General features: G+C 35.8%; 99 protein-coding genes, 1 tRNA gene and 2 pseudogenes (1 of these 102 running past the window's edge). 44 read left to right on the top strand and 58 right to left on the bottom strand.

All coding sequences use genetic code 11. The annotated features are described in order from the left end of the window. The 11 genes and pseudogenes from G3A47_RS10765 to G3A47_RS10815 form a co-directional block, all read left to right on the top strand. A pseudogene (locus tag G3A47_RS10765) lies at positions 1–1,110 on the top strand (hypothetical protein); the annotation flags it as partial. A gap of 165 nt (positions 1,111–1,275) precedes the next feature. Further along, on the top strand, positions 1,276–1,449 hold the full coding sequence (locus G3A47_RS10770) for a hypothetical protein (protein WP_166922167.1): 174 nt from the start codon (positions 1,276–1,278) through the stop codon (positions 1,447–1,449). Between the two features lie 35 nt (positions 1,450–1,484). Further along, positions 1,485–2,762, top strand: coding sequence for a gliding motility-associated C-terminal domain-containing protein (locus G3A47_RS10775; RefSeq protein WP_166922168.1), 1,278 nt, complete (start codon positions 1,485–1,487; stop codon positions 2,760–2,762). 16 nt (positions 2,763–2,778) lie between these two features. After that, the gene (locus G3A47_RS10780) at positions 2,779–3,696 is read left to right on the top strand and encodes a PorP/SprF family type IX secretion system membrane protein (RefSeq protein ID WP_166922169.1); all 918 of its coding nucleotides are present in this window, start codon (positions 2,779–2,781) and stop codon (positions 3,694–3,696) included. Positions 3,697–3,803: 107 nt separating this feature from the next. Then, positions 3,804–4,169 carry a hypothetical protein gene (locus G3A47_RS10785; protein ID WP_166922170.1) on the top strand — a complete coding sequence of 122 codons (366 nt, stop codon included), beginning with the start codon at positions 3,804–3,806 and terminating at the stop codon, positions 4,167–4,169. A 172-nt stretch (positions 4,170–4,341) separates the two neighbouring features. Beyond that, positions 4,342–4,923, top strand: a complete 582-nt coding sequence (locus tag G3A47_RS10790) for a hypothetical protein (protein ID WP_166922171.1) — start codon at positions 4,342–4,344, stop codon at positions 4,921–4,923. 873 nt (positions 4,924–5,796) lie between these two features. Then, complete coding sequence (locus G3A47_RS10795; protein ID WP_166922172.1) at positions 5,797–9,273, top strand: SusC/RagA family TonB-linked outer membrane protein; 3,477 nt, start codon at positions 5,797–5,799, stop codon at positions 9,271–9,273. A gap of 10 nt (positions 9,274–9,283) precedes the next feature. After that, positions 9,284–10,771 (top strand): RagB/SusD family nutrient uptake outer membrane protein, encoded by a 1,488-nt coding sequence (locus G3A47_RS10800; RefSeq protein ID WP_166922173.1) that lies wholly within the window; start codon positions 9,284–9,286, stop codon positions 10,769–10,771. 11 nt (positions 10,772–10,782) lie between these two features. After that, the gene (locus tag G3A47_RS10805) at positions 10,783–11,064 is read left to right on the top strand and encodes a hypothetical protein (protein ID WP_166922174.1); all 282 of its coding nucleotides are present in this window, start codon (positions 10,783–10,785) and stop codon (positions 11,062–11,064) included. Between the two features lie 4 nt (positions 11,065–11,068). Beyond that, entirely contained in the window at positions 11,069–11,926 is an 858-nt protein-coding gene (locus G3A47_RS10810; RefSeq protein WP_166922175.1) for a substrate import-associated zinc metallohydrolase lipoprotein, read from the top strand. 35 nt (positions 11,927–11,961) lie between these two features. Further along, positions 11,962–13,314 (top strand): DUF4302 domain-containing protein, encoded by a 1,353-nt coding sequence (locus G3A47_RS10815; protein ID WP_243860414.1) that lies wholly within the window; start codon positions 11,962–11,964, stop codon positions 13,312–13,314. Positions 13,315–14,225: 911 nt separating this feature from the next. Here G3A47_RS10815 and G3A47_RS10820 read toward each other — a convergent pair. The 10 genes and pseudogenes from G3A47_RS10820 to G3A47_RS10865 all read right to left on the bottom strand — a co-directional run bounded on the left by G3A47_RS10820 (position 14,226) and on the right by G3A47_RS10865 (position 25,111). Further along, positions 14,226–14,609 carry a hypothetical protein gene (locus G3A47_RS10820; protein WP_166922176.1) on the bottom strand — a complete coding sequence of 128 codons (384 nt, stop codon included), beginning with the start codon at positions 14,607–14,609 and terminating at the stop codon, positions 14,226–14,228. A 249-nt stretch (positions 14,610–14,858) separates the two neighbouring features. Beyond that, positions 14,859–15,626 carry a hypothetical protein gene (locus tag G3A47_RS10825; protein ID WP_166922177.1) on the bottom strand — a complete coding sequence of 256 codons (768 nt, stop codon included), beginning with the start codon at positions 15,624–15,626 and terminating at the stop codon, positions 14,859–14,861. A gap of 339 nt (positions 15,627–15,965) precedes the next feature. Next, complete coding sequence (locus tag G3A47_RS10830; protein ID WP_166922178.1) at positions 15,966–18,059, bottom strand: hypothetical protein; 2,094 nt, start codon at positions 18,057–18,059, stop codon at positions 15,966–15,968. 146 nt (positions 18,060–18,205) lie between these two features. After that, positions 18,206–18,721 carry a hypothetical protein gene (locus G3A47_RS10835; protein ID WP_166922179.1) on the bottom strand — a complete coding sequence of 172 codons (516 nt, stop codon included), beginning with the start codon at positions 18,719–18,721 and terminating at the stop codon, positions 18,206–18,208. 172 nt (positions 18,722–18,893) lie between these two features. Beyond that, a complete protein-coding gene (locus G3A47_RS10840) occupies positions 18,894–20,993 on the bottom strand; it encodes a hypothetical protein (protein WP_166922181.1) in 2,100 nt (699 codons plus the stop codon). A 712-nt stretch (positions 20,994–21,705) separates the two neighbouring features. Then, a tRNA-Tyr gene (locus G3A47_RS10845) sits at positions 21,706–21,789 on the bottom strand. 697 nt (positions 21,790–22,486) lie between these two features. Beyond that, positions 22,487–22,873: pseudogene (locus G3A47_RS10850) on the bottom strand (peroxiredoxin family protein); the annotation flags it as partial. Positions 22,874–22,891: 18 nt separating this feature from the next. Next, on the bottom strand, positions 22,892–23,653 hold the full coding sequence (locus G3A47_RS10855; protein ID WP_166922183.1) for a DUF4369 domain-containing protein: 762 nt from the start codon (positions 23,651–23,653) through the stop codon (positions 22,892–22,894). A 260-nt stretch (positions 23,654–23,913) separates the two neighbouring features. Further along, positions 23,914–24,354: a KTSC domain-containing protein gene (locus G3A47_RS10860; protein WP_166922185.1), complete on the bottom strand. Its 441-nt coding sequence runs from the start codon at positions 24,352–24,354 to the stop codon at positions 23,914–23,916. A gap of 505 nt (positions 24,355–24,859) precedes the next feature. Beyond that, on the bottom strand, positions 24,860–25,111 hold the full coding sequence (locus tag G3A47_RS10865) for a hypothetical protein (RefSeq protein WP_166922186.1): 252 nt from the start codon (positions 25,109–25,111) through the stop codon (positions 24,860–24,862). A gap of 88 nt (positions 25,112–25,199) precedes the next feature. Between G3A47_RS10865 and G3A47_RS10870 the strand changes: the two genes are divergently transcribed. The 9 genes from G3A47_RS10870 (at position 25,200) to G3A47_RS10910 (ending at position 33,610) form a co-directional block, all read left to right on the top strand. Continuing rightward, the gene (locus G3A47_RS10870) at positions 25,200–25,739 is read left to right on the top strand and encodes a hypothetical protein (RefSeq protein WP_166922188.1); all 540 of its coding nucleotides are present in this window, start codon (positions 25,200–25,202) and stop codon (positions 25,737–25,739) included. Next, positions 25,739–25,885, top strand: coding sequence for a hypothetical protein (locus G3A47_RS10875; RefSeq protein ID WP_166922190.1), 147 nt, complete (start codon positions 25,739–25,741; stop codon positions 25,883–25,885). Before G3A47_RS10870 ends, G3A47_RS10875 begins: the two co-directional genes overlap by 1 nt. A gap of 92 nt (positions 25,886–25,977) precedes the next feature. Beyond that, the gene (locus G3A47_RS10880; RefSeq protein ID WP_166922191.1) at positions 25,978–26,211 is read left to right on the top strand and encodes a hypothetical protein; all 234 of its coding nucleotides are present in this window, start codon (positions 25,978–25,980) and stop codon (positions 26,209–26,211) included. Next, a complete protein-coding gene (locus tag G3A47_RS10885; RefSeq protein WP_243860415.1) occupies positions 26,183–26,581 on the top strand; it encodes a YchJ family protein in 399 nt (132 codons plus the stop codon). Before G3A47_RS10880 ends, G3A47_RS10885 begins: the two co-directional genes overlap by 29 nt. 106 nt (positions 26,582–26,687) lie before the next feature. After that, the gene (locus G3A47_RS10890; protein WP_166922193.1) at positions 26,688–27,806 is read left to right on the top strand and encodes a vWA domain-containing protein; all 1,119 of its coding nucleotides are present in this window, start codon (positions 26,688–26,690) and stop codon (positions 27,804–27,806) included. Between the two features lie 269 nt (positions 27,807–28,075). After that, positions 28,076–29,539, top strand: a complete 1,464-nt coding sequence (locus tag G3A47_RS10895; protein WP_166922195.1) for an AAA family ATPase — start codon at positions 28,076–28,078, stop codon at positions 29,537–29,539. A gap of 126 nt (positions 29,540–29,665) precedes the next feature. Beyond that, positions 29,666–30,520: an EamA family transporter gene (locus G3A47_RS10900; RefSeq protein WP_166922197.1), complete on the top strand. Its 855-nt coding sequence runs from the start codon at positions 29,666–29,668 to the stop codon at positions 30,518–30,520. Positions 30,521–30,969: 449 nt separating this feature from the next. Continuing rightward, positions 30,970–32,256, top strand: a complete 1,287-nt coding sequence (locus G3A47_RS10905) for a Glu/Leu/Phe/Val family dehydrogenase (RefSeq protein WP_243860416.1) — start codon at positions 30,970–30,972, stop codon at positions 32,254–32,256. A 130-nt stretch (positions 32,257–32,386) separates the two neighbouring features. Continuing rightward, entirely contained in the window at positions 32,387–33,610 is a 1,224-nt protein-coding gene (locus G3A47_RS10910) for a sterol desaturase family protein (protein ID WP_166922199.1), read from the top strand. Between the two features lie 235 nt (positions 33,611–33,845). Here the strand turns inward: G3A47_RS10910 and G3A47_RS10915 are convergent, their stop codons facing one another. The 17 genes from G3A47_RS10915 to G3A47_RS10995 all read right to left on the bottom strand — a co-directional run bounded on the left by G3A47_RS10915 (position 33,846) and on the right by G3A47_RS10995 (position 50,135). After that, complete coding sequence (locus G3A47_RS10915) at positions 33,846–34,280, bottom strand: DUF6526 family protein (RefSeq protein ID WP_166922201.1); 435 nt, start codon at positions 34,278–34,280, stop codon at positions 33,846–33,848. A gap of 223 nt (positions 34,281–34,503) precedes the next feature. Further along, the gene (locus G3A47_RS10920) at positions 34,504–35,007 is read right to left on the bottom strand and encodes a DNA-deoxyinosine glycosylase (RefSeq protein WP_166922499.1); all 504 of its coding nucleotides are present in this window, start codon (positions 35,005–35,007) and stop codon (positions 34,504–34,506) included. A 122-nt stretch (positions 35,008–35,129) separates the two neighbouring features. Continuing rightward, a complete protein-coding gene (locus G3A47_RS10925; RefSeq protein WP_166922203.1) occupies positions 35,130–36,329 on the bottom strand; it encodes an NAD(P)/FAD-dependent oxidoreductase in 1,200 nt (399 codons plus the stop codon). Next, entirely contained in the window at positions 36,326–36,814 is a 489-nt protein-coding gene (locus G3A47_RS10930; RefSeq protein WP_166922204.1) for a low affinity iron permease family protein, read from the bottom strand. The genes G3A47_RS10925 and G3A47_RS10930 overlap by 4 nt, the downstream gene beginning before the upstream one ends. Before the next feature lie 6 nt (positions 36,815–36,820). Continuing rightward, positions 36,821–37,639: an MlaD family protein gene (locus G3A47_RS10935; RefSeq protein ID WP_166922205.1), complete on the bottom strand. Its 819-nt coding sequence runs from the start codon at positions 37,637–37,639 to the stop codon at positions 36,821–36,823. An 18-nt stretch (positions 37,640–37,657) separates the two neighbouring features. Beyond that, positions 37,658–38,437, bottom strand: coding sequence for an ABC transporter ATP-binding protein (locus tag G3A47_RS10940; protein WP_166922207.1), 780 nt, complete (start codon positions 38,435–38,437; stop codon positions 37,658–37,660). 2 nt (positions 38,438–38,439) lie between these two features. Then, positions 38,440–39,198: an MlaE family ABC transporter permease gene (locus G3A47_RS10945; RefSeq protein WP_166922209.1), complete on the bottom strand. Its 759-nt coding sequence runs from the start codon at positions 39,196–39,198 to the stop codon at positions 38,440–38,442. Between the two features lie 298 nt (positions 39,199–39,496). Next, positions 39,497–39,958 carry a DUF1440 domain-containing protein gene (locus G3A47_RS10950; protein ID WP_166922210.1) on the bottom strand — a complete coding sequence of 154 codons (462 nt, stop codon included), beginning with the start codon at positions 39,956–39,958 and terminating at the stop codon, positions 39,497–39,499. Between the two features lie 227 nt (positions 39,959–40,185). Further along, the gene (locus tag G3A47_RS10955) at positions 40,186–40,695 is read right to left on the bottom strand and encodes a DinB family protein (RefSeq protein ID WP_166922213.1); all 510 of its coding nucleotides are present in this window, start codon (positions 40,693–40,695) and stop codon (positions 40,186–40,188) included. Positions 40,696–40,746: 51 nt separating this feature from the next. Continuing rightward, a complete protein-coding gene (locus G3A47_RS10960) occupies positions 40,747–40,956 on the bottom strand; it encodes a hypothetical protein (protein ID WP_166922215.1) in 210 nt (69 codons plus the stop codon). 10 nt (positions 40,957–40,966) lie between these two features. Further along, a complete protein-coding gene (locus tag G3A47_RS10965; RefSeq protein ID WP_166922216.1) occupies positions 40,967–41,347 on the bottom strand; it encodes a DoxX family protein in 381 nt (126 codons plus the stop codon). A 340-nt stretch (positions 41,348–41,687) separates the two neighbouring features. Then, the gene (locus G3A47_RS10970; RefSeq protein ID WP_166922218.1) at positions 41,688–42,419 is read right to left on the bottom strand and encodes a GNAT family N-acetyltransferase; all 732 of its coding nucleotides are present in this window, start codon (positions 42,417–42,419) and stop codon (positions 41,688–41,690) included. A gap of 73 nt (positions 42,420–42,492) precedes the next feature. Next, positions 42,493–43,098 (bottom strand): Crp/Fnr family transcriptional regulator, encoded by a 606-nt coding sequence (locus G3A47_RS10975; RefSeq protein ID WP_166922220.1) that lies wholly within the window; start codon positions 43,096–43,098, stop codon positions 42,493–42,495. Positions 43,099–43,411: 313 nt separating this feature from the next. Further along, a complete protein-coding gene (locus tag G3A47_RS10980) occupies positions 43,412–44,830 on the bottom strand; it encodes a TolC family protein (RefSeq protein WP_166922221.1) in 1,419 nt (472 codons plus the stop codon). 133 nt (positions 44,831–44,963) lie between these two features. Continuing rightward, entirely contained in the window at positions 44,964–48,128 is a 3,165-nt protein-coding gene (locus G3A47_RS10985) for an efflux RND transporter permease subunit (RefSeq protein WP_166922223.1), read from the bottom strand. An 11-nt stretch (positions 48,129–48,139) separates the two neighbouring features. Continuing rightward, complete coding sequence (locus G3A47_RS10990) at positions 48,140–49,285, bottom strand: efflux RND transporter periplasmic adaptor subunit (protein WP_243860417.1); 1,146 nt, start codon at positions 49,283–49,285, stop codon at positions 48,140–48,142. A 256-nt stretch (positions 49,286–49,541) separates the two neighbouring features. Beyond that, positions 49,542–50,135, bottom strand: coding sequence for a TetR/AcrR family transcriptional regulator (locus G3A47_RS10995; RefSeq protein WP_166922226.1), 594 nt, complete (start codon positions 50,133–50,135; stop codon positions 49,542–49,544). An 836-nt stretch (positions 50,136–50,971) separates the two neighbouring features. On the opposite strand from G3A47_RS10995, the gene G3A47_RS11000 reads away from it, so the two are divergent. From G3A47_RS11000 to G3A47_RS11010, 3 genes are all read left to right on the top strand, one after another. Further along, positions 50,972–51,190, top strand: coding sequence for a hypothetical protein (locus G3A47_RS11000; RefSeq protein ID WP_166922228.1), 219 nt, complete (start codon positions 50,972–50,974; stop codon positions 51,188–51,190). A 232-nt stretch (positions 51,191–51,422) separates the two neighbouring features. Further along, positions 51,423–51,728: a hypothetical protein gene (locus G3A47_RS11005; RefSeq protein WP_208328359.1), complete on the top strand. Its 306-nt coding sequence runs from the start codon at positions 51,423–51,425 to the stop codon at positions 51,726–51,728. A gap of 44 nt (positions 51,729–51,772) precedes the next feature. Next, complete coding sequence (locus G3A47_RS11010; protein ID WP_166922230.1) at positions 51,773–52,336, top strand: hypothetical protein; 564 nt, start codon at positions 51,773–51,775, stop codon at positions 52,334–52,336. A 64-nt stretch (positions 52,337–52,400) separates the two neighbouring features. Here G3A47_RS11010 and G3A47_RS11015 read toward each other — a convergent pair whose 3' ends face one another. The 6 genes from G3A47_RS11015 to G3A47_RS11040 all read right to left on the bottom strand — a co-directional run bounded on the left by G3A47_RS11015 (position 52,401) and on the right by G3A47_RS11040 (position 60,091). Next, positions 52,401–52,745, bottom strand: a complete 345-nt coding sequence (locus tag G3A47_RS11015) for a cupin domain-containing protein (RefSeq protein ID WP_166922231.1) — start codon at positions 52,743–52,745, stop codon at positions 52,401–52,403. 56 nt (positions 52,746–52,801) lie between these two features. Further along, positions 52,802–53,221: a DoxX family membrane protein gene (locus G3A47_RS11020; protein ID WP_166922233.1), complete on the bottom strand. Its 420-nt coding sequence runs from the start codon at positions 53,219–53,221 to the stop codon at positions 52,802–52,804. An 88-nt stretch (positions 53,222–53,309) separates the two neighbouring features. Then, complete coding sequence (locus G3A47_RS11025) at positions 53,310–54,110, bottom strand: AraC family transcriptional regulator (protein ID WP_243860418.1); 801 nt, start codon at positions 54,108–54,110, stop codon at positions 53,310–53,312. Positions 54,111–54,330: 220 nt separating this feature from the next. Continuing rightward, positions 54,331–55,419: an efflux RND transporter periplasmic adaptor subunit gene (locus G3A47_RS11030; RefSeq protein WP_166922235.1), complete on the bottom strand. Its 1,089-nt coding sequence runs from the start codon at positions 55,417–55,419 to the stop codon at positions 54,331–54,333. Beyond that, a complete protein-coding gene (locus tag G3A47_RS11035; protein WP_166922236.1) occupies positions 55,409–58,693 on the bottom strand; it encodes an efflux RND transporter permease subunit in 3,285 nt (1,094 codons plus the stop codon). Before G3A47_RS11035 ends, G3A47_RS11030 begins: the two co-directional genes overlap by 11 nt. Before the next feature lie 12 nt (positions 58,694–58,705). Then, entirely contained in the window at positions 58,706–60,091 is a 1,386-nt protein-coding gene (locus G3A47_RS11040; protein WP_166922238.1) for a TolC family protein, read from the bottom strand. Between the two features lie 163 nt (positions 60,092–60,254). On the opposite strand from G3A47_RS11040, the gene G3A47_RS11045 reads away from it, so the two are divergent. The 3 genes from G3A47_RS11045 (at position 60,255) to G3A47_RS11055 (ending at position 62,545) form a co-directional block, all read left to right on the top strand. Continuing rightward, positions 60,255–61,292 carry a sensor histidine kinase gene (locus G3A47_RS11045; protein ID WP_166922503.1) on the top strand — a complete coding sequence of 346 codons (1,038 nt, stop codon included), beginning with the start codon at positions 60,255–60,257 and terminating at the stop codon, positions 61,290–61,292. After that, the gene (locus tag G3A47_RS11050; RefSeq protein WP_166922239.1) at positions 61,292–61,990 is read left to right on the top strand and encodes a LytR/AlgR family response regulator transcription factor; all 699 of its coding nucleotides are present in this window, start codon (positions 61,292–61,294) and stop codon (positions 61,988–61,990) included. Before G3A47_RS11045 ends, G3A47_RS11050 begins: the two co-directional genes overlap by 1 nt. A 78-nt stretch (positions 61,991–62,068) precedes the next feature. Further along, positions 62,069–62,545 carry a PepSY-like domain-containing protein gene (locus G3A47_RS11055; protein ID WP_166922241.1) on the top strand — a complete coding sequence of 159 codons (477 nt, stop codon included), beginning with the start codon at positions 62,069–62,071 and terminating at the stop codon, positions 62,543–62,545. Positions 62,546–62,635: 90 nt separating this feature from the next. On the opposite strand, the gene G3A47_RS11060 is transcribed toward G3A47_RS11055, so the two are convergent. The 6 genes from G3A47_RS11060 to G3A47_RS11085 all read right to left on the bottom strand — a co-directional run bounded on the left by G3A47_RS11060 (position 62,636) and on the right by G3A47_RS11085 (position 68,434). Next, a complete protein-coding gene (locus G3A47_RS11060; protein WP_166922243.1) occupies positions 62,636–63,400 on the bottom strand; it encodes an SDR family oxidoreductase in 765 nt (254 codons plus the stop codon). Between the two features lie 172 nt (positions 63,401–63,572). After that, the gene (locus G3A47_RS11065) at positions 63,573–64,496 is read right to left on the bottom strand and encodes a helix-turn-helix domain-containing protein (protein ID WP_166922244.1); all 924 of its coding nucleotides are present in this window, start codon (positions 64,494–64,496) and stop codon (positions 63,573–63,575) included. Between the two features lie 429 nt (positions 64,497–64,925). Continuing rightward, positions 64,926–65,489, bottom strand: coding sequence for a 2'-5' RNA ligase family protein (locus tag G3A47_RS11070; protein ID WP_166922246.1), 564 nt, complete (start codon positions 65,487–65,489; stop codon positions 64,926–64,928). 47 nt (positions 65,490–65,536) lie between these two features. Beyond that, the gene (locus G3A47_RS11075) at positions 65,537–65,851 is read right to left on the bottom strand and encodes a hypothetical protein (protein WP_166922248.1); all 315 of its coding nucleotides are present in this window, start codon (positions 65,849–65,851) and stop codon (positions 65,537–65,539) included. A gap of 564 nt (positions 65,852–66,415) precedes the next feature. Further along, positions 66,416–67,435, bottom strand: a complete 1,020-nt coding sequence (locus G3A47_RS11080) for a helix-turn-helix domain-containing protein (RefSeq protein ID WP_166922250.1) — start codon at positions 67,433–67,435, stop codon at positions 66,416–66,418. 18 nt (positions 67,436–67,453) lie between these two features. Then, on the bottom strand, positions 67,454–68,434 hold the full coding sequence (locus G3A47_RS11085; RefSeq protein WP_166922251.1) for a helix-turn-helix domain-containing protein: 981 nt from the start codon (positions 68,432–68,434) through the stop codon (positions 67,454–67,456). A 462-nt stretch (positions 68,435–68,896) separates the two neighbouring features. Between G3A47_RS11085 and G3A47_RS11090 the strand changes: the two genes are divergently transcribed. The 4 genes from G3A47_RS11090 (at position 68,897) to G3A47_RS11105 (ending at position 71,922) form a co-directional block, all read left to right on the top strand. Beyond that, on the top strand, positions 68,897–69,373 hold the full coding sequence (locus G3A47_RS11090; protein ID WP_166922253.1) for a hypothetical protein: 477 nt from the start codon (positions 68,897–68,899) through the stop codon (positions 69,371–69,373). A gap of 143 nt (positions 69,374–69,516) precedes the next feature. Then, positions 69,517–69,918, top strand: coding sequence for a hypothetical protein (locus G3A47_RS11095; RefSeq protein WP_166922255.1), 402 nt, complete (start codon positions 69,517–69,519; stop codon positions 69,916–69,918). Between the two features lie 690 nt (positions 69,919–70,608). After that, complete coding sequence (locus G3A47_RS11100) at positions 70,609–70,785, top strand: histone H1 (protein WP_047777269.1); 177 nt, start codon at positions 70,609–70,611, stop codon at positions 70,783–70,785. Positions 70,786–71,199: 414 nt separating this feature from the next. After that, positions 71,200–71,922 (top strand): hypothetical protein, encoded by a 723-nt coding sequence (locus G3A47_RS11105; RefSeq protein WP_166922257.1) that lies wholly within the window; start codon positions 71,200–71,202, stop codon positions 71,920–71,922. Between the two features lie 342 nt (positions 71,923–72,264). Here G3A47_RS11105 and G3A47_RS11110 read toward each other — a convergent pair whose 3' ends face one another. From G3A47_RS11110 to G3A47_RS11160, 11 genes are all read right to left on the bottom strand, one after another. After that, positions 72,265–72,597, bottom strand: coding sequence for a YegP family protein (locus G3A47_RS11110; protein ID WP_166922258.1), 333 nt, complete (start codon positions 72,595–72,597; stop codon positions 72,265–72,267). 102 nt (positions 72,598–72,699) lie between these two features. Beyond that, the gene (locus G3A47_RS11115; RefSeq protein WP_166922259.1) at positions 72,700–74,094 is read right to left on the bottom strand and encodes a serine hydrolase domain-containing protein; all 1,395 of its coding nucleotides are present in this window, start codon (positions 74,092–74,094) and stop codon (positions 72,700–72,702) included. A 110-nt stretch (positions 74,095–74,204) separates the two neighbouring features. Next, entirely contained in the window at positions 74,205–74,765 is a 561-nt protein-coding gene (locus tag G3A47_RS11120; protein ID WP_166922260.1) for a DUF2911 domain-containing protein, read from the bottom strand. 198 nt (positions 74,766–74,963) lie between these two features. Further along, positions 74,964–75,614 carry a VOC family protein gene (locus G3A47_RS11125; protein ID WP_166922261.1) on the bottom strand — a complete coding sequence of 217 codons (651 nt, stop codon included), beginning with the start codon at positions 75,612–75,614 and terminating at the stop codon, positions 74,964–74,966. Positions 75,615–75,919: 305 nt separating this feature from the next. After that, positions 75,920–77,275, bottom strand: a complete 1,356-nt coding sequence (locus G3A47_RS11130; protein WP_166922263.1) for a DUF3526 domain-containing protein — start codon at positions 77,273–77,275, stop codon at positions 75,920–75,922. Positions 77,276–77,277: 2 nt separating this feature from the next. Next, positions 77,278–78,729: an ABC transporter permease gene (locus G3A47_RS11135; protein ID WP_166922264.1), complete on the bottom strand. Its 1,452-nt coding sequence runs from the start codon at positions 78,727–78,729 to the stop codon at positions 77,278–77,280. 5 nt (positions 78,730–78,734) lie between these two features. Next, positions 78,735–81,188, bottom strand: coding sequence for a TonB-dependent siderophore receptor (locus G3A47_RS11140; RefSeq protein ID WP_166922266.1), 2,454 nt, complete (start codon positions 81,186–81,188; stop codon positions 78,735–78,737). A 27-nt stretch (positions 81,189–81,215) separates the two neighbouring features. Beyond that, positions 81,216–81,911, bottom strand: a complete 696-nt coding sequence (locus G3A47_RS11145) for an ABC transporter ATP-binding protein (RefSeq protein ID WP_166922268.1) — start codon at positions 81,909–81,911, stop codon at positions 81,216–81,218. 334 nt (positions 81,912–82,245) lie between these two features. Beyond that, a complete protein-coding gene (locus tag G3A47_RS11150) occupies positions 82,246–82,596 on the bottom strand; it encodes a hypothetical protein (protein WP_166922269.1) in 351 nt (116 codons plus the stop codon). 323 nt (positions 82,597–82,919) lie between these two features. Next, on the bottom strand, positions 82,920–84,332 hold the full coding sequence (pdxR, locus tag G3A47_RS11155) for a MocR-like pyridoxine biosynthesis transcription factor PdxR (RefSeq protein WP_166922271.1): 1,413 nt from the start codon (positions 84,330–84,332) through the stop codon (positions 82,920–82,922). A gap of 139 nt (positions 84,333–84,471) precedes the next feature. Then, on the bottom strand, positions 84,472–85,488 hold the full coding sequence (locus G3A47_RS11160; RefSeq protein ID WP_166922505.1) for an LLM class flavin-dependent oxidoreductase: 1,017 nt from the start codon (positions 85,486–85,488) through the stop codon (positions 84,472–84,474). 276 nt (positions 85,489–85,764) lie between these two features. Here G3A47_RS11160 and G3A47_RS11165 point away from each other — a divergent pair, with 276 nt between their 5' ends. Further along, the gene (locus G3A47_RS11165) at positions 85,765–86,787 is read left to right on the top strand and encodes a virulence RhuM family protein (RefSeq protein ID WP_166922273.1); all 1,023 of its coding nucleotides are present in this window, start codon (positions 85,765–85,767) and stop codon (positions 86,785–86,787) included. Between the two features lie 30 nt (positions 86,788–86,817). Here the strand turns inward: G3A47_RS11165 and G3A47_RS11170 are convergent, their stop codons facing one another. The 5 genes from G3A47_RS11170 to G3A47_RS11190 all read right to left on the bottom strand — a co-directional run bounded on the left by G3A47_RS11170 (position 86,818) and on the right by G3A47_RS11190 (position 89,608). Beyond that, on the bottom strand, positions 86,818–87,465 hold the full coding sequence (locus G3A47_RS11170) for an NAD-dependent epimerase/dehydratase family protein (RefSeq protein ID WP_166922275.1): 648 nt from the start codon (positions 87,463–87,465) through the stop codon (positions 86,818–86,820). A gap of 270 nt (positions 87,466–87,735) precedes the next feature. Then, complete coding sequence (locus tag G3A47_RS11175) at positions 87,736–88,053, bottom strand: hypothetical protein (protein ID WP_166922277.1); 318 nt, start codon at positions 88,051–88,053, stop codon at positions 87,736–87,738. Continuing rightward, the gene (locus G3A47_RS11180) at positions 88,037–88,186 is read right to left on the bottom strand and encodes a hypothetical protein (RefSeq protein ID WP_166922279.1); all 150 of its coding nucleotides are present in this window, start codon (positions 88,184–88,186) and stop codon (positions 88,037–88,039) included. Before G3A47_RS11180 ends, G3A47_RS11175 begins: the two co-directional genes overlap by 17 nt. Before the next feature lie 168 nt (positions 88,187–88,354). Then, positions 88,355–89,149: an alpha/beta hydrolase gene (locus G3A47_RS11185; RefSeq protein WP_208328360.1), complete on the bottom strand. Its 795-nt coding sequence runs from the start codon at positions 89,147–89,149 to the stop codon at positions 88,355–88,357. Between the two features lie 39 nt (positions 89,150–89,188). Then, entirely contained in the window at positions 89,189–89,608 is a 420-nt protein-coding gene (locus tag G3A47_RS11190) for an OsmC family protein (RefSeq protein ID WP_166922280.1), read from the bottom strand. 137 nt (positions 89,609–89,745) lie between these two features. On the opposite strand from G3A47_RS11190, the gene G3A47_RS11195 reads away from it, so the two are divergent. Together G3A47_RS11195 and G3A47_RS11200 are read left to right on the top strand one after the other, a co-directional pair. Then, on the top strand, positions 89,746–90,714 hold the full coding sequence (locus G3A47_RS11195; RefSeq protein ID WP_166922282.1) for a hydrogen peroxide-inducible genes activator: 969 nt from the start codon (positions 89,746–89,748) through the stop codon (positions 90,712–90,714). 221 nt (positions 90,715–90,935) lie between these two features. Continuing rightward, positions 90,936–92,510 carry a Na+/H+ antiporter gene (locus tag G3A47_RS11200; RefSeq protein ID WP_166922284.1) on the top strand — a complete coding sequence of 525 codons (1,575 nt, stop codon included), beginning with the start codon at positions 90,936–90,938 and terminating at the stop codon, positions 92,508–92,510. A gap of 245 nt (positions 92,511–92,755) precedes the next feature. On the opposite strand, the gene G3A47_RS11205 is transcribed toward G3A47_RS11200, so the two are convergent. Then, complete coding sequence (locus G3A47_RS11205; protein ID WP_166922286.1) at positions 92,756–93,607, bottom strand: outer membrane beta-barrel protein; 852 nt, start codon at positions 93,605–93,607, stop codon at positions 92,756–92,758. A 50-nt stretch (positions 93,608–93,657) separates the two neighbouring features. Continuing rightward, on the bottom strand, positions 93,658–103,689 hold the full coding sequence (locus G3A47_RS11210) for a T9SS type A sorting domain-containing protein (RefSeq protein WP_166922287.1): 10,032 nt from the start codon (positions 103,687–103,689) through the stop codon (positions 93,658–93,660). Between the two features lie 95 nt (positions 103,690–103,784). Between G3A47_RS11210 and G3A47_RS11215 the strand changes: the two genes are divergently transcribed. Next, entirely contained in the window at positions 103,785–104,795 is a 1,011-nt protein-coding gene (locus tag G3A47_RS11215; RefSeq protein WP_166922289.1) for an SAM-dependent methyltransferase, read from the top strand. Positions 104,796–104,804: 9 nt separating this feature from the next. On the opposite strand, the gene G3A47_RS11220 is transcribed toward G3A47_RS11215, so the two are convergent. Then, positions 104,805–105,359 carry a phage tail protein gene (locus G3A47_RS11220; protein ID WP_208328361.1) on the bottom strand — a complete coding sequence of 185 codons (555 nt, stop codon included), beginning with the start codon at positions 105,357–105,359 and terminating at the stop codon, positions 104,805–104,807. 549 nt (positions 105,360–105,908) lie between these two features. On the opposite strand from G3A47_RS11220, the gene G3A47_RS11225 reads away from it, so the two are divergent. From G3A47_RS11225 to G3A47_RS11270, 10 genes are all read left to right on the top strand, one after another. Further along, entirely contained in the window at positions 105,909–106,283 is a 375-nt protein-coding gene (locus G3A47_RS11225) for a hypothetical protein (protein WP_166922291.1), read from the top strand. Between the two features lie 151 nt (positions 106,284–106,434). After that, positions 106,435–106,803: a heavy-metal-associated domain-containing protein gene (locus G3A47_RS11230; protein ID WP_166922292.1), complete on the top strand. Its 369-nt coding sequence runs from the start codon at positions 106,435–106,437 to the stop codon at positions 106,801–106,803. A 300-nt stretch (positions 106,804–107,103) separates the two neighbouring features. Beyond that, the gene (locus G3A47_RS11235; RefSeq protein ID WP_166922293.1) at positions 107,104–107,589 is read left to right on the top strand and encodes a TlpA family protein disulfide reductase; all 486 of its coding nucleotides are present in this window, start codon (positions 107,104–107,106) and stop codon (positions 107,587–107,589) included. 1 nt (position 107,590) lies between these two features. Next, positions 107,591–108,115: a heavy-metal-associated domain-containing protein gene (locus G3A47_RS11240; protein ID WP_166922295.1), complete on the top strand. Its 525-nt coding sequence runs from the start codon at positions 107,591–107,593 to the stop codon at positions 108,113–108,115. Between the two features lie 2 nt (positions 108,116–108,117). Next, positions 108,118–108,924, top strand: coding sequence for a hypothetical protein (locus G3A47_RS11245; RefSeq protein ID WP_166922297.1), 807 nt, complete (start codon positions 108,118–108,120; stop codon positions 108,922–108,924). A gap of 401 nt (positions 108,925–109,325) precedes the next feature. Then, complete coding sequence (locus tag G3A47_RS11250; protein WP_166922298.1) at positions 109,326–111,299, top strand: protein-disulfide reductase DsbD family protein; 1,974 nt, start codon at positions 109,326–109,328, stop codon at positions 111,297–111,299. A gap of 520 nt (positions 111,300–111,819) precedes the next feature. Then, positions 111,820–112,470 carry a succinate dehydrogenase cytochrome b subunit gene (locus G3A47_RS11255; RefSeq protein WP_166922300.1) on the top strand — a complete coding sequence of 217 codons (651 nt, stop codon included), beginning with the start codon at positions 111,820–111,822 and terminating at the stop codon, positions 112,468–112,470. A gap of 12 nt (positions 112,471–112,482) precedes the next feature. Continuing rightward, positions 112,483–114,399 carry a fumarate reductase/succinate dehydrogenase flavoprotein subunit gene (locus G3A47_RS11260; RefSeq protein ID WP_166922302.1) on the top strand — a complete coding sequence of 639 codons (1,917 nt, stop codon included), beginning with the start codon at positions 112,483–112,485 and terminating at the stop codon, positions 114,397–114,399. Between the two features lie 8 nt (positions 114,400–114,407). After that, positions 114,408–115,154 carry a succinate dehydrogenase/fumarate reductase iron-sulfur subunit gene (locus G3A47_RS11265; RefSeq protein ID WP_166922304.1) on the top strand — a complete coding sequence of 249 codons (747 nt, stop codon included), beginning with the start codon at positions 114,408–114,410 and terminating at the stop codon, positions 115,152–115,154. Positions 115,155–115,205: 51 nt separating this feature from the next. Further along, a protein-coding gene (locus tag G3A47_RS11270; RefSeq protein WP_166922306.1) for an META domain-containing protein crosses the window boundary here: on the top strand, positions 115,206–115,343 show its 5' portion. It continues 297 nt past the right edge of the window; 138 of the gene's 435 nt are visible here — the first part of the coding sequence; it begins with the start codon at positions 115,206–115,208; its stop codon lies beyond the right edge, outside the window.

Genomic DNA, 115,343 nt, shown 5'->3' on the forward strand with positions numbered 1-115,343 from the left:
CCTGTAAAAAACATACTGGTTTACGCAGATGCTCAAGGCCAAACTCAAAGTGTGAACTTAGACGGTATCGTTAAAAATAATGAAACTGTAACCACTTTGACCAAAATTTCAGAAGGGAAGTATTCTTATACCAATGAGAAAGGAGCTGTTGTTTCGATTGATATTGCCAATGATGTATCAGGAACAGCCACAACGATCTTTAAAAACTCTGAGGTAATTAAAGAATTAGAGACAGTTTTGAAAGACAAAGAAACGGTGACAAGTTTAACTAATAATGCAGATGGAACTATTACTTATAAAAATGAAAAAGGTGTAGAGGTTAAAAGCGGTTTAGCTGTTAGAGATAATAAGCTTAGTTCAAGTGGAACAAATTTAACTTCAACAGTAAATGGAGTTGGAAGTTCTATAGATTTATTGCCAATAATTAAAGCAGGTTCGTCACATACATTAACAAATTCTGGTAATGCTATTACTTCTGTTGTTAATGGTATAAGTCAAACGACAGATTTGGTAAAAAAGGTTAATCTAGGTTTAGAAGGTAATACTTTAACAAGTTCTGTAAATGACATTAAAGCAACAGTAGATGTAAGTTCACTGAAGGTTGAACCATGGAATGTACTAGGAGGTACTTCACAGGCAACATTAAATTCAGATCAGATTTATACGTTAGGAAGCTGGGTTGGAATTGGTACAAACTCAAAATCGAGTTTTGGAGATGAAGCACTGCGAGTAAATGGAAAAATAAGAACAAGTAGTGGAGTGTATGCAGATTACGTTTTTGAAGATTATTTTCAGGGATACTCTGATTTAAAAGCAGATTATAAATTTAAGTCGTTAAAAGCGGTCGAAGAGTTTATAATTAAAAACAGACACTTACCGGGTGTTACACCTATAAATAAACTGGAGAAAGTTGCCGATGGATATTCTATCGATCCAACTGAACTTGGAGTTCAGAATCTTGAAAAAATAGAAGAACTCTATTTACACACTATTGAACAGCAAAAGCAAATAGACTCTAAAGAAAAGGAAATAAATGGATTAAAGAAAGATATGGAGGATATGAAGACAAAACTGGAAAAACTGGAAAAAATGTTAATTACTAAAGAATAAGGCTAAGCTGTTTTGAATTTGAATTGTGAGATAGCAGGTCTAAAAAGGGGGGATAGGTGGACTTAAATTTCGTTTGTATTTTCTGACAGGACAAAATTTAAAATTAAGGATGCATGATTGAATCCCCCTTTCTAATTTAATTTGAAAGAATGTTAAAATAAAAGAATGGCAGTTGCCATTATTAAAATAGTAGGTGGAGGTTGTCAAATGCAGACAGGGTTGGTGTCTGCAATCATTGTGATGGAGCATAATGACTGGCAATCTTCAAAGGGAGGTGTGATATCTCAATTGGTTTCCAATGAGATTGTTTGGGGACAAGATCGGAATCCGGATAGTTGAGTATCATGCCTTCCTTTAAAATAAAGCAAAATTATATGAAAAAAAGAATTAACATATTATTTCTTGTAATTTTCGTTCATAATGCGAATTTGAAAGCACAGATAGTAAACATTGGAGAACTGACAATTTTGCCAGGAACTGTAATGTCATCAAAGTTTAATTTTGAGAATTCATTTAGTGGTACACTTATAAATGATGGAGAACTGGTTCTTTTTTCTGATTTTAATAATGATGGACTTGTGTTTTTTACCGATAACGAAAATAGTTATACTAAATTCATAGGAAAGAAGAATCAAAAAATATCAAGTAGTTCTTCTGCTGAATTTACAAAGTTTAATAATTTATTATTTGATAATGCTTCTAAGCAACCTGCATTTGAGGTTTCAGGTAATATAAGTATTTCGGGGAGTAGCGATTTCAGGAAAGGAATTGTAAACACCAGTAAACATGATGGGTCAATTGTGTATGAAAAAAATGCAGGACATTCTAATGTTAACAATGAAAGTCATATAGAAGGTTATATTGAAAAGGTTGGAAATACTGATTTTATTTATCCGATAGGTGCTAATTCACACTATCGTCATGCTAAAATTATACCCACAACTGCAAGTGTCAAGACTGTTATAAGAGGAAAATACTTTTTTGAAAATTCAAATCTGCTTTATCCGCACTCCAGTAAGGTCGGTAATCTTGAACAAATTGATGATAAGGAATATTGGGAAATAGAGAATCGCTCAGGAAAGCCCGAAGTCATGATTACTCTTTCTTGGGATCAAGAAACGACATCTGAATTTATTTATAAAAATCTGCAAAAATCAAAAACTGATGCAGAAACCATTACAATTGTAAGATGGGATAAAGATAAAAAAATCTGGGTAGATGAGGGTGGAGTGGTAGAAATTGGATCGAATACTATAACAACTTTTTCTGATGTATCAGGTTTTGGAGTGTTTGCCTTGGCCAGAACAAAGAGAAATACTAAAGACGATGGATATGTTTTTGTTTACAACGCAGTGAGTCCAAATGATGATGGTAAAAATGATTATTTTAAAATTGACGGAATTCAAAATCATCCGAATAATAGCGTAATTATTTACAATCGCTGGGGAGTAAAAGTTTTTGAAATTACTAATTACGATTCGAAGGGAAATGTCTTTAATGGGTATTCACAATCCCAAGGCAGAAGTGCAGCTAATAATGATAGTGCCCTTCCGCCAGGAACCTATTTTTATGTGTTGAATTATGAAGTAAAAATTGATGGCACTTCTAAAAACATGGAAAAAGTAGGATACTTATACTTAAGTGGTAATTGAAAATATAAATAATAAAATGAATTTTAATAATAAGCTTATTGTGCTTTTTTTATTTTGGAGTATATGTGGATTCTCTCAACAAGATTCTCAGTATACACAATATATGTACAATACTATGAATATAAATCCTGCATATGCAGGACAAAGAAAAGCATTAAGTATTTTTGGTATGCACAGAAGTCAATGGGTAGGAATAGACGGAGCACCTTCTACGACCACATTTGCCGGGCATTTGCCAATAAACGATACAAATCTTGGAGCAGGAATTTCGTTTGAAAACGATCGAATTGGACCCTCTAACGAGAACAAGTTTACTGCTAGTTTATCTTATAAGATTAAGGCTTCGGATTACTATGAACTTGCATTTGGACTAAATACATCTGTAACGAATTTAAAAATTGATTATTCAAAACTCAATATTTATGATCCAAATGATATTTCATATCAGAATAATATAAGTAAGTTTTCTCCGAATTTTGGAGTAGGGATGTATCTATATTCTGATTATACCTATTTCTCATTATCAGTTCCCAGTATCTTAGAAACGAAACACTATAAAGACGATCAGGCATTTTCAGTTTTAAAAGAGAAAATGCACTTGTATTTAATGGGGGGACATGTATTTGAGGTTAGTCCAACAGTATTATTTAAACCTTCATTGTTAGTAAAAATAGTAGAGGGAACGGATCCGCAAGTAGATTTATCAGCAAATTTTCTAATCAATGAAAAGTTTAGCGGTGGGCTTTGTTACAGATTTGGATCTGCTTTAAGTGCAATGGCAGGCTTTCAGGTTACAGAAGGATTATTTGTAGGTTATGCATATGATATGGAAACCTCAAAAATTAGAAATTTTAATTCCGGATCTCATGAGATTTTTCTGAGGTTTGAAGTGTTTGAGTATTTTGACAGAATTGTATCGCCCAGATTTTTTTAAATACACACTTTAGTGCCATTAATAAGTTTGTTAGAGAGAAGTTAAAGCATTGGAAAACAGTTGTTAAAGTAAAGGGATGCCATAAGAAGATTGTAAAGTTTATACAGATGAGTCAAGAAGTAAAAATTTTAGTATGTGATCAGAATCAAATCTTTTTAAGATACTTCAGAAAGAGATTTCCGGAATTTAAATTTGTTTTTTATACAGATTTAAAAAATAATATTTTTTCATTTTATGAATTTGACAGGATCATTTTTATTCAGGATGGCCCCTTAAAAGAATACATTAGATTCCTGAGGCAATTTGAAGGAATAATTCCAATGATCTTCGGAATTTATATGCGAAAGCCTATATCTGATAAATATGAGATAAGTGAAATTGCAAATGTAAACCTATTGTACCTGCTGGAGACAAAAACAGAAATTAGCGATCAGCTTAAAGAATATCTTGATGATATAGTTACAGAACGTTAATAATGAATCTGACAGATATTTGGTGAAATAAAAGAAAAGTTCCTCATTATAGTATATGGTATTATATACTCTTGTGGATAAATCGTAAACGGATTGAGGTTTTAATATTGCTAAGGACTTTGCCAAAATAAAGGAAATCCCTAAGAGAATAAATTGATTTAGAAATTAATAAATGATAAAAGTTATCAAGATAACGGAGCTAATTTTTGAAAAATTTAATGGGTTCAACAGGCAGAAACAACTAGAAATTTCTGCAGAATTATTTTATAAGGAAAAGCTTTTTAATGATTTTTTAGAGACTATATCCGATATGAACTTTTTTTTTCCAAATGAGGTCAATGCTGCCAAGAGAGATTTTAGATTAATACAAATTGAACCGGAAAGTTATCTTAAGAAATTAATAGAGAACGGTTATATTGAAAAGCGCGATTATGATATTTCGTTGCAATTTTTGTATTACAATTTGTTGGCGGACTATGTGCCTCAGTTTAAAGGAGATATTTCAAGATTTAATGTTGGCGATCTAAGTAAATTTATTACAGAAGAAATTAATCTGCCCTTTGAAATTATTGTAGAGGAATTTGATAATAATCTTGAAAAAGTGGTAGAAAAGTTAGAAATACTCTCCTCTTATACTTTGCTTAAGATAGAAAGTAAAGGGGGTAATTGTAATTTATTTCTTTGTAAAAAGCAGGAAAGGGAGAAAATATTAGAGCTGTCGCAAATTTTGGGATTTCCTATAAAAGAACTTTAAATAGTAGAGAAAGAATAGTGGATGTTTGTTAAATTCTTTGAGTTTCAATCGATGTTATCTTCTTTTTCTATAGTATAAAATCGTATCTGAAATATTTAAAATTTTTAGATATGTACTAACAAAAAAGAACAATTTTAATGCTTTAAAACGTGTTTTTTTTATTTCATATGGTTTCTTATTAGTGTTTTATTGTTGCTTAGAGTTTGAATTTAATGTTGCAAAAAAACAAATATAGATCTTGAAATATCTTCAGAAAGGCATGTTATTCTATTTACATTTTACTTGAAGTCCTTATTTTATTTTAATTGTTGAATTAGTATACCAACTTTATTTTTATTAGGGGAAAAGAGCTGCTTTTGGGCAGCTCTTTTAAAATGTATTTGAATTTAAGAGTTTTAGAATTTTGAGTTAGTTTTTACTACTTAAACTTACTCGATTTTTTTATGCCTGTGTTGTTTTTTTATTGTAATGTGCTTGTTTTTAGATTTTTAGCGGGTATTTTTTTGGTGCGTATAAACGAGTAGTATTTTTTTTCGGAATGTTTTTTACTTGTGTTTTCTTTGATCTCATGAAAATTTCAATCCATTTATATAATGCTAAGTCTATACTCGGTAATTTATTCTTTTAGGTCTAAATATCTCAGAAAATAGTCAGTTAGCACTTTAGAACAAATTATACGGTCTTAGCTAAAAATCAGGTAGTACTGCTAATTAAAAACAACTTCCATAAAATAGTAATCCACATAAATAAAAAAGTGTCAGATATGTCATAATAATTATGGTACATAGTAACTCAAATTGCCTTTAGAACAGGGCATTTATAATTTTTTTCAATAACCAGTTTAAAAGTATTAATCAAAACAGAATCAAATTTATGAAAAAACGAATTGTTAAAAAACGACTTCTTTTTCCAATTAAGAAATTAATGTTATTTCAGATTGCCTTTTTACTTGTATTTATAAATAAAAGTGAAGCCGGAAATTTGAACAAACACAAAAAATTAGTTAGTAGTGAAGAGTTGACGAGTACAAAAATGGAATTTGAGAATTTAGCTGCCCCTTTGGTGAAGGGTAAGGTAATTGATCAAACAGGGAATCCTTTGCCCGGAGCAACAGTAGTTGCCAAAGGAAGTAAAACTTCAGTTCTTACAGATGCTGATGGTAGTTTTACGATAGATATGCCGGCTAATGCTACAAAATTGGTGGTTTCTTACATTGGGATGGAAACCCAGGAAGTGAGTATTGATAAACTGCCACTTGTAATTGTTTTAAATGAACAAGGACAGAATTTAAAAGAGGTAATTGTTACAACGGGTTACGAAAAAACATCTAAAAGAACTTTTACAGGATCAATCAGTAAAATTTCGGGAGAGGAATTAAAAGTGGATGGTGTAGTAGATGTGAGTAGAATGATAGAAGGAAAGGCTGCAGGGGTAACGGTACAAAACGTAACCGGTACGTTTGGTACTGCTCCTAAAATTACTGTGCGTGGCTCCTCGTCCATTTTTGGGGATACAAAGCCATTGTGGGTAATTGATGGTGTGGTGCAGGAGGATATTATTAATTTGTCATTTGCCGATCTGGCTTCAGGTAACTCTGAAACACTACTGAGTTCATCTGTAGCCGGATTAAATGCCAATGATATTCAAAGTATTGAGGTTCTGAAGGATGCGTCCGCAACGTCAATTTATGGTTCAAGATCTTTAAATGGAGTTGTGGTAATTACTACAAAAAGAGGACGTAGAGAGTCACCTCTAAAAGTATCCTATTCGCTGGAACAAACGGCCCGAACAGTCCCGACTTACAATCAATATGATATCTTAAATTCTCAGGAATCCATGAGTATTTTTAGGGAGATGGAATACAAAGGATATCTCGATATCCCCACAACATTAAACGGAAGATATGGAGGGGTTTATAATATTTTGAGCAGAGCTATCAATACCTATGTTCCGGAAACAAATGGTTTTTTAGTAAATAATGATCCGGTTAGCCGTAGTGAATTTTTGAAAAAATATGAGCTGGCCAACACCGATTGGTTCAAAGTTTTGTTTAGGCCTTCTTTTACTCAAAACCACTCTTTAAGTTTTTCCGGAGGAGGAAAAAACAGCACATTTTATGCTTCGTTAGGTTATTTTACCGATCCCGGATGGACTATTGCCGATGATGTTAAACAACTTTCTTCAAACATTAAAGGGACCTTCTATGTTAATGATAAATTAAACATAACACTTTCTTCATTAGCTTCGAGAAGAGATCAGGGAGCTCCGGGGACGTATGAAAGTCAAAGTGATCCTGTATATGGTAAAGTTACCCGCGATTTTGACATTAATCCGTTTAATTATGTTTTAAATACCAGTAGAACACTGAGACCTCGCGATGAAAAGGGTAATCTGGAGTATTATAGAAACAATTGGGCTCCAATGAATATCTTAAACGAGCTGCAGAATAATACTATGGACATTAAGGTTACAGATATTCGTTTTCAATTGGATTTAGAGTATAAAATAAATCCGCATTTAACGTATAATCTTTCCGGTGCATCTCGTTATGCCGGTACCAGCAGAGACCATAGAATATATGAAGGCTCTAACGTTGTAGGGGCTTATAACGCAGGCGTTGGGGATGACCTAAATACAATTGTGCAAAAGGAAAATATATTTTTGTATACGGATCCGAAAGATCTGACAGTACCCAAAGTTTCTATTTTACCAAATGGTGGATTTTTAAGAAAATTTACTAATGATATGATTTCACATAACATTAGAAATAGTGTTAGTTATAAAAACATTTTTAAGGAAAAACATGAACTCGAAAGTTTTTTTGGAACTGAGCTAAGATATGTAAATCGAGGCAGTGATACTTTTACCGCAGCCGGAATTCAATTTGGCAGAGCTTTTACTCCTTTTACAGATGCTAAGTATCTTGAAAAAATTACTAATGATGGGAATGCTTACTATGGAGTTAATGAAGAAAAAGAAAGAACAGTTGGTTTTTTTGGAAAAGTAGGTTACACTTACGACCGCAGATATACAGCATCTCTGACAGGTCGTTATGACGGATCAAACAGACAAGGTAACAGTAATTCTTCAAGATGGCTTCCGACTTATACGATAAGTGGTAAATGGAATCTTGCTGAAGAGAAATTTATTAAAAATTGGTCTAAAATAAATACGTTGGCTTTAAGAGCTTCTTACGGACTTACAGCAACTGCCGGACCTGCTACGAATTCTTTAGCTGTGCTTAGAAGTTTTGTTACAGATCGTTTCAATGTTGCGGACAGGGAGACAGCAATAAGAATCGATCAGTTGCAGAATGGTGATTTAACATGGGAAAAACAATTTGAAACAAATATTGGTTTAGATCTTGGATTGTTTAATAACCGCGTGCAACTTACCACTGATGTTTATAGCCGTAAAGCGTTTGATTTGGTAGATTATGTGCTTACTTCCGGAGTAGGCGGTCAAATGATCAAACAAGGTAATAATGCAAATATGGAAACCAAAGGTCTTGAGGTAGGTTTCACAACAAAAAACATAAATACTAAAGATTTTAATTGGTCAACAACTCTTAATTTTTCAGTTTTTAATCAAAAAACAACAAAATTGGCCAATCAGGCATCTGTTTTTGATTTAGTTGATTCGAATGGAGGAAACGTTATTGGCCGCCCAAGGAATTCAATTTATTCCTATAAATTCACCGGCTTAAACAATCAGGGATTACCCACTTTTGTTATGCACGAGGGGGCAGAAAATAATATTACGGGAGCTAATTTTCAGGATATAAAAAATATTACGGATTATTTAAAATTCGAGGGTGCTATTGAGCCCAATAAATCGATAGGACTGGCTAATACTTTTACCTATAAAAATTGGTCTTTATATGTGTTTTTTGTTGGATCTGGTGGAAATAAGGTGCGTTTAGATCCAATATACGATAGTACTTACGACGACCTGACAGTATTTACAAAAGATTTTGCCAATCGATGGATAAACTCCGGAGACGAGAACTTTACCAATATTCCGGTTATTGCCGACAAAAGACTGAATGAGAATAATGGAGGAGTACGTACGCTTGCTAGAGCCTATAACACCTATAACTATTCGGATCTTCGTGTAGCCGATGGTGATTTTGTAAGGCTTAAAAACATTTCATTAAGTTGGGAGTTCCCTAAAGATTTTAAGAAAAAAATAGGTGTAAACACTTTTACTTTAAAAGGATCAGCAGTTAATCCCTGGTTGATTTATTCAGATAAAAGATTAAATGGTCAGGATCCTGAATTTCGTAATACAGGTGGTGTAGCCATGCCAATTACAAGTCAATATACTTTTTCTATAAATCTTTCCTTATAATCTATAAATTATGAAAAATATAAAACTACTCTTATTTCTTTTGGTACTCACAAGTAGTATAAGTTGTACTGATTTCCTTTCGGAAGTACCGGATAACAGAATTCAAATAGAAAGCCCGGAACAACTATCAGAATTATTGGTTACCGCTTATACAAATGGGACTTATATCAGTATAGCAGAAACGATGTCGGATAACGTTTTTGATAGTGAGATACTTGATATAAACTTGAATAACGAACAAAACTACAATTGGGAAATGCAAACCGAAACGAATACTGATACACAAGCTAATTTTTGGAATGCATCTTATAAAGCAATCGCTGCTGCTAATTTAGCCTTGGATGTAATAAAAAAGTCCGAAGATATTCCTGTTTTTAGAGCTAAAAAGGGAGAGGCTTTGCTTGCAAGAGCTTATGCCCATTTTATGCTTGTTACACTATGGTCGAATCGTTATAATCCTGCGACTGCCAAAACTGATTTAGGGATTCCGTATGTAACAGAACCGGAAAAGGAGTTATTAAAAAAATATACCAGAAACTCTGTTGCAGAAGTTTTTGATCTCATTCAAAAGGATCTCGAAGAAGGGTTAAAATTAGTAACAGATGATTATAAAGAGCTTAAATATCATTTTAATAAAGAAGCAGCAAAAGCTTTTGCCTCTCGTTTTTATTTAGTAAAAGGAGATTGGGACAGAGTACTGGAACTTTCAAAGGATCTCGGATCTAAACCGGTTGGTAAGCTAAGAGATTATAAAGTTTTTAATGGGTTTTCTTTTGAACAACAACCAATTGAGTATTCAAAAGAGGATAAAACAACTAATTTATTGGTTGCTTATCCAAGTTCGATTTGTAAAAGAGGTTTAAGAGATAGATTTAGCCTTGCGGGAAATAGAAGCGATGAAATTCTGGGTAAGGATACTAATATTTTTGGCAAGTCTTGGCTGATAGAAGCTTCAGGAGAGTTTAGAGGAGGAATAAATGTTTTTGTGCCTAAATTTTACGAATATTTCAAATATACTAACGTAACTGCTCAAATTGGTTATCCTTATACCGGTGTCGTACTTTTTAGTAACGATGAATTTTTCTTAAATCGTATCGAAGCGCACGTAATGAAGAATCAGATAGATCTTGCCAATAGTGAGTTAGAATATTTCTTTTCGACAAGAACTGAAGGATTTGACGCAGCCAAAGATACATTGTCTCAAAAAAGGATAGAAACCAAATATCCGGTAATTAAGGATGAATATACCCCCTTTTACCCGCTAAGTTCGATTCAGGCGTCTTATATAAAAGCTATTGCAGAAGCCAGAAGAAGAGACTTTATACATGAGGGAATCAGATGGTTCGATATCAAACGTTTTAACCTTGTTGTAGAGCACAATACGCTTAGTTTTGGAAAAGTAAGCAGGAAAAATATCCTGGTTAAAGATGACAAGCGCAGAGCTTTACAAATACCGCTTAGTGCATCAAATAACGGAATTGAAAAAAATCCCAGATAAATTGTAGTAGTATGAAATTATTAAAAATATACAGATTAATGGTGTTGGGAATCATGATTTTAACCTTTCTGTCCTGTTCAGAAGAAGAACAACCTACAGACAGTAGTAAACCTGCTTACATACAACCCGCAAAAACAAATCCTGATAAAAGGACTGATCAGAGTCCTGATGAAAGTGGTGATAGAAATATGAGCCAAAAAAAGAGCTTGACTAAAGACGGTAAGCGCGGCACCTTGCAAATACCATTTAGTGCATCAAATAAAGGGACTGAAAAAAAAACAGATAAATTTTAGTAGTATGAAATTATTAAAAATATACAAATTAGTAGTGTTGAGCCTTATGATTTTAATCTTTCATTCCTGTTCTCACGAAGATAAACCAACCGATAGCAGGTTGGATTATACTCAACCTGTAAAAACAGATTTAGATAAATGGATTGCTGAAAATTTTACAAGTCCATACAATATTAGTGCATACTATGAGTGGAATCAAAATATGGTTGACAACAGCAGGTATTTGTTTCCCCCAACAGTAGATAAAGTGAAACCGGCTCTTGAAATAGTAAAAAAGATTTGGGTAGACAGTTACACAACTGTTGGTGGAGTAAATTTTGTTAAGAAAATAGCGCCAAGAGAATTTGTTTTGGTAGGTGGCGTAAATTTGAACTCAACAGGTACACAAACTTTAGGACTCGCAGAAGGCGGACAAAGGATAAGTCTTTTTAAGGTAGATAAATTAGATAATAAAAATCGCAAAGATGTTACTCAATTTATTCATACACTTCAACATGAATATGTACATATTTTAAATCAACAGAAGCCTTTTAATGAGCAAGCCTGGTCTAAGATAACTCCATCTGGGTATACAACAAGTTGGTACGCAGAAAAAGAGGCTGACTCAAGAAATTTAGGTTTTATAACCAGTTATGCCCGATTAAACATACATGAAGATTTTGCAGAAACTGCCGCAGCGATTTTAACTTATTCCAAATCAGAATATGAGACTATTGTTAATAATATTAAAGATCCTAAAGGAAAGGCAGCGGTAAAAGAAAAAGAAGCCCTTGTCGTTCAATATTATAAAGAGGTATTTAACATTGATTTTTATGCCTTAAGGGATGAAGCGCAAAAAAATACTGATACTGTAGTAAAGTAATAGCATTAAATAATTGATGCATAATTAAAATATATATGATGAAAGAAAAAAACATTTTCAATTATCTGGTTGTAGTGCTTTTAACATTGCAATTAGTGGCTTGCACCAGGACCGATGCAGAGCAAAAATTCAATCAGACACCAACGGAAAGACTGGTAACACAGCAAAAAGAATTGAATGATTTATTGTTGTCTTCTGAGTACGGATGGAAAGCAATTTATTTTACAGACAGTACACAATTAGGCGGGTTTACCCATCTCTTTAAATTTTTACCTGATGGAAAAGTAGATATGGCATCTGATTTTGATACTAAAACTGCTGTTCAAAGTAGTCAATATGAAATTCAGCTGGGGAGTACAGTAAGTTTGGTTTTTACAACGGCTAACAGAATTCATCTTTTATCGGACTCTGATAGTTATCCTTCGTCAAATCTGAGAGGTAAGGGATATTTAGGTGATTTTCAGTTTTTGTATAACAGACAGGAAAAAGGAGATATTGTTTTTAGTACAAACAGAAAAGTTCAGGAATTAAGATTTGTAAAAGCTACAGCAGAAGACTGGACAGATTTAAATAAGAGTGCTATTACTCTAAATAATATGAATGGAGATATTAAAAGCCCACTATTTAAACGTTTAGTAACTAATGACGGAACTGCTGAACATGACTTTAATTTTGATTTTAATTCAAGTGCCCGTTTTGGAATAGCTACGCCGCTAGACCCGACAAACACGGAAAGCTATAATTTCGGCTTTTCGTACACACCAACAGGGGCAATAGCTAAACCGGCATTAATTGTTAAAGGACAAAAATTAACAAACTTTCTTTATGATAGTACAACGAATAGTTTTGTTGCCAAAGGAACCGGCAACGTAAGCGCAAGTATAAAAAGGACAAATGTTCCTCCTGTACTAACAGATGATTATAAAGCTTTACTAACGGCTACCGGTAATAAAAAAAGTACTTTTGTTTATTATTCGGAAACGATGAATACATCAAATAAAAATTCGGGTTTTTACAAAAATCTTTTTGACAAGGCTAATGCTACACTGCCGGATGGTAAAAAAATTAGGGGTATTTGGTTTAATTTTAATACTGCTAATAAAAAGGATTACATAGAATATGAATTCAATGGAAGTAAGCAAAGTATAAAACATTATATAACAACAAGTGAAGATGCTGTTAATAAGACTATTATTTTTAAAGATGTAAGCTGGTCGGTAGCAGAAAAAGAGTATTCTTTTTTAAAAGATCTGGATGCTGAATTAACTAATCCTAAAGGATTGTATTGTAAAAAAGAGGATTATATAATTCATCTTACTAATTACGTGGTTTTTACTTTTACCAGTGCTGCTAATCCGTTGAGAATGACTCTTTATAAGACAGAGTAAAGATTATTAGTAAAATAATGGAAAATGCCGTTAGAGATAATTTTGCTTTATTGTTTTTTAGAATATAGTTGGAGTAGGTTTTAATGCAGTATATTTTGCAAAATAGCAATAGGATTACAGAAAACTATATAACTTGTGAATTTTGATTTGTAGAGAGACGACCTTGGTCGTCTCTTGTTTTTTTGCATTAAAAAGGACTTAAAATATTTCTGTTACAACCTTAGCGGGGTAAATTATTAAATCATATAAATTAAGGTAGTTTTTGAAATGTATATAAAAACAGATTTCAATCTAGGGAAATCAGCAGTGTAAATGCTATATCTGTCAGAGAGACTACAGCTTAATAGGGCTGGCTAAGTTTCGAATAAGAGTTGTTAGTTTATATTGACGGACGAATAAATAAAATAGCTAGCTGTATTCAGGATAGTTTAAAATTGTCTGAAAAAGACAGGAGGAGACAGGCTAAAAAGCTATTACAATTTTAATAATGAAGAAATTGCATTTTGTAAAACATTTAGGGATCTATTAAGTAACAAGGAAGCAACATATTACCGCGAACTGAATTGCCGGACAATAGTTTCAACAAAAGGTTAGTAATCTTAATCTGTTTTGTGTTTTTTTTCTGACTATTTTGTTTTTCGAACAGTCGATAAATTCGAACCGGATTAAGTGTTTATTTCATCTTGAGAAAGCACTTCAATTTAAAGCGACAGAATACCATAACTAAAAAAAATCACCGATCAATTGGCAGTGATATAACGAGAATAAAGCGGTTTTGTATGTTACGATTGTTTCCAAAATAACCTTTCGTTACTATTATATACAAGCAGTTTTTATAGTTACTTCATAACAAATTGCCTCGGTCATAAGGTTAACAGTATATAATAATGATGAAGTTACTTTGGGGAGTATTAAAGTTTTGTCAGTAGTTTTTTAAGTACTCCTTTTATTGAACTGTTTAACGCTTCTATAACTGTTTCTTTAGTTTTTTCAGGTCCTTCATGAACTGTTTGTTTAGGCAAGTTTACCATCTCGGTAGGTACAGATGAATCTGTCCGAACAGTACCATAATAATATACCCCTTTTTTTTGAATCGCAGGATAAATCTGCATTCCCGGAATTAAAACATTTTCTTTAGGTATTGAAGCTGCCCAGGGCAAAACAATTCCAGAGACACCACCGTTACCAAAATCGGTAATTTCGGAACTTTTTACAGTATGTTTACCAACAGTCATTTGGGCATTCATTTTTAATCCCGGCCCCAGGATTAGAATCATAAATACTATATTTTTCATTTTGATATGTTTTAGTAGTCGCTTGTCTTTAACTAAAATAACTAACTGTTGAGGGGTAACTTTAATAGCTTATTGAGTTAAAAGCAGACAGTTTCCCTTAATTTTTAATAAAACGTTTCTATATATCAGGTAAAATTTTGTAATCTTAGCCGAATTAGAGATCAGACAAGGTAATTACAACTTTAAGGGGCTACTATTGGTTAATATCAAATAGGGTCTTTAAAAAGCTTATCACAATATTATTTAGTATTACAATCCTAAGTATATAAATACATTAGTACTTAGATATGTATTTTCTGTATTAATAGGGCTGTTACTTCCTCCGGTAGAAATAGTTACAGTGTGATTGTGATCTCCTGCAGATTCTGTTTGATAGGAGCCATCTTTATCATCAGCTATTGGGTTGCTGCCAGCTCCTGCTGCGATACTGTGACTTGCACTCCCTCTATCTGTATAAGTGTGTCTGTGAGCTCCACTATAATTTGTGGTACCTGTCAATTGTATATTGGGTAGATTGGCTCTACCTAAAACTACCTGGTCATTTCCATTTGTGCTTCCTAATACCCCTTTCATTTTAAGCAATTTATTAGTTGCATTCGGAATTGTATTTGTAAACCCTAAAGCAGCGGCAGCAGTCATTTGAGTTGCTGTTAAAGTGGTTAAATTTCTTCCGTTCAGTAGTAACCATCCTTCATGATCAGCTGTTTTAAAACTATTCTTAACATCACCCATAGTCGCTCCTGAAATAGAACAATTCAAACATTTCCAAATTGTACCATCGTAATAATAAAACATATTGTCGGTTGTTAAATAAACCAGTTGTCCTGATCTGTTTCCACTGTTTGGTAAAGTACTAACTTGTGGACATCCTATTCCTGCAGCCGATGTTGGACTGGACGGGTTGGTTTCCCGTACATCTAAGGTTACAGAGGGAGTTTCAGTATTTATTCCCGTTTGACTGTAAGCTGAATTTAAACCTAATAGAATAATTCCTAGCACTATTTTTCTTAGTATCATTTTTTGAATTTTAATGTTCGATTTTTAATTAATTGTCAATTTTGATAGTATAAAAACAAAGAAGGAGGTTAAGCAAATTTGTTTTGCAGATATTTTTTTCAATCACATCATAATTAAGTATTCCTGCTATTAAAACATTTCCCTGGAGGTAATGTGTTCCACATGACAAAAAGATTCCTGAAACACTACCAGTACCAAAAGCTATAACTCCGGAACCTTCTACATTGCTCTTTACGATCGCGATCCGAACATTCCTTTTTAATCATGACACCGGAATTAGAATTATAAATGTTATATTTTTCATTTTTATTCGTTTATTAATAATTTGTATTTAGATACTTAGTTATCAATACAGGATTGCTGAATGCAATTCCAAGAGCTGCCATTGTACAGTTTTAAACAATTGCTTTTCGGATCGTAAACAAGCATTCCAGCAACAGGAACAGCTATAGCTGTTTCCGGCGAATTGACTTTACTAATAGCAAATCCTTTTTCTGTAGACTCTAAGATTAGAGCACCATTTCTTTTATTTAAACCAGGATTATTTTCTCGATTCAGTGTAGAAATAATGGTTAAAGAACCTGCCTCTTTGCCGGTAACAACACCGGGTTTATAGCAAATTCCGCAAGTATTATCATTTGTAATAACGGTACTACTTGAAGGGGAACTACAATTATATTTTGCAGAATGATAATAAGCTGTGTAAGTGCCTGCTGTAGTTACCGTAGTAGGATCTGTAACCACGGCTCCCTTAGCATCTTTCCAAACCAAAACTGTACCTGCGGGTGTTGGGGAAGTAATTAAACTATTTAAGTCTAAAACCATGCCTTTACAGATGCTTCCTTTATTAATTAAAACTGGTGCTGTATCTCCTGCTTCACAACCAAAAACCAGTTTATTACTACTGGTAAAATTGCCGGGAGCACTGCCAAAATTAATCGAAATTCCTATACCATTATCGGTGTCCGAGCTGCTGTATATGGTGTTCTTAAAAGTCATTGTAGATCCTAAATCTTTATTCATATCACTATAATAACCTGAAAAATAACCACTCCATGGCACGCCTCCCAGATATTCAAACGCTTCATATGATGATCCCCTAACTACTCCAACAACCAAATTAGGTGCTTTTCCTGATACAAATCCGGGGCCTTTATCACTTCCTTGTAAATAAGTATCCCAACCATGGGATAATTTGATTTGTTCACTATTACCATTTGGTATAATTACATTGTATTCTATAGTGAAAAAATTCTCGGGTAAACTATAAATATATTTTATTGTCAAAAAATAGGTTAATTCGTTTTTGAGAGCTGAAAGTTTGATTTCATTTACAAAATGACCCGGAGAGGATTCAATAAAGCTTTGCTGTGTGCTACTAATAATCTTTAGCTTATTAGAATTTTCAGGATTTGAACCTACGGATAATGTACCTCCTGTAAAATTACTTTGCCCCACGGAAAATACTATACCATGTGAACTTCCTGGGACATCATATGGGTATGAAGTTCCTCTCTGTAAATTGACGGAACTACTGTATATCTGATTTGAATCTTTTTTTCTGACTTGCATATTTGCCGCACCTGATAGAGTTATCCTAAGCCCGTCATTGGCATTTGTTCCACCATTTTGGTTTATTATGGTCTGACCATAATAAACTATTTTACAGCTATCATTGTTGCCTTTACGGGTAAAGCGATATAGTTGTCCGTGTCCCGGATGCGTGTTTATAGTACCGACAAAAGTTGTAGAAGCAGTCGGGCTCGCACTACTTGTATTGAGCCATAATTGCTTTGCATCTGCATTTGAAGTGATACCGTTAAATAGACCAATAGAAGCTGATTTAGTACCTGAATCTGAATTATTAGGTTCCTGATTATAAATGTATTCTATAGTATTACTTCCTTCGTACAATTTGATCTGAAAGGTGATGGTACCCGAAGTAGCATTTTTAGACCATTTCCAGTTTTTCCACTCGGCAGTAAAAACCTGATTTGGCGCTGTGCCTGTAGTATTGTAGGAAAAAGTACCGGTTCCCACACCAAAATCATCCCATAAGGGAGCAAGTAAAGTTAAATTAGCTGGTGTTAATGAGCTACTGGAATTATTATGGGTAGTAAAAGGAGTGTTGAAAGATAATGTTCCGTTCGAACCGGCATAAAAATCAGTATAGGTCTCACACCCAAATTGAAAAGAAAATCCCAGAGGTAACTTGTTAGTAGCAGTAGTAGAGGAAGTACTAATATTCGGAACAATATTTCCCCCATTCAGATAAGTAAAGATCGTTTGTTCACTACTAAAAGTATAAGGGATATTATCAGCTCGTTTGGTGCCTTGTGCTTCTTGGGCGATACTTCTTGCAGGAAATAATGCCGCTAAGATGGCTAGAAAAAAAAATCTTGTTTTGTTGCGATTCTTTATAAAATATCTCACTTTAAAAAAATATATAATTATTTAACTATGTGTTTGCTAAAAACTAAAGCTGAGCATTGTATCAAACAAAAGAGCACTTCAGTTTAACTATTAACTATTAAGGATACAACAATCATAAAAAATGATAATTGATTTGTATGTTGTATTTATTTCCAGAATGACCATTCACTACCATTATAAATACATAGCATTTTTTTAGTTGTATCGTAACAAATGGTGCCTGCCATAGGGTTAACAATATTTAAATGTGGAGAGACTACCTTAGGCAGTATTAAAGCTTTATCGGTAGTTTCTAAGACAAGTACGCCTTTTATCGAGCTACTTAATGCTCCTAAAACGGTTCCTTCCGTTTTTTCCGGTCCCGCGGGAATTGCATTTTGTTCAGACAAATTTACTGCTCCCGTGCGTTTAGATAAATCTACCCAAATTGTACCATTATAATACATCACTTTCTTTTGGATCGCATCGTAAATCAGCATTCCCGGACTTAAAGCACTTCCTTCGGGCAAAGTAGTTACCCAGGGTAAAACAATTCCCGAAAATCCTCCGCTAGCAAAATCTATAATTCCGGAGCCATCTATAGTTTGCTTTCCAATGGCCATTTGCGCATTCATTTCTAATCCTGACACCAGAATTAGAATCATAAATAATATATTTTTCATTTTTATAGGTTTAGCGGGGGCTTACCTTGTGTATTTACTCTTCCAAAAAAGACTAACTGTTGGTTGTCTTTATTTTAATAGTTCTTTGAGTTAAAAGAGGTAAGTTTCCCTTATTTTTATTAAAACTTTTTTATGTAGCAGATAAAATAATTACAATTTTAAAGACTATTAGTTAATTATCAGTACAGGATTGCTCAATACAATGCCAGGAACTGCCATTGTACAACTTTAAACAATGGCTTGCAGGGTCATAAACAAGCATTCCTTCGACCGGAACTGCAATCTTTGTTTCCGGTGAAGCTATTTTACTAATGGCAAAGCCTTTTTCTTTAGATTCTAAAATTAAAGCACCGTTTCTTTGAGATAAACCGGGTTTGTTTTCTTTATTTAAGGTAGAAATACTTGTCAAAGAGCCTGTTTCTTTGCCAGTTGTAACAGCAGATTTATAACAAACGGCACAACTATTATCGACCGTAATTGTAATAGTATTAATAGGAGAATTACAGTTGTATTTGTCTGAATAAAAAGAAACACTGTATTTTCCTCCAATTGTTACCATTGTAGGATCTGCAACCGTAATTCCGGTTTCATTTTTCCAAACGACAACACTACCTGTAGGCACCTGAGAGGTGATAAAATTGTTTAAATTTAATGGAACACCTGCACAAAGACGACTGGTACTAGCCGTTAAAGCAGGCATCACATCTCCTGCTTCACAGCCTATAACCAATTTATTACTGCTGGTAAAGCTACCTGGGAGGTTGCCGAAATTAATTGAAATTCCGATAGCATTATCGATATTAGGATCTGTCAGTATAGTATTTTTATAAGTCATAGAGTTCCCTAAATCATTATATAAATTAGAAAGACTAGAAGAAAAATATCCACTCCATGGTATTCCTCCAACATATTCGAAAGCTTCATAAGAAGGAGTTTTAACAACACCCATAATCAATTTTGGTGCATTTCCTTTAACAAATCCTGGACCTCGATCGCTATTTGCTAAATAGGTATCCCAACCATGTACTAGTTTTACATCTTCGGTATTTCCGGGAGGTATATCTACATTATAATCTATCAGAAAATAAGTTTTAGGAAAATCATAAGTGTATTTTATAGTTAAATAATATACCTGACTGCCTATAACTGCAGAGAGTTTAATTGTGTTTTCATAATGACCAGGGGACGTTTCTATAATGCGCTGCTCTGTACTACTTATTACATTTAATCTATTAACTTCTGGAAGATATTGTTGTGATAAACTTCCGGAATGAAATTTTTTTCCCCCAATTGCAAGTATTAAACCTTGAAAACCAGATGACTCACCTGTTCCTGGTTTATAAGGAAGCGAAGTGCCTTCTTCGAGATTGCTTTTAGGGGGAAATATCTGTCCAGTGTTATTTTTTATAATCTGCATATTTGCAGCACCAGTTAAGATAATTTTAAGTCCATCAGTTGCATTTGTACCTCCTTTATCGTTAATTACAGTTCGTCCATATGCAGTACTTTCACAGCTTTCAGTAGTCTCATTATAAGTAAAACGATATAATTGCCCAGTTGCAGGGCGTATATTGATTTGATTTTTTAAGGTATTAAATATATCAGGATTAGAAGTACTATTATTAAGCCATAATCCTTGTTTTCTATCAATTGTATTTACGTATCGACCATTAAAAACACCTATTGAAGCACTTTTTTCATTAAGAGTTTCGTTAAGTCCTTCTTGATTGTATATGTATTCTATAGTATTGGTTCCCTCGTACAATTTTACTTGAAAAGATATGTTAGGTTTAGTTGCATTCCATTTCCAGTTTTTCCATTCAGCCGTAAAAACTCGGTTAGGCGCTGTGCCAGTAGTGGCATACGAAAAAATACCGGCATTACCATCTAATATGTCCCATAGAGGAGCTAGAATATTTGGATTTTTCTTATAACCAAATTGATATTCCCAATTATCTGAAGTAGGAAATGCAGTGTCAAAACAAAGTGTCCCATTAGAACTAGCATAAAAACTAGAATATGTAGTACAACTAAAATTAAAATCAAATCCAATAGGTATAAGACTTGTAGTTGTCCTTACTTCATTAACGATTGTTCCTCCAACTAAATAATTAAACGTAGTAGCTTGTGCCTCGAACTTATAGGGTATGCTTGGATTTTTGTATTTAAATATCTGAATTTCTTGGGCAATACACTTTGTAGAAAATAGCGTTGCTAAAATCACTAAAAAAAGGAATCTTGTTTTGTTACAACCATTTAAAAAATAGTTCATTATAAAAATTTAACATTAATAACTCTAGTTTTACTAAATTTAAGACTGAGCGTTATTTCTTAATATAAAAAACACTTCAATTCAACTTTATATTTGTAAATGCAAAGGAAATATTAAATACGGTCAGGAAAAAATATAAGACTACGCATATCTACTCATGTGCCATAAAACAAGGGCTTAGCGTAAATTTTTGAGTAATTTTTTGTGTTGTTTGCTAATAATTGATGAGCTTTTATCAGTTTGATATGTGTTAATACCTATTACGCAATAGTGAATTTATATAATCTATTGACATGGATTTATAATTCAATAAGTAAAAAAATAATAATAAAGACTAAAGAAAGACGTAGTAAATAAGATGTTAATCAATGTCATAATTTCTGTAACCGTCTATTTATATTTTTGTTATAATTTTGAAAAACGTCTGATAAAGGATCAACACGAAAAACTGTGGAGAGATAAAAATCTTCAAGAGTATCGTGTTTGTTTAACCGCAAGGGCCACAAAGGTTTTGGCAAGGTTCGCTAAGATAAAAAATAGCAGTTTCGATAAAAGCTTTGCGGGCTCCTATGTTTGCAGTAAAATTTTTTCACGCAGATTTGCTTCGCCAGTTCGCTATCGCTCGGGTAGCAGATTCCTCCATATGTCAGTCTGAGCGCAGCCGAAGACCGAATTGCACAAAAAAAAAGTCCTAATTTTCATTAGGACTTTTTGGTGGGGAGAGCAGGATTCGAACCTGCGAAGTTCACACAGCAGATTTACAGTCTGCCCTCGTTGGCCGCTTGAGTATCTCCCCGAAGCTTGTATTATTGCGCTTTGTTGTGCTAAGCGGTTGCAAATATAGCAACGTTTTTCATGTTTGCAAACAAAAAATGAACTTAATTTTGAGTTGTTTTTCAGATATTTTTTAACCCGTTGGTATTGAATAAAATATAATGGTGCCTGATGCTATTTTTTTTTCTTTTTTTTAATTGCGCGAGCCCCTTGGCTAAAAGTATTGCTGTTTATTGTTGTTGAGTTGTGAAGATTTTGAGGTACAAAGGTACAAAGGTACAAAGGTTCAAAGGTTCAAAGGTTCAAAGGTTCAAAGGTTCAAAGGTTCAAAGGTTCAAGGGTGCAAGGGTGCAAGGGTGCAAGACTCCAGCTTTAGCTGGAGTACCCGGAAAGGGAATAGATTGGCTTTAGCCTAATTTTTGCGTTTTGGTGTCTTAGAAAGAGTTTATTTGCGCTTAAATGCGATTGGCAAGATCTACTGAAGAATAAAGAATTCGAAAACCGATTTAGAGTAACAGGAACGAAAGAATTTTAATCTAATACAGAAGAGGGTGATACTATTTCTAGGGAGAATTGAAGTAAGACAGTTTCAGTCTCAGTCTTACTTGTCACATTTCACTTCTAACATTTCACTTCTAACATTTCACATAAAAACAAAATCTACATAAAATAAAAAAATCTCCACTAAGGGAGATTTTTTTATGGTATTCAGATAAGTCTTATTTAGCTAGAAGCTCTAAGATCTTAGCTCTTAATTCAGGACCTCTTAAGTTTTGTGCAACTACTTTTCCTGTTGCATCAAGTATAAAAGTTGCCGGGATCGATTCTACATTATATTGTTTGGCGATTGGCTCGTCCCAGTATTTTAAGTTAGAAACCTGTGTCCATGTAAGACCATCTTTTGCGATTGCTTCTTTCCATGCAGCGGCTTCTTTATCTAAAGAAACACCAATAATATTCAAACCTTTTGAATGTAATTCTTTGTAAATAGCTACAACATTAGGATTTTCTTGTCTGCATGGTCCACACCATGATGCCCAAAAGTCTACGATAGTTATTTTTCCTAAACTTTGTTTAAGTGAAATAACTTTTCCTTCCGGATTAGGTGCAGAAAAATCGGATCTTCATTTAGCGTTACCGGCAGAAGGAGCAGTTGCACCAACTGAAGGCATTTTTGCTTGACCTAATTTTGTTTTGATCTCTTTTCCAGGAGTAGTGTTTTTTAAAGACTCATCTAAAGAGTTATATAAAGCTTCTGCTTTTTTGATATCTGTTGATGGATCTCCTAACATACCTTGAATAATCAAAGCAGAGATATAAGATTTTGGGTGACCTTCAGCATAAGCTACATATTTCTTTTTAGAATCTGCTTGTACTTCTGTTTGGATAGCCATATATTCTTTCATCAAGCCGTTGATAGTTGCTGTATCTTGAGCTTGTTGAGCTGTTTGCATTTTCTGAGTGTTGTTTTTCTGAAAATCAGCTAATCTTTTTTGAGTTTTAGTAAGTTCAGCATTGAAAGTAGTGTACTCATCATTATTGTAAGTACCAGATACTTTAGATTTGTGGATGCTGTCTTTGTCAACTGTAACAAGAATTTCTCCCGTTTCTAAGATAAAAGGGATTGGATTGTTTGCTCCTTGAAGGATTAAAGTGTGAAAAGCCGGCTCAGTTACTTTTCCTTTGATTTCAAATTTTCCGTTTTCAACTTTTACAGTGTCAAGAGCGACAGTCATTTTTGTTGCTGGATCCTGACCTTGAAGGATGATCGTTTTTCCGTTTTCAATTCCTTTTGCGGTTCCTGTAATTAGGTATTCTCCGTCTTTAACTTTGCTGCATGAAATTATCGCTACAGAAGCAGTTAGTAAAAAAAGTATTTTTTTCATTATAAAAAATTAATTAGTTAATTGATTTGTGCAACAAAAGTATCTAAAATTATAAAATATAAAGAATTTTGGTGCCTAAAATTTTGTTATAGTTTTTTTGCGCTTAAGGGTCATGTTTTCAGGCTGTTTGAGTGTGTAGGTTGCATTAAAAGTTTTAATGTTATTTTTATTTTAGATTTAATAACGCCTTTTTTTATTTTTTAAGCATAAAAAAAGCATCCTGTTTCCAGAATGCTTGTATAGATAGTTTAGGTATAAATCTATTCTTGATTTGTTTTCTTTCTCCAAGTGAAAGAGTTCAAAATGTGTCTTTTTGCAAATCTTCCAGGAGAATCTGCATTTACCATTTTTACATAAGTAGCTTTAGGTACACTGATGTATTCGTAAACACTACCATTAGAAAAATCGATAATTAAACGTCCTTCAACAAATTTATAATCTGTAATAGTACAAGTCGAAATTGTTTCAGTGTATTCCGGTAAATTAAGTTTAATCGTTTCAGGATTAATACTTACCAAAAAGTGATAAGCTTCAATAATCGCTTTACTTTTTTCTTCTGCAGCTTTCAAACCAGCATCATCACCTTGAAATTTATCAGGATGAGATTCTTTCATTGCATTGCGATAAATTGCTTTCAAATCTTTTAATTCTGCAGTTTTGTCTACATTTAGTAACTTACGGTATTCAACTATTTTTTTCATAAATAAAAGGTAACTTCTTGTCTATTAGTTTGAAATGGATATTTAATACTTCAAAACGACAAATTTTTTGCAAAGGTACACTTTTTTTTAACTTTTCAGTTTTCAAGGAAAAAATATTTAAAATCTTTAAAGTAGAAGGGCTTTTTTAAAGTTTCAAGTTTCAAGTTTCAGGTTTCAAGTTTCATGCTAACCGCTATGCGTGTAAAAAAGTAAAAAAATAGCAAAGCTTTGTGGACTCCTATGTTTGCAGTGAAATTTTTTCACGCAGATTTGCTTCGCCAGTTCGCTATCGCTCGGGTAGCAGATTTATTCAGATTGTTTTTATCTGAGCACAAAATAAATATCGGCTTAATCTGCAAAATCTGCGTGCAAAAGACTTTGCTTTGTGTTAATACTTTGCAGGCTCTTTACGATCCGGACAAATAAAAATCTTTGCGTTCCTTGCGGTTAAACCAACACTTAGGAGAACCTGAAACTTGAAACCAGAAACAAAAAATCGTAAAAACTATTTCTGTTCCGATTTATAATTCGCCTTATCGAAGTTTTTAGATTTTTTCGGATATTTGTCATAGCTGATATCACTTGGGTTTTCGATAACAGATTTGATTGTGATCATATCTCCGACAGTAAAATTGGTGTGGGCTATTTTGTAATCTAAAAGATATTCTCCACAAAAATAATTGTTGTTTTCATCTTTTTCGATAACGCCGGTATAAACTCCTTTTTGCAGCATTTTTTCGTGTGAGCCTTTAGACATAGCTTTTTTGTTTTAAAATTGAAGTTGCAAAGTTAATCAATATATCGTTTGGTTTGGGGAGTTCAGGACAATCTGAGTATATTTGCATATGCAAAAAAACTTTAAACCACATCCCAATTCTTTTAAAAATACATTTTGTGTCTTTCAGGAAGTTTTACCGGATGAAATCGAAGGTTTGAAAATTCAGTTCGAGAGTAAAGCCGGTAGTACTTATTATTATACTGAAAAAGGAATGTACAGAGTTTCGAATCATTGGGGAAGATTGGCCAATAGTAAATGGCGATTGGTAGCGATGGAGCCTGAAACCCCGTCAAAAACAAAAATTGGATTTGGTGCCTGGAGCGAATTTTATCCTGACAATGCCATAGAAAAGTTGTATTACATTAAGGTTGATTTTGAGAGGAATACGGTCAATTATCAGCATAGAAACAATCCGGAGTACGATAAAAAGGCAGTTTTGAGAACTAGTTTTGAAACCACAAAAAGGATCAAACAAATAAGAAATCTGCAACAATTGACATCCTGGGCAAAACATTTTGAGGAAGACATAGACGTTTTGCGCCGGAAGATCATCACAGAATTAATTTTTACCGAAAAAACATTAGAAGAAATTAAAAGAGAAATATAATGGGACGCAACAATGAGAGGAATATCAAAAAGCACAATGACAAATTGCACAAAGCCCAAAACAAAGCAAAACAAGCCGAAATTGCGCGCAAAGAAAAGCTAAAAGAAATTGTGAGAAAATTTAACGAAGACAAGAAGAAAGAGTAAAAATAAATCAAATTTCAAGTTCTAAAACTCCAAATTCCAAGTTTTTACAAGGACTAACTTGAAACTTGAAACTTGAAACAAAAAAATAAAAGATGAATACAAAATTTGAAGATTTAAAAGGTAGTGTACAGGAAATTATCGATTTAATTGCTGCTAAACAAGATAAGGAAGCGAACAATAAATTACTTGAAGTAAGTGAAACTCTTGATGAATTACTTGATTTTGCTGAAGAAGATGAAGAATTAAGAGAAATTAGCCGATATCAGGTTTTATTGAACCAGCTGCACGTAAAAATCAATGGAGAAGAGCAGGTTGATGGAGAGTAAAAAATGCTTTTGTGATACCGGCTTGTTATTTGAAGAGTGCTGTGGATTGTATCTTCATATTCATCAGACTGCACCGACTGCACTGGCATTAATGCGTTCAAGGTATTCAGCCTATGCAACTCATAATGTCGATTATCTGTTAGAAACAACCTATGTTTCAGAAAGACCTTATTATTCGAGAACTGAAATATTGAAGTGGGCGACCGCTAATGCGTGGCAAAAACTTGAAATTATTAGTTTTACGGACACGACAGTTGAGTTTAAAGCTTATTTTTTAGACAGTGATCGTAAACCTCAGACGCATTATGAATTTTCTACTTTTAAATTCGAAAATAAGGCTTGGTTTTATGTTGATGGAAAGTTTGAATAAAATTCAATTTCAGAGCTATTTTCGGACTATTTGCAGTATTTTTTTTAACTAAAAATTAATAAGTGTTTCGTTTTTCGTAATTCTAAAAAACCGTAATTTTAGAATTATGAAAGACGAAATAAAAAAAGGTTTTTACTTTAAGACATATGAAGCACCGTTTCAGTCTCCGTTTGAAAAACTTTTCGGGATTTTCAAGGAGCTTATCACCCATACTTCGGGAGATTTTGATGAAGCTATAGACTGGCTTCGCGAATTGGATAAGGAATACAAGCTTACCGATGAGAACTATACAATCGATGATTTTATTGAGGACCTAAAAAAGAAAGGTTACATAAAAGATGAAACCAAAGAAGATGGGACTTCCGGTTTTGGAATAACTGCCAAAACAGAACGGGCGATCAGACAACAGGCTTTGGATCATATTTTTGGCAATTTGAAACGCTCCGGAAACGGAAACCATAAGACCAAATATGCCGGAAATGGGGACGAACATACAGGCGAATTTCGTGAATTTAATTTCGGGGACGGTTTAGAACGCATTTCTTTGACCGAAAGTTTACGCAATGCCCAAATCAATAATGGTGTTGAAAGTTTTATGTTGACCGAAAATGATTTGGTAGTTGAAGAAACGCAGTACAAAGCGCAAATGAGTACCGTTCTGATGATTGATATCAGTCACAGTATGATTTTGTACGGTGAAGACCGCATCACACCCGCTAAAAAAGTAGCGATGGCATTAGCCGAATTAATCACAACGCGATACCCGAAAGACACACTCGATATTTTGGTTTTTGGTAACGATGCTTGGACCATCCCAATCAAAGATTTGCCGTATTTGCAAGTTGGTCCTTATCATACGAATACGGTTGCCGGTCTGCAATTGGCAATGGATATTTTGCGCAGAAAACGAAATACCAACAAACAAATCTTCATGATTACCGATGGAAAACCGAGTTGCGTTCGCGAACGTGACGGTTCCTATTATATGAACAGTAATGGTCTCGACGAATATATCGTTGACAAATGTTATACACAAGCGCAACAAGCCAGAAAACTGCATATTCCAATTACAACTTTTATGATCGCGAATGATCCGTATTTGCAGCGTTTTGTAAATCATTTTACCGAAGCCAATCAGGGAAAAGCATTTTACACAGGATTAAAAGGTTTGGGTGAAATGATTTTTGAAGATTATGAAACAAACCGAAAGAAACGCGTGAGATAACCATACAGATGCCGTAGAGATGCTGTAGAGACGCACAGCAGTGCGTCTTTGTCGGTTCAATAAAACGTGGTATGTAAATCGTAAAATGTAAAATGTGAAATGTGAAATGTAAAATGTAAAATGTGGTAGATACGCACAGCAGTGCGTCTTTGTCGGTTCAATAAAACGTAGAAATGTAAAATGTTAAATGTAAAACATGAAACGTGATTTACGCTAGAGACACACAGCAGTGCGTCTTTATTTTAATCGTTTCATTTTAAATAAATAATATGAAAATAGAGAATATAAAAACATTAGGTCAATTAAAAACGTCAGGATACAAAACCAAATCGATCAAAGACGAATTGAGAGAAAATCTTAGAGAAAAAATCAAGTCGGGAGCACCTGTTTTTGAAGGGGTTCATGGTTTTGAGAATACAGTAATTCCAGAGTTAGAGCGTGCTATTCTTTCTCGTCATAATATCAATTTGTTAGGACTTCGTGGTCAGGCTAAAACCAGATTAGCCCGTAAAATGATCGAATTGTTGGACGAATATATTCCATTTGTCTCCGGTTCTGAAATAAATGATGATCCTTTAAATCCAATTTCCCGTTTTGCAAGAGATCTTATTTTAGAAAAAGGAGACGAGACACCAATTTCGTGGTTGCACAGAAATGACCGATTTTTTGAAAAACTGGCAACTCCGGATGTAACTGTTGCGGATCTTATTGGTGATGTTGATCCTATAAAAGCAGCAAATTTGAAATTGTCTTATGCTGATGATCGCGTGATACATTTTGGGATGATTCCGAGAGCAAATCGCTGTATTTTTGTGATTAACGAATTGCCCGATTTGCAGGCCAGGATTCAGGTGGCTTTGTTTAATATTTTGCAGGAAGGAGATATTCAGATTAGAGGTTTTAAGCTGAGAATGCCGCTTGATATGCAGTTTGTTTTTACAGCAAATCCGGAAGATTACACTAATAGAGGAAGTATAGTTACGCCTCTTAAAGACAGAATTGGTTCTCAGATTTTAACGCATTATCCTGAAACGGTAGAAATTGCGAGAGCCATTACGGAACAAGAAGCAAAATTAGATGAAAATCAAAGTAAAATTGTTTATGTGCCGGGTCTGGCAAAAGACATTCTGGAGCAAATAAGCTTTGAGGCACGTGATAGCGAATATATAGATAATAAAAGTGGTGTAAGTGCCAGAATGAGCATTACAGCATTCGAAAACTTAATCAGTACTGCAGAGCGCCGTGCTTTAATCGCGGGAGCTGATCAAACGACGTTGCGTTTGTCCGATTTTATAGGAATCATTCCATCGATTACCGGAAAAGTTGAGTTGGTTTACGAAGGCGAGCAGGAGGGAGCGGCTGCTGTGGCTCAAAATCTGATTGGGTTAGCGATACGTACTTTGTTTTCGCAGTATTTCCCAAAGATTGAAAAATTGGAGAAAGCGGACGAAAAAACACCGTACACCGATATTATCGATTGGTTTTTTGCAGAAAGCGGATTTGAACTCTTAGACGATTGTTCAGATGCAATATATGAGGGTTTACTGGATGAAGTAACTCCTTTGGATGCTTTAGTTAAAAAATACCAACCTCAATTGGACAAAAAAGATCAGTATTTTGTAAAAGAGTTTGTTTTATGGGGACTGGTAGAATACCGAAAGTTAAGTAAAGATCGCTTCGCAAAAGGGCATCAGTTTAAGGATATATACGGAAGCTATATCAGTAAATTTTAATTGTGGATAAATAAAAAAATAAATAAATAAACCGGACAGTTTTTTAAAACCTGTCCGGTTTGTTTTTGTGTTAAATTGAAATTATAAAATAGATTAATACTATTTTTGCTTTCAAAATCAAATGGTATGTTATTTCTTGTTTTAAGTATATTTTGCAGTGTAATTGTAGGTGTTATTTTTAAAATTACACGAAAATATGCGACCAATCCAACGCAGATTGTAGCCTTCAATTATGTTTTTGCGCTATTACTGTGTTATTTTGTATTTAGTCCTGATCTTAGTGAAGTCAAGTCAAATGCGCCTTGGGGAATTTATTCTTTAATTGGTGTTTTATTGCCTGTTGTTTTTCTTTTTCTGGTGGCCTCGATACGATATATGGGAATTGTAAAAACGGATACTGCGCAGCGATTATCACTATTTATTCCGATTCTTGCGGCTTGGTTTATTTTTAAAGAAGAATTTAATGCATATAAGGTTTTTGGACTTGTCATTGGCTTTTTGGCTCTTTTGCTGATCTTAAAAAAGCAATCTGATAATACGGAGAACAAATGGATTTATCCGGCTGTTGTTTTATTTGGCTTTGGGATTATTGATATTCTTTTTAAGCAAATAGCACTATATACCACCTTACCCTATACGACTTCTCTCTTTGTTGTTTTTTGCATTGCATTAGTTATTGCTTTGCTCATCGTTGTTTATGAAGTTGTGTTTAAAAAAGTAAAATTTGAATCTAAAAATATTCTTTTTGGAGGGTTAGTAGGCCTTTTTAACTTCGGAAATATTTTGTTTTACCTAAAAGCACATCAAGCTTTTTCAGATAATCCTTCTACAGTTTTTGCCGGAATGAACATGGGGGTTATTATTCTGGGGAGTCTTATTGGTTTGTTTTTTTTCAAAGAAAAATTATCCAAAATCAACTTTGTAGGGATCTTTTTAGCCCTTATTGCCATTATTTTAATCGTTATTTCGCAAATTCAGTAATTTTTATAGGTCTGTAAATGCTTTGTTTACAACGTGTTTTGTGATTTTATTCATTTTATTTAAAATTAATTCTACTAATTCTATAGAATATATAAAGTAATTTATAAATTTGCAATAACAATGAAAAACTCTAGTCAAAATAATAGTCTATTTATGTGCAGCTTGCTAATGTGTTGCATGATGAATTGTGTTATGAAATGGCGTTAATAGAAGATCTACTTGTTATTTTTTTTTTTAAGCCTTTCACGCACCATGGAAGGCTTTTTTTTAGAATTAATAAAAAACAGATATGAGACCGAATCGAAACAGGAATACAATGATGCAATGCTGTCTGATCAAAATTCCGTGCAGCTATTGTACTCTGAGCTAAATTGAATAGTAAAAGAAACTTCTTTCTGACTTTGATTACTTAAAGCAGAAAACATAACCCAAATAAAAAGATAAATAAAATGAGCACTGAAATAATTAAACAGAATCCCTTTCAATCTATGATTGATCGATTTAATACCGCAGCCGATATTCTTAATTTAGAAGAATCGATCAGGCAGAAATTGCAACGTCCGGAAAAACAGATTGTTGTTAATTTTTCGATCGTTTTAGACAATGGAGAAGTTCAGAATTTTGAAGGCTATCGCGTAATTCATAATACGGCTTTAGGTCCGTCAAAGGGAGGTATCCGTTATGATACAGCGGTAAATCTTGATGAAGTAAAGGCATTGGCAGCCTGGATGACCTGGAAATCTGCCGTAACGGGAATCCCGTTTGGAGGGGCAAAAGGCGGAATCATTTGTGATCCCCGAAAACATTCTAAAGCGGAATTAGAGAAAATAACCAGAGCTTACACCAAAGCTTTATCAGATATTTTTGGACCTGAAAAAGATGTTCCGGCACCGGATATGGGAACTGGCCCAGATGAAATGGGGTGGCTAATGGATGAATTTTCATTGGTGCACGGTAAGAAAACTCATGCTGTTGTTACCGGAAAACACCTGCATTCAGGGGGATCGTTGGGTAGAGTAGAAGCTACCGGAAGAGGGGTTAGCATTATTAGTCTGCTGGCGCTTGAGAAATTGAAAATCAGACCTGCAAGAGCAAGTGCTGCTATTCAGGGTTTTGGTAATGTTGGTTTGCATTCGGCTTTGTTTTTGTTCCAAAAGGGATTGAAAATAGTAGCAGTTAGTGATGTCTCTGAAGCTTTTTACAATCCGGAAGGGATCAATATTCCGGAGCTTATTTTGTATTATAATTTGAATAATAAAAGCATAAAAGGTTATCCGAATTCGGTTGTGATTCAGCATGAAGAATTATTGCTTTTAGATGTTGATGTATTGATTCCGGCCGCAAAAGAGGACGTGATCACGCAAAAGAATGCCAATGCTATCCGTGCAAAAATTATAGTGGAAGGTGCAAATGGCCCTGTTTCTTCAGATGCTGATAAAATTTTGCATGATAATAAGGTGTTGGTTGTTCCGGATATTCTGGCCAATGCAGGTGGGGTTACCGTTTCATACTTTGAGTGGCTTCAGAATTCGCTTTCAGAATCGTGGAGAATGCATCAGATAAATACCCGTCTGGAGGTTATACTAGAGAAGAGTTTTGATACTGTTTTCAGAACAGCAGATAAATACAATGTTACACCACGTATCGCAGCTTATATACTTGCTTTGCAAAAAGTAGCCGTTACACAATCGGTAAAAGAAGTCGCATTGGATGTTGTGAAATATAAGCAAAATTAAAAATCGACTCTGAAAATGTGAGTTAGATAATTTTCATCAATTGATACAATGCTGTAGTGAGACGTTGTGTCGATTGGTGAAAATATTTTCTTTTTGAATGATAAATAAATACATTAAAGTAATTTTTAAAATGGAACATATTAATTTTCTTGCCTTTGCAATGCCTGCTTTTTTCCTTTTTTTATTTATTGAATATAAAATAGTGCAGCGAAGAAAAAGACCTGAAATTTTCAATTACGAAAGCTCCGTTTCGAATATTAGTATTGGTATTGCGGAAAGATTAATCAATTTATTTATTGCGGTAAGTTTTTACCAGTTGTATGATTACATATACGATCACTATCGCATTTTTGATATTCCTTCAACTATTATTGTTTGGTTCGGTTTAATTCTCGCCACCGATTTTGTTTGGTACTGGTATCATCGATTGGGTCATGAAGTCAATTTTTTCTGGGCAGCGCATATTGTTCACCATCACAGTGAAGAATTTAATTTTACTGCGGCGGCAAGAATTACCACTTTTCAGGCGATTATCAGAACGGGGTTTTGGTGTATTCTTCCATTTATAGGTTTTCATCCTAAAATGGTAATTACCATGCTGATTGTTCATGGCGCTTATTCTTTTTTTACGCACACACAGCTCATAGGAAAGATAAAATGGCTGGAGTATATTTTTGTAACGCCTTCTGTTCATGGGGTTCATCACGCTTCTGATGAAAAGTATCTGGATAAAAATTATGGGGACATGTTTACTTTTTGGGATCGGCTTTTCGGCACTTTTCAAACCGAAGAGGAAAAACCCAAATATGGATTAACGCATCCGCTTAAAAGCTATAGCTTTTTGTGGCAGCACTTTCATTATTATTTTGAAATTTACGAATTATGGAAGCGCTCGACAGGATTCAAAGAAAAATGGAAGGCCGTTTTTGGAAGCCCTGCCCACATGGACCAGGACATACGCCCGATACTGGAAAAACGTTTTCTGCAGGACAAAGCCAATCCAAATCAACGCCTACGATTTAAGAATTATCTTTATATTCAATTGGGAGTTTCAACGGTGATTCTGACTGTTTTCACTTATTATTTTGAATTTTTAAACACTTTTGATAAAGTTTTTGTACTGTTCTTTATCCTAATTACTTTAGTGAATTGTGGTGCTTTACTGGAACAAAGAAAATGGATTTATTATTTGGAGTATGCCAGGATTTATATGATTGCGGTTTACTTTTTATATGAGAAAGATTTAACTTCTTTTTTCTTTATTCCGCTTGCCGTTATGATTTTCGCTGAACAATTATTTTCATTAAGTAAGCGTTATCAGAACGTTGTTCTTCAATTAGAAACTTCGGAGTAAATTTTTAGAATTGTTATAAACAAACAAACCGGACAGGTTTTTAAAACCTGTCCGGTTTATATTTAATTTTTTTTGGAATTTTCTTCCATGTTGTAGAGGTTCTGAGGTACAAAGATTCAAAGCTACAAAGATTAAACGGAAAGGGGAGTAATGGTAATATCAATCGGAATATATAGATCGTAATTCTGAGTTTCTATTTTTTATTGCCATTGTCATTACCATTGCATTGATTTTTTTAAACCCTGTTATAATCAGCTCGCCAGTGTACGATTGCTTTTTTTATGGCAGCACCTGTCAGATTATTTTTTAGAGTGTCTTCAACAAGTGGTATTAACTCGTTATCGGGGGCAAAGCGCAAAGCAAAAATCTGATCGTCGGTTAGTTTATATTCGAATTCTTCGAATCGATTTCCTGTAAGTGTAAAATAGCGATAGCGAAGTTCCAGTCGTATAATTCTGTTTTGTAAGGTTAAAGCATAATGTTGTCGAAGCATATAGGCAAGCCAGAATAAAAAGGCAAAGCCACTACTTATAAAAGCCCAGATTAGCTTGTCCTCTGTGGTGCAGGTAAAATAAATACTGGTTGTTAAAAGACCAATTAGAATTGGATAATATATAAAATGATGAGGGGTATAAAACCGTATATGATTACGGTATGTTTGAATTTTCATAATTATTTGGTTAAAAAAATAAACCCAAAAGTATAAAAGCTATTCTAATAAAAGAATAGCTTTTTTTAAATAAACTAACTTCCGGTATTTTATATTATAATCTTCAGTTGGACATTAAAACAACCGAAAGTTATCCTAATTCAAATACCTCAAAAACCTTTTGGTAAAATTATCGGATTGCCCGATGTAATTATTATACTTTAATAAGATAATATTATAGAATTCAAATATCGGTAGGGGTATTTGTGAGCGAAATTAAAACCTTCCATTCGTCTAATTTTGATTCGAAAGTTTTACCGGCATTTGCGGGACTCGATGATGGGAGTGTAATGAGTTGATATGATTTTTCAAGAACAACATATTTTTTAAAGAATGCAGCAGCTTTTTGCCCGTTAAAAAGAATGGTTGTAATTTTTGGATGTTCCTTTAAAAAGGATTCGAAGTCATTGGCAACTTCATTTTTTATGGCGCTGTCCAGACTTCCAACTCTGTCACAGTATTGTAGAACATCCCAAATGGCAATATTGTTTTTTTGCAAAAGTGCTTTCCTGGTTTCATAATCATTTGAAAAGTCTTCTTTTAAAATCAGGAATAAAAATTTCCAGAAATTGTTTTGGTTATGGCCATAATATTGGTTGAGTTCTAAAGATTTTATTCCGGGCATTGTCCCTAAAATCAAAACGTTAGACTGAGCAGAGCTAAAGGGAGGGAACGAAAAACTTTTCATGTATCTCATTGAAATTTAATAGAAAACAAGTTGGTTAAGATAATCATTTAAAAGAAATTATTACACATAGAAATAGAACTAAATGTACAGTGTAAATGCTGTTGTCCTGCCTCTGCAAAAGACTATCTTCCAAATCTGTAATACTGTAAATCAGGATGTTTTTTATCTTCAATCGAATGTAGAATGGAGTTCATTCCGATGGTACTAAAGGTGATTCCGTTTCCACCGAAACCTAAAACGTAATGTTCATTTTTATTCGGATTTGGTTTTCCGAAATACGGTAAACCATCTTTGGTTTCACCAAAAGTTCCGGCCCAGGAATAATCTATTTTGAAATGTATTTTGGGAAATTTTCTTTGGAATTTGTTCAATAGAAATTGTTCTTTTTTAGGGAGTAGTTTATCCCGTTTTTTCGGGTCTTTAAATTCCTCATCTCCGCCACCCATAATGATTCGGTTGTCTTGTGTCCCTCTAAAATATAAATACGGAGATGAAGTATCCCAAAATATAGCAGTTTTAAAATATTTTGGCAATTCCGGAAAGCTTTCCGAAGCAATTACATAAGTACTTTTTAGATCAACAACCTTCTCTGTGAGCGTCTCGGTGCTTTCATAACCGCTACAGTGTACAACATGATCTGCAATAATATTGTATTTTTCTTCAGTATGCGCAATAAGTTTTCCTTTTTGAGTTTGTATAGTCGTAATATTTGTGCGATCGAAAATACGCATACCTTTTTTTTCGCAATAGCGAATTAAGTCCTGAGCAAATTGATAGGGATCCATAACCGCTGCAGTTTTAGATTCTATTGCGGCCAGTGCATTTAATCCCAACCTTTCAAGATCCCATTTTTCGAGCCAGCTTACATCAAAACCATTTTCTTTCCGGCATTTGAATTCTGCTTTTAGAAACGGAAGGTCCTTTTTTAAGGAGCAGAAATAAATACTTTTTTTGAATTCAAACTGGCAGTCACTTTTTATAGTATCGACTATCGCCCGGAGATCAAAAATGGCTTTTTTTCCGTTCCGGTAACTGTCAATTGCACATTCTAAACCTCTGGTTTTTATTAATTCATGCAATGCAATATCAATTTCATATTGCAATAGTGCCGTACTCGCAGCAGTGCTTCCGTTGCAAATATCACGACGGTCAGCCATTACGACTTTTTTTCCTTCGTTTATGAGTTTATATGCAATCAAAGCTCCGGTAATTCCTCCACCAATAATTAAAATTTCCGTTTCTAAATCGGAACTTATAGAGGGGTAACTTATTTTCATTGCGTGTTTTAATGGCCAAAAGGTTTCTGTTGAACGTAGCTTCATTTTTTTGTGCTTTTTGGGGTGCGTATTTTGGTTCTGTTTTTATCTTTTCGTTGGTGTTGTTCGTGTGCTTCTGCGATAGAGTGTGAGGTTCGTACACTTTCTTCATTTTTAGCCAGTTCGCTAAGTCTGCGGTAATATTTCTGCACGATGATCATTTCTTCTTCGGTCATGCTTTCAATATCTACGAGGCTATTACTGGAATATTCGTTGGAAGCAACCAATTCGTTTAATTTGAGTTGAATAGCCAGTGAATCTTTATTTTGCGCTTTCTGAATAAGAAAAACCATAAGGAAGGTAATAATCGTTGTCCCGGTATTGATCACTAATTGCCAGGTTTCGGAATAATCGAAAAAAGGACCACAAACAGCCCAGACAACAACAATGGTGAAAGCACTAATAAAAGCAGTTGTACTTCCTGCTGCCTTTGAAACCTGTGATGCAAATCTTTCGAATGCACTGGTGTTACTCTGTTTTTTAGTTTTCATCGCAATTTATTTTTTGTTTTTTTCAGCATCCGTTTTTTTAGCATCCTCTTCTTTTTGCTTTTCGTCTTTGGCTTTTTGTTCTTTTTCCTTTTGCTCTTTTTCTTTATCTTCTTTCTGTTGTTTTTCTTCTTTTAGCTGTTCTTGTTCTTTCTCTTTTTGCTTTTCTTTTTTCTTGTAATAGCCTCTAAACAGAAAGTTGCTTTTGGCTGCTTCCATATTATCGCTAAAACCTTTCGTTCCGGTTTCGAGATTAGAGAGTGTATTAGAAACGCTGTTTGCCATTTTATCATCCCTTACCAATCGGGCCAAAGCTCCGTTTCCGTTATTCATACTATGACTGAAAATTGCCAGTTCTTCAGAAATAACGCCTACATTATCAACGCTTTTTTTGACACTTTTCATGATGTCGTTCATTTCGATTCCATTGATTGAAGCGATTTTTCCATTGTTCTGAATTACTTTTTGAGAACGTACACCGGGAGAAATGGTAAGCACTTTGTCTCCCATTAATCCATCGGAGCCAATGCTGGCACGAGCGTCTGTTTTTATAAATTCACGAACTTCATCTTTTATAACCATACCCACCACAACAGAAGAGTCATTGATCAATCGGATTTCTTCGATTGTACCAATGTTTATTCCCGAAAAACGAACATTATTCCCCACTTGTAAACCGCTTACGGTTTTAAAATCAGAGGTTATTCTGAAGGTATTGCCAAACAGGTTTTTTTGTTTCCCAATAAAATAAATGGCAAGTATAAACAGCAACAAACCTATTGTTACAAACATTCCTAATTTCCAAGTATATCCAGATTGCTTTGCCATGATTTCTATTTTTTAGTTTTATTTAAAGAAAGAACTTACCCATTGATCTTCACTTTTTTCTAATTCTTTATAAGTGCCCTCGGCATGTATAAGACCTTCTTTTAGTACCATAATGCGGTCAGCGGTGAGTTTTGCGCAAGCCATATCGTGCGTAATGATGATAGACGTTGTTTTGCGTTTGTGCTTGATATCAAGTATTAATTCGCTTATTTCTCTTGAAGTTATCGTGTCTAATCCAGTTGTAGGTTCATCGTAAAGAATAATTTCAGGTTTTAAAATAAGAGTACGGGCCAGACCAATTCTCTTTTGCATACCACCCGATAATTCAGAAGGCATTTTATCTATTGCATCACTCAGCCCTACATTATCAAGAGCTTCCATAACTTCGTTTTCCACTTCTTCAGAGGTTAAATCTCTTTTATGTTTTTTTAAGGTAAAAGCGAGATTTTCTCTAACCGACATAGAATCATACAATGCTCCACTTTGAAACAGAAAACCAATTCGGACTCTGATTTCGTTCAGTTCCTTTTTTTTAAGATGCAAAACGTTCTCGTCAAATACTTTTATTTCGCCCTGATCGGGTTCAATCAAACCAACGATACATTTTATTGTTACCGATTTACCGGAACCGGAACGGCCTAAAATGACTAAATCTTCCCCTTTGTTTACGGTAAGATTGACGCCTTTCAGAACCTCGTTATCTTTACCAAATGTTTTGCATAGGTTTTTGATCTCGATTATCGGAGTTTGATTTTTCTCTTTTGCTTCAGGTTTGCTATGTTTTTTTGCTTCGATCATTTTTAAAAGATTAAATCAGTTAATTGTACAGCAATCATATCTATAATAAAAATGGACAATGAAGCCGTCACCACTGCTGAGTTTGCGGCTTTCCCCACGCTTTCGGTTCCATTTACAGCATTAAAGCCCTTGTAACAGCCAATCATTCCAATAAAAAAACCAAAGAAAAATGTTTTGATAGTGGCCGGAATGAGATCGGAATAGTTCAATGATTCGAAAATTTGGGTAAGGAAACGATTCAAATTGATATCATCGTGAATGGTGATTCCGATATAGCCGCCAAGAATCCCGACAGCATCCGCAAAAATGACCAATAGCGGCACCATCAAAGTCGTAGCCAAAATGCGTGTTACAACCAGATAATTATACGGATTTATAGCTGAAACCTCCATGGCATCAATCTGTTCTGTCACTTTCATCGATCCAAGTTCGGCGCCAATACCCGATGAAATTTTTCCGGCGCAAATTAGAGCTGTAATAACCGGGGCAATTTCGCGTATCAAGGAAAGTGCTACCATTCCGGGCAACCAGGATTGGGCTCCGAATTCTGCCAAGGTCGGGCGGGATTGAAGCGTAAGCACCAAACCCATAATAAACCCTGTAATAACAACAAGCGGTAAGGATTTATAACCCATAATATAACATTGCTTTCTGAGCTCTTTGAGTTCATAAGGAGGAATAAAAATTTCCTTAAAAAACCTGCCCGCAAACAATGTTACATTTCCTACCTCTTCGAATGTATTTTTTAAAGTGAGAATCAAAATACGTTGTTTTAGTTATTGTATCTAAACTTAAAAGCATCGTTTAACTAAAAACTACTTTTAGATTATTGATCATAATAAAGTTAGCTTGGTAATAGACGAAAAATATTACAGAACTTTTTGGGAAGTTTATATAATTTACATCGTAGAGATTCGTATAAATAAGAGAGCCTCTCAATTATTAGTGCTTGAGAGGCTTTCGGGGTATTGTGAGGTGTATATTGTAAAATGTATATTGTAAGATGTAAGATGTGAAATGTAAAATGTAAAATGTGAAATGTGCTGGTTTAGCGAATAATTACTTGCTGTAATATTTTTTAGTGACAAATGCAATCGGGAGTCCAATACAGAATATTAGGATTAGGATGGACAATAAGGTAGGGAAGTCCAGACTTTTTGCGGGTAAAACGGGGAATACGATTGGTAAAACAACCAGATTCATTACGATCCAAACTAAAATACCGTATAATATTCCGGAGGCAAAAACGCTCCTTTTTAAGAGTGGTAGGTACGGATAAATAGTAAAGTAAAACCAGGCGAAAAGAAATGCAATCAGGAAATGCAAACCAAGTCCATACCAAGCCATTTGGGGGCCTGCCGTATACGCTTCTTTTTTGAAAACACCGCTGGCAATAGATTGTAAAATTTTTATGGGTGTCGTTTTTTGTAGAATAAGAGCGTAAATGATAATTGCAGCAAGAATATCTAAGGTTCCGGCAATTAATCCTGATAAAAAAACAGTTCCGACTTTTGAATTCATATATTAAAGATGATTTAGATTGAACAGCTATTATTTTATACTATTGGGCGCAATTCGTAAAAATTGTACTTCACTCATGCAAGCCTATATTTTGGCTTATAAGGAGTACAAAAAAGGCACATTTCACATAGTCAAGCTATGATGATTTAAACAAGTGAAACGCCTTTACTTCGTTTTTAAAACTATGTGTCTATGTGTTAAAAAATTAGTACGCCCAATACGTTGACTTACTGTTTTATCACTATTTTAGAGATGGTATCTAATTGTCTAAGATGCCTTGTAATATGAATAAGGGCGAAATTAATCCATTCATAAAAGGTAAATTTACCAAAACCCGGAAGTTCAAAATCCTGATAGGTTAAGGTCAGATCATACGTTTCTGAGACATTTAATAATTCCTCTTCTATTTTTAACAGAGCTAAAGTTAATGAATTTTTGTTATACTCTATATTCTCAGGAGTCAAGAAGTCGGCGGCCTGCATCTTTAGTTCAAAATTATAGAAAAGAGCTTCTATATCTTTTATTTTCTCATCCGGTTTTCTTGTTGTTTTTTCAGTTTCTCCCTCAAACATTTCGGGATAACCGGAACAGCCCAGAATAAGATGTCTGATGACTTGCGCTGCGGTCCAGCTACCTTCAAAAGGAACGGTATTCAATTCACTTTCAGAAAAGGAAGAAAGTGAAGTATTCAGTTTTTTAAAGGTGGTAACGATATTTTCCTGAAGTGCTGTTTTCATTTTTTAAATTTTAAATTAAGAGTTAGAAAACTAATGTATTGCGTTTTTTGCTTACAATAAGGCTTCACACCAATAGCCGTGTGAATTTAAAAGAGCTATAATTTTTGTATTTGAAATGGAGGAACCGTGAATGCGCAGAATTTTATCACAGTCTTCCAGATCAAAACTGATCAGGCTGTTTGGAAAATGCTCAAGAAGTTTTCCAACAATAAGTTTTGATTGGTCTTCTTCCTGAACATTTGTTTTAAAAACTTCAATCATAAATAATGATTTATAACGCAATTCTTTTAAATCGATCCAGTTTATGATACGAAAGATAAGAAAGTATCAGAACCGCAAAAACAATTAGCGGGAAAAAGGCCTGAAAACCAATTCCATCAACCGCAAAATGGCTTATGGAAGCAAATATAAAGTCGAAGCCAAAACCGGCATAAGCCCATTCTTTGATACGTGCCGGAACCTGCGGAATGATTAAGATTAAAACGCCTAAGATTTTAAAAACGACCAAAGCGTTTCCAAAGTATTCCGGATAACCCAAATGGCGGATGCCTTCTTTTGCCAGTTCAGTTTGTGAAGTTAGTGCGGGCATAACACCTTCAAATAAAAAGATAAGAATAGTAGTAGTCCAGAAGATAATTTTGGTTGATTTCATAAGGATTTGTTTAAATGGTTATTGATTAATGAGTTACAAATCTACTAATCTTATTCTTCTTATTAAATACGCATTTACGACTATTTTGGGGGCATTTGCGACAGATGTCGTTATTGGGTTTTGTACGAGTTTGAATTTAACCGCAAAGGTTTACTTGTGTTGTGCTGTTTTTTTGCTCGCAAAGTCGCAAAATCGCAAAGTTTTTTGTTTCTGCGTGTTGGACTTGAATTTCTTTGCGGCTTTGCGACTTTGCGTGAAAATTTAGGAGCAGAGTCCATAAAGCTCCTGTAAAAAATCACCCACTCCAGTTTTGGAATTTGAAATTTAAAAAATTTGAAATTTAACCAACGATGTAGTTTTTAATAACAAACAAGTCCTCAAATCCCAATCGGGTATAAATATCTTTTCCCATTGCTGAGGCCTGCAATAAAGCATATTCAGCCTTTAAATCTATAGAAAGATTAAGGGCAAACTTCATGATTTCTTCTGCAAGACCCTTGCGTCTCATTTCCGGAATAACACCAAGACCGTGAATACCTGCATAATGATCGGTTAGATAAAACATTAAGGTGCCAATAGGTTGTTGATCGAGAGAAACTAAATAAAAATGCACTCTTGTGTGATTTTGAATAAGAATTTCTTTGCTAATAACATACCCAAAAGCATTTGGATAGAGATCCGCCCAGATTTCAGCATCTTTTTCTGTAGTAACTCGTTTAAAGCCCAGGTTTTTTTCCAGTGTGAATTTTTGGTCCAGTTTTAGAGCCATTGCCACTTGTTCCGATTTTAGAATCAAACCTTTGGACTCCAGAATTTTGTATGAGTCGCTATTATAAATGTCGAAATAAGGAATGGCTAATCCTGAATTTTCTCGCAGTATTGCAACCGCATTTTGAGCATCATTTTCTGAAATATCCTGACGGAGCCATAATTTATTTGGCCAACCCGAATGATCTATTTTGCTATATTCTAAAGTATCTTTTTGGTGATAGGATAGAGAAGGGGTTGAGACCGTTTTCCATAAGCCGGTAAGATTATCAATATTGCGTTCAACTAAATTGCTATTTTTCATTGCTTTTGTAATTTGGAAGATTGTACTACAAAGTTAAGTTAGTAAAAAAGCAAAAACCTTTACATATGTTGATTTAAGGCTCTTTTTCGAGATTCTTTCTAATTCGGCTTAATTGTGTCGGTGTAATACCTAAGTGTGAGGCGATATGCAGTAACGGGATTCTTTGTGAAATATCAGGATGTTTATGAAGCAATTGCAGGTATCTTTCGGTCGCATTCTCCATAACTAATGAGATTTCTCTTTTTTCTTTTTCGATTACCCAGTTCTTTTCGAGATAAGCAATATAGTAATTTTTAAGATCGTCATTTTCGAAAATCAGCGTTCTGTATTTTTTATAATTGATACTAATTAAAACAGAATCCTCCAAAGCCTCTATTGAAAAATCGGAAGGGATTTGCTGTAGCGCTGAAGCTTTAGAACCGGCAAAATAACCTTCCAAAAAAATATTTTTGTTATAGGTGTTTCCTTGCCTGTCGGTAATAAATGTTCGTAAAGCACCTTTACAGACAAAATAAAGTTCCTTAGAAACCTGACCATTTCGTAATAGAATTGTTCCCTTTTTTACGAATTGAAATTCAAGGATATTCTCTATGGATTGCCAGGACTTTTCAGAAATGGGAGCGTAACTTTCAAAAGAGCGTTTTAAGCTTTGGAGTCCTTTATTTTGATCAAAATTCATAGTAAATGTTTTTAAACACGAATTACACGAATTTACACTAATTATTTTGTGTATTGATGTGTTTTTTTTGCTGCAAATTGCACGAATTTGTACTAATGTTTTAGTTAATTTAAGGAAGAGTATTTTCTATTTATTGCTTTATCTTTTTATATTAAATTGTAAAGTTTATGTAATGTGTTGCAAAAAATTAGGAACTAATTTTTGCCTATATAAAAAAATAATTCGTGCAAATTCGTACAATTTGTGGCAAAAAAAAACGCTGCAAAACCGAAGTCCTGCAGCGTCACTCAAATAAATAATTAAAAAACGGGTATTATCTCCAACCTCCGCCCAATGCACGGTATAACTCGGTATTGGCAGACAGTTGATCTCTTTTTAGGTTGGCAAGCTCCAGTTCGCTTTGCAATAAATTGGCTTGAGCGGTTATCACTTCAAGGTATTCTGCCATTCCGTTTTTGAAAAGCAAATTCGAATTTTTAATGGCTTGCTGCAATGTTTTCACACGATCCTGAAGAAACGTTTCCTGTTGTTGTAATTTTTCTACTTTCACTAAGGCATCGGCAACTTCGCTAACGGCAACTAAAACGGTTTGTCTGAAATTTAAAACTGCTTTTTCTCTTTCGACTTTGGCAATATTATATTCTGTTTTTAGTTTTTTGTTGTTTAGTAAAGGTTGTGTCAAACCTCCAAGGGCAGTTCCAAACAAGGAAGCCGGAATAGTGAACCAATTACTGGTTTCAAACGAGTTTAATCCGCCTTGGGCTGTAATTTTTAAAGCTGGGTATAAGTCTGCTTTTGTGATTCCAACATTTGCATTTGCTAGTCTTAAACCTAACTCAGCACTTTTTACATCCGGTCTTCTGCGCACTAATGAAGCCGGAACTCCGATTGCGGCATTGTTTTTTACTTCAATAGAACTTAAAATGATGCTTCTTTTTTTCGAGTTGGGAAAGGAACCCGTCAAAACACTCAAAGCATTTTCCTGAATAGCAATATTTTGTTCTAATAATGGAACCAATTGTGCAGCGCTTAATTTTTGTGCTTCCGATTGTTGAATGGCTAATGAAGTCACTTGTCCCGCATCATATTTCAATTTAATGATTTTGGTGGTGCTGTCATTTAGCTTTTCATTTTGTTTGGCAATTTCCAGTTGCGCATCTAACATTAGGAGGTTGTAATATCCTTTTGATACATTGGCAACAATAGTAGTCTGCAATGCTTTCTTTACTTCTTCAGATTGAAGGTAATTAGCATAAGCTCCTTTTTTCTGATTTTTAATTTTTCCCCAGATATCAGCTTCCCAGGCAAGCGAAACTCCGGTTGAATAATCTTCAACATGTTGTTTTCCCAAGGCCTGATTTAAATTGAAGCCCATAAAGCTGTTTTCTGACGGGCGATTGATGCTTGCATTCACAAACAGATTAGCCTGAGGAACATTGTTCCATTTTGATTGTGTGAATCGGTACTGTGCAATTTCAATATTTTTAGTAGCGATTTGCAAGTCATTATTTCGGGATACAGCACTATCAATTAGTTCAATAACATCTTGTTCTGTAAAGAAGTTTTTCCACTCCAGATCAGCGATACTGGTAGTATCTGTTGAAACCGATGCACTCCTGAAATTTTCAGGCAATGCATCTTTTGGAGTTTCAATATCCTTCGAGACTTTACAGGATAGTATAGTGGTGATCAAAACAGCAATCAGCACAATTTTGGTTATATACTTTTTCATTTTTACTTTGTCGTAATTAAATTTCCGGACATTTGTCTTTTCTGGTATCAAGTTCTTTTGACACTTTATAAGAGATGTAGGCAATGCTGCCGATGATGATCATCAGAGCTGTCGTTATATAATTTTCCATTCTTTAGTTATGTTCGTTGTGAGTTACAGCTACCGGTTTTCCGCTAACTTTTTCTTGTAAATGTTGGAATACGATAAATAAAACCGGGATAATTAATAACCCAAGTATTACTCCCGAAACCATTCCTCCGGCCGCACCAATACTAATAGAGTGGTTACCTTGAGCCGATGGACCTTTGGCACTCATCATCGGAATTAATCCGACTACGAAAGCCAGTGACGTCATAATAATCGGTCGTAGACGTAATTTGGCTGCTTCAATTGACGCTGCAATTAATCCTTGTCCTGATCTTCGTCGTTGCGCGGCAAACTCTACAATCAGAATCGCATTCTTGGCGAGTAATCCGATAAGCATTACCAGGGCTACTTGTACATAAATGTTATTTTCGATTCCGGTTAATCCAATCGCTACGAAAACTCCAAATATACCTGCAGGTATAGATAAGATTACGGCCAATGGCAAAATGTAACTTTCATATTGTGCAGCAAGTAAGAAATAGATGAATATCAAACACAATAAGAAAATCGTTGCCGATTGCCCTCCTGAAGAAATCTCCTCACGGGTTTGTCCCGAGAATTCATAACTATACCCTGCAGGTAATTGCTGTGCCGCAACTTCTTCAATTGCTTTAATCGCATCACCGGAGCTAAAACCGGGTTTTGGTATGGCATTAATCGAAATAGAATTAAACAAGTTGTATCTTGAAGCGGTTTCTGAACCATAAATACGACTTAGTTTTACTAAAGTATTTATCGGAACCATTTCGCCATTTTTGTTTTTTACAAACACACGGTCTATGGCTGACGGATCTGCTCTGTCGGCAATATCGGCCTGAACAACCACTCTGTAATATTTACCGAATCGGTTAAAATCAGATGCCTGTGCGCTACCAAAATAAGCCTGCATGGTTTGCAATATGTCTTTTACTTTTACACCCAATTGATCTGCTTTTGCATCATTGATATCCAATTGCAATTGCGGATAATCTGCTTTAAAGCTGGTAAAGGCTACGGCAATTTCGGGGCGTTTCATTAATTCTCCGATAAACGTTTGCGAGATTCCACTAAACTTATCCAGTTTACCACCGGTTTTATCCTGAAGGACTAAATCTAAAGCTTCAACATTACTAAATCCGGGTACAGTTGGGAAACTAAATACGAAGAAACTTCCGCCTGAAATCGCACCTAGTTTTCCGCGGACTTCATTCATGATTTCGTCAATATTTTTGATCTCTCCACGTTCTTCATTAGGTTTAAGCAATACGAAAACAACTGCTGATGACGGACTCGTAGAATTCGTTAATAAGTTGAAACCGGAAATTGCGGTAACAAATCGGGAAGAGTTTAAGCCTCTCAAAGTGTTTTCGGCTTCTGTCATTACTTTTTGAGTTCCGTCTAAAGAAGTTCCTGATGGAGTGTTAACTGCAATAGCAATAAATCCCTGATCTTCTGTTGGAATAAACCCTGACGGAGTCGTTTTTACCATCACAATTGTAGCAAAAGTAACCAAAGCCAATCCACCTAAACTAACCCATTTGTTGCGAATCAAGAATTTCAATCCACCCACATAACGATTGGTTAAAGCATTAAAACTATTGTTAAATCCGATAAAGAATTTTTCTTTAAAGCCTTGTTTAACATGTGGTGTTTGTTCATCATGTGAACCGTGATTACTTTTTAAGAATAAAGCAGCAAGGGCAGGGCTTAAAGTCAAAGCATTTACCGCCGAAATTACAATCGCAATAGCCATCGTGAAAGCAAACTGACGATAGAAAACTCCTGTTGAGCCTTCCATGAAACCTACCGGCAAGAATACGGCAGCCATAACCAATGTAATGGAGATAATAGCACCGGTAATTTCGTGCATGGCTTCATGTGTTGCTACTTTTGGAGACAACTTTTTGTGTTCCATTTTTGCATGCACCGCTTCGACGACCACAATTGCATCATCGACGACAATACCAATGGCCAGAATTAAGGCAAAAAGCGTTAAAAGGTTAATCGAGAATCCGAATAACTGCATGAAAAAGAACGTTCCCAAAATCGCAACCGGAACTGCAATTGCCGGAATTAATGTCGATCTAAAATCCTGAAGGAAAATAAATACCACAATAAATACCAATATAAAAGCTTCGATCAAAGTGTGCTCTACCTGCTCAATAGATTGATCCAGTGATACTTTTGTACTGTAGAAAATATTGTGTTTTATTCCCGAAGGGAAATCTTTAGCCGCTTTAACCATTAATTTGTTAATCGCTACCTGAATATCGTTAGAGTTAGAACCCGCCAACTGAATGATTCCAATTACAACTCCTTTTTTACCATTTAAACGAGTTAAACTGTTGTAAGAGTAAGCGCCAAGTTCAACTCTTGCCACATCTTTTAAGCGAAGTATAGAACCATCAGCATTAGAACGTATGGCAATGTTTTGATAATCTTCGGGTTTGGTTAGTTTTCCTTTGTATTTGATTACGTATTCGAAAACTTCTTTACTTCTTTCACCAAATTTACCCGGAGCAGCTTCCAAACTTTTGTCTTGTATGGCTGCCATAACTTCATTTGGCGTCACGTTGTAAGTTGACATTTGTGTCGGATTTAACCAAACACGCATCGAGTAATCTTTCACCCCACCAAAAATACTGGCAGAACCTACACCCGGAATACGTTTAATCTCCGGAATAATATTAATTTGAGCATAATTGGCAACAAAAGTCTGGTCGTATTTTGACTCATCTTCGGTATACATACCAATTGCCATGATAAAACTATTTTGTTGTTTCGCTGTAATTACACCTTGTTGAACCACCTCTGCCGGTAATTGACTTGTAGCTTGCGCAACCCTGTTCTGAACGTTTACAGCAGCCTGATCGGCATCTGTTCCCAGTTTAAAGAAAACAGTAATGGCCAATGTACCATCGTTACTTGCAGTTGAGCTCATGTACGTCATATTCTCAACCCCATTTATAGATTCTTCGAGTGAAGGTGCCACAGAACGCAAAACCGTTTCTGCGTTGGCTCCCGGATAAACCGCCGTTACCAAAACCGATGGTGGCGCAATATCAGGAAACTGTTGTAAAGGCAATTTTGCAAGCCCAAGTACTCCTAATATCACCAACAAAATGGAGATAACGGTTGCCAGTACGGGTCTTTGAATAAATATTTTGAACATTTTTGTAAAAATTATTTTTTGTTAGTTAATTGTGCAACCTTGGTCGATGGTTTTTCAGGTTGAATTACCTGACCTTCCTGAAGTTTATCGATACCGCTCAATACAATTTGATCACCGGTTTTTACTCCATCTTTGATCAGATAGTTGGTACCGTTTTTACCAATTATTGTGATTGGCATTTTGTTTACCTTGTTTTGTTTGTTTACGGTAAAGACAAAAACTTTATCCTGCATTTCAATCGTAGCCGATTGCGGAACCAGTATTGCATCGTTATGTTGTAACCCTAAACGGATTCTTCCTGTATTACCGGAGCGTAAAGTTCCGTTTGCATTTGGAAAAGTAGCTCTTAAAGTAATTGCACCGGTAGTTTTGTCAAACTGACCGTCGACCATATCGATTTTTCCGGATTGTGGGTAAGCATTATTATCGGCGAGGATTAAAGAAACCGGAGGTAATTTTTTGATTTTGTCTCCAATTGTGCTTCCTGCGTATTGTGCTTTAAAATTGATGAAATCGGTTTCTCCCAAAGAGAAGTAAACAAAAACTTCATGAACATCTGAAAGTGTAGTCAAAGCTTCAACATCAGTTGCAGAAACCAAACTTCCTTGTTTTTTAGGTAGTCTTCCTATGTAGCCACTCACCGGAGCCGTAACATTTGTATATCCTAAATTGATTTTTGCAGAGGCTACCATTGCCTTTGCCTGTTCGATATTGGCAGCTGCAATTTTTTGAGAAGCTTTTGCTGTTTTCAATTGGTAATCAGAAACCACTTTGTTTTGTACTAATGGAGTTAATTTATCAACCTCTAACTGAGCGTTGATTAGAGCCGCTTCGGCAGCATGTTGATTCGCCAGAGCATTGTTTAATTGCTCGCGGAATGGGCGTTCGTTTATTTTGAATAAAGATTGACCTTTAGAAACATAAGCACCTTCGTCTACTAAAACGCGGTCTAAGTTTCCACTTACCTGTGGACGGATTTCAACATCTACCGTTCCTTGTACAGAAGCCGGATATTCAGCATCTGTGGTAGTGTTTTCGCTTGTTATGGCCAAAACCGGTAAAAGTGGAGCAGGAGCGGCAGCCGGACCCTGCGATTTATCTGCACAACTGCTAAGTACGAGTGCCAGGATAAAGCTGGTTATAATTACATTTTTCATCTTAATATTGGTTTTAATTTGTTGGACATTCCCGTTTTTAAAAAAATTATTTATAGTATTTGAATTCATTTTTAAGGTTATTAAATTTTCTAACGTTGTTAAGTAAAAGGGCTCAAAACTCCATGTAATAAAGCCTGGTAAATCTATTTTTTAATGGGTATTAAATTATTTATCACTGTTAAGTAACGGAGCAAAAAAAGAGTTAAAATTACTCTATTAAATCATTTACCACCGTTAAGTAATGATTAAATTTTTTTTATTGTATTGATTTTATGATACCACCAATCGCATCTTTAAGGATCTGATTGTTGATTGTTTCCATTACGTCACTTTTGCTAATGATGTTGATTGCGATCAAACCGTGAATAACAGAAAAAAAAGTATAATATTTTTGTGTAATAACTTCCTCCGTTGGTTTGCTGTTTTTCATGACTTCAGCAATTACGGCAGTAAATAATCTATAAGGTCCTTTGGCAGCATCACATTGTTGCGAACAACAATTCATTTGTACACCAAACATAACCTGATACATTTCAGTATCTGTGAAGGCAAAATCCCAATACGCCATCCACATGGCTTCTAATTGGTCTTCCGGTTTTTCAAATTTAGCCTTAGCATCTTCCAGTTCATTGGCTAATTTATTAAAACCTTTACCCGTTAATTCACGTAAAATTGCATCCTTATTAGAAAAGTACTCATAAATAATAGGTGCAGTATATTCAATCTTGTCGGCAATCTTTCGCATACTAAGACCTTGCCATCCTTCATCCTTGACGATGTCATAAGCAGCTTCAAGAATGTTACTTCTTGTCTCTTCTTTTTGTCTTAAAATACGATCTTTACTTGCCATTTTGATTGAGTATTAAATTACTTAACACTGTTAGGCAAATGTATGACGAATTTTTAGAATAAAACAATTTTCTATAATAGTTTTTTCTTATGTCGGTATAAAGAGTTTGTAAAGGCTTGATTTTAGGGACTTTTTACGTCCTATGTTTACAGAATTACCATTTAATTGTCATTTCGACGAAGGAAAAATCGCACTAGAAGCTCCACACAGTATGTCGCCAATCTTTGTTGAAGTACAGTTGCGATTTCTCCTTCGCCGAAATGACAAAATTGCGGATGATCAGTTTGATACGATAGTTTTTTAACCGCAAGGTGCGCAAAGTTTTTTTCGCAAAGGTCGCAAAGAATTGATTAAATAAAGCTTTGCACACCTTGCGTAATCCTTTGCGCTCCTTGCGGTTAAATTTGAGGTTAGAAAAGTAAGTACTACTTTCAATATAAACGTCGATTTATATTTCTAAACCAAAATATATTATCCAACAAATTTTTGAAGTTCTAGGAGAAAGAATTATCTTAATAACTCTTATATTCGCTCTTTCAAATTTTACTTTTAATTTTTTTAAAGGTAAAAAGATAGATTTGCAGTGCTAGATAGTTAAGATGGATTTACAGTTATAAATTATTTGTAAACAGATAAATAAATCATTGAGTTAAAGTTTGATAAAAATCAATTACGTAAGAAAATAAATATATTTTTGCAGTTCTTAAATCTTCACATTAAGGACGCATTAAAATTTGCTCTTGTACTATGTAGTAAAGTTCCGAAAGGACTTTGACGCCGTGAAGAAGCGTAAGACTGCTAAGGTATGAGGGCTTTTATTCTTAAATCTTCACGTTATGAGTACAAACACCTTTTCAAAAGAAGCCGAAACTAGGCTAGTTGATTTTTTTAACAATGCAATAGCTCCACGAGATATGGCTAAAGTATTGCGACAAGTAAATTACACGCTTGCCCTAGGAGGTATGAAGGAACAGCAATCAACCAACTTAGAAAACAACTTTTATTGGTTGAATGAATTAGCAGAAATCTTAAATCCTTATTTGGATAAAGAGTAAAATCTGTTAGATTAGATTTTAAAATTTTGAAACCTCGATTTTGAGAGAATCGAGGTTTTTTTATTAGAATTACTGCAAAAGGGACTACCAATATGTTAGATAAATTTGCCCTTGTAGTACGTGTGCGGAGTTGGAAACGACCGCAAGCGCTGTCGTAGGCGTTAGAAACACTAAGGTGCAAGGGCTTATTATTTTGAAGTACGACATTATAAGTAAAAAATCTTTTTCATAAGTGGCAGAAATTAAGATAAGAGACGGGATTTTAACCAAAAAACAAATAAAAGAAATGAAGACGATTAAAATTATTATCGAAAGAAATGAGGATGGTTTTTGGGCATATGCAGTAAATGAAAAAGCCATTGTCGGTGGTGGCGCTACAGTTCACGAATGTAAACAAGATGTCTTAGATTGTATTGAAACACTAAAAGAACTCAACTCAGCTAATAGATTAGAATTTCTTGATAAAGAATATAAGTTGGTTTATAAATTCGATACTGCGAGTCTATTAAGTTATTGCAAAGGAATATTTACAAATTAAACTTTATATTTGTTACTCACTAAATATCTAAAAACCAAAAATTTATGAGAAATTTATGTTTCACAGTTTTTATTTTTCTGTTATCATTAAAATCGGTAGGTCAAAAAGTTAATGTTGAGATTGTTACTAAAAATAATGATACAATAAAAGATTGTAAAATAGAGGGTAATTATTCATTCCAAAATCTAATGATTATGGAGTTTCAGAACAAATTAACAGTTTATAATACCGCAAACAAAAAAAAACAATATCTCCCTTCAGAAGTTAAGTCGTTTAGTTTCATTAATATTGATAAGCGAGTTGAATTTGTCAGTATTGAAGACAACATATTTGGATTATTACTGTATTCAAATAAGCTTAAGTTATTTAAAGTGATACAACCGGGCTATGCAAAAGTGAATTTTTTCGTGGTGCAAAGACCTAACAATGGAAAAACATCTTATATGGAAGCAATGGGCTTAAGCAGACTTGTTTCAAAAAAAGTTATTACTCGTGAGATTAACGATTGCCCGGTTACATTGGAAAAGGTAGAAAATAGAACCTTAAAAATTAATGGTGTTGAAGGAGTAATTGAATTAATTAAAAGTTATGAATTAGATTGTTTTTAAAATAGTCTAATAAACATTCCATAAAAAAGCCTTTGCAAATGCAGAGGCTTTTTTGTTCAAATGTCTATTTCAAAATAATAACCTCCTCCGGAACTTTAAACAACAAAGTACAGCCTGTTTTAGTAAATACAGAATGCGTACTTCCGGGTGGCATGTACAAATAATCACCTTTTTTTAATTCGTCTTTTCCGGAGCGGATTTCGCCTTCTAGAACAAAGATTTCTTCTCCGGCAGGGTGAACATGATTGGGATAGGAAGCACCGGCTTCGAATTTTAACAGAAATGCCGTAGGTCTTTTGGCAATCGGATCAAAACATAAAATTTTTGCCGAAATTCCGTTTGTATTAATACCTTCTTCTACTAGAGGCTTCCAATTGATTTCGCTGGTTCTTGTGATTTGTTTTTCCATTTTTATTGATTTTTAAATTGTTAATTTTTAGTATTTTACATTTTGTATTTCGCATTTTACATTTCACTAATCCCATCTAAACTCCATTTGTAATTTTCTACCGTCGACAAAAGAAAAGCCGCCATAGAAAATACAAACACCGAATAGTCTAATGGTTCTTTTATTCCAAAAGAATACGTCATGGCAAGTGCGAACATAAAGGTTAGAAGGCATGCTGCGGCAGAAGCAAATCGTGTTTTGTAGCCTAATACTAAGAGAATGGCTAGAAGTGTTTCGCTAAATGTAGCAAGTAATGCTATTGTCGGAATACTGCTTTTGGGAGCAAAAGAATTTACTTTTTCGGCATAAAGTAGAAAATTTTCCCAGCCGGAAGAATATTCGCCAAGTAATCCTAACCGACTTGAAACGGCTGATAGAAAACCCGTTGCTAATGCAATCCGCAAAAGGAAAACAGAGTGATCGTGATATTTTTTCATATACTTTTTTGTTACTAATTATTGATATACAAAGTTGTAACAATGAAGCGTCCGAAAGAATAGAGAATTCCCGAAAAAGCATGTACTATTAGTTTAGTACATTTTCTTTATAGGACTTTGGAGAGATGTTGGTGTGTTTCTTGAAGAAATTAGAAAAATAGAATGGATCATTAAACCCCAATGCATAAGCGACTTCTTTTACCGATAATTTTTCGTAGTTAAAAAGTCTTTTAGCCTCAGAAATAAGCAATCCGAAAATAACATTTTGCGCCGTTTTATTGGTGTGCAATTTGGAGAGTTCGTTTAGTTTAGATTCCGTGGTTCCAATTAGAGTGGCGATTTCTGTAACGGAAAGATTTTTGTCGAAATTTTTTAAAACCGTTTCCAGGAAATGTAGAAATAAAGCATCGGGTTTGTAAATTTCATCGCCTCGGTTTATTTTAGTGCGATTGATTTCAATTAGTATCAATTCGATTCGGCTGTGAACGGAGATTAAATATTGATAAGGAGTTATTGTCAGTTCTTTTTTAATTTCTTCTAATTGGTTGCTTATAATTTCACCATTCTCAACACGGATCATTTCATTCATGGCAAAATGGCAAAACAAACCATTGTGGAAAATCAATTCCATGTCGTTGTCGTCTTTGCAAAAGAAATTGTAGGTGAATTCTAAAATGTATCCTGTTGCATTGTTTATATTTTTGAAATAATGAATTTGTCCCGAAGTAATGGTCAAAACGGATTTCTCGCTTAGTGTAAATTCATTCTCATCTACAGAAACAGTAGTTGTTCCGGAAGTACAAAAGATCAATATGTATTTTAATACACGTCTTGGCTGCTCTAAATCTGTTGCCTGATCAAATGTTTTTAGGGTTATCATTTCCTGCATGATGAATTCGATTTGGAATTATGTAGGATAAAAGTAAGGTTTTTTTGTTAGAGTTTTTCTTGTTTCAAGTTTCAGGTTGTGGGCTTGGATTTAGTTTGTATGTTTAACCGCAAAGTGCGCAAAGTTTTTTTCGCAAAGGTCGCAAAGCTTTTAATAAATAAAACTTTGCGCACCTTGCGTATGCCTTTGCGCACCTTGCGGTTAAAAAGTTAGAGGGTTGTTATTCGTTTATAACATCACCTTCTTTAGTTTCTTCACTAGCAATTTTTACCAGTTTATCATTTGGATTCAAATCACCGAATATTTCAATTTTATCCTCTATTTCTCTTCCTTTTTTGACATTAATTCGGGTTGCTTTGTGGTTGATAACTTTGATTACAAATGTACCTTCCGCAGAACCCACCAAAGCCGATTTAGGAATTACGAAGGTGCTGTCTTTGGCATTAAGTGGCAGTAAAACTTCTGCTACCATTCCGGGTAATAAGTTTCCTTTGGCATTGTGAACATCCATTTCGACACGTTCTGAACGTAGTTTTAAATCTAATGCTCCGGACATTCTCTGGATTTTGGCTTTGAAAGTATCCGGTAAAGATTTTACATTAAAACTCATTTCGTCGCCTTGGTGTAAATATCCTGTGTACAGTTCCGGGATCGAAACCGCTAAACGCAATTTATCCTGTTGCTGAATCGTCAATAAAGGCAAATCAGAACCTTTTCCTGCCGGACCTACAAACGTTCCCAGATTGACATTTCTGGCGGCTACAACTCCGTCAAAAGGAGCACGGATTTCGAGATAACCTCTCATGATCGAAATTTCTTTGTGTGCCGCAATTGCCGCCTGGTATTGCGCATAATCAGAATTTTTCTTTCCGTTTGCCATTTCTAAATCATTTTTAGATATAGTACCTTCAACTTTGCTTGTTTCGTACAAACGGTTGTAAGTGCTTTTGCTTGTGGCATAAATGGCTTCCATTGATTTTAATCGGGACTCTGCTGCGGCCAATTGTGAACTGATTTCAGGAGCTTCCAAAACAATTAAAAGTTGTCCTTTTTTGACTTCAGATCCAATATCAACCTTTAGTGTTTTTACAAAACTGCTGACTTTAGCATATAAGTCTACTTGCTGAAAACCGGTTAGTTCGGCCGGTAAACGCAATTCTGTTGTTAGTTTTTCTTTTGTTAGAAGAAAAGTTGCTGTTTTAGGTTCAATTTCGGCAGTTACCGTTTTTTCTTTTTTTGAGTTGCAACTGTTTAGAAAAAACAGTGCAGCAAAAAATAATGCGGTCGATGATATAATTTTATTTTTCATTTTTTGGTTTTAATGTTGAGATATAATGGATGCTTTCTTCGTCTTCAGGATCTAATGAAAGGGATTGTGTTGTGGTATGTTCCTGTGCCCAGGCAAAAATCAGAGGCAGGATTAGCAGTACAGCAAAAGTGGAGAATAATAACCCACCTATAACGGCTCTTCCTAAAGGCGAAACCTGATCACCACCTTCACCATGACCAATTGCCATTGGTAACATTCCCGCAATCATCGCCACAGAAGTCATGATAATTGGACGAAGACGCAAAGCTGCAGCTTCACGGGCAGATTCGAGTGCATTACCATTTCGTTTGCGCAATTGTTCGGCATTGGTAACCAATAAAACGGCATTTGCGATTGAAACACCGACCGACATAATGATTCCCATATACGATTGTAAATTCAAAGTAGAGCCTGTAAGTGTAAGCATTAATAACGCTCCTAAAACAACCGCAGGAACTGTAGTTAAAATAACCAGCGAGACTTTGAATGACTGAAAATTAGCGGCCAACATTAAGAAGATTACCATGATGGCAACCAATAACCCAACTTGTAAACTACTTAATGTTTCGCTCAATACAGCACTTAAACCAATGGGTGAAATGAATAATCCGCGCGGTAATTCACCCAAAGCGTTTATTGTTGCAGCTACATCTTTTGTCGCCGTACCTAAATCGGTTTGGTAGATGTTGGCTGTAACGGTAATGTATGGCATGGCCCCTAAATTGTCATTTTCACCGTTTACAACACCCGGTGTAATTTTGGCTACATCACTTAACACAGGACGTAGCGAGTTTTTTAAGACCGGAATTTCTCCGATATCTGTTTTGCTTTTCATTTGACTAAGCGGAACTTGTACCTGAACCGCAACCGATAAACCTGTTTTTTCATCTATCCAGGTATTTTTTTCGGTGTATCTTGAAGAAGAAGTAGAAGCAATAAGTGATCTCGAAATATCATTCATATCAACTCCTAATTCTGCTGCACGTGTTCTGTCGATATCAATATTCATCGCCGGATAGTGAATCGGCTGTCCGATTTGTACGTCTCTGAAATAGGCTATTTTCTGAAGTTTTTCAACAATCTGATTCGCGTAAACTTCATTTCTTTTTTTGTCTTTTCCTGCAATTCGAATTTCAATTGGAGTAGGAGAACCCTGGCTCAATACTTTGTCTGTAAGCTCAATTGGTTCAAAAGTCAGTTTGACATCGGGAAGAATTTTTTTGATTCTTGCTCTTAGTTCATCTTTAAAATCATCCATATCTACATGATACTCTTTTAAACTCACCTGAAAAACAGCTTCATGAGGACCGGCAGTAAAAAGATATATTGGGTTGATTGAAAACAAAGATGGATGCTGCCCCACATAAACCGAGCTGATTCCCACATGTTCTTTACCAACCATTTTGTTGATTTCTTTTAAAATCAGGATTGCTTTTTCTTCAGTACGTTCGATACGGGTTCCGTCTTCCGCACGCATTCTGAGCTGAAACTGGCTTGAGTTTACTTTAGGGAAAACATCTTTTCCAATAAAATTCAGAAACACTACTGCCAGAACGGTAATTCCGATAAGATAGATTAAACTGGTTGCTTTTTTGTGTGGTAACAAACGATCCAATGTTTTCATAAATCGAATTCTGAAACGCTCAAAAGCACTTATTTTGCCATCTCTGTTGGTGTCCTCTCTTTCGATCATTACCTTTTTCTGAGAAATCAAATCTTGTTCAGATTCAGGTGTCAGACCACATTCGTTAAATTCGGCTTCGTCATCGGTAATGCTTGGGTCGTGTGCAGGTGCGGTGTGTCCTTTCATTAACCAATTCGCCATTACAGGTACAAAAGTCTGAGAAAGTAAAAATGAAAAGACCATCGAGAATCCAATTGCCAAAGCCAATGGCAAGAATAAGGCTCCGGGAATTCCGACCATAGTAAATGCCGGAGCAAATACGGCAAGAATACACAATAAGATCAATAATTTTGGCAATGCAATTTCCTGACAAGCATCCCAAATGGCAAGTGCTTTGGGTTTCCCCATATCGAGATGCTGATGGATATTTTCGATCGTTACGGTACTTTCATCCACCAAAATTCCAATCGCCAAAGCCAATCCGCTTAAAGACATTAAGTTGATGGTTTGCCCGAATAATTTTAAGAACAGAACACCCGAAATAATCGAAATTGGAATCGTTAAAATTACAATCAGGGCAGCACGTCGGTCACCAAGGAAAAGTAAAACCATTAATCCGGTCAGAACCGCTCCGATTATTCCTTCCGTAATTAAACTTTTAACCGAATTGATTACATAAACGGACTGATCAAATTCATAAGACAATTTTACATCTTCGGGTAAAGTGCTTTGAATTTTTGGAAGCTCCGCTTTTAATTTCTGAACCACGTCCCAGGTCGAAGCATCTCCGGCTTTTGCAATACTGATATAAACCGAACGTTTTCCATTTACTAATGCATAACCGTTGGTAATATCGGCACCGTCTTTTACTGTGGCCACATCACCTAATTTTAAATTCTGAACGCCACCTTTGAACAACGGAATCTGTTCAAAATCCTTAAGTTCTCTAATGGTGTTGTTGGTTGGCGTAATATAGTTTTTATCACCAATTCTAACATTTCCCGAAGGAGCGGTTTGGTTGTTCAGACGAATTGCCTCAACAATCTGGTCGGGCGTCATATTATGCGAACGCAATAAATCGGGGTCTACATTTACTTCCACTGTTCTTGGACTTCCACCAAAAGGCGCAGGCGAAAGTAAACCCGGAATCGAAGTAAAAGAAGCACGAACATAAACGTTGGCTAAATCCTGTAATTCATTATTAGACCTAATTTTACTGCTCAGTACCAATTGACCAATCGGCAGAGAAGAAGCATCAAAACGAATGATAAAGGGAGGCTGGGTTCCGGGTGGAAATGCTGCCTGAATCCTGTTAGACAACGCACTTAACTCGGCTGCTGCCTGAGCCATATTGGTATTTTCGTAGTAGGTCAACTTCATAATCATCAACCCCTGAACATTCTTGGTTTCAACAGATTTTACGCCGTTGGCAAAAGGTAAAATATTGACATAATTTTTCGCAAAGTAAGCCTCCATCTGATCCGGAGTATACCCTCCAAAAGGATGTGCAATATAGATAACCGGCAAATTCATTTTAGGAAGAATGTCTACCTTAATGTCTTTTATGGCGCCAATTCCGAAGAAAAATAAACCGGCAACCATAACCAGTATAGAAATGGGTTTGCGGAGTGCAAAACGTATTAAATTCATTAGGATCTGTAATTAAAATTCGTTTATAAATAAGTCAAAATTGCCCGTTGCGGCTACTTTCAATAAAAAGGACTGCCAAACATTATTGTTGACGATATCGCGATCAATTTCAGCACGATTTAGTGTGTAAATAGTCTGTGTTAAATCAGTTAAATCGGTAAGTCCGTTTTTATATAAAGTTGATTTTTGCAAATAAGCCTGTGCCGCTGCTTTAACCTGAATTGGGGCCTCCGCATAATTATCGAGCGTAATTTTGATTTTATCTTCGGCAAAGACCAATTGTGATTTCAATTCTCTGTCCGCCTGATTGTATTCTTCCTGCAGAGCCTGAGAAACAAATTTCTGTGCACTGACTTGTTTGCTTGATCTGAAAGGTGTTGTTAAATTCCAGGTGATTCCAATTCCAATCAAATAATTACTACGATCCGGATTTACACCATTCCAATAATTTCTGTTGAAAGCCGTTTGATCCACTGCATAAGAAGAGTCAAATCCTGAAGCTCGTGTTTGCAGAATACCAAAAGCACTCATGGTCGGGTAATAAAAACGCTTGTACAATTTGACCTGTTGATTGCTGTAATCGATTTTTGTTTTATAAAGTTGTAATAAAGGATGAAGGCTGTCTGTTGCGATGTTGTTGTTTACAAGTTCTTTCGGAATCTGATTAACAAAAAGTGTATCGGTAACAAAGTCCTGTGATGCAACCCCCATTAAATCAACTAATTTGTTGTTTTGTTCTTTAACGAAGTTTTTAGCGAGGTTTAAAGCAATTTTAGCCTTAGAAACTTCAGCAGTGGCTAAAGTCGAATCTACACCGGCTAATAATCCGTTTTTAACTCTGGCTGCAGCCGTTTTTTTGAACACTTCTGCACGCGCTAGATTTTTTTGTTGTGAAATCAATAATCTTTGACTTGCCAGTAAGTTTAAGTAAGCGGCTGAAATTTTGATTTCCTGTTGGAATTTTTCCTGCTTTAGATCTTTTTCTTTGGCCCGAACATCAATTTTTGATAAATTGATTTTTTCCTGCGTTTTTCCGAAAGTGAAAAAATCCCAGTTCATGTTGACCAGATAAAGGGCACCAAATGCTGAATTCCAGTTTTGTTCCGGAAGGGGTAATCCCGAGGAAGCAACTCCAAGACCTCCAAAACCATAAAGTGGTCCGTTTTGTCCGTTGACTGTTCCGTAATCTTGTTGCGCAGATAAATTTAAATTAGGCAAATAATCGCGACGGGATTGTTTGAGTGTTTCCCGCGAAGCACTGGCGTAGTTGTTTTTTGCTTTGATGGAACCGTAGTTTTCAAGACCTGTCTTTAGGGCTTCTTTTAAAGACAAGGTTTGTGAGTAACCAATTGAGGCAAAAATCAAGAAAAATAGAAAGGTAATTTTTTTGAAATACATATAACTCAAAGTGTAAAATGATGTACCAAAATTATTTGACTCCCGATGATTTTTGTCATCTTAAATGATGTAAGACACTAATAAATGACCAATTGAATTTGTCATTTAATGGAAATATAAATTAAATATTTGTTCGTACTTTGTAAACTATTTAATAATGAGAATGAACAAAAAATTTGATAATATACTGGATAATAGATGGTGGCAGGAGATTGCTGTTGTCTCTTTTTCCTTTACCATCTATACCTTAAAGAATGACTGGATGTTGTTTAGCTCCGCGACTTCTATTTTAATGGGGATTTTTTTCTATTGCGTTTTGTATTTGCATGCGCAATTCAATCGTTTTTTTCTGCTACCGGTACTTTTCAAAACCAGAAGACCTTTAACGTATATCTTTTTGACCTTATTTGGTGTGTTTTTGTTTTCTTTGGTTTTATATGAAATGACGAGGATGGATGTATTTAGCAATTGTCGTCTGTATCAAAATTCGCATCAGAGGAGTTATGTTTATCAGTTGGCCAGTGTATTGGGGACATTGGTTTGCATTTTGAGTCCTATAATTGTTTTTAAGTTTTACAGGATTCACAAAAAACAAACTGATGAAACGTTATTGTTCAATCAAATGCAGTTGAATTCGTTAAAAGGACAATTGAATCCACACTTTTTATTCAATACTTTTAATACACTTTACGGCATCAGTTTAGAATTTCCTGAAAGAACGCCGGATTTGATTATGAAAGTTTCGCAATTAATGCGGTATCAGCTCGAAAGTAATAACAAACAATGTGTCTCTTTAGAAGAAGAGCTGGAGTTTATAAACAGTTACGTACAACTTGAAAAAGAGCGGGTAGGCTATCGTTGTGAAATCACTTACGATTGTAAAATAGACAACGAAAACGCCTATAAAGTCTCGCCAATGTTGTTGATTGCCTTTATAGAAAATGCTTTTAAACATGGAACCTGTGCGATCGAAAAATGTTTTGTACGGATCATTGTTACGGTAGAAAGCGGCTTACTGCACCTGCATGTTGTGAATTCTATTCCTAAGAAGAAAACGGATGTCGTTTCGACTAAAATTGGTTTGAAAAATACAATTGAACGATTGAATCTGATTTATGGAAAAGACTATAAACTGGATATTCAGGACGATAAAAATACGTATATCGTTGATTTGAAAGTGCAACTGAAAAAATTCGTGTAATGAAAGAGTCCAAAAAATGTATTATTGTTGATGATGAGCCGGCTGCGCATTATGTGCTGGCAAATTATATCAAACAGAATCCGCAATTGGAACTTGTTTTTCAAGGGTATAATGGGATTGAAGCCATGAATTATCTTCGGGAAAACAAAGTCGATCTGATGTTTTTGGATATCAACATGCCCGAGATTTCAGGGATGGAGTTGCTAAAGATTCTTCCGATGCATCCTAAAACTATTTTAACGACAGCTTATTCTGAATTTGCACTTGAAAGTTATGATTACGGTGTAATTGATTACCTGCTTAAACCGATTTATTTTCCAAGGTTCTTAAAAGCGATTGATCGTTTTTTTGCAACAGAAAGTATAAAAGCCATAGAAGAAGAAACAATTGTTAATACGGTTAGTGTGAAAGTAGACGGTTATTTTGTTGATATCGAATTAGATCAGCTGCTGTTTGCTCAGAGTTTTGGTAATTATGTGAAGTTGCATACAATCAGAAAAACATATTTAGCCTCTATTACAACAACAGAGCTGGAAAAATGTCTTCCGGAGAAAAGTTTTATGCGAATTCATAAATCCTATATTGTTTCGTTAGATAAAATTGAAAGTACCGAGAAAGATTTTGTGAGTATTAAAAAAGAAAAATTACCGATCGGAATTACTTATAAAAGAGAATTGTCTGATCGATTAAAAAAATAAAAAATTCATCTGTTATTCATTTTAAAGTAGTAATTTCATTACGTTATTTAGGAGTGTTTTAATTTAAGAGTTGGAGTCATGAAAAATATTTTCTTAATCATTGTTTTGTTATGCAGTAGTTATTTGATGGCGCAAGAAATGGTTACTCCTGTTAAAGAAGTGGTTACTCCGCCTGAGGTTGTCAAATTTGCTTTTGAAAAAGGATATCCCAATAAAAAACCGTTTTGGTCAATGGAATATGTAGGTGATGACAATGACGAAATTAGATATGAAGCAAAATTCAATCTTACAACAAAGACAAAAGCGCTGGCCGTTTATGATAATTCAGGAAATTTAAAAGCTTTCGAGAAGCAAATTCCGTTGACTGAGCTTCCGCAAAAAGCGCAGACTTATCTGAAAACAAATTATCCGGCTAATGCGATTCGAGAAATAGCAATAATTACGGATTATAAAAACAAAATAACTTATGAAGTCGGAATCAAAAAAGAGGGGAAATTTTATGATGTTGTTTTTGATAAAAACGGAGGTTTTGATGTGATCATTCAAAAAGATTAAAAAAAAGAAATCTTACTAACTCAATTATATTACAAAAGGAAGAGCCCGACAGTTTTTACAAGCTGTCGGGTTTCTTGTTTTAAAACTGAATTATAAGTTCATTCCGCCTGAAACTTCAATACGTTGTGCATTGATCCAACGGGCATCTTCTGTACATAAAAAGGCCACGACACCTCCAATGTCGTCCGGTAAACCAACTCTTCCCAAAGCCGTTAATGAGGCGATATGTTGATTTAATTGTTCATTGTCTCTTACGGCTCCATGTCCAAAATCGGTTTCGATGGCACCCGGAGCGACAATGTTTACTTTGATTTTTCTGGCGCCTAATTCTTTGGCCTGATATTTAGTTAAAGTTTCCATCGCCCCTTTCATTGCAGCATAGGCAGCATAACCGGGGAATGAAAATCGAGCCAGTCCTGTAGAAATATTTACGATGGCACCACCATCATTCATGTTATTCAGTGCTTTTTGAGTTAGGAAAAACGGACCTTTAAATTGTATGTTGCTTAACTCGTCAAAATCTGCTTCTGTAGTATCGATATAAGGTTTGTGAATCCCGATTCCGGCATTGTTTATCAGAAAATCAAATTTGTCTGTATCAAAGCTGTCTTTTAAAGCCGTTTGTATTTCTGCCAGAAAAGAATCAAAAGTGTTTGATTTCGATACATTCAATTGAATGGCTACGGCTTTTTGGCCTAAGTTTTCGATCTCTTTTACCGTTGCTTCTGCTTCATCTTTTTTGCTGTTGTAAGTCAGAATTATGTTGATTCCTTTTTTGGCTATAGCCAATGCCATATTTTTTCCTAAGCCTCTGCTTCCACCTGTTACTAAGGCGATTTTTGTGTTTGTTGCCATTTTATATTTGTTTTAATTCGAATACATTGTATGAAGATGATTGCTCAAACGGTGTTGGTAATTTTGTTGCTTGATAAATCATCTTTTAAATAGAGAAGACAAAGGTAGAAGTGAAGGGAGAATAGTGAATTGTAAATTTCAAACCGATATTTGCAAAAATCAAATCATAGTTTTATGCGCGAAAGGCGAGGGGGGTAAATGAAGTTTGTTTTTTGAAGAAATTAGAAAAGTGGGCCAGCTCTTCAAAACCTAATGAATATGCAATTTCAGAGATATTCCAATCCGTTTGTTTTAAAAGTGTTTTGGCCTCGTTGGTCAGACGAGTACTGATTAACTCGGTTGTAGTTTTTCCGGTGTTTTCTTTCAGTACTTTATTAAGATGGTTCACGTGAACAGATAATCTGTTGGCAAAATCTTTTGCAGTTCTCAGTGTAAGTCGCTGATGTGGAGATTCGATGGGGAATTGTCTTTCTAACAATTCGGCAAATAAAGAAGAAACTCTGGCTCCTGAATTGTGCTTAGAATATAAGGCAGTCAAAGGCTGTAGTTTTTGCCCAAAGTGAATTAATTCGGCAACATAATTTCGGATCAGATCATATTTGTAAACATAATCAGAATTGATTTCTTTTTGTATTTTATTGAATATCAGTTCAACTTCAGTAACTTCTTCCTGCGAAAGTTGAAAAATAGGATATCCATCTGTGGTGAAAATAGGAAGTTCATCAAGATCGATTCCACTTTTATTTTTGGATAAAAATTCACCGGTAAACACACAAAATTGCCCGGATTGCTCGGTATCTTGCGGGAGATAATTGTAGGGAATTTTCGGAGTGGCAAACAAGAGTGCATATTGCTCAATTTCAATGATTTTGTCTGCATATTCGGCTCTGTTTTTGCCTTTTATAAGACTTATTTTGTAATAGGCTCTTCGGTCATAAGGCATTATGGCCTTTCCCTGAAGTCTTTCTAAAACTTCCTTAATATCAAACACATTAAAATGACCAATTTCTTTTTTAATATCATTTGGTAATAAAGAGCTTGGTTCTACAGTAGAACCTTCTGTAATATCTCTGTAAAATGATTCTAGTGTTTTCATAAGCGAATTGTAAAATTCAAATATACGAAATTATAGGAAGTGGGAGGGGTTTCAAGTTTCAGGTTTCAGGTTTCAATCTTTGTGTTGAGTTTAACCGCAAGGTGCGCAAAGTTTTCTTCGCAAAGGTCGCAAAGTTTTGCGATAAGGATGTTTTCTTATAGGGCTACTAGTAGGTTTCACGTAGATTTAGCAGATTTAATAAGATTTTTTATAGACGAAGAGGATCAGCCAAATCTGCTAAATCTGCGTGCAAAAGACATTGCGATTTAGTGACTTTGCGTGGAAAACTTGCGTATAGCTTTGCGAACTCTTGCGTTCAGAATAAATAAAAATCCTTGCGCACCTTGCGGTTAAACTCGCACGCACAGGCGCAAAGAATCGAAACCTGAAACTTGAAACCTGAAACAAAAACTAAACAATTCTAGCATTTTAAAACAAACTCCCCTGAACATATTCTGCCTGAGGATTACTGTTGAATGCAAAGGAGTCAATGACAAAAAACTGTTTTTTTACCGAATCAAGTTCTCGCAGTACGATTTCTTTGCATAAAAAGTCAAGATCAATTGTAGTGAAAAGTTGTGATGCTATTTTTAGATTTTCAGGAGTTAGTTTTCTGCCAATTGACATATGCGGTTCGTCGCTTTTTTGAGGTTTCAAAGATCTAAAGGTTTGCTGTGTTTTTTTCATAATTGTTTTTAGACCATTCTTAGAATCTTCATTGGGAGCAATAAAGAAAGCACCACTGTTTTCAAAAGCCCCAAAATGATCCAAACTGACTTGAAATGGAGTGAACGTATCGCAAATTTTAGAGAGCTTTTGTTTGACCTTATCTATTTCTGATTCATTTAGAGCGAATTCACAAATAGTGATGTGTGCTACTGAATTGCAACTACTGTACCAATCAATTTTGCCTTTCAAATAGTCTTTCATTGTTTTTACAGCATCAATAACATCTTGCGAAGGATAAAAAACTATAGAGTATTTCTTTATCATTTTAATAGGTTTGGGAAGAATAAATTTAAAAGAAAAAATGAAAGAATCTATATTTTTCCTTTGAGATGCAATCGGTGTAGTATTTCAGATTGCAATAGTCCGCTTCCTCCACCAAAATGTTCAATGACTTCTACTTCGGGCTTGCTTTTTAAGCAGAAAGAAGTAAATTCTTTTTCGACCTGATCTTCGATACCGGAACTCAGTAAAACCATGTCTATTTTGTTATTCAGAAAATAATCTTGTGCCAGTTTTTCATCATTAAAAGCTACGGCATTCCAATTTTCATTTGCATTGACCAGTCGGAGTAAGATTGGTAAAATAGCTTCGTTTTTTCCGAGTATTAAGAATTCAAGTGTCTTCATAACCATTAATTTACTAGTACAAATGTATTAGTTAAATTTTGGTTTAAACTTAATCTGGATTAAGAAATTTAAACGTGTTTTGAGTCGGAGTTCCTGTTTTCAGTTTTAGTTTGGTACGTGGGATCAATTTATTTGATAAAATTATTTACTTAAGAATAAATGTTAAGTTAATAGGCCACAATGAATTAAGGTTTCTGAAATGTAAATAAAATAAAAAGAATGGTCAAAATGTGGGAAACCGTAATATATTCTCAAAAGTACTACATAAATTTGCACCACAGAAGTTGGTGTTATGTTTAGGTTTAATGCCTTTTGAAACCTTATTTACCCTTCGATTGTTATTGTTTTTTTGGAGAAGAACATTTAGTTAAGAAAGAAAATTTGACGTATTCATTTAAGTATGGATAGCTTTGTATAAATTCAAAACAGTACAAGAAGGTTTATTTTTTCTATAGTCTATAGATTTGGTTGTTTTATCAAATCTATAGACTTTTTTTTGTTTTGAGGTAATTAGAAACGGATTACCGGCAATTACAGTAAAAACTTGTTTACTCGCTTTAGAATTTAACTGGCATATCTTCTGTTACTTGTCTGACTGCTCTTTTTTATAAAATCTTCTGCTGGCTTTCTTTGAAAGAATGTATAATATTTCGATCGAAAATGGTTGAGTCTTGTATAGTTTAGTTCATATGCAATTTCTGTTAATGTGGTGTAATTTCCACTTTGCAGAAGCTCATTGGCTAAGATCATTTTGTTGTTTAGAAAAAGATTTTTCGGGGAGCTGTTAAATTGTTTTTTGAATAGTATTTTATATTTGGAAGGAGACATACCGGCCATTTTTGATAAAACATCTACAGTAGGGAACGAATTGTTCAGATTGTTTAAGAAATAGTTTTTTGTCTTTGTAACTGCTTCGAGTTCAATCTTAGTAGTTTCGTTTTGTACTGCTGATGAATTTTGGCAGCGATTTAGAAAATTGCCCAAAAGTTTTAGTGAAATACCTTTAAAAAAGGATTCGAAGGACAGATCAGTAATTGTTTTGTCTTTCAGAGATTTGAGTAATAAAATACTATTGCTGTCAATAGTATCAAAATAATGAAAAGAGTTTGCCGAATCTTCATTTTTTTGCTTGATATATTCTTCAATTGAAACTGTTTGCAGAAGTTTATTTAATGTTTTCTTTTCGACAAATAGTTGTAAAACCGTTGTTCGTTGATTAATAGCAGGCATAAAAATGCTTTCTATTTGATTGTCTATAATGGTGAGACCGGAATTTTCGGCAGCCCCTATTTTGTAATCTACGGCGTCTATTTTTATTGTATTTGCAGAATCACTTAAGTCGAAGTGAAAAATGCACAATTCAGTATCAGATTTCAACCGGGTAATTTCAATTGATTTTGTTAAAGTAGAATCGATAAGTAGGGCAGAGATACCAGTAGCTACCTGAGTAAAATAAGAATGTCCCATACCAAGAGTGTCTTTTATAACAATTGTCTTTTGATCAGTATCTTCAACATTTATTTCTTGAGCTAACGATGGTTGACTTTTTGGTTTTGTGTTATAATATGGAGTGATTTTTTTCATTAATGCTTTGTTTAATAATTATAATTGTTGGATAAAATTCTTTGGTGTAAGTCCAAAATGCTCCTTAAATTGCGAAGCAAAATAAGAGTTATTACTAAAATGAAGTTTATCTGAAACTTGTGATATTGATAATTGCCTCTCTTCAAGAAGTTCTTTTGCCAGAATCAATTTATTAGTCTGAAAGTAAGAGTTTGGTGTGAGGCCGGTTATTTTTTTAAATAAAGTTTTGAATTTTGATTCAGACATTTTTGCTTTTTGCGCCATCATTGAGATGCTTGGAAAATGGTTTTCAATATTTTCAAGTAAGAACATTTGTATACTTATTATTTTTTTAAGATCTGTGCCTTTAACGGTTTGAACAATAAACTTATTTAAAACAATTTTTTTTAGGTAATTGGAGATTAACATATGCACTGTTGCCTTAAGATTTAAGTCAAAAATGGGTCCGCCGACATTTAGTTTGCGTAAATCATTTAATAGATGGTAGCTTTCATTGCTAATTCTGTCAAATCTTATGATTGCGTTTTTTTTGAGATCTGTAATTTTTTGTGTTTCAGTACTGGAAATGGTGTTATTTTTAGCAAATGTGTTAAGGATGCTTTTTTTTATAAAAATGCAAAGTGCGTACGTGTGACTTCCGGATTTGACATGATAATCTGTTTGGAGAGAACCGTCAATTATGGCCAGATTATATTTCCATCGGCCTATATCGAAGGGCGTATTATTGGTTGTCAAACTAGCATCACCAACAGTCAGGTCATAATACAATGCGACGAAATCATCTTTTGAGTTTTTCTGGGTAAAGTGTAGGTCTTTGTGATATTTCACATTGATGTAATAAGCGACAATTCCTTCTTCGCATTCGAGAACATATCGGGTTCCGGATTGGATGTCTTCAGGGATATTTATAAAATTATCCTCTGTTTTTCCTTCAAGTTGCGCTGTAAAACCTTTTACCCAACTTAGGTCAGCACCGTAGGAGTGTTCAATTTTTTTCACGTGGTATTTGGTATAATAGGAATATTATCAGCAACAGAACATAGAAATTTGTTTATTTTGCTATTGTTATCCTTTTTAATTAATTGCCAATTTCAAATACTGGCTTATTTAAATTTTGTATCTCCGTTTAGAGCACATATACAAAGTTCTTGGACAAAGAGGGAAGTTGAGTTGAAGCGTTTATTAGTGTTGCGTTTTGTTTTATAAGTGATTTTTAAACACTGTTATTGCTGATTTGGGAGACTTTTTTTAGAAGGCAGAAAGTCTTAATCTGGCATTTATATGTCGGAAGTAGGCAATTTGAAGCTTGGTTTTACTCCTAATTTTGCATTATGCTTTAATGTAATTATTAAATCATAATAGATAATTAAGCACTAATTAGTAATAGCAAGCAAGATGAATACGTCTAATTTTTCAATAGAGTTTGAATTGAATGTGAATGAAATACAAAAATTAAACAAGATGTATTTTAAGCGCTTATGTAAAGAAAGAGTTACGTTTTTTTTTATCATTGCTTTAACTTGTTGCATTTTTTTTGATTTTTTTAATTTAGAAAATGATGATGATTTTATAAAATGGCAGTTAAGAAGTTTAGTGCTGGTCGTCTCGTTTTTTATATTCCACTATGCATTAGCAAATACCATCTGTAAAGTCATTTTTACTGTAATCAGAAAATTGGTTCGATGCTCTAATTTTGTTGGGAAATATAGGCTCAATTTTACTAATTCGTGCATCTATGTCAAAGCTCCGTTAGGTGCTTTTGCCCACAAATGGAATCAGATTGAAAAGGCAATTTTAACTAAAGATTTCTTTTTCTTATATGTTAAAGATGCAGATCATCATATTATCACTATTTCAAATAGAGGTAAGAATGACAAAAAGAGGAATGATTTGATTGCTTTTGTAGAACATAATGTAACCGAGATAACAAAAGTTTGAAACATTGAAATGAAGATGCTTTTTCGATCTAAAATTTAGAACCGTGTAAAATTGTATTCATTTTTTTGACTAAAAGAAAGGTAAAGAAATCAATGGTAAAGAGAACTATTTTGGTCTGCGATGCTAAAAAAGTATTCGTGAAGATGTTTAAAAGGAAATTCTATCGGGAATTCGAGTTTATTGACAATTTGATTCTGACGGAAGATAAAACCGAATACGAGAATTTTGATGGTTTAATAGTTGTAATTTATAACAAATTTGAGGTAATTAATTTTTTGAAAGGATATAAAAAAGAGACAAATGTTTTAGTGTGCGTTTTTAACGAACAATTATTTGAACGATTAACTTTTCTTGAAGAATTTAATGGTGTAGGGCTGTTAGACGGTTCAAAAACGAGAAGGGAGCTAGTAGCAGATTTAAGATCTAACTTAAAAAAGGCTTTAAATTTTAAACAAGGGGTTAAAGAATCTTTTTCGGATTCAGCTGTAGTAGAAAATCAATTGCATGTCTTTTTGAAAGATTGGATTGTTTCTTCTGCATCGTAATTCTGTTAGTTAAGAATGATAAGGCATTTTAAAAACCAGGATATGTGATAATATGCCTGGTTTATTTTTTTGTTACATGATGCTTCTTTTTTTGCCACAGATCAAATAGATTAATGTGATTTGTTGGGTTTCTTTTTCGACTTTCTCATTCTATATAAAGCTGAATGTCATCCTGAGCGAAGTCGAAGGCAGCGCAAGAAGATTGTAAATGCTTACAAATTCCAAAGCTAAAAAGTCGAATTAAGGTCTTTAGTTTGATCTCTTAATTATTGTAATTAGGTTGAGCAATTTTTTTTTATTTGTATTGATAAAGAGATAGAGATCAATATATAATTTATTTAATCTGCGGGGTCGATTAAGCCGATTAGATTCCTGATTTGCCATTGTAATAAAAGAACTCTACTTGCAGTTAATGCATTTATTGAGGATAATCGCTTAAAAGACGACCCTGAAATGAGCGTTAAATGTTAAGAATTGATCAAAATAAACTGTCTAAAAGAGAAAATTAAAAAAAAATAGCAACAAAATTTCGGCTGATTTTAGATGTAATTGATTGATACTTAAGAATGAATCTTTTGGGTTAATTTAATATTAAGCGCTTCGTTAAAAACTGGCATAATTTTAACATTAAACTTGCGTTATCTATCTAGCAAACTTTTATTTTTGCGCCTTAATTTAATAAGTATAAGCATGAACGATCTATTAGTAAAAATCAACGCCGAAATCGACACATTCAAAGCAGAAGCAGAAGCACTAACTGAGAAAGGTGTTAAAGCTGCTGGACCAAGAGCACGTAAATCAACATTAGAAATTGAAAAACTTTTAAAAGAGTTTAGAAAAGTTTCTATCGAAGAATCAAAAAAATAATATTTGTATTCAAAAAATAAGACCCGACAGTTTAATAAAAGTTGTCGGGTTTTTTATTGCAGGTGTTTTTTCGGTGGCACTACTTCTACTAATCGAAATGAAAATTTTTCTCTGAATTTTTTAGGCTCTATTTTTTAGGAAGAACACTTCTGTGTTCGGATTTGTTGCGCAGTACATTGTTATTTACTTCTGTATTCTTCGAGGTGAGTTTGAGAAACGTTAAAACCTATTCTTGTCTGACGGTTTGAGAAGTATCGGATTGTGGTAAAATTATAGGGCAGTTATAGTGTGTTGTTCTGAAATTAGTTGTTGAAATTTAACGGTAATAAATTCATTAAAAACAGCTATATATTTGCTACATACACATAATGCAAATTTGTTGTACTTCGTATTATAAAAATAATCGGAAAAAGTATGACACTATTGAAAATTAAAGGAAAAAGTATTGTAAACGTAGCAGGATTTGTTCTTTTGGCAAGTTTACAACTCAATGCACAAATAGTAAAAAATACAGTTGATTCGCCCACAACTCTTATTAAATCTACTGTTCAGGAAACGCAGTCTGCCAACAAAGGGCTTTTGTCAGTCAGAATGAGTACAAAACAAAGAAACGCTATTGTTTCTCCGGCAACCGGTTTGGTGGTTTACAATACGACAAAAGAGAAACCGGAAGTATTCACCGGAACAGTTTGGTACAGTATTGCACCGGAACTGACCGCAGCAGAAACAACCGTCAGGACTATATCTGATCAAGCTGTTCAACAATCAGACTTGAAAGCTTTAGATAAAAAAAAGAACCTTTCTGGAAGAGAATTTAAAGAGATATCGGGTAATACTTTAGCTACTGTAACTTTGCCGGCAGATAAGGATGTTGCAGTGGCAGTCCGTCCATCGTACACTTATGAGCATGATAGTTTTGTGGTTTTTTTGCCCTTTGCAGAACCTAAAGTTGGGAGAACTTATACCTTTAATGTGACCCCGACGAATGATTGTGTTATATACATGTCAGATAATAGTTCTACGACTTTTTTGAATGATAAAGAATTGGTTAAAGGTAGAGGAAACGCTATTTCTTTTAAAGCAGGAGATTCATTTTCATTAGTACATGTAGGAGGCAGAAGATGGTATATTTTGTAAAAGTAAAATGGGAGTTTTTTTATAGTCTTCTATAATTTTTTTGTTTACCAGATTGATACGAAAGTTTGTAGTTATCTTATTTATTTGAAAATGCAGGATTCATGGAGTCAATATTAGAATTGAGCATTTGTGTTTTGTTTAATAATTGATTAATAAACACGATACATTCCAGCGCTAATTAACAGGAGGTAATTGACAGTACTAAATTTTATGAGAAGCGATTGGTTCTGTTAGAGAATTGATCGCCTTTTTATTTTTTGGAATACACTCGGCTATGTAAAGACATAAAAAAAACGAGGATTCTAAAGCCTCGTTCTTTTAGTTTGTTATTTCTTATAAAACTTATACGGTCTGATCGTCTGTTACAGCATCCGGAGCATTTGTTTTTACTGAAGTAATTCCATTTTCTCTCGCGGCTACGCTCTCATACATTTCGCTTGCTCCGATAATTTGGCCATTACTTGCTTTTAGATTGAAATAAGGTTTTCCATTGCTCGATTCTTTTCTGTCATATCTATTATCGTCCTGTGAGTTTGTTTTCACAGATTCGATTCCTTTTGTACAAGCATCTTTTGTGGTGTAACCTTCGCTGGCTAAGATAGTCTGACCATTTCCAGCTTTTAAATTGAATTGAAATTCGCCATTGGTTCTTTTAGTAATTACAAATTTTCCCATATAATTTTTGTTTAAGTTAGGCATTTAATAGTATGCTATTTATAAAAGTACAAAACTTAGTTGTACAAATTATACCTGAATACAAAATAATTGCTTCTTGCTTTATTTTCTATTGAAAGAAGGCAATATATACTTTTGAATGATTTCGTCACTTGGCGATTGGGAGTTATAGTTTCCTCCCGTAATAATGGTGACCATATTCTGTTCTTCCCAAATGTAAATCTTCTGACCACCGTTTCCTTGTGCTGTTTTGGCATTATAGCGTACACCGTTTACATCTAATTGTTTAAGCCACCAAAGGAAACCATAATTTACGCCCTGAACAACAGATTGTTTGGTTAAGGATTCTTTTACCCATGCTGAGGAAATGACCTGTTTGCCATTCCAAACCCCTTTATTGAGGTAAAGCAAACCTAGTTTTGCCATATCGCGTGAGTTTAAATAGAGCTGGCAAAAGGTTTCGGCACTTGATGCATCGGGTTTAAAATTCCAGGTGAAATTTTTAATACCAATGTCTTTAAAAAGGGTTTGTTTAGCAAAATCGGGTAGTGGCATTTTGGTTGCTTTCTCGATAATTCTGCCCAATAGTATTGGATTTCCGGAACAATACATTCCTTTTCCTCCCGGCACATCAACCATTGGTAAGTCTAAGGTGTATTGAATCCAGTCCGGAGAAGAATTCATTATGGTTTCGTTGCCTTCCGATTTAGGATTACTTACATCACAGTCTAAACCGCTTTGATTGGTCAGAAGGTTTTTAATCGAAATCAATCTTTTGTCTTCCGTAAGATTTTTAAAAGTATATTCCGGAAAATAGGAAAGCACAGTGACGTCTTTATTTTCGATTAAACCTTTGTCAATTGCAATTCCGGTAAGAGCAGAAACAAAACTTTTGGTAGCCGATCTTAATTCGTGTAGTTTGGTTTTGTTGTATTCATAAAAATACTCTTCAAATACTAATTTACCATCTTTTATAATCAAAACACTGTGAACGTTTGGAAAGGTACCGTCAACAATTTTTTGCATCATTTCATTTAACAACGATTTGTCTAATCCGGAATAATCGAGATTTCCGGTAGGTATTCCATCAGGATCCTGCTTGGGTTGCAGGTAGACGTATTTAAAGTCTTTTGCATTTGGTCGTGCATACCACATTTCTTTAGGAAAAACGACTTTTTTTGTAACTAAGTTAAAAGTGCTCCCTTCTGTAGTATAACTTGCAATTGCCCCATCTTTTCTGGAAAAAGTCACTTTTTCGCCTGAGATGTTTTGAAAAATATCTTTGTCAATTGCTTTTAGTTGATATCTGCTTTCGTTAATAATGGCATATAAGACAGTATCTTTTGGAGAGGCCGCTATTTTAAGCGTGCCTTTATTCAGATATTCATAGATACCTTCATATTCTTTTAATTGTTCGTATGTATGTTTGAATTTTTGTTGGGAGTAACTGGAATATAATGTCAATAAAAATAACAGCTGCAAATAGTTTTTTTTCATTCTTTTGGTTTTAAAAGATTGTTTGTTAGTTAATTAACGAAAGTTATAAAAAAAAGAGACACTTAATTAATAATTAGTGTCTCTTTTTTATTTTAGAAGTTTTTTTAAACTTATTTGATCGTAATCGGAACCTCAACAGTTGTTTTATCCCAGCCAATAACCAGATTCGTAATAGCTCCCTGAGTGGTAAAAGCAATCGATAAGGCCTCTACCGGAGTTGATATTGATTTAACAGGAACCACAATTCTTACCAAATCTTTAGTTTGATCATAAGCATATCCGCCCCATAAATCAATTTCTTTGTTGATGATAATGGTCCATTTGTCTTTTTCCGGAATAGCAAAAAGACTATAAGTACCTGCAGGAACAGCAATACCATTGATGGTAGCCGATTTGTAAAATTTAATCTCCGTATTTTCATTAGCCCCTACACGCCATACTTCACCAAAAGGAATTAATTCACCAAAAATGGAGCGACCTTTAACAGAAGGTCTTGAATAAACAACTTTTATCGACGGCAGTGTAGCGTCGGTTTTTTTGAATTTTACCGCTCTATTTGGGAAATAAGCGATATCAGCTGGGCTGGCATCCAAAGGAGGGAATTTAACCTCTTGGGCATTAACAGAAAAGGCAAACAATAAAAGAAGAGTAAGGAAACTAAAGTTTTTCATAATGTAGTATTTTTAATATAGTTTATACAAAAATAAGCGAATAAAGTATAAGAAAAACTTAAATTATTTGCTTTTTCTTTTTTTCGTATCAAATGCAAATAATGCGATCTAGTTGCGAAAATAGCTTCAGCTTTCAAACTTTGCGACCCTTGCGTAACCCTTCGTGTTCCTTGCGGTTAAGCTTTTTTTGCATTAAAGTTAAAATTGCAACTTAATTGTATCTCCTTTGTTTTCTACTGTGACTTCGGTAACATTGCTTTCTGAAGGAGTTTGAGTGGGGTACCAGTTTCGATTTGGCCTTACCATAATCAGTAGACCTTCATCATCGCCTATGGCAGAAAAAATTTCGCTGTTAGAATTTTTAGAAAAGAAATTCAATCCGTATTTTGTTAGCAATTCATTACCTAATTGCAACGGATTGTCAGTGACTATCCCAATTTCACTAATATTCAAAATCGATTTGGAACTGAATTCTGCTGTCTGTTTGTTGTTGAGGTCATGTCGGGCAATAAACTCCAGTAAATTTCCATTGTTGTCATAAAAATAAACCGCATTGGCATTCCAATTTTCAAAATTTGCAATTACATTTTGATCTTCAATGCGAACTATATCAACTCTGTTTTTACACCATTCTATGGCTTCGTCAAGCTTGTTTTCCGGGATATTAAAAGCAAAATGATACATAGAGTCAAATTGCGGATCCTCAATGAATCTTAAAATGGATTTCCCTGCCTGAATTGTAACAGATTCATTGTTTTTTTCAATAATCGAAAGTCCTAAGATATCCTGATAAAATGCAGCAGTTGCAGTACTATTATTTGTGATAATCTGAATGTGTTCTAACTTCATGATCGTGGTTTTTTAAATAAGAAGAAAACTTCTTTTCGTTTCAAACAAATTTAAAAAAGACCTGTCATACTCTGATGAGCTCCCTATCTTAAACCTCGATGAGAGAATAGCGAATTGTTATGAGAATTACGTTGTCATTATAAGTTTTTTTTAAATGAATTAAGTAGCATACTAGCTCATTGAGTCCAATTATCTGAACAGAGATATTGTTCATTTTTCAAATAATTTTCAAAGAAAATCACATCTAATAATTGGATCCAAGAGCTTAGTATGAACTTAAATCACTTATATGGTTTAAAACCTTTTTAAAAGGTCTGTAATTTATTATTTCTAAAATTCATCCATCCCAAAAACAGCAATACTAAATTGAAAAACAATAAAGGCAGAAAGGCTTTTGAGAGTTTTATTTCTGTTGTGTCGCTAAAAGTTTCCACTTTAAACTGATCCCATTTTTGCTGATTTACCGGAGCGTTGGTAAATATTTTTGGATAAAAATGCAAACGAAGCTTTTCATGAAATTGCTTGGTTTCCTTTAAAAACAAAAGTTGATTCCCTAAATCTGATTTTGCGATTTCATTCAATTGAATTTGGGTATGCAATGTCGGGATGAAAAAAGCTATCGATTGGCTGGCCTTATTTCGCTGTTCCAATTTTGTTACCAGTTCCTTAGATTGTTGAGCCGAATCATCATCACCCGCCTGTTGCATGGCATAGTACCAAAGCCAGTTAAATTCGGAATCAGGTAAAGGATAATTTTTAAATTGGGGATAATGCGTATAGAATTTATCCAACGTTATTTTTTTATCCATATCCCATTTTTCGTGATAAGCATTTCTTTGTTTTACGGTTAGTTCCAGAGCCTCAGGTACTGGATATTTATTGACAATATAAGTATTGATTATAGCCGGTAAAATAATAATAAGAAACAACCAGATCGTTAGTAAAATAACGGCATTAAAGTTCGAATTTTTTTGAAGTGAAACCACATAAAAACAAACCGAAAACCAAAATAAAACATATAAAATACTAAGACCATAAAAAACTAAAAAGGATTTGTCGATCGGAATTTTGAGAAGCAAAACAGCTATAAAAAGTATAATTGTCAGAAGTGCCAACAAACTTAAAATTCTGATTTGGAATAGTTTTACTATGTATAAAAAAGTGTTCTGACTTTGCGTTGCTACAATTTTCCAGGTGCCGCTTTCTTTTTCTTCGGAAATCAGATTGTATGAAAAGGTGATAATCAATAGAGGGAAAAGATAAACCAATACAAAACTAAAATCAATGTTTCCTGATAATAAATTAGCAGGATTATTGAGCTCTGCATCATATTTTTGTGCTTCCAAACCACGAATGGTAACACTCTGAATAGACGGATTTACATCGCGCTGTCCAATCGCCAGACTACTAATCGGGAAGGTTTTATTGACGAGCGAAAACTTAATATAATAGAGTAGGAGACCAATTTCGTCTTTATGATAAGCAGCATTTCTGGCAATATGTTCTTTCTGATAAAGTGCTGCTTCTGTTATAGAATGCTGTTGTTTATTCTGAAATTGCTGTCCGATTATAAGACTTATAAATCCCGTGAGCAGCAAGAAAAGCAGACCTATTTTAGTTCCCTTAGATCGAATGAAATTTTTAAATAGCAGTACTAACATAATTAAATGGTTTTAAGGTTTTTTGACGCCACACGGATGAGAATAAACAGCAGGCTAATCCACAGAATGATAGAGATAATGGAAATGATTTCGCTTTTTAAAACATCACTGATGCCTTTTGGTTCATAATGAAATTCGTCCAGATCTGCCCAATGTTTTTTGCTGATACTAAGCGGTTTGTCTGTTGCTCCGGGTTTTTTATTACTGATGTACTTAATTTGTAAAGCATTCATTTTTTGCGCCATTAAGTAACGATAGTCTTCTGCCTGTTTCTGAAAATCGATATAAGAATCGTAATCGGTATTAGACAATCCCATAGACAAATTTTTCATTGCGATATAGGGATTAAAAAAGGAAACGGCTTTTGAGAAACGATTCTGTTTTTCATAAATTTTCAGTAAGGATTCCAAATGTTGGTTGTAAATTTTCGAACTGATTTTTTCACCTTCAGTCATAATAAAACCGGAATAATTGAAAGGCAGTTTCTGGACAGAATCAACTTTGTAGACACTAAGCAGTGAATCTTTTATTGCTTTGTAATGCAAATCATTCGGGTTATGACTGTCTCCTTGTTTGAGAATATCTTGCTCGATATCGCTATTGAATTGAATTTTAGATGGAGCTTCATACAAATAAGCCCCGATTGCCTGAGTGGTTCTGGGCAGAATGATTGTAAATACCAACCAGATTCCGATAAGGCTAATCAATGCTTTTTTTGAAGTTTTACTTGCAGCGGAGACCAAAACGGCAATAGCGCAGAAAAAGGTCAAATAGATAAAATGGAATATAATGAATAAAAGCATTTTTAATGTTTCATCAAAAGAAATGCTGAAGTTTTGAAGGAATAACCAAAGTAAAACCAGAATCAATATTGTCGGAATAAAAAGGAGCATAATTACAGAGACGATCCCTAATACTTTTCCAATTAACAATTGTTTCCAGTTGATGCCTTGACTTAAAAGCAATTTTAAAGTTCCGTTCTCTCTTTCGGCTGCGACCGAATTAAATCCGATAAAAAAGATTAATAAAGGCAATAATACCTGTAAAACCATTGCAATGCTGATTTCTCCAAAACGCAGCATGCTGTTTGAAAATCCGGCTTCAGAAAAGTTGGCGGTGTTCTGTTTGTGTGCTTCAAGGAATATAGCATTTCCGAAAAAGGGTTCCATTCCAAATTCAAAAACACTTAGCGAACTGCTTTTTCTGAAAGCAAAATTCCCGTAATGCGCCATTCTGTGTGGATTTTTATCCGGATTCTTTAACCAGTCTTCCCTTGATTCATGTTGGTATTTTTCGCTCGTTTCATTTTGGCTGCTATAATTTTGCCAACCCGAAAAAGCAGCATATACTAACAAAATGCCAATATAAAAGGTAATTATATATAGTGCCTTGTTTTTAAAAAGGGAATTCCTTAAATGTCTGGCTATTAGAATTTCTATGTGTAGTGCTTTCATACAGACTAAAATTTATAGGTTACGGTAAGACTGAAATTTCTTGGAGCTCCGGGAAACAAACGCAAATAGTTCTGAGCACCTAACCAGTAGGTTTTATTCAACAAATTGCCGGCATTTAAAGCAATTTGCATATTGGTTTTGTTGGGCTTGTAATACAGAGCAGCATCAAAAAGAGTAAAATCTGGAAGCGTGAAATCTCTGGTAAACCAAGGTATTTTACTGCTTTGATATTGCATTCCGAAACCGATTCCCAGATCCTTCAGAGCCGAATCCGCAGCAAAGTTGTAACGCGTCCATAAGTTGGCACTGTTTTTTGGTGTATTTTGTTTTCTGGCACCAATTAAGGAGGTGTTGTGGTCATTGGTAATTTTAGCATCGATATAGCTATAGGAAACATTAATCTGCCAGTCGGGAGTAATATAGCCTGCCAGATCGCACTCAAAACCACGACTGCGTTCAGCCCCTCTGGTTACCAGTAAATCAGGATTTGCAGGATCATTGGCATTCATTAAAATGTTATGCTGATTGATTTCATAAATGGCAGCATTAAAATTCATACGATTGTTAAAGAAAGTTGCTTTAAGGCCAAATTCTTTCAAATTACTTTCCAACGGATCAAATAAACTGCCACCGGCTAAAGATCCGGTCTGAGGCATTAAAGAGGTAGTATTTGATTGTGGCTGATAACCTTCTAAATAAGTGGTATAAATATTTACCGCATGATTAATAGCGTAAGTTACCCCAATACGTGGTAACAAAGCCGATTTCTTTACTGTCAGTTCGTTGTTTGTTTCGTAGTTGGTAATGTCTTCAAACCATTCCTTTCTAAGACCGAGTAAAAAAGTAAATTTTTCCCATTGTATATGATCCTGAATGTAAATGGCATTGGTTGTTGTCAAAGCCGATGGCAAGGCTGTTCGGACATTTAATATATAATCTTCCGGACTTCTCATTGCATACGAAGGATTGTTTAAGTCAAAGAAGTTAACATTTGGTTTTGGTAGGATTACGCCATCTTTGGTTGTGGTTTGGTAATTTGATGCATTGGCCAATACAAAGGAACTGGCTACCGTTCCGTCTTTTAATAGATAACCTCTCGCGGCATTTTGTCCGCCACCTTTGTTTTTATTCCAACTGCTTAAATCATAGCCAACTAATAATTTATGATTTAGTTTTCCGGTTTTATAATCAAAATTTAAAAAAGCACTTAGATTATCAATGTCCCAGTATTGCTGACGTTGTACAAACTGCATCATAGCAAGACTTTTTACAGGCTGATTGTTGATATCAACCGCAAAGGCATTTGTAGTTCGGTGTTCCTGAAGATCTTCAGTCCAGGTTTGCTTCATGTAGGTGGCATTAAAAGCAATTTTTGAATTGAATTTATGTACAAAGTTTGTCGTTAAAATCATTTCCTTCGATTTAAAGTAATCACCGGAAGCTCCCAAATTTAGGCTGATTGGAGTTTGCTTTAAATTAGTAACACCAGCAACTGCTCCAAATATTGGCTGACCTCTGTCCAGAGTTCCGGTCATGTCACTTACAATTAACTCTGTATTAATAGCCGTTTTTTCATTGGGAATGTAACTGAACGAAGGAGAAATCAAAAAGGATTTGTTGGAAACCAAATCACGATAGGATTTTGCTTCCTGATAGGCAGCGTTTACACGATATAAAAGTGTTTTAGAGTCATTTAAAGGGCCTGTAAAATCTAAAGTTCCACGTAATGTACTGAAACTTCCAACACTTAAACTGACTTCTTTTCGATCGGTTGCCAAAGGTTTTTTGGTAACGAGATTAATACTTCCACCAGGATCTGCAGAGGAGAAAGTAGCACTTGACGGGCCTTTAATAACTTCAACACGTTCGATGTTGCTCGTGAGAGGCTGAAGGAAATAATATTGTCGTGTACGCATCCCATTGATGATCTGACCCTCTTCATTCTGACTGATTCCGCGAATGGTATATTGATTGTAATAACTTGCCGGAATTACTCCACTGGCCATTTTTACAGCATCAGCGAGATAAAAAGCACCTTTATCGGCAATTAATTCTTTGGTTACCGTTGCAATAGATTGTGGAATATCTTTGTTTAATGCAGCTGTTTTTGTTGCAGCAAAAGAATAATCACTGTTGTATTTTTTGGTAGAACGACCAATGATCTCAACGGTTTGCAACTCATTAAGGTTGCTTTCCATTTCAATAATGAGAAATTCTGAACTGGAATTAACATATTGTGTCTTGTAGCCGTTAAAAATAATCTCAAGGGTTCCTTCGCCTTCGATGCTAAAATTTCCATTCTGATCTGTTGTGGTTTCGTTGCCGGAGCGGAGTAATTTTATGTTGACTTTTGGAAGTACTTCTTTGGTGTCATGTTCTATAATTTGCCCTTTAATAATTTGGGACTGCGCATGGTTTAGGCCAATTATTAAAAAAAGTAGGGAGAGTATATGTTTCATTTTTTTGATGATTGAAATTTATTTCGGCTATACCGTTTGTAAATACAGGTTTTCTAATTCGTTGGCCGAAATGGTATCGGCTTTGATAATAGTCATCAGATTTCCTTGTTTCATAATTCCGATATGTGTTGCCACTTCTCTGGCTCTGAATATATCGTGTGTCGCCATTAGTATTGCCGTTCCGTCTGCCGAGAGTTCTTTTAGAATTTGTGAAAATTCATTGGAAGCTTTAGGATCAAGTCCGCTAGTAGGTTCATCTAACAGTAACACTTTGGCATTTTTAGCAATCGCAATTGCAATCCCTACTTTTTGTCGCATTCCTTTCGAATATTTCCCAAGATTTTGACTGTGTGCTGTAATTTGCAAGCCGGCTTTGGTCAGGAAATAAGTTAATTCTCCGGTAGAATAATTGAATCCAGCCAAAGACGAAAAGAATTTCAGGTTTTCAATCCCCGTAAGATTGGGGTATAACATTACAGTTTCGGGAATATAGGCCACATGCTTTTTGGTTTCCTGAGCATGTTCTGTAACAGAAATATCGTTTATTTTTAAAGTTCCTCCTGTGGGTTGTATAAAACCCAGAAACAGATTAATAGTAGTTGTTTTTCCTGCGCCATTTTGCCCCAAAAGAGCAAAGATCTCTCCTTTTTTAATGGTTAGATTTAAGGCATTTAAAGCGATCATATCGCCATATTTTTTGGTTAGATTTTCAGCTGTGAGCATAATTGTATGAGTTTGGATTTATTTGATTTTAATATTGTAGTTATAGAAATCTTTGCAGTCAAAAAGAGTAACAAGCCAGATTTCTATTGTATTGGAGTTGTAAACAAGGAATTGGTTTACTACATATTCGATTGTTTGGGGGCTATTTTAAGTTCAAAAAGAATGTTTTTTTGTAGTTTATTTGAACTTGACGGTAAAAATAGAAGAATAGCCTATTGAGTATAATTTTCACGAATTACGCCCAACGGGTTAAGCACATAAGTAGTATCTTTTTCCTAATTTAAAAAAATAAGGGAAAAGAAAGTTTTCAGAATTCAAACAAGTATGCAGTAAATTAAACCAAAACCGGAGGGGCTCTGAGGGCAAAAAGACTTCCTTTAAAAAAGGTTGAAGCAGCTTTGTTATAAAAGAAAAGTAATGTAGTTTCAACGTTTGTTTTGCCGAAAGATATAGTTTGAAAAGCATTCGGAATAAACGTACTGAATGCAAAATGACAAATAGAACAGTTGTTCTCTACAGTATGGCTGTGTGTTATTTGTTTTTGATTGGCGGTATATTTATGATCACAATGTTTTTCGGTCAATTGCCTGTAAACATGTTCATAAGAATGCAGGGTCTGAAACAGCATTGCGAACAATACAGTAAAAGACAATAAAAGATTACCTAAAATAACTTTTTTACTCATTCTTGATTTGTAGACAGTTGCGATTCTGAAACGGACTTAAAGACGAATATTATCGCAACTCTGTTGCAAATATAAAAATCTAAATTTAAAATTCCGCATTTTTTTTGTTTTGCCACTAATTGCACGAATTTTCACGAGTTGTTTTGTTCTTGTGCTTAGTTTGGTTGTTGAATAGTAACTGTGAAGTAGAGAAAAAAATCTCTTTAATTAGTGAAATCTGTGGCTGTTTTTTCTATTGATAGCAGATTAAACTAGTTTAGGTTTTATTTATAAAAAATCAATTCGTGAAAATTCGTGCAATTAGTGGCAACTTTTTTTTAATACTATAAAATCTGAGCAAGTGCCATAATCCCTTCTTCCATTTGTTTTTCGGTAAGTGAAGCATATCCCAATCTAAAACCAAATATCGATGGACCAAAACTGAATCTTTCAGGACTCATCATTTTGATGCCTTTACGTTGTAATTTTTCAGAAACTTCCAGTACATCAATTTCGGACTTGGGGACTATCCAAAAGGCCAATCCACCTTCGGGTTTGTTAAATGTAATTTTATCTTTGAGATGTTCTGTAAGCAATTTTTCAAAATGATCTCTTTTTGATTTATAAATGAGATTGGTTCTTTTGAGGTGTCTTTTGATTTTTCCGTCATTAATAAGTTGCAGAACGGCTTCTTCCATGATGTTATCTCCTTGTACATCAATTATTTTTCTGTGTTTCCCCACTTTCCGGATGTTTTCGGGAGAACTTACCAAATAGCCAATACGGAGTGCCGGAGCAACGATCTTACTTAAGGTACCGATATAGACAAAGTTTTTAGCATTGTCATAACTACAAACCGGTAGGATTGGACGCTGGCCAAAATGGAATTCATTATCATAATCATCTTCAATTATGGTAAAGTTGTATTGATTGGATAATTCAATAAGTTTTAATCTTTTTTTCAGACTAAGCGTCACGGTCGTAGGAAATTGATGGTGTGGCGTAACATAGATCGCTTTTATAGTAGTGTATTTTTTCAGATATTCTTCAACCTGTTCGATATCCAGGCCATCTGAAGTAACTTTTACAGGCAGGAGTTCGGCATTTGCATTTTCAAACGCTTCCCAGGCAGGTTTATACCCCGGATTTTCGACCATAATATAATCTCCTTTCGCAAGCAAACAATGAGAAGCCAGATACATTGCCATTTGACTTCCGCGGGTAATGCAAATCTGGTCTATTGTGACATTCATTCCTCTTTTGAAATTCAGCATTTGTACAATTGCTTTTCTGAATTCTATATCACCAAATTCGTTGCTGTATCCCATGATCTGCCAGCGTGATTTTCGATTGAATATTTCCCGGTAAGCACGTGCCAGATCATTGGTCGGAGCGAGTCGGCTATCAGGGAGTCCGTCATCAAAAGTAAAATGAACCTGTGTTTCATTGACAGGAGTATCTGTTTTTTTTGTGCTTTTTGTTTTAGGAACTATTTCCGGTAGTACATCTGCTATAAAAGTTCCTTTTCGGTCTATTGTAACTAACCAGCCTTCGGCAATTAATACATCTAAGGCCTCAATGACGGTATTTCGATTTACTTTTAACAACGTACCAAGTTGCCTGCTTCCGGGTAGTGCATTGCCTTTGGTTAACTTTCCGGATTTAATCGCATGGATAATGGCGTCGGCGATTTGCAGATACAAAGCTTTGTCTGATTTTTTGTCTAATTGAATTTCAAGCGACCAAGGACGTAACATCTGGACTATTTAAAAAGTTAAATATTGGAGTAGTTTAATAGTCCAAATTTACAGTAATTTGACGAGGTAATTTGAAATTTTTAAAAATATGATCAAGTACTAACAGCGTGGTAAAGACCGAAGAAAATAAAAAATCAGCTTATTGAAGCTGGGGTTTTACTTTTGTTCCGATTAGTTCTATAGCATTCATTAATTGTGTGTGAGTAAGTCCCGCATTATCCATTTGGAACGTAAATCTCGAAATTCCTCCAAGAGCTTCGCTGTGACGCAAAATTTTCTCTGCGACTTGCTCCGGACCTCCAAGAACCAGAACTCCTTTTTCATCGCTTAGATAATCAAATGATGCCCTTGTAACCGGTGGCCAGCCACGTTCTTTCCCTAATTTAGTCCAAAGTTCTGCATAACCCGGATAATATTCTGTTACTGCGCTGTCATTAGTTTGAGATACGTAACCTGGCGAATGTAAACCTACTTTTAATTGTGCCGGTTGATATCCGGCAGCTTTTCCGGCCTCTCGGTATAAATCAATCAACGGACGAAATCGGTGTGTTTGGCCTCCAATAACAGCAACCATTAAAGGTAACCCGAGACTTCCGGCTCTAACAAAAGATTCCGGACTTCCACCAACGCCAAGCCAGACAGGTAATTTCTCTTGTAACGCTCTTGGGTAAACAGGTAAATTGTGCAAAGCGGGACGAAATTTCCCCGACCAACTCACAAATTCAGTATCGCGGACTTGCAACAGAAGTTCGAGCTTTTCTTTAAAAAGAGCATCGTAATCGTTCAGATCAAATCCAAAAAGGGGATAGGCCTCAATAGAGGAGCCACGACCTACGACAATTTCGGCTCTGCCTTTGGAAATTAAATCCAATGTTGCAAAACTTTGATAGAGTCTAACAGGATCGGCGGCACTTAGAACGCTCACAGCACTTGTCAGACGAATTTTTTTGGTACGTGCAGCAGCCGCACTTAGGATTACGGCAGTAGCAGAATCCAGAAATTCTTTTTTGTGGTGTTCACCAATTCCAAATACATCCAGGCCAACCTGATCTGCAAATTCAATTCTCTGTAGTAGCTGCTCCATTGCTTCTACAGGGCTAAGTGTATTGTTATCGCCGTACATCGCCGACGCAAAACTGTCTATTCCTATTTCGATCATAATCTAAAGGTATTAATTTTAAGGTTGTCTGAAGTAGAGTCGTCTGTTCAGGATTGTAATTTCTGTTCTTTAAAGGTATAACTTTTAAACATATCCTTTTATGATATTGTGATTCTCATTAATGGGAGTGTAGTGTTAGGAACGAAATTAAGGTTTGCTCGAGTGTGAGATCTCTATTATAAAGTATTGACCTATAAAGATAAAAAGATACGAAAAAAATAAGCTATTTATGTATATTTTAGCATGACTTTACTAAATACAAGAATAGGTTTTATGAAAGAAGTAAATAGCAATAAAGGAGAAATACTTATTTATCAAAATCAGGAAGGAAACATTAAAATTGATGTTCGCCTTGAAGAAGATACGGTTTGGCTTACGCAAGATCAAATGGCTTTGCTGTTTGGAAAAGGTAGAACAACAATTACCGAGCATATTCAAAATACATTTAAAGAAGGAGAATTAGATGAAAAAGTGGTATGTCGGGATTTCCGACATACCACTCCACATGGTGCAATTAAAGGAAAGACGCAGAATAAAAATGTAAAACTATATAATCTTGATGTCATAATATCAGTAGGTTACCGTGTCAAATCGTTGCAGGGGACTCAGTTTCGTATTTGGGCGACACAGCGGTTAAAAGAATATATAATAAAAGGTTTTGCGTTAAATGATGATCGGTTTAAGTCAGGAACGTCGATGAACTATTTTAACGAAATGCAAAACCGTATTCGTGAAATTCGTATTTCCGAGAAATTCTTTTATCAAAAAATAAAAGATATTTATACCACCAGTATCGACTACGATCCTAAAGACGAAAAAACAATTTCTTTCTTTAAGATCGTACAAAACAAACTACTTTGGGCAATTTCGAAGAACACAGCAGCAGAATTAGTTTATAGAAGAGTTGATGCGACGTTACCACTTTTAGGAATGTTGGCGTATGATAAAAAAGAAGCTAAAACTATTTCACAAACAGAAGTATGTATTGCTAAAAACTATCTTAACGAAGACGAAATCAGATTATTAGGGTTGTTGGTTGAGCAGTATCTGGCTTTTGCCGAAACAATGGCACAGCAACAAACCCCGATGTATATGAAGGACTGGGCTCAAAAGCTCGATAGTATTTTACAGCTCAATGGAAGAGAACTGTTGACTCATGCCGGAAAAGTTTCGCATGACATGGCCTTAAATAAATCATCAGAAGAATATTTGAAGTTTAGGGAACAACAAAAAACAATCGAAATGGAACAGAGTTTAAAAGAGATCGAAGAAGATATTAAAAAGTTAAAAAAATAGAATTTCTGCTAGTTTTGTTGGCAAAGAATGTTACATCTCTGCCAATACTTTAATATCCTCAATCTCTAAAATTTGCTTTGAATAACCTTCTTTTACGGTATTTATCATCGCTTGTCCGACATCTTTCAAAGTCAGTGATTTTTTAGGGAATAAAAGGGGGAAAAGAGGAATGATCATTTTAAAAATGGTTTTTACATTTTTCTGCTCCTTGAATGGTTTCATAAACCCCGGGCGGAAATTATATTGCCCCCTGAAGGGTAATTTCATTAAATCATTCTCTGTTTTTCCTTTTACACGCGCCCACATCACTTTTCCGTTTTCTGAAGTATCGGTATGACTTCCCGTAACGAAATTGAAAACCATGTTAGGATTTATTTCCGACAAAGTTCTGGCAAATGCCAAAGTCGTATCGTAAGTAACATAAGTGTACTTGATTTCATTCATTCCAACAGAACTTACACCGGCACAGTAAAAACAGGCGTCATAACCTTGTAGGATTTCGGTGTATCGACTTAGTTGCATAAAATCCAATACAATTAATTCTTCCAGTTTTGGGTGTTTAAGTGCCGAAGCTTTGCGATTTATCATCAATACTTTTTTGACAGCGTAGTTGTCAAGGCATTCTAATAAAACACCTTCGCCAACCATCCCTGTGGCACCTGTAATAATTACTTTCATGTTTTTGTTTATGGTATTATAGTGATGTTGCGTATTTTTTTTACCAATTTAAGAATAAAATATATTTGTTGTCATACTGAAAAAATAAAATATTTATTTATCGTTCAGTATCTCCTGTAAAGTATAATATACTTCAATGATTGTATCTTTATTGGTGTTTTTTTTATGATACAATAAGGATGTATATGAAGTCCAATTCTGATTATCAGTGTTGCAAGTAATGATATTATCGATTTTTGTAATATTACTATTTAATGCAACAGCTTTATATCACCTTTCGAATGCATTAAATCTCTTTTTACCTTTATTGACATTATCATCACAAATATAAATCATTGCATTTTGAGAATTTTCAAAAAAGGATAAAACTATTTTTTGAATTGTCGCAGCAACTTGACTATCCAATTTTTCTAAAATATCGTCTTTTTTTTCAATGACTATTTGATAGATATTATTCATTTCGAAGCCAGAAACAGCGCTAAATGTATGATCAACAAAAAACGCAACATGATAATCAATGTCATTTTTTGTTGTAAAATGATATGATTGTGTTATTTCATTAAAGAAGAAATTATATGGGCTTGGCAAGAGTGATTCCTTTTTCTTTTAATATTTCTAAAGAAACTTTGCCTTTGAGATAGGAACGGACGATAGCTTTATCTGCTGCCATTTTGGTAACTGATTCAATAACAGTTTTTTTATTTACAACTATCTTATTCATCTTACAAAATTAAAGATTATTTTGACAGCACAAAACAGAATGTAATAGTTTATGATTTTTGTAAATCATTGTCTTGATTTTTTCGGAAATATTAAATAACTCTAAAAAACTAAAGCCGTCTTACTTTTAGTAAAACGACTTTAATTTTTAGTCTTTTGGAAGTGTTATTTATCTTTTAGCACTCTCATTTGATGCCTTAATAATTACGTCTGCAACTGCTTTAGGTTGTGATATAAAGAGTACGTGACTTCCTTTTATTTCGGTTATTTTTGTTTTAGAACGTTTGTACATGGCACGTTCTATTTCAGGGTTGATGCTCTTATCCTCAGTAGCTACAATTCCATATGCCGGTTTATCTCTCCAGGCTGCTTTTGTAATCGGAGTTCCAAAGCCTTTGGCATAAAAAGCACCTTGCGAGGCAAACATAAAATCGGCTTGGTCTTTTGGGATATCAGCAGCAAAACCGGCATGGAATTTTGCTTTGTCATAATAAACAATTCCTTTATCATCAGGGCTAAGGATTCCGTTTTCCGGAGCAGCTGAAGCCGTTTGTAGCCATTGTACGGTAGTTTCTCCATTGTCAGGTTGAAATGCTGCCACATATACTAAAGCCACCACATTTGGATGATTCCCTGCTTCTGTAATTACAGACCCGCCCCAGGAATGTCCGACTAAAACTGTTGGCCCGTCTTGTTTGTCTAAAACTACTTTTGTTGCATTTACATCATCTTCAAGAGAAGACAGCGGGTTTTGTACAATAGTTACATGATATCCTTTTTTATTCAAAACATCATACAGGGCTCTCCATCCGGAACCATCTGCGAAAGCGCCATGCACTAAAACTATATTTTTTACCGGTAGGGTAGTTTGTCCTGTTGCAATTGTAGTTGAAAAGAGAAAAGAGAAAAATAATACTGTGAACATGAAATAACGATTCATTTGTTCTTTTACTGTTGTTATCATAGTATAAATTTTAAGAGAATAATTTTTATCTGTTTTGAATTAAATTGTTAGCGTAGTCGATAAGGTGATTTCTGTATTTAGTAGCTTTGAAACCGGGCAAATTGTTTTTGCTTTTTGAGCCAATTCCTGAAATTGCTCTGCTGAGATTCCGGGAACTTTACCTTCAAGTTCCAGTTGAATTAAAGTAATGGTTCCGTCTTCTAAAGTTACTTTTGCTTTTGTGTTCAAATCTTCCGGTACAAAACCGGCTTCTGATAGTAGAAAGCTTAATTGCATTGTAAAACATCCTGAGTGTGCAGCTGCAATTAGTTCTTCAGGATTTGTTCCTACACCCTCTGCAAAACGGGTTTTAAAGGATAATTGAGCATTGTTTAAAGTTGTGCTTTGTGTACTGATGGTTCCGTTTCCTTCCATTCCTGTACCTTTCCAATTGGCGTTTGCTGTTCTTGTAAATTTCATGATCTTGCTTTTTTATGTTATTTTAAAATTTTTAAGTTTTTCAAATCGTTCTTCTGATTTGATGGGACAAATTTAGGAGTGGTAGTTTTATAAATCAAATTGATAATTTTGTACATTTATAAATTAAATTTATAATCATGACCATTCAACAGTTAAAATACATAGTTGCTTTAGACGAGGAGCGCCATTTTGCAAGGGCTGCAGACATTTGTATGGTTTCGCAACCCGGATTAACCATTCAGCTAAAAAATCTCGAAGAAGAAATAGGAATCAAAATTTTCGATCGAAACAAAGTTCCGCTAACACCAACAGAGCTTGGAAAAGAGATTATAAGCAGAGCCAGGAAAATTTTGCGCGAGACAAATGAAATTCGTGATTTTGTGGTAAACGAAAAAAATATGCTGGAAGGGGAGTTAAAAATTGGCGTAATTTCTACTTTATCTCCTTATTTAATTCCATTGTTTATTAAGACGATGAAAGAGATTACACCAAAAGTTCATTTCATTATTAAGGAAGCCAATACAGGACAATTGATGCACGATGTAGAGACCGGAGCTCTTGATGTTGCCATTATGTCGACTCCTACCGGAAATAAAAATCTAATTGAACATGCAATTTTCAAGGAACCCTTTGTAGCCTATTTGAATAAAGAACATCCGATGGCCAATGAGGATTTTTACGAAATTCAACCTGGAGACAAGCCTTTTTTGCTGTTGCTTCAGAATGAGTATTGTTACAACGCGCAATTATTGGATATCTGTGGTTTGAAAACACCGGGAAAAATTAAGGAGCAATTTAGTTATGATATAAGTTCTATTGAAACGCTGAAAAATCTTGTTCGGGCCGAATTGGGGTTTGCCATAATTCCGCAACTTTCTATTTTAAATGAGAGAGAAAGCACACTTTTTAAACCGTTTAAAGATCCAAAGCCGGTTCGTGAAATCAGTTTTGTAGTATCGGACACTTTTTCTAAAAAATTACTCTTAGAAAAGATGAACGAAGCGATCTGGAGTTGTCTTCCGGATTCGCTTAAAGCTAATTTTAACTATAAAAAAATACGATGGAATGATTCTCCTTATTTTGTTGATGCTGTGAGTAAGTTTTAAACTTTGGGATTGATTAAATTTTAACAGATAAAAATAGAAGAAATAGAGTTTTGTGAAAAGAAGTTTTTAAATCTGATATTCAGGCTTTGTTTAGCTTTATGTTTTTATAAAGGATGAGGTGTCTTTTTTTGTAAACGGAAAAATGATATCTCTTTTTTTTTAAATTGAATCGCAGATTTTTCAATTTTATATCTTTACGTATCAATTAAATAAGTTACCAAATGATTGAAAACTTTCCATTTTATTTAAGCTTAATTGTGGTCATTTTACTTTTAATAATGTTGGCCAACAAGATAAAAGTAGCATACCCCGTATTATTGGTCTTGGCAGGGCTGGGGATTAGCTTTATTCCCGGAGTGCCAATTCTGCATATAGAACCCGAGTTTCTGTTTATTATATTTTTACCTCCTTTATTGTATGAAGCTTCTTGGACAATTTCATGGAAAGAACTTTGGAGATGGAGACGTATCATTGGCAGTTTTGCTTTTGTAGTGGTATTTCTGACTGCCATGTCGGTTGCTTTTGTAGCGAACTATTTTATTCCGGGATTTTCATTGGCTTTAGGTTTTTTATTGGGTGGAATCATTTCGCCTCCGGATGCGGTAAGTGCAGGTGCTATTTTAAAATTTGTAAAAGTTCCCAAAAGACTATCGTCTATTTTAGAAGGCGAAAGTTTACTGAATGATGCTTCTTCCCTGATTATTTTCCGTTTTGCTATGATTGCCGTTACAACCGGGCAGTTTATCTGGTACAAAGCAGCAGTGAGTTTTGGATGGATGTTGATTGGAGGCGTTGGTATTGGTTTAGTTATTGCATTAATTTTCATGAAAGCCCACAAGTATTTACCGACAGATTCAAATATCGATATTGTTTTAACTCTTATTGCTCCTTATATTATGTACATGGCAGCCGAAGAAGTACATAGTTCGGGGGTATTAGCAGTTGTAAGTGGTGGTTTATTTTTGTCGTATTACAGACATCATTTCCTGAGTAGCAGTTCCCGTATAAGAGGTTTAAATGTTTGGGAAAGTTTGTGTTTTGTATTAAACGGGGTAGTATTTCTACTAATCGGACTGGATTTACCGGAGATTACAGAAGGACTGGAAGGGGTTGATATCGCGTCTGCTATTGGTTACGGTGTTTTGATCACAGCTGTTTTAATAATTGCCAGAATTTTGTCTTCATATGGTGCCGTAATTGTCACACTTATTGCTCGTAATTTTATTAAAGTAGCCGATTCCAGGCATCCGGGTTACAAAGTCCCTTTATTGATTGGGTGGTCGGGTATGCGTGGTGTGGTCTCGCTTGCTGCCGCTCTGTCGATTCCATTGCATCTTGAAAATGGGGACCCGTTTCCGCAACGAAATTTAATTCTTTTTATCACATTCGTTGTGATTCTCATTACTCTATTGCTTCAGGGGATAACACTACCGTATTTAATTCGGAAAATAAATATGCCCGATCCGGATCAGTTAGTTACTGAGGAGGAAACAGTAACTTTAATTCGCAAACAACTGGCTGAAAAAGCGTTGGAGTATTTGCATGCTAATTATAGCGAGTTGCTTCGTGAACAAAAATCACTGCAGCAATTGGCCCGTAAATGGGAGCATAACATACAAATGAGCACTGATATGATTATGGCGGAGGAGTGTAAGGTTGTTTACCTGGAAATATTAAGTGAACAAAGAATTTGGTTGATTAACAGAAACAAAGAGGAGACTATGCTGAACGAGGAAATTGTTCGCAGTCAATTGAAATATCTGGATCTTGAAGAAGAACGGTTGAGATATGTTTAGTTTTTTCTAAGGTTCTGAGGTTCTGAGATTCTGAGGTTCAAAGGTTCAGAGGTTCAAAGGTTCAGAGGTTCAAAGGTTCAAAGGTTCAGAGGTTCAGAGGTTCAGAGGTTGCTGAGTGTTGAGATGCTGCTTGTTTACGTGTTTTAGAATATAAGTGAGAATCTTTGACATAATAAAAAACCAGTAAAGAGAACTTTACTGGCTTCTATGAATTCGAAAAAAATAATTAACTGAATTGTAGTGATTTATCGAATTGCAAATCTTAGTTTTAGTCCATAAGAGACTAATCTCACATCATGCGCAAATCGCGAATCTAGTATACTGTTGTATTCTAGTTTAGCTGGTGTTCCCGGTGTATATTGAACCGGATGTTTACTTAGATCTCGATCATAAACATTATTCAATCCGTAATCTAAATAGGCACCAAGGTATATGGCACTTTTTTCGCCGATTTGTTGTTTCACCCCTGTTTCAAAAGTGGCAGAGTAAGAAACTTCGGCATTAAGATCCTGTTTACCTGTTTTAATGTTAGTTGTAGTTCCGAATCCGGCAAAGGCAGGATCAAACAATTCAACATTGTATTGCGGATAATAACCACTTGTAGTTAGATTTTGTATGGTAGTTTGATAACTTCCGTTTATGGCAAAACCTACCTTAGCTCCGGCTGCAAGATACAATTTGGTTGTACCGGGAGTTTCAAATTGAATATGAAGTGGAATATTAATATATCCTAATTTTTGCTCTTCTCTTAAATTGTTTGCTCTGAATCTAAATTGAAAAGATTCTTTTTCAGAGTCCGTAGCAGCATATTGTCCATATAGAGATCCAAATTTAGCATCAGTATTGTAAGATTGGTACTCTGCACCAATTCCGATACTTAAATTTTCACTTAAATAATACGAATAACGCAGGCCTGCATTAAATCCGTTTCCTTCTACCAATTGACTCACACCCTGATAACTCAGAAAAGAGGAGGGACCACCTACAGCAATTGAAAACTCATGTTTTTTATCCTGACCAAAGCTATTTAAGGCAGAGCCAAAAAGTGCTGTAATCATCGATAATGATGCTATATAGTTTATTATATATTTTTTCATCTTAAAGTTATTTTATGCCGGTGTCATCCTTAAAATGACACCGGCAGATTTTATTTATTTACAATTACTTTAAATGTTTTTCTAACATTGGCAGTTTCAAGAAGGACAATATACATGTTGCTCTCTGTTGCAAGAGGTAATTGTATTTCTGTTTTTACTGTTGACGACTTAACTGTTTTTACCAATTGACCTGATACAGTGTATAAACTGATTTGCATATTTTGCAATTCCTCTTCCGGATAATCAGCTTCAACAGTTACCACTTTTCCGATTTGAATTGGATTTGGGTATACTTTTGCTGTAAGTGAATTTTGTATAACAATTTTCGTAGTACATGTTTGCAGTACTTTTCCATCTTTAGTGGTCATTTTTACCATATAGTCAGCAGTAGGATCTAACGTATTGTTTATCTCGTCTCCCGCTGAATAGTATTGACCAGTTCCTATTAATTGACCGTTTTTAAACCATTGGTAAGCAACAAATTCATAACCACCATTTGTTTGTGGATTGTTGTTTACAAGTAGAACGTTATTAAATTTCTGACGGGCAATATCAAAGAAGTTGAACGGTTTTGATACCTCAATAGTATAATTTTTAGAGGCAGTTCCATCTTCTGAAGTTACCGTAAGAACCTGGGTGTAAATTCCCGGTTTAGGCACTGGAATTGTAAAAGTAGCCGCTGGACTAATAGTTGCATTTGAAGTACTTACAGCTGTTATGGTAAGACTGTTACCGTCGTCACATGTCATTTGATAAGTAATCTTTTGTGCAGGATTATTATAAACAGTGGTACCAATAGTCAAGGTTGTTAAATCGGCATTGTTGTTCATTATAACCAAAGTCTGCGAAATACTTGCTGCTGGCAGATAATTGGTGTCACCATCCTGATTAGCAGTAATGACGATTTGACCAGATCTAAGCATGTTTACTAAACCTGCTGCAGAAACAGTTGCTGCTGGCAGAGGAGTAGTATAAGTATAAGAATAACGTATCGCCAAACCTGAGTCTGAGGTAGCGTCTAATGTAAAATCATTGTTCACTCCAAGAGTTTTAACCGGTATAGCACCAAAAGTAATTTGTTGTGGAGCTTTATTAATAGTAAGATCTGCTGTTAGCGTAATTGGCGAACAATTAGTTAATCCTGCTGCCGGAGATACAACGGCAGTAACCGTGTAGACTCCCGCATCGATAGCACCATTAGGGCTTCCTGTTATTGGTGTTATAGAGTACGCAACAGTTGCTCCTGCCGGAAGACCTGCTACTTCAATAGTTTGCAGATTTCCGTCAAAAGTTGAAGTAACATCACTAAAAGTTACCGCATCTATTGGTGAAGCAAGTACATGAAGTGTTTGGTTTTGTGATGAACTATTTCCGTGACCATCATCATAATTCCATGTAATTGTATATGTACCAACTGTTGGATAATTTAATGGATCTGATGTTGTACCATTTATTGTTCCTGCACAGTTATCTGTTGCTGTTGGAATTGCAATTTCAGCTGATGTAATCGCACAATAATTAGTGATATCCGGTAAGTTTGTCACATTAGGTACTGGGGCAGTAGTATCAGGATTAGTTGATACAGTGGCCGTTTTCGTTAAAGTACATCCATTGGCATCTGTAATGACTACTGTGTAAGTTCCTGCTGTTAATCCGGTAGCTGTTGCAGCTGTTCCACCAGATGGAGACCAGGCATAAGTGTATGGACTAGTTCCTCCAGTTGTAGCAACTGTAGCTGATCCGTCAGCTGATCCAACACAAGTTACATCAGTTTTGGTTACTGTAGCATCAAGTGCAGTTGGTTGCGTGATGGTAAAGCTTTGTGTTGCTGTACATCCGTTAGCATCTGTTACTGTCACTGTATAGGTTCCGGCAGTTAAGCCTGAAGCTGTAGCAGCAGTTCCACCGGTTGGTGCCCATGCGTAGGTGTAAGTACCAGTTCCACCGGTTACATTTACAGTGGCTGATCCGTTAGTTCCTGCATTACAAGATACATTGGTTTGAGCCCCTGCTGAAGCAACAAGTAATGTTGGTTCAATTATAGTAAAGCTTTGTGTTGCCGTACATCCGTTAGCATCTGTTACGGTTACGGTATAAGTTCCTGCGATTAGACCTGTTGCAGTAGCAGCAGTTCCGCCGGTTGGTGCCCAGGAATAAGTATAAGTTCCAGTTCCTCCAACTACATTAACTGTCGCAGAACCATTAGATCCTGCATTACAAGATACATTGGTTTGACCTCCATCTGAAGCTACAAGTGCCGTTGGTTCAGTGATGGTGAAACTTTGTGTTGCAGTACATCCGTTTGCGTCTGTTACTGTCACTGTATAGGTTCCGGCTGTTAGACCTGTTGCAGTAGCAGCAGTTCCTCCTGAAGGTGCCCAAGAATAAGTGTAGGCTGCAGTTCCTCCGGTTACATTAACTGTAGCTGATCCGTTAGTTCCTGCATTACAAGATACATTGGTTTGACCTCCATCTGAAGCTACAAGTACTGTTGGTTCAGTAATTGTAAAACTTTGAGTTGCTGTACAACCATTAGCATCTGTTACCGTCACGGTATAAGTTCCGGCTGTAAGACCTGAAGCCGTATCGGCAGTTCCACCAGTTGGTGCCCATGAGTAAGTATAGGCAGGTGTTCCGCCTGTTACGCTTACTGTTGCTGAACCATTAGTTCCTGCATTACAAGACACATTGGTTTGTGATCCTGCTGAGGCTACCAGTATTGTTGGTTCCGTAATGGTAAAGCTTTGTGTTGCTGTACATCCGTTTGCATCTGTTACCGTTACAGTGTAAGTTCCGGCAGTTAAGCCTGAAGCCGTGTCGGTTGTTCCACCGGTTGGTGCCCAAGAGTAGGTATAGCTGCCTGTTCCGCCTGTCGCACTTACCGTAGCTGAACCATTAGATCCTCCGTTGCAAAGAATATTAGTTTGTGCTGCTGCACTTGCAATAAGAGCACTTGGTTCAGTAATTGTAAAACTTTGAGTTGCTGTACAACCGTTTGCATCTGTTACCGTCACGGTATAAGTTCCTGCGGTTAGACCGGAAGCTGTATCAGCAGTTCCACCAGAAGGTGACCATGAGTAAGTATATCCAGGTGTACCGCCTGTTACATTTACAGTAGCTGATCCGTTAGCTCCTGCATTACAAGAAACATTGGTTTGAGCGCCCGCTGAAGCAACAAGTGTTGTTGGTTCTGTGATTGTAAAAGTTTGAGTTGCAGTACATCCGTTTGCATCGGTTACTGTCACTGTATAAGTTCCTGCAGTTAGACCAGAAGCTGTATCAGCAGTTCCACCTGAAGGAGACCATGAGTAAGTATAGGCAGGTGTTCCACCCGTTACACTTACAGTAGCTGAACCATTAGATCCTGCATTACAAAATACATTGGTTTGTGCTCCTGCTGAAGCAACAAGTATTGCCGGTTCCGTGATGGTAAAGCTTTGTGTTGCAGTGCATCCATTAGCATCTGTTACTGTTACTGTATAAATTCCGGCAGCAAGACCTGAAGCTGTATCAGCAGTTCCTCCGGTTGGTGCCCATGAATAAGTATAGGCAGGTGTTCCGCCTGTTACACTCACAGTAGCTGAACCATTAGTTCCTGCATTACAAGATACATTGGTTTGCGATCCTGCTGAAGCAACAAGGATTGACGGTTCTGTGATAGTGAAGTTTTGTGTTACTGCACATCCGTTAGCATCTGTTACCGTTACGGTGTAAGTTCCTGCAGTCAGACCAGAAGCGGTATCAGCAGTTCCACCGGAAGGAGACCAAGAGTAGGTATAGCTACCTGTCCCTCCTGTGGCACTTACAGTTGCTGAGCCATTAGACCCTCCGTTGCAAAGAATATTAGTTTGCGCCGCTGCGCTTGCAATAAGTGCAGTTGGTTCTGTTAGTGTAAAACTTTGTGTTGCTGTACATCCATTAGCATCTGTTACTGTCACCGTATAAGTTCCTGCTGTAAGACCTGAAGCTGTAGCTGCAGTTCCTCCTGAAGGCGACCATGAGTAGGTGTAGGCTGGTGTTCCGCCTGTAACATTTACTGTAGCTGATCCATTAGCTCCTCCATTACAAGCCACATTGGTTTGAGCCCACGCTGAAGCAACTAGTGTTGTCGGTTCGGTAATGGTGAAACTTTGAGTTGCAGAACATCCGTTTGCATCTGTTACCGTTACAGTATAAGTTCCTGCTGTTAAACCTGTAGCTGTATCAGCAGCTCCGCCAGTTGGTGACCATGAGTAAGTATATCCTGGTGTTCCGCCAGTTACACTCACTGTTGCAGAACCGTTGGCTCCTGCATTACAAGACACATTGGTTTGTGATCCTGCAGAGGTAACAAGTGTTGCCGGTTCTGTGATGGTAAAGCTTTGTGTTGTCATACAGGTGTTAGCATCTGTTACTGTCACCGTATAAGTTCCTGCTGTTAGGCCTGTTGCCGTAGCGGCAGTACCGCCAGATGGTGCCCAAGAATAGGTATATCCTGGTGTTCCACCTGTAACACTTACAGTAGCTGATCCATTTGCTCCTGAATTACAAGATACATTGGTTTGCGATCCTGCTGAAGCAACAAGAGCTGTCGGTTCTGTAATTGTAAAACTTTGTGTTGCAGTACATCCATTAGCATCTGTTACTGTTACCGTATAAGTTCCTGCGCTCAGTCCTGTTGCATTGGCAGTAGTTCCGCCAGATGGTGCCCAAGAATAGGTATATCCTGGTGTTCCGCCTGTTACACTTACCGTTGCAGTTCCGTTAGCTCCTCCATTACAAGAGGTATTAGTTTGAGAACCTGCAGAAGCAACAAGAGCTGTTGGTTCTGTAATCGTGAAACTTTGTGTTGCACTACATCCGTTTGCGTCTGTTACTGTTACCGTATAAGTTCCGGCTGTAAGACCAGAAGCAGTATCAGCAGTTCCACCTGAAGGAGACCATGAGTAGGTGTATCCTGGTGTTCCGCCTGTAACACTTACCGTTGCTGAACCTGTAGCTCCCGTATTACAAGCTACATTGGTTTGAGCTGCTGCTGAAGCAACAAGTGTTGCCGGTTCTGTGATTGTAAAACTTTGAGTTGTTACACATCCGTTGGCATCTGTTACCGTTACGGTATATGTTCCTGCAGTAAGGCCAGTAGCTGTATCAGTAGCTCCGCCCGTTGGTGCCCAAGAATAGGTGTAACCCGGTGTTCCGCCTGTAACACTTACAGTTGCAGATCCGTTAGCTCCTGAATTACAAGATACATTGGTTTGAGCTCCTGCAGAGGCAACAAGATTTGCCGGTTCTGTGATGGTGAAGCTTTGAGTTGTAGAACATCCATTAGCATCTGTTACTGTTGCAGTATAAGTTCCTGCGCTCAGGCCTATTGCTGTAGCAGCAGTTCCACCGGATGGTGCCCATGAGTAGGTATATCCTGGTGTTCCGCCAGTAACGCTTACAGTAGCCGATCCATTAGCTCCTAAATTACAAGAAACATTGGTTTGTGCTCCTGCAGAAGCAACAAGAGCTGTTGGTTCTGTAATTGTAAAACTTTGTGTTGCTGTACATGAATTAGCATCTGTTATCGTTACGGTATAAGTTCCAGCCGTTAGACCTGTTGCAGTAGCAGCAGTTCCGCCAGAAGGAGACCATGAGTAAGTATAGGTACCGGTTCCTCCTGTAGCACTTACTGTAGCTGAACCTGTAGCGGCTGCGTTACAAGCTATGTTGGTTTGCGATACAGGGGATGCTATAAGCGCACTTGGTTCTGTAATTGTAAAACTTTGTGTTGCACTACATCCGTTTGCGTCTGTTACTGTTACAGTATAAGTTCCAGCTGTAAGGCCTGAAGCCGTATCAGCAGTTCCACCAGAAGGCGACCATGAGTAGGTGTAACCCGGTGTTCCGCCTGTAACGCTTACAGTTGCAGAACCTGTAGCTCCTGCATTACATGCTACATTAGTTTGGGATCCCGCTGAAGCAACAAGTGTTGTCGGTTCAGTGATCGTAAAACTTTGAGTTGTTGTACAAGCGTTAGCATCTGTTACAGTTACAGTATAAATTCCTGCACCTAGGCCTGTTGCAGTAGCAGCAGCTCCGCCAGTTGGAGCCCAAGAATAGGTATATCCTGGTGTTCCGCCAGTAACACTTACCGTTGCAGAACCGTTGGCTCCTGCATTACAAGACACATTGGTTTGTGATCCTGCAGAAGCAATAAGGGCTGCCGGTTCTGTGATGGTGAAGCTTTGTGTTGTAGAGCATCCGTTAGCATCTGTTACGGTTACGGTATAGGTTCCTGCGCTTAGAGCTGTTGCTGTAGGAGCAGTTCCACCAGAAGGGGACCATGAGTAGGTGTACCCCGGTGTTCCGCCTGTAACGCTTACAGTAGCAGCTCCATTAGCTCCTGAATTGCAAGATACATTGGTTTGAGAACCCGCTGAGGCCACAAGGGCTGTTGGTTCTGTTAGCGTAAAACTTTGAGTTGTACTACATGAATTAGCATCTGTTACCGTTACGGTATAAGTTCCTGCGGTTAGACCTGACGCTGTAGCAGCAGTTCCACCGGAAGGAGACCAAGAGTAAGTATAAGTACCGGTTCCTCCTGTTGCACTTACAGTAGCTGAACCTGTAGCTCCTGCATTACAAGCTATGTTGGTTTGTGCAACAGGTGATGCGATAAGAGCACTTGGCTCTGTAATCGTAAAGCTCTGTGTTGTACTACATGAATTAGCATCTGTTACCGTTACGGTATAAGTTCCAGCTGTAAGACCTGTTGCAGTAGCAGCAGCTCCTCCTGTCGGAGACCATGAATAAGTGTACCCCGGTGTTCCGCCAATAACACTTACAGTTGCTGAACCATTAGCTCCTGCATTACAAGACACATTGGTTTGTGCTCCTGCTGAAGCAACAAGTGCTGTCGGTTCTGTGATGGTAAAGCTTTGAGTTGTTGTACAAGCGTTAGCATCTGTTACTGTTACGGTATAAGTTCCAGCTGTAAGACCTGTTGCCGTAGCAGCAGTTCCACCAGAAGGTGCCCATGAGTAGGTGTATCCAGGTGTTCCGCCTGTAACACTTACAGTTGCTGATCCGTTAGTTCCTGAATTACAAGAAACATCCGTTTGAGAACCCGCTGAGGCCACAAGGGCTGTTGGTTCTGTTAGCGTAAAACTTTGAGTTGTACTACATGAATTAGCATCTGTTACCGTTACGGTATAAGTTCCTGCGGTTAGACCTGACGCTGTAGCAGCAGTTCCACCAGAAGGAGACCAAGAGTAGGTGTACCCTGGTGTTCCGCCAGTAACGCTTACCGTTGCTGAACCTGTAGCTCCGGCATTACAAGCTATATTAGTTTGTGCTCCTGCTGAGGCAACAAGTGCACTTGGTTCTGTAATTGTAAAACTTTGTGTTGCGGTACATGCGTTCGCATCTGTTATTGTTACAGTATAAGTTCCGGCAGTTAGACCTGTTGCAGTAGCAGCAGTTCCCCCTGAAGGAGACCAAGAGTAAGTATAAGTACCGGTTCCTCCGGACGCACTAACTGTGGCTGAGCCTGTTGCGGCTGCATTACAAGCTATATTAGTTTGGGCAACAGGTGTTGCGATAAGAGCACTTGGCTCTGTTAGTGTAAAACTTTGTGTTGTGGTACACGAATTAGCATCCGTTACCGTCACAGTATAAGTTCCTGCGCTAAGGCCTGTTGCAGTAGCTGCTGCTCCTCCTGTTGGTGACCAAGAGTAAGTATATCCAGGTGTTCCACCGGTAACACTTACAGTAGCCGATCCATTCGCTCCTGCATTACAAGACACATTGGTTTGTGACCCTACAGAGGCTACAAGAGCAGCTGCTGGTTGTCCAATAGTAAATGTTCTTGTGGTTTGGCATGCATTATCATCTGTCACAGTTACTGTATAAGTTCCTACAGTTAAACCTGAAGCTGTAGCTGCAGTTCCGCCGGATGGAGCCCAGGAATAGGTATAAGGAGATGTTCCTCCAGTGGCTAATACAGTGGCTGTACCATTTGCGCCTCCAAAGCACGAAACATCTGTACTTGATCCTGAAGTTGCATCAAGGGCAGCTGCCGGTTGTCCAATAGTAAATGTTTTAGTAGCCTGACAAGTATTTGCATCTGTCACGGTTACGGTATAGGTACCTGCCGAAAGACCGGTTGCAGTAGCATTGGTCCCACCGGATGGCGCCCACGAATAGGTATATCCTGGTGTTCCGCCAGTTGGTGCAACAGTAGCGGTACCATTAGCACCTCCGAAACAAGATACATTGGTACTCGATCCTGCAGTAGCATTAACTGCAGTTGGTTGTGTAATTGTAAATGTTTTAGTGGCTTGGCATGCATTAGCATCTGTTACCGTTACGGTATAGGTACCTGCCGAAAGACCGGTTGCAGTAGCATTGGTCCCACCGGATGGTGCCCATGAGTAGGTATATCCAGGTGTTCCGCCTGTTGGCGAAACAGTGGCAGTACCATTACCACCTCCAAAACAAGACACATTAGTATTGGATCCTGCTGTGGCATTAAGCGCCGATGCCGGCTGACCAATAGTAAACGTTTTTGTTGCAGTACAAGAATTTGCATCTGTTACCGTTACGGTATAAGTTCCCGCACTTAGACCTGTAGCTGTTGCCAAAGTCCCTCCTGAAGGTGCCCATGAGTATGTGTATCCGGGTGTTCCTCCTGTTGGTGCAACAGTCGCTGTACCATTACCACCTCCAAAACAAGAAACATCAGTACTGGATCCTGCAGTAGCATTAAGGGCTGCTGCTGGTTGACCAATAGTAAATGTTTTAGTAGTTTGGCAAGCATTTGCGTCTGTTATGGTAACTGTATAAGTACCTGCGGATAAACCTGTTGCGGTAGCTGCTGTTCCACCAGATGGTGCCCACGAATAGGTATAACCGGGAGTTCCTCCTGATGGAGTTGCAGTTGCTGTACCATTACCACCTCCAAAACAGGAAACATTAGTAAAACTTCCTGTACCCGGATTAAGCACCGGAGGTTGTGTAATTGGAAAAGTTCTGGTTATTTGTGTACTTTCATTATCTGTAATGGTAACGGTGTAAGTGCCTGCAGCAAGTCCTGTTGCTGAAGCTGCCGTTCCGCCTGATGGTGCCCACGAATAAGTATAAGGTGGCGCACCTGCGGTTGCCACCACAGAAGCAGAACCATTTGTTAGCCCATTGCAAGAGACATTAGTTTGTGTGGTAGAAGAAGTGTTTAAAGCCGCTGCTGTTGTAAAAGTTAAATCAGCACCGTAACCGGTTCCTCCGGAATTTTTAGCATACGCTCTATAATGAATGAGTGTTGAGGGTGGAAACGAAGATACGGTACCACTATAAGTTCCGACACCGGTTCCGATTTGAAATTTGTTGTTCGCAATAGTTGGATTCGCTGTGGTCGCCCAAACTATTCCTCTTTCTATAGTAGCATCACCACCATCGGCAGTAACATTACCACCCATAGTTGCTTTTACAGCACCTGTATTGGTTGCTGTGGTAGTGGTTACTGTCGGAGCGACAGCGCCATTTCTAAATATAAAATCATCAATAGCAAAATAATCGTAATTAGTGCTCAATTGAATTTCAAGCTGATCGATAACAAAATTAGTATTGTCTGCCCCTCCTTCGGTAGTAAAGTTAATTGGTATAAAACCATTATTAGGGAGAACGGTACCGATATTGGCACCCGTAGTGTTTTTTACTACCGTAAATTGTGTAACCCCGGCAAGTTTACCTCTAAAGGTTATTGATCCTGCTGCGCCATTACTGGTTGCGCCTGCTTCAAAGCCTGCAGTACCAGTTACAAATATCCATAAGCTGTTAACTTTAAAACTGCCTGTACCATCAGAAATAGTACCGGTCTGTCCAAGAGCTTCGGGACCGGCAGAGTCTTCAACCTGAATAAATTTGTTTGAGCCGTTATAACCCGAAGCAGCAAAATTGGCAACAGTAAAGCTGACATAGCTGCTGGTTAGGTTAAACGTTTTTGCTCCATTTGTAAAACTGGCCGAGCCATTGGTTTGGCCTTCAAAGTTTTCCGTAGTTTGCGCACCAATATGCTGGATCGCAAAAAACAATAGAGTTAATAATAAGTAAAGTTTTTTCATAATATATGATATTAAATTGATGTGTTCGTATTACTGTATATTATTTTAACTTATATTTCTAACTTGAAAAGTAGGAGATACTAAAGTTGTATAATATGTATAAACAGGAACTTACGTTTATTGTGGAGTCTATCATTGCATCAAATACGGTTGATGGACACATAGAATGCGCCCAAAAGCTTTCAGATTTTTATAAAAAAACGACAAGGGTTGCGTTTTCAGCAGACAATGAAATTCTCGTAAAAGGTGGCATAGCTTTATCAAGCTCCGGAGCTGCAGACTGTGTGGATGACTATTTGCGTACCGTTTTTTTTATAAAGGGAATTCACAAAGCCTTAACCAAACTGTGCACTGATTTTCCCGAAAGAAGCATTAATATTCTCTATGCAGGTTGTGGTCCTTACGCAACATTAATTCTGCCTTTACTTCCATTATTTGATAAAGAGAGGATTAATGCTGTTTTATTAGATATTAATGCAGAATCAATAGTAGCAGTACAACAGTTGTTGTCTGTTATCGGTCTTGAAGACTATAGCCTTCAATTAATCGAAGCTGATGCCATCACCTATACTAAACCCGAAGGTTTTACTATAGATCTGGCTATATCCGAAACCATGCATTATGCTCTTACCAGAGAACCTCAGGTGGCAATTATGAGAAACCTTATGAAACAGTTAACTCCTGACGCCATCTTAATTCCGGAAGAAATACGGATAGATCTTGCTTATACCTTCTTTAATTACGAGCCTTATCTTAACAATACTTCGAATGAAGTAAAGGGCTACAAAAAAATGCAGCCCTATCCTAAAAATGTATTTGTCGATAGATTATTTACAATAAACAAAGAACATTTAGGCAGGGAAAATCACAATTCAATATTTGAAAGTCGTTTTTACACCCTGCCTGTTGATTTTAGCAACCAACCCGATGTATGCATTTTTACTGAAATTAAGGTGTTCGAAGACATTGAGTTAAAAACTGCGGAATCTTACATAACAAACCCTTATTGTGTTGTATCGATGTATAATCTTATGGCTTACTCAGAAATTCAATTAGTATATGACTATAGCGAGATACCGCAATGGTCTTATAATCTAAAAGAATAACTATAAAACTTAGTTTCTGGAAGGGAAAATACCTTCAGTGCAGATAATATAAGTCATAGTCAAATAAGGCTGCATGATTGAAATTGGAATGTTGCTACCGGTGATACCCGTAGTGATACTTGTTGCTAAATTTACATTCGGTGTTGATGTTGCAAAACCTAATGTCGGTGTAAATACTCTTGAAATGATAGATCCGGGAATAGCGATAGAAGCTCCTGCTGTTGGTATTGAAGCAGTAGAGTTTGTGTTAGCTACAGCTATAGTACCAGCACCTGTGTGAACGTGAGCCGGTAAGTTGCTTGTTAAAATACTTGTACTTGGAGTACCGGCAGCTTCTCCTAAAACGTAGGTTCCGCCATTTCCTGTTCCTACACCTATAGGCACTGCTCCCTGTAAATTAGGTAATGCAAAAGTGGTCTGACCATTTCCGCCGTAGGTAGTACCTAAAATTGAAAATAATGCTGCATTCTGTGCAATTGACAGTATTTGTCCATTGCATAAAGCCCATCCTCTTGGGGCAAAATTCCCCGCAAAAAGTTTTACAATTCCAATGTATTCTTCCATAATAAAATAGATTAAGTTAATTTATAATAGTTTTGATATAACAAAGCTACTTTATTGCCTACTCCCGAGAGCAGGTAGAAATACCTGTTTTTGGACGAAGATTTTTGCATTTGGTGGCTTTTTGCTAAGGTTAAGAGCTTGTAAATGAGTTTAATCTGACTTTATCGTTTTTTTGGCAAAAAATTTGTTAGGCTTTTTTGGACTTACGAAGTATAGTTAATTGCCTTTTTTGAATAAAAAACCGAGAGGGTGAAAGAAAGAGTGGATTCAAAGTAGCAAACAATTTAAGTAGCTGACTGTCGCAAAATTATTTAATGAAAATAGTAAATTTAGATAGGGAATTTTTTTTGTCTCTGCTTTAAGGTTGATTTTGAATGTTAAAATTGCTAAAAGCCAAAAACTATATTGTGGCTGTTCAAAAAAGTATTATTCTCATTGGCGCTTACATTCAGTTGTTTAGAGAAGAGTTTGTCGCGTTATCGAAACGAGTTCTTGTTTCTCATGAATTTTTTACAAAAACCTTAACAGCACGATGTTTAATATAATTGTATGTTTGTATCCGAAATGCAAAAAAACAGCTACATATTATTTCTTCTTATCCTTGGAGTCTTTTTAGGTCCGATGCAATCTTTTGCACATGGTAAAAAAAAGGCAGAAATGGCATGCTGTAAAAAAGAATCTTCTGAAAAATCTTGTTGTAAAGAAAAGAAGTCCAAAGAAACCAAACACGATTGCGATAGCAGTTGTTCAGGAGCGTCTTGTGGATGTCCTGTAATACATTGTAGTTTTAGTCCAATGTATGTTTTTCAGGAAGCAAATGATTCTCTTTTTGATTTCTCAGAGCGCAAACAAAATTATTTTTATTCAGAAGTTTTTATTTCTTCTGATTTTCGTTCTATCTGGCTTCCTCCTAAAATAAGCTAGATTTCTTCTTTGACAGCCATAAGTGCGTCAAATTTAAGCCTGTTCAGGCTATAAAATCCATTTTTAGTCCGTATCAATTTCAGAACACAGCATTATTTGCTATGGTCTCTGTTGTACTTATCGGATCTATTCATTCTAAATTTTAAAAAACATGAAATCAATATATAAAGTATTGATGGCAATTACTGTATTGCTATCAGTGGCTACTGCTAACGCACAAAGTAAAAACAAAGTTACTCAAACTGTAAAAATTAATGGAAGCTGTTCCATGTGCAAAAAAATAATCGAAACGGCTGCAAATACTAAATCAGCAGTATTAAACTGGAACGAAGATACAAAGACAGCTGTGGTTACTTACAACCCTAAGAAAACCAACTTAGACGAGATCTTAAAACGCGTAGCCGATGCAGGATATGACAATGAAAAGTTCAGTGCTACCACTACTGCTTATAATGATCTTCACAGATGTTGCCAATACGACAGAGAAGCTCCGAAAAAAGCAGAATGTCATAAGGAATAGTAAAAGGTATGTATTCCGGAGCAGTTGGGTGTAATTTGTGAAAATTCTGCTCACAGTCGTTCCGGAAGTATTTCTCGCTAAGTCACTAAGTCGCAAAGTCTTGTTTCGATTTTTTAATTTTTTCAACACCCGTACTTGTGCGAGAGAATTTTTCACGCAGATTTAAAGGATTTATTCGGATGTTTTTTTTGAAACCACAAAATCAAAAAAGAGCAACATAATGGGCGTGCAAGAACAATTAAGCGACTCCGCGATACTTTTTACAAATTACATCTAACCTGTTTACTATAAAAAAATATTATGTTTAAAATAAAAAATACTACGATAGCACTTCTAATGATTTTCAGTTTTTCATTAGCCAATGCACAACTAAAGGTAGGGGACAACTTACCTAATATTCAACTTCAAAACGATAAAAATTCAGTTGTAAAACTAAATTCTTTTAATGGTAAAACCGTTCTGGTTGACTTTTGGGCTTCCTGGTGCGCTCCTTGTCGATTAGCAAATAAAAAATGGGTCAAAATGTACGATAAGTACAAAGCTCAAAATTTTGAAATTGTCGGAATATCAATAGATACCGATAAAGAAAAATGGATAAAGGCCATAGCAAAAGACAAAATGAAACACCAGCAGTTAATTGATCCGAAAGGTTTTGATGCAAAAACAGCCGTACTTTTTGGAGTAGACGCTTTGCCAGCGGCTTATCTTTTTGATGCAAGCGGAAAATTAATTGCAATCAACCCAACAGAAGCTCAGATTATTACACAAATCAAAAAAAACAAATAAAATGAAAACCTTATTTATAAAATCTCTGGCTGTCGCACTTTTAGTAATGTTTGGCAGTATAAAATCATATGCTCAAATTTCTAAAGCCGAAATAATGGCTACCGGGCTAACCTGCTCAATGTGTTCTAATGCGATAAATAAGCAATTAAAAGCAATGACGGAAGTTGATAGTATCAGCACCGATTTAAATACAAATACTTTCACAGTTTATTTCAAAAAGGATGTGATGCTGCAACCTAAAGTATTGAAAAAAGCAGTGGAGAAAGCAGGCTTTTTTGTGGGTTCTATGGTATTGACTATGAAAGTAGATACGCAGAAGATAGAAAACAACACACTTAAAATTGCCGATGGTACTTTTGTATTTATTGATTCTAAAAACCCGATTTCAAATAATGAGACGGCTTATCAGGTTGTTGATAAAGGTTTTGTGACTCAGAAAGCATATAAAAAACTGACTAAATCGTATTCAAAACATGCAACCTATAGCGTTGAAAATGAAGATGATTATCACTTAAAAACGTTGTAATAATGAGATGTTTATCAATCGCATTTTTGTTGCTGTTTTCTTTTAATATCAAAGCGCAGGAATTATTTGTAGTAACAGAACCCGCAAGTAATGCACCTGCGGGCTCTATTTCGGCTCGTGTGGGACAATCTTTTATGAAAAACCAATTCGAAGGAGGGAATATCTATGCTTTAGCGCCTGAGGTCACTTGGGGAGTCAACAAAAATTTAATGGTACGAGCTTCCGCTTATTTAAATGATATGAATAGCGGGTTAGAGTATAAAGGCGGAGGTGTTTATGCCAAATATCGTTTTTTCTCGGTAGACGATCTGCAAAGTCATTTTAGAATGGCAGCTTTTGGACGATACAGTTGGAATAATTCTCCCGTTAGCAGTGAAGCTATTGATATGATGGGAATGAATAGTGGTTATGAGGCCGGTTTGGTAGCTACACAATTAATTAAAAAAGTAGCCCTTAGTTCAACAGTAAGTTACGGACAGGCTTTTAATAACGGCAATTATAGTTTTCCGGACAATCAAGGGAAGAGTGCCATAAACTATACTTTTTCGGTTGGACGATTAATGCATCCTAAAAAGTACACCAGTTACAAGCAAACTAATATTAATACCATGTTAGAGTTTGTAGGGCAGACGATCACGGCCGATGGTAAATCGTTTTTGGATGTAGTACCTTCGGTGCAGTTTATCATTAACAGTCAGGCCAGAATTGATTTGGCTTACAGAAAAGAACTGTATAGTTCAATGAATCGTATCACATCGGATGGCTTCTTCTTAAAATTAGAGTACACTTTTTTTAATGTTACCAAGTAAACAATTTTTTTATAATTAGCTCAAATTGTGAGTTGTGAGATGTGAGATGTAAAATGTTAGATGTAAATTGATAATACTTTATTTGATGGATTTTTATTGCTCGTAGACGAGACGATAGAATTTAGATGAATTGTTACTGTATTTCAGTAATTCGCAGCAACTATGTGTTCGTACAAAGTAAGCTATTAATCAATTAAACAAAGCTTGTTACTTTTCGCATCTCACAACTCACAACTCACAACTTGAGCTAACTAACCCTCAGTTTTTTAAACAGTTAAAAAAGGAGCAAACAACCATTTTCGATGCTAGTCAATCTGCCATCGAAACTGTTGTTGTAGAGATTAAAAAAGATTGAAAACGTAACGATAACCGGAACAAGCTGTTCTGCTTAAATTGAAACCATGAAAAAAATATTGTATATAATGTTCCTGCTGTTTGCTTTTGTGAATGGGCAGGCGCAAATTTTAAATCCCGTAAAATGGATTCCAAAAATAGAAAAGAAATCCGATTCTGATTTTTTGATCACTGTTGAAGGAACCATTGAATCTGGTTGGCATGTTTATTCCCAGTTTACACCGGAGGGTGGGCCTCTGCCGGCTGAGTTGATCTTTCACAACAAACAAGGAAATTATGAACTAGTTGGTAAAGCAACGGAAAGCAAAACCGAAAGAAAGTTCAATGAGATTTTTGAAGTCGATGAAGTTTTCTTTTCCAATAAAGGGGCCTTTACACAATCTATTAAAAATACAAATGCGAATAATGAGATTATTCAGCTTGAGTTAGCCTATCAGGTGTGCAAAGAGAATTGTATAAGCGAAACCAAATATTTTGAGTTTAACTTAAAAACATTAGAAGCAAAAGAAATTGAAGCCTCGGCAATTAATACAAAAAGCACAGAAAAAAAAGAATCTAAAATTGCTGCTGTAACGGCGGAGGATAATTCAGATTCAGAGACAGGTTTGGGGGCAATTTTCTTTATCGCCTTTTTATCCGGATTTGCTGCATTGTTGACCCCTTGTGTGTTTCCTATGATTCCAATGACGGTGAGTTTCTTTACCAAACAAAGTAAAAACAGAGCCAAAGGAATCAAAAACGCCATTATATACGGACTGTCTATTATTCTGATTTATGTGTTTTTGGGATCTGTTATTACGCTAATTTTCGGTGCTGATGCTTTAAATGCTTTGTCTACCAACGTATGGTTTAATGTGGTTTTCTTTGTACTGTTGGTGGTATTTGCAAGCTCTTTTCTGGGGGCTTTCGAAATTATGCTACCGAGTTCCTGGGCCAATAAAGTCGATCAACAGGCAGATCGAGGCGGTATTATTGGAATCCTTTTTATGGCACTGGCATTGGCGATAGTTTCTTTTTCGTGCACAGGACCTATTATCGGAACTTTATTGGTAGAAGCAGCTTCTAAAGGAGGCATCGCTCCAATTGTTGGAATGTTAGGCTTTTCTACCGCATTGGCATTGCCTTTTATGTTGTTTGCTTTATTTCCGGGATGGTTAAATACGTTACCCAAATCGGGAGGATGGTTAAACACCGTGAAAGTATTTTTAGGCTTCTTAGAATTGGCGCTGGCTTTTAAATTCCTATCCAATGCCGACTTGGTTTTGCAATTGCATTGGTTTGAGCGTGAAGCATTTTTAGCGGTCTGGATTGCCATATTTGGGACATTGGCTTTTTACTTATTTGGAAAAATTACATTGCCACATGATTCACCGGCTTCCTCTATTTCTGTAGGGCGTTTGTCTGTGGGGCTAGTGGTACTAAGTTTTACAATTTATCTGATTCCGGGTTTATGGGGAGCACCACTAAAATTGATCAGCGGTTTTCCGCCTCCAATGACGTATAGTGAATCTCCTTATGGAGTGGGAGGAGCAAAGACAGGAAGTGCTGTTTCTACAGCAGCATTGCCCGACGGCGCACACAAAGGGCCACATGATATTATGGCCTTTACAGATTATGAAAAAGGATTGGCCTATGCAAAATCGGTCAACAAACCGATTCTTTTGGACTTTACAGGATTTGCTTGTGTGAACTGTCGAAAAATGGAAGATTATGTTTGGTCAGATCCCAAGATATTATCGATTTTGAATAATGAGGTTGTATTGATATCCTTGTATGTTGATGATAAAAGAGAATTACCGAAAAGCGAACAATATGTCTCTAAAGAAACCGGGAAAACAATAAAATCGATTGGCAACAAATGGAGTGATTTTCAAATTACCCGCTACAAAGCCAACGCGCAACCGTACTATCTTATTTTAGATACCAATGAAAAGAGTCTGAACAAAGCAGTTGGATATATGCCAGATGTTACGGAATATGAACAATGGCTACGATCGGGTATTGAGAAGTTTGGAAAGTAGGGTGAGGTGCAAAGGTGCAAAGGTGCAGAGGTGCAGAGGTGCAGAGGTGCAAAGGTGCAGAGTTTTTTAATCAATAAATCAGGCAATTAATATGCGATTTTGAATAGCCTCCAGTTTTAACTGGAGGGGAAGAATTGATTGCTAGTAAAAGGGGCTTTAGCCAAACTTTTTGAAGGTTTGGCTAGAGCCTTTGTATTTTTATTAATATTATTTCCGGTTAAAACCGGAGATAATTCAATTAAAACTTGCACAATTTGTATTCGGATTACAAGTAAACAAAGTAATCAATTGGTAACCGGAATTAATTTAAATAAGGAAATAGAAAAGAAAGAGTGCTCTTTTATATAAGAAAAATTGTAACTTAGTGGAGAATCAGAAGTAATGAAATTGATGTTATGATATTTTTGCCGGAGAGTAGCCGTGCAAATTTTAAGTTTAGAAATCCCTTTAGTGGGAGAAGATTGAATAAACATATGGTTTAGAAAAAGATCAATTCTATTAATTTAAAAAATCATTAGATATGAATACATTAACGAGGAAGGTTATAATGTGTCTTACCGGTTTGTTTCTTTGTTTTTTTCTGATTATCCATTTCTTAGGTAACCTTCAACTTTTTTTGCCGGCCGAAGAAGCGCAGAAAAGTTTTAATGCCTATTCTCATTTCCTTTCCGGAAATCCTCTTATCAAAATGATATCGTATGGACTTTATGCCTGCATTCTGGTACATGCCGGTGATGCTTTTTATAGTACACTTCAAAATAAAAAAACGGCAGGCGTTTTTAAAACAGATCATCGTGGCAGAGCGAGTAAATGGTACAGTCGAAATATGGGCATTTTAGGTTTTGTAATCTTGCTTTTTCTGGTTTTGCATTTTCAGAACTTTTGGTATTATTATAAGTTTGGAGCATTGCCTTTGGATAATTCCGGAAATAAGGATTTGTATACTTTAGTAGTTACTTCTTTCCAACAATGGTGGATTGTACTTATTTATGTAGTATCGATGTTGGCTTTGTTTTATCATCTGGTGCAAGGAGTACATAGCGCTACCCGTACCTTGGGGCTTTACCATCCTAAGTATGTAAGATGGATACAAAAAGCAGGTCTTTTTTATGCCGTAATTATTTGTTTGGGTTTTGCTTCAATGCCTATTTATATCTATTTCACTTATTAAAATCATTTTGCTATGAAATTAGATGCTAAAATTCCCGAAGGGCCATTAGAGGACAAATGGTCTATCTATAAAAGAACAGCAAAAATTGTAAACCCTGCCAATCGAAAAAAATTAGAGGTAATTGTTATCGGAACAGGTCTTGCAGGAAGTTCAGTGGCAGCTTCTTTAGGAGAGATGGGGTACAATGTAAAGTCATTTTGTTTTCAGGACAGCGCCCGAAGAGCCCATTCTGTAGCGGCACAAGGCGGTGTAAATGCAGCTAAAAATTACAAAAATGATGGGGACAGTGTTTACAGAATGTTTATTGATACCATAAAAGGAGGTGATTTTAGAGCAAGAGAGGCCAATGTGTATCGGATGGCAGAATGTTCCTTAAATCTCATCGATCAGGCCGTAGCACAGGGAGTTCCTTTTGGAAGAGAATATGGGGGTTATCTGAATAATCGTTCGTTTGGTGGTGTACAAGTTAGCCGTACTTTTTATTCCAGAGGACAAACCGGACAGCAGTTGTTGTTGGGAGCGTATCAGGCTTTGATGCGACAAGTAGGGAAAGGAACAGTAAAGCTTTCGACCAAACACGAAATGTTGGATTTGGTTGTAATTGATGGAAAAGCAAGAGGAGTTATCGTCAGAAATTTAGATACCGGTGAGATAGAACGCCATGCTGCACATGCTGTTGTATTGGCTACGGGAGGTTATGGCAAAATATATTTCCTTTCTACGTTGGCGATGGGCTGTAACGGATCTGCGATTTGGAGAGCGCATAAAAAAGGAGCTTTAATGGCAAGTCCGAGTTGGATACAGATACATCCTACTTCACTACCGCAATCAGGAGATTATCAGTCTAAATTGACGCTGATGTCCGAATCGCTGCGAAACGACGGTAGAATTTGGGTGCCACTCCAAGCCGATGATAGTAGAAAACCAAACGATATTCCGGAAGAAGAAAGAGATTATTATTTAGAACGCAGATATCCTTCTTTTGGAAATCTGGCGCCAAGAGACATTTCTTCACGCGCCGCAAAAGAGCGAATCGATGCCGGTTTCGGGATCGGCCCTTTAAAGAATGCAGTGTATTTAGATTTTTCAAAAGCAATAAAAAATCTCGGTAAGGAGAACATCAAAGGGAAATACGGAAACTTGTTTGATATGTATGCTAAGATCACCGGATATGATGCCTATAAAGAGCCCATGATGATTTCACCATCAGCTCATTTTTCGATGGGTGGACTTTGGGTAGATTATGAATTGATGACAACAATTCCGGGCTTGTTTGCTTTGGGAGAAGCCAATTTTGCAGATCATGGTGCGAATCGGTTAGGCGCTAATTCTTTATTGCAGGCTTCGGTTGACGGTTATTTTATTGCACCTTATACCATGGCTAATTATCTGGCAAATGAAGTCACAACAGCTAAAATAAGTACAGAACATCCTGCTTTTCAGGAAGCAGAAGAGGCCGTAAAAAAACAAATTCAGCAATTACTTGCTATTAACGGGAATCGAACAGTCGATAACTATCACAAAACTTTAGGCAAGATTTTATACGATTATTGCGGATTAGTACGTACGGAAAAGGGACTTTTATATGCCATCGAAGAAATTCGAAAACTCAAAGCCGATTTTTATAAAAATGTAAAAGTGACCGGAACCGGGAATCAGATGAACAGTGAACTCGAAAAGGCCGGACGAATTGCAGATTATTTTGAAATTGGTGAATTGATGTGTTTTGATGCGCTTACGCGAAAAGAATCCTGTGGAGCCCATTTTAGAGAAGAATATCAAACTCCGGATGGGGAAGCCATGCGTAACGATGCAGAATATCAGTTTATCTCTGCCTGGGAGTGGAAAGAGAATACTGCTGAACCCATTCAGCATAAAGAACCGTTACTTTTTGAAACTGTTAAACCAACTGTTCGCAGTTATAAATAAATGCAGCAATGAAACTACATCTTAAAATATGGAGGCAAAAAAATGCTGAAACAAAAGGGGAATTAGTTGATTATACTATTGATGATGTTAATCCGCATATGTCTTTTCTGGAAATGCTGGATCATCTCAACGAACGGTTAATTTTAGCCAATGATGAACCGGTAGAATTCGATCATGATTGTCGGGAAGGAATATGCGGACAATGCGGTTTGATGATTAACGGAATTGCACACGGGCCGCTGAAAAACACAACAACCTGTCAATTGCACATGAGGGAATTTAAAGATGGAGATAAAATTTGTATTGAACCTTTTCGCACAGGAGTTTTTACAGTTAGAAAAGATTTGAAAGTAGACCGAAGTGCCTTCGATCGTATCATTTCCTCAGGAGGTTTTGTATCGGTCAATACAGGTCAGGCTCCTGAGGCGAATACTACAAGAATAACACATGAGGTTACAGAAGCCGCATTCGATTCGGCCGCTTGTATTGGTTGCGGAGCTTGTGTTGCGACCTGCAAAAATGGAAGCGCCGTACTCTTTACTTCGGCGAAAATTTCGCAATTGTCTCAGTTACCACAAGGTAAAGAAGAACGAAATCTAAGAGTTTTTACAATGGTAAAACAAATGGATGACGAAGGTTTCGGAAATTGTTCTAATACAGAAGCCTGTCAGACAGAGTGTCCGCAAAATATTTCGGTATTAAATATTGCAAGAATGAATTTTGAGTACAATCGGGCACGAATATTGAGGAAGTGATTTTCAATCATTCAAAATTAAAATTCATTAATTAAAAAACAAATCACATTTATGAAAAATTACGTAATCGCGCTAGTTGCAATTTCAACTTTAGTATTGAATTCTTGTAAAGCTTCAAAAGAAACAAGTAGTACGGCCAATATTTATGATACAACCTGGGAGTTAGAATATATTTCAGGGCCAAGAATT

The organism is Flavobacterium poyangense (assembly GCF_011751075.1).
GTDB classification, from domain to species: Bacteria; Bacteroidota; Bacteroidia; order Flavobacteriales; family Flavobacteriaceae; genus Flavobacterium; species Flavobacterium poyangense.

What these genes read in the sequence shown, in the direction of transcription:
- G3A47_RS10795 (WP_166922172.1), top strand. Translation starts at nt 5,797, where the DNA reads ATGAAAAAACGAATTGTTAAAAAACGACTTCTTTTTCCAATTAAGAAA.
- G3A47_RS11025 (WP_243860418.1), bottom strand. Translation starts at nt 54,110, where the DNA reads ATGCAGGAAATGATAACCCTAAAAACATTTGATCAGGCAACAGATTTA.
- G3A47_RS11220 (WP_208328361.1), bottom strand. Translation starts at nt 105,359, where the DNA reads ATGGAAGAATACATTGGAATTGTAAAACTTTTTGCGGGGAATTTTGCC.
- G3A47_RS10855 (WP_166922183.1), bottom strand. Translation starts at nt 23,653, where the DNA reads ATGAAAAAAATACTTTTTTTACTAACTGCTTCTGTAGCGATAATTTCA.
- G3A47_RS11140 (WP_166922266.1), bottom strand. Translation starts at nt 81,188, where the DNA reads ATGAAACATATACTCTCCCTACTTTTTTTAATAATTGGCCTAAACCAT.
- G3A47_RS11115 (WP_166922259.1), bottom strand. Translation starts at nt 74,094, where the DNA reads ATGAAAAAAAACTATTTGCAGCTGTTATTTTTATTGACATTATATTCC.
- G3A47_RS11215 (WP_166922289.1), top strand. Translation starts at nt 103,785, where the DNA reads ATGTATAAACAGGAACTTACGTTTATTGTGGAGTCTATCATTGCATCA.
- G3A47_RS10825 (WP_166922177.1), bottom strand. Translation starts at nt 15,626, where the DNA reads ATGATACTAAGAAAAATAGTGCTAGGAATTATTCTATTAGGTTTAAAT.
- G3A47_RS11090 (WP_166922253.1), top strand. Translation starts at nt 68,897, where the DNA reads ATGTATTTTAAGCGCTTATGTAAAGAAAGAGTTACGTTTTTTTTTATC.
- G3A47_RS11080 (WP_166922250.1), bottom strand. Translation starts at nt 67,435, where the DNA reads ATGAAAAAAATCACTCCATATTATAACACAAAACCAAAAAGTCAACCA.
- G3A47_RS11245 (WP_166922297.1), top strand. Translation starts at nt 108,118, where the DNA reads ATGAGATGTTTATCAATCGCATTTTTGTTGCTGTTTTCTTTTAATATC.
- G3A47_RS10805 (WP_166922174.1), top strand. Translation starts at nt 10,783, where the DNA reads ATGAAATTATTAAAAATATACAGATTAATGGTGTTGGGAATCATGATT.
- G3A47_RS11200 (WP_166922284.1), top strand. Translation starts at nt 90,936, where the DNA reads ATGATTGAAAACTTTCCATTTTATTTAAGCTTAATTGTGGTCATTTTA.
- G3A47_RS11170 (WP_166922275.1), bottom strand. Translation starts at nt 87,465, where the DNA reads ATGAAAGTAATTATTACAGGTGCCACAGGGATGGTTGGCGAAGGTGTT.
- G3A47_RS10975 (WP_166922220.1), bottom strand. Translation starts at nt 43,098, where the DNA reads ATGAATTTTGATCAAAATAAAGGACTCCAAAGCTTAAAACGCTCTTTT.
- G3A47_RS10960 (WP_166922215.1), bottom strand. Translation starts at nt 40,956, where the DNA reads ATGATTGAAGTTTTTAAAACAAATGTTCAGGAAGAAGACCAATCAAAA.
- G3A47_RS11225 (WP_166922291.1), top strand. Translation starts at nt 105,909, where the DNA reads ATGTTTGTATCCGAAATGCAAAAAAACAGCTACATATTATTTCTTCTT.
- G3A47_RS10800 (WP_166922173.1), top strand. Translation starts at nt 9,284, where the DNA reads ATGAAAAATATAAAACTACTCTTATTTCTTTTGGTACTCACAAGTAGT.
- pdxR (WP_166922271.1), bottom strand. Translation starts at nt 84,332, where the DNA reads ATGTTACGTCCTTGGTCGCTTGAAATTCAATTAGACAAAAAATCAGAC.
- G3A47_RS11070 (WP_166922246.1), bottom strand. Translation starts at nt 65,489, where the DNA reads ATGATAAAGAAATACTCTATAGTTTTTTATCCTTCGCAAGATGTTATT.
- G3A47_RS11210 (WP_166922287.1), bottom strand. Translation starts at nt 103,689, where the DNA reads ATGAAAAAACTTTACTTATTATTAACTCTATTGTTTTTTGCGATCCAG.
- G3A47_RS11260 (WP_166922302.1), top strand. Translation starts at nt 112,483, where the DNA reads ATGAAATTAGATGCTAAAATTCCCGAAGGGCCATTAGAGGACAAATGG.
- G3A47_RS10885 (WP_243860415.1), top strand. Translation starts at nt 26,183, where the DNA reads ATGGAGAAGAGCAGGTTGATGGAGAGTAAAAAATGCTTTTGTGATACC.
- G3A47_RS11050 (WP_166922239.1), top strand. Translation starts at nt 61,292, where the DNA reads ATGAAAGAGTCCAAAAAATGTATTATTGTTGATGATGAGCCGGCTGCG.
- G3A47_RS10785 (WP_166922170.1), top strand. Translation starts at nt 3,804, where the DNA reads ATGAGTCAAGAAGTAAAAATTTTAGTATGTGATCAGAATCAAATCTTT.
- G3A47_RS11035 (WP_166922236.1), bottom strand. Translation starts at nt 58,693, where the DNA reads ATGAATTTAATACGTTTTGCACTCCGCAAACCCATTTCTATACTGGTT.
- G3A47_RS10775 (WP_166922168.1), top strand. Translation starts at nt 1,485, where the DNA reads ATGAAAAAAAGAATTAACATATTATTTCTTGTAATTTTCGTTCATAAT.
- G3A47_RS11120 (WP_166922260.1), bottom strand. Translation starts at nt 74,765, where the DNA reads ATGAAAAACTTTAGTTTCCTTACTCTTCTTTTATTGTTTGCCTTTTCT.
- G3A47_RS11165 (WP_166922273.1), top strand. Translation starts at nt 85,765, where the DNA reads ATGAAAGAAGTAAATAGCAATAAAGGAGAAATACTTATTTATCAAAAT.
- G3A47_RS11135 (WP_166922264.1), bottom strand. Translation starts at nt 78,729, where the DNA reads ATGAAAGCACTACACATAGAAATTCTAATAGCCAGACATTTAAGGAAT.
- G3A47_RS11045 (WP_166922503.1), top strand. Translation starts at nt 60,255, where the DNA reads ATGAACAAAAAATTTGATAATATACTGGATAATAGATGGTGGCAGGAG.
- G3A47_RS10915 (WP_166922201.1), bottom strand. Translation starts at nt 34,280, where the DNA reads ATGAAAATTCAAACATACCGTAATCATATACGGTTTTATACCCCTCAT.
- G3A47_RS10935 (WP_166922205.1), bottom strand. Translation starts at nt 37,639, where the DNA reads ATGGCAAAGCAATCTGGATATACTTGGAAATTAGGAATGTTTGTAACA.
- G3A47_RS11195 (WP_166922282.1), top strand. Translation starts at nt 89,746, where the DNA reads ATGACCATTCAACAGTTAAAATACATAGTTGCTTTAGACGAGGAGCGC.
- G3A47_RS10970 (WP_166922218.1), bottom strand. Translation starts at nt 42,419, where the DNA reads ATGAAAAATAGCAATTTAGTTGAACGCAATATTGATAATCTTACCGGC.
- G3A47_RS10860 (WP_166922185.1), bottom strand. Translation starts at nt 24,354, where the DNA reads ATGAAAAAAATAGTTGAATACCGTAAGTTACTAAATGTAGACAAAACT.
- G3A47_RS11230 (WP_166922292.1), top strand. Translation starts at nt 106,435, where the DNA reads ATGAAATCAATATATAAAGTATTGATGGCAATTACTGTATTGCTATCA.
- G3A47_RS11105 (WP_166922257.1), top strand. Translation starts at nt 71,200, where the DNA reads ATGACACTATTGAAAATTAAAGGAAAAAGTATTGTAAACGTAGCAGGA.
- G3A47_RS10950 (WP_166922210.1), bottom strand. Translation starts at nt 39,958, where the DNA reads ATGAATTCAAAAGTCGGAACTGTTTTTTTATCAGGATTAATTGCCGGA.
- G3A47_RS10955 (WP_166922213.1), bottom strand. Translation starts at nt 40,695, where the DNA reads ATGAAAACAGCACTTCAGGAAAATATCGTTACCACCTTTAAAAAACTG.
- G3A47_RS11015 (WP_166922231.1), bottom strand. Translation starts at nt 52,745, where the DNA reads ATGGAAAAACAAATCACAAGAACCAGCGAAATCAATTGGAAGCCTCTA.
- G3A47_RS11060 (WP_166922243.1), bottom strand. Translation starts at nt 63,400, where the DNA reads ATGGCAACAAACACAAAAATCGCCTTAGTAACAGGTGGAAGCAGAGGC.
- G3A47_RS11065 (WP_166922244.1), bottom strand. Translation starts at nt 64,496, where the DNA reads ATGAAAACACTAGAATCATTTTACAGAGATATTACAGAAGGTTCTACT.
- G3A47_RS10995 (WP_166922226.1), bottom strand. Translation starts at nt 50,135, where the DNA reads ATGGCAAGTAAAGATCGTATTTTAAGACAAAAAGAAGAGACAAGAAGT.
- G3A47_RS10940 (WP_166922207.1), bottom strand. Translation starts at nt 38,437, where the DNA reads ATGATCGAAGCAAAAAAACATAGCAAACCTGAAGCAAAAGAGAAAAAT.
- G3A47_RS11185 (WP_208328360.1), bottom strand. Translation starts at nt 89,149, where the DNA reads ATGATAACAACAGTAAAAGAACAAATGAATCGTTATTTCATGTTCACA.
- G3A47_RS10985 (WP_166922223.1), bottom strand. Translation starts at nt 48,128, where the DNA reads ATGTTCAAAATATTTATTCAAAGACCCGTACTGGCAACCGTTATCTCC.
- G3A47_RS11130 (WP_166922263.1), bottom strand. Translation starts at nt 77,275, where the DNA reads ATGTTAGTACTGCTATTTAAAAATTTCATTCGATCTAAGGGAACTAAA.
- G3A47_RS10815 (WP_243860414.1), top strand. Translation starts at nt 11,962, where the DNA reads ATGATGAAAGAAAAAAACATTTTCAATTATCTGGTTGTAGTGCTTTTA.
- G3A47_RS11010 (WP_166922230.1), top strand. Translation starts at nt 51,773, where the DNA reads ATGAGAAATTTATGTTTCACAGTTTTTATTTTTCTGTTATCATTAAAA.
- G3A47_RS10770 (WP_166922167.1), top strand. Translation starts at nt 1,276, where the DNA reads ATGGCAGTTGCCATTATTAAAATAGTAGGTGGAGGTTGTCAAATGCAG.
- G3A47_RS10820 (WP_166922176.1), bottom strand. Translation starts at nt 14,609, where the DNA reads ATGAAAAATATAGTATTTATGATTCTAATCCTGGGGCCGGGATTAAAA.
- G3A47_RS11040 (WP_166922238.1), bottom strand. Translation starts at nt 60,091, where the DNA reads ATGTATTTCAAAAAAATTACCTTTCTATTTTTCTTGATTTTTGCCTCA.
- G3A47_RS10925 (WP_166922203.1), bottom strand. Translation starts at nt 36,329, where the DNA reads ATGAAGCTACGTTCAACAGAAACCTTTTGGCCATTAAAACACGCAATG.
- G3A47_RS11240 (WP_166922295.1), top strand. Translation starts at nt 107,591, where the DNA reads ATGAAAACCTTATTTATAAAATCTCTGGCTGTCGCACTTTTAGTAATG.
- G3A47_RS11000 (WP_166922228.1), top strand. Translation starts at nt 50,972, where the DNA reads ATGAGTACAAACACCTTTTCAAAAGAAGCCGAAACTAGGCTAGTTGAT.
- G3A47_RS10780 (WP_166922169.1), top strand. Translation starts at nt 2,779, where the DNA reads ATGAATTTTAATAATAAGCTTATTGTGCTTTTTTTATTTTGGAGTATA.
- G3A47_RS10875 (WP_166922190.1), top strand. Translation starts at nt 25,739, where the DNA reads ATGGGACGCAACAATGAGAGGAATATCAAAAAGCACAATGACAAATTG.
- G3A47_RS10790 (WP_166922171.1), top strand. Translation starts at nt 4,342, where the DNA reads ATGATAAAAGTTATCAAGATAACGGAGCTAATTTTTGAAAAATTTAAT.
- G3A47_RS11205 (WP_166922286.1), bottom strand. Translation starts at nt 93,607, where the DNA reads ATGAAAAAATATATAATAAACTATATAGCATCATTATCGATGATTACA.
- G3A47_RS10965 (WP_166922216.1), bottom strand. Translation starts at nt 41,347, where the DNA reads ATGAAATCAACCAAAATTATCTTCTGGACTACTACTATTCTTATCTTT.
- G3A47_RS10880 (WP_166922191.1), top strand. Translation starts at nt 25,978, where the DNA reads ATGAATACAAAATTTGAAGATTTAAAAGGTAGTGTACAGGAAATTATC.
- G3A47_RS10865 (WP_166922186.1), bottom strand. Translation starts at nt 25,111, where the DNA reads ATGTCTAAAGGCTCACACGAAAAAATGCTGCAAAAAGGAGTTTATACC.
- G3A47_RS11095 (WP_166922255.1), top strand. Translation starts at nt 69,517, where the DNA reads ATGTTTAAAAGGAAATTCTATCGGGAATTCGAGTTTATTGACAATTTG.
- G3A47_RS10910 (WP_166922199.1), top strand. Translation starts at nt 32,387, where the DNA reads ATGGAACATATTAATTTTCTTGCCTTTGCAATGCCTGCTTTTTTCCTT.
- G3A47_RS10840 (WP_166922181.1), bottom strand. Translation starts at nt 20,993, where the DNA reads ATGAACTATTTTTTAAATGGTTGTAACAAAACAAGATTCCTTTTTTTA.
- G3A47_RS10990 (WP_243860417.1), bottom strand. Translation starts at nt 49,285, where the DNA reads ATGAAAAATGTAATTATAACCAGCTTTATCCTGGCACTCGTACTTAGC.
- G3A47_RS11255 (WP_166922300.1), top strand. Translation starts at nt 111,820, where the DNA reads ATGAATACATTAACGAGGAAGGTTATAATGTGTCTTACCGGTTTGTTT.
- G3A47_RS10895 (WP_166922195.1), top strand. Translation starts at nt 28,076, where the DNA reads ATGAAAATAGAGAATATAAAAACATTAGGTCAATTAAAAACGTCAGGA.
- G3A47_RS11110 (WP_166922258.1), bottom strand. Translation starts at nt 72,597, where the DNA reads ATGGGAAAATTTGTAATTACTAAAAGAACCAATGGCGAATTTCAATTC.
- G3A47_RS11075 (WP_166922248.1), bottom strand. Translation starts at nt 65,851, where the DNA reads ATGAAGACACTTGAATTCTTAATACTCGGAAAAAACGAAGCTATTTTA.
- G3A47_RS10870 (WP_166922188.1), top strand. Translation starts at nt 25,200, where the DNA reads ATGCAAAAAAACTTTAAACCACATCCCAATTCTTTTAAAAATACATTT.
- G3A47_RS10890 (WP_166922193.1), top strand. Translation starts at nt 26,688, where the DNA reads ATGAAAGACGAAATAAAAAAAGGTTTTTACTTTAAGACATATGAAGCA.
- G3A47_RS11150 (WP_166922269.1), bottom strand. Translation starts at nt 82,596, where the DNA reads ATGAGTAAAAAAGTTATTTTAGGTAATCTTTTATTGTCTTTTACTGTA.
- G3A47_RS10920 (WP_166922499.1), bottom strand. Translation starts at nt 35,007, where the DNA reads ATGAAAAGTTTTTCGTTCCCTCCCTTTAGCTCTGCTCAGTCTAACGTT.
- G3A47_RS11235 (WP_166922293.1), top strand. Translation starts at nt 107,104, where the DNA reads ATGTTTAAAATAAAAAATACTACGATAGCACTTCTAATGATTTTCAGT.
- G3A47_RS10980 (WP_166922221.1), bottom strand. Translation starts at nt 44,830, where the DNA reads ATGAAAAAGTATATAACCAAAATTGTGCTGATTGCTGTTTTGATCACC.
- G3A47_RS10900 (WP_166922197.1), top strand. Translation starts at nt 29,666, where the DNA reads ATGTTATTTCTTGTTTTAAGTATATTTTGCAGTGTAATTGTAGGTGTT.
- G3A47_RS10835 (WP_166922179.1), bottom strand. Translation starts at nt 18,721, where the DNA reads ATGAAAAATATATTATTTATGATTCTAATTCTGGTGTCAGGATTAGAA.
- G3A47_RS11030 (WP_166922235.1), bottom strand. Translation starts at nt 55,419, where the DNA reads ATGAAAAATAAAATTATATCATCGACCGCATTATTTTTTGCTGCACTG.
- G3A47_RS11125 (WP_166922261.1), bottom strand. Translation starts at nt 75,614, where the DNA reads ATGAAGTTAGAACACATTCAGATTATCACAAATAATAGTACTGCAACT.
- G3A47_RS11190 (WP_166922280.1), bottom strand. Translation starts at nt 89,608, where the DNA reads ATGAAATTTACAAGAACAGCAAACGCCAATTGGAAAGGTACAGGAATG.
- G3A47_RS11100 (WP_047777269.1), top strand. Translation starts at nt 70,609, where the DNA reads ATGAACGATCTATTAGTAAAAATCAACGCCGAAATCGACACATTCAAA.
- G3A47_RS11250 (WP_166922298.1), top strand. Translation starts at nt 109,326, where the DNA reads ATGAAAAAAATATTGTATATAATGTTCCTGCTGTTTGCTTTTGTGAAT.
- G3A47_RS11180 (WP_166922279.1), bottom strand. Translation starts at nt 88,186, where the DNA reads ATGAATAAGATAGTTGTAAATAAAAAAACTGTTATTGAATCAGTTACC.
- G3A47_RS11265 (WP_166922304.1), top strand. Translation starts at nt 114,408, where the DNA reads ATGAAACTACATCTTAAAATATGGAGGCAAAAAAATGCTGAAACAAAA.
- G3A47_RS11020 (WP_166922233.1), bottom strand. Translation starts at nt 53,221, where the DNA reads ATGAAAAAATATCACGATCACTCTGTTTTCCTTTTGCGGATTGCATTA.
- G3A47_RS10930 (WP_166922204.1), bottom strand. Translation starts at nt 36,814, where the DNA reads ATGAAAACTAAAAAACAGAGTAACACCAGTGCATTCGAAAGATTTGCA.
- G3A47_RS10905 (WP_243860416.1), top strand. Translation starts at nt 30,970, where the DNA reads ATGAGCACTGAAATAATTAAACAGAATCCCTTTCAATCTATGATTGAT.
- G3A47_RS11055 (WP_166922241.1), top strand. Translation starts at nt 62,069, where the DNA reads ATGAAAAATATTTTCTTAATCATTGTTTTGTTATGCAGTAGTTATTTG.
- G3A47_RS11145 (WP_166922268.1), bottom strand. Translation starts at nt 81,911, where the DNA reads ATGCTCACAGCTGAAAATCTAACCAAAAAATATGGCGATATGATCGCT.
- G3A47_RS10810 (WP_166922175.1), top strand. Translation starts at nt 11,069, where the DNA reads ATGAAATTATTAAAAATATACAAATTAGTAGTGTTGAGCCTTATGATT.